General features: G+C 68.7%; 100 protein-coding genes, 1 tRNA gene and 3 pseudogenes (1 of these 104 cut by a window edge). 49 read left to right on the top strand and 55 right to left on the bottom strand.

The annotated features are described in order from the left end of the window. Window positions 1–276, bottom strand: partial view of a RecQ family ATP-dependent DNA helicase gene (locus CS062_RS02695; protein WP_099859919.1) — the 5' portion only. It extends 1,323 nt beyond the left edge of the window; only the first 276 of its 1,599 coding nucleotides appear in the window; it begins with the start codon at window positions 274–276; its stop codon lies off the left edge, out of view. Window positions 277–481: 205 nt separating this feature from the next. Here CS062_RS02695 and truD point away from each other — a divergent pair, with 205 nt between their 5' ends. The 4 genes from truD (at window position 482) to CS062_RS02675 (ending at window position 4,496) form a co-directional block, all read left to right on the top strand. Continuing rightward, window positions 482–1,495: a tRNA pseudouridine(13) synthase TruD gene (truD, locus tag CS062_RS02690; protein ID WP_099859918.1), complete on the top strand. Its 1,014-nt coding sequence runs from the start codon at window positions 482–484 to the stop codon at window positions 1,493–1,495. A gap of 171 nt (window positions 1,496–1,666) precedes the next feature. Continuing rightward, window positions 1,667–2,068, top strand: a complete 402-nt coding sequence (locus CS062_RS02685; RefSeq protein ID WP_099859917.1) for a GntR family transcriptional regulator — start codon at window positions 1,667–1,669, stop codon at window positions 2,066–2,068. Further along, window positions 2,065–3,018 carry an ABC transporter ATP-binding protein gene (locus tag CS062_RS02680; protein WP_233217880.1) on the top strand — a complete coding sequence of 318 codons (954 nt, stop codon included), beginning with the start codon at window positions 2,065–2,067 and terminating at the stop codon, window positions 3,016–3,018. The genes CS062_RS02685 and CS062_RS02680 overlap by 4 nt, the downstream gene beginning before the upstream one ends. Next, a complete protein-coding gene (locus CS062_RS02675; RefSeq protein WP_099859916.1) occupies window positions 3,015–4,496 on the top strand; it encodes a hypothetical protein in 1,482 nt (493 codons plus the stop codon). The genes CS062_RS02680 and CS062_RS02675 overlap by 4 nt, the downstream gene beginning before the upstream one ends. A gap of 10 nt (window positions 4,497–4,506) precedes the next feature. Here the strand turns inward: CS062_RS02675 and CS062_RS02670 are convergent, their stop codons facing one another. Next, entirely contained in the window at window positions 4,507–5,034 is a 528-nt protein-coding gene (locus CS062_RS02670; protein WP_099859915.1) for a flavin reductase family protein, read from the bottom strand. Window positions 5,035–5,069: 35 nt separating this feature from the next. On the opposite strand from CS062_RS02670, the gene CS062_RS02665 reads away from it, so the two are divergent. Together CS062_RS02665 and CS062_RS02660 are read left to right on the top strand one after the other, a co-directional pair. Further along, on the top strand, window positions 5,070–6,026 hold the full coding sequence (locus tag CS062_RS02665) for a M48 family metallopeptidase (protein WP_099859914.1): 957 nt from the start codon (window positions 5,070–5,072) through the stop codon (window positions 6,024–6,026). Between the two features lie 131 nt (window positions 6,027–6,157). Next, the gene (locus CS062_RS02660; RefSeq protein WP_099859913.1) at window positions 6,158–7,759 is read left to right on the top strand and encodes a hybrid sensor histidine kinase/response regulator; all 1,602 of its coding nucleotides are present in this window, start codon (window positions 6,158–6,160) and stop codon (window positions 7,757–7,759) included. Between the two features lie 14 nt (window positions 7,760–7,773). Here the strand turns inward: CS062_RS02660 and CS062_RS02655 are convergent, their stop codons facing one another. Beyond that, window positions 7,774–8,421, bottom strand: a complete 648-nt coding sequence (locus CS062_RS02655) for an MBL fold metallo-hydrolase (RefSeq protein ID WP_099859912.1) — start codon at window positions 8,419–8,421, stop codon at window positions 7,774–7,776. 85 nt (window positions 8,422–8,506) lie between these two features. Further along, a complete protein-coding gene (locus tag CS062_RS02650) occupies window positions 8,507–8,884 on the bottom strand; it encodes a YciI family protein (RefSeq protein ID WP_099859911.1) in 378 nt (125 codons plus the stop codon). Between the two features lie 329 nt (window positions 8,885–9,213). Here CS062_RS02650 and rsgA point away from each other — a divergent pair, with 329 nt between their 5' ends. Beyond that, entirely contained in the window at window positions 9,214–10,278 is a 1,065-nt protein-coding gene (gene rsgA, locus CS062_RS02645) for a ribosome small subunit-dependent GTPase A (RefSeq protein WP_099859910.1), read from the top strand. A 134-nt stretch (window positions 10,279–10,412) separates the two neighbouring features. Here the strand turns inward: rsgA and ribA are convergent, their stop codons facing one another. Then, on the bottom strand, window positions 10,413–11,036 hold the full coding sequence (gene ribA / locus CS062_RS02640) for a GTP cyclohydrolase II (RefSeq protein ID WP_199174157.1): 624 nt from the start codon (window positions 11,034–11,036) through the stop codon (window positions 10,413–10,415). 207 nt (window positions 11,037–11,243) lie between these two features. On the opposite strand from ribA, the gene CS062_RS02635 reads away from it, so the two are divergent. Further along, window positions 11,244–12,980 carry a M14 family metallopeptidase gene (locus tag CS062_RS02635; RefSeq protein ID WP_099859909.1) on the top strand — a complete coding sequence of 579 codons (1,737 nt, stop codon included), beginning with the start codon at window positions 11,244–11,246 and terminating at the stop codon, window positions 12,978–12,980. A gap of 110 nt (window positions 12,981–13,090) precedes the next feature. Here CS062_RS02635 and ypfH read toward each other — a convergent pair whose 3' ends face one another. The 5 genes from ypfH to CS062_RS02615 form a co-directional block, all read right to left on the bottom strand. Next, window positions 13,091–13,792 carry an esterase gene (ypfH, locus tag CS062_RS02630; protein ID WP_099859908.1) on the bottom strand — a complete coding sequence of 234 codons (702 nt, stop codon included), beginning with the start codon at window positions 13,790–13,792 and terminating at the stop codon, window positions 13,091–13,093. A gap of 16 nt (window positions 13,793–13,808) precedes the next feature. Then, window positions 13,809–14,147 (bottom strand): thioredoxin family protein, encoded by a 339-nt coding sequence (locus tag CS062_RS02625; RefSeq protein WP_099859907.1) that lies wholly within the window; start codon window positions 14,145–14,147, stop codon window positions 13,809–13,811. Continuing rightward, window positions 14,138–15,226 (bottom strand): sensor histidine kinase, encoded by a 1,089-nt coding sequence (locus CS062_RS27355; protein ID WP_368372844.1) that lies wholly within the window; start codon window positions 15,224–15,226, stop codon window positions 14,138–14,140. The genes CS062_RS02625 and CS062_RS27355 overlap by 10 nt, the downstream gene beginning before the upstream one ends. A 138-nt stretch (window positions 15,227–15,364) precedes the next feature. Then, window positions 15,365–16,378 (bottom strand): hypothetical protein, encoded by a 1,014-nt coding sequence (locus tag CS062_RS27350; protein ID WP_368372843.1) that lies wholly within the window; start codon window positions 16,376–16,378, stop codon window positions 15,365–15,367. Window positions 16,379–16,505: 127 nt separating this feature from the next. Beyond that, on the bottom strand, window positions 16,506–17,216 hold the full coding sequence (locus tag CS062_RS02615) for a response regulator (RefSeq protein ID WP_099859906.1): 711 nt from the start codon (window positions 17,214–17,216) through the stop codon (window positions 16,506–16,508). A gap of 165 nt (window positions 17,217–17,381) precedes the next feature. Between CS062_RS02615 and CS062_RS02610 the strand changes: the two genes are divergently transcribed. Both CS062_RS02610 and CS062_RS02605 read left to right on the top strand, forming a co-directional pair. Further along, window positions 17,382–18,689, top strand: coding sequence for an SPFH domain-containing protein (locus CS062_RS02610; protein ID WP_099859905.1), 1,308 nt, complete (start codon window positions 17,382–17,384; stop codon window positions 18,687–18,689). A 47-nt stretch (window positions 18,690–18,736) separates the two neighbouring features. Then, window positions 18,737–20,362, top strand: a complete 1,626-nt coding sequence (locus tag CS062_RS02605; protein WP_233217878.1) for a hypothetical protein — start codon at window positions 18,737–18,739, stop codon at window positions 20,360–20,362. Window positions 20,363–20,570: 208 nt separating this feature from the next. On the opposite strand, the gene CS062_RS02595 is transcribed toward CS062_RS02605, so the two are convergent. Beyond that, complete coding sequence (locus CS062_RS02595; RefSeq protein WP_099859903.1) at window positions 20,571–23,822, bottom strand: PAS domain-containing hybrid sensor histidine kinase/response regulator; 3,252 nt, start codon at window positions 23,820–23,822, stop codon at window positions 20,571–20,573. A gap of 234 nt (window positions 23,823–24,056) precedes the next feature. Then, window positions 24,057–24,887 carry an orotidine-5'-phosphate decarboxylase gene (gene pyrF / locus CS062_RS02590; RefSeq protein WP_099859902.1) on the bottom strand — a complete coding sequence of 277 codons (831 nt, stop codon included), beginning with the start codon at window positions 24,885–24,887 and terminating at the stop codon, window positions 24,057–24,059. A gap of 155 nt (window positions 24,888–25,042) precedes the next feature. Between pyrF and CS062_RS02585 the strand changes: the two genes are divergently transcribed. The 6 genes from CS062_RS02585 to CS062_RS02560 all read left to right on the top strand — a co-directional run bounded on the left by CS062_RS02585 (window position 25,043) and on the right by CS062_RS02560 (window position 29,789). Further along, on the top strand, window positions 25,043–25,810 hold the full coding sequence (locus CS062_RS02585) for a GNAT family N-acetyltransferase (RefSeq protein ID WP_099859901.1): 768 nt from the start codon (window positions 25,043–25,045) through the stop codon (window positions 25,808–25,810). Between the two features lie 99 nt (window positions 25,811–25,909). Next, the gene (locus tag CS062_RS02580) at window positions 25,910–26,617 is read left to right on the top strand and encodes a winged helix-turn-helix domain-containing protein (protein ID WP_099859976.1); all 708 of its coding nucleotides are present in this window, start codon (window positions 25,910–25,912) and stop codon (window positions 26,615–26,617) included. Beyond that, the gene (locus CS062_RS02575; RefSeq protein WP_099859900.1) at window positions 26,617–27,933 is read left to right on the top strand and encodes an ATP-binding protein; all 1,317 of its coding nucleotides are present in this window, start codon (window positions 26,617–26,619) and stop codon (window positions 27,931–27,933) included. Before CS062_RS02580 ends, CS062_RS02575 begins: the two co-directional genes overlap by 1 nt. Window positions 27,934–28,217: 284 nt before the next feature. Beyond that, on the top strand, window positions 28,218–28,793 hold the full coding sequence (locus tag CS062_RS02570) for an outer membrane beta-barrel protein (RefSeq protein ID WP_099859899.1): 576 nt from the start codon (window positions 28,218–28,220) through the stop codon (window positions 28,791–28,793). Window positions 28,794–29,088: 295 nt separating this feature from the next. Next, window positions 29,089–29,295, top strand: coding sequence for a hypothetical protein (locus tag CS062_RS02565; protein WP_099859898.1), 207 nt, complete (start codon window positions 29,089–29,091; stop codon window positions 29,293–29,295). A gap of 62 nt (window positions 29,296–29,357) precedes the next feature. Beyond that, window positions 29,358–29,789 (top strand): hypothetical protein, encoded by a 432-nt coding sequence (locus tag CS062_RS02560; protein ID WP_143742231.1) that lies wholly within the window; start codon window positions 29,358–29,360, stop codon window positions 29,787–29,789. 73 nt (window positions 29,790–29,862) lie between these two features. On the opposite strand, the gene purB is transcribed toward CS062_RS02560, so the two are convergent. Further along, complete coding sequence (gene purB / locus CS062_RS02555; RefSeq protein WP_099859896.1) at window positions 29,863–31,230, bottom strand: adenylosuccinate lyase; 1,368 nt, start codon at window positions 31,228–31,230, stop codon at window positions 29,863–29,865. A gap of 205 nt (window positions 31,231–31,435) precedes the next feature. On the opposite strand from purB, the gene CS062_RS02550 reads away from it, so the two are divergent. Next, on the top strand, window positions 31,436–34,240 hold the full coding sequence (locus CS062_RS02550) for a polysaccharide deacetylase family protein (protein WP_233217877.1): 2,805 nt from the start codon (window positions 31,436–31,438) through the stop codon (window positions 34,238–34,240). Between the two features lie 168 nt (window positions 34,241–34,408). After that, the gene (locus CS062_RS02545; RefSeq protein ID WP_099859894.1) at window positions 34,409–34,918 is read left to right on the top strand and encodes a GNAT family N-acetyltransferase; all 510 of its coding nucleotides are present in this window, start codon (window positions 34,409–34,411) and stop codon (window positions 34,916–34,918) included. A gap of 15 nt (window positions 34,919–34,933) precedes the next feature. Here the strand turns inward: CS062_RS02545 and CS062_RS02540 are convergent, their stop codons facing one another. The 3 genes from CS062_RS02540 to CS062_RS02530 all read right to left on the bottom strand — a co-directional run bounded on the left by CS062_RS02540 (window position 34,934) and on the right by CS062_RS02530 (window position 38,026). Then, on the bottom strand, window positions 34,934–35,602 hold the full coding sequence (locus tag CS062_RS02540) for a glutathione S-transferase family protein (RefSeq protein WP_099859893.1): 669 nt from the start codon (window positions 35,600–35,602) through the stop codon (window positions 34,934–34,936). Window positions 35,603–35,699: 97 nt separating this feature from the next. Continuing rightward, on the bottom strand, window positions 35,700–36,830 hold the full coding sequence (locus tag CS062_RS02535; protein ID WP_099859892.1) for a M48 family metallopeptidase: 1,131 nt from the start codon (window positions 36,828–36,830) through the stop codon (window positions 35,700–35,702). Continuing rightward, entirely contained in the window at window positions 36,830–38,026 is a 1,197-nt protein-coding gene (locus CS062_RS02530) for a YjgN family protein (RefSeq protein WP_158238647.1), read from the bottom strand. The genes CS062_RS02535 and CS062_RS02530 overlap by 1 nt, the downstream gene beginning before the upstream one ends. Before the next feature lie 231 nt (window positions 38,027–38,257). Between CS062_RS02530 and CS062_RS02525 the strand changes: the two genes are divergently transcribed. From CS062_RS02525 to metW, 4 genes are all read left to right on the top strand, one after another. Further along, on the top strand, window positions 38,258–38,890 hold the full coding sequence (locus CS062_RS02525; protein WP_099859890.1) for a glutathione S-transferase family protein: 633 nt from the start codon (window positions 38,258–38,260) through the stop codon (window positions 38,888–38,890). A 213-nt stretch (window positions 38,891–39,103) separates the two neighbouring features. Further along, entirely contained in the window at window positions 39,104–40,975 is a 1,872-nt protein-coding gene (gene sppA / locus CS062_RS02520) for a signal peptide peptidase SppA (protein ID WP_099859889.1), read from the top strand. A 189-nt stretch (window positions 40,976–41,164) separates the two neighbouring features. Next, the gene (metX, locus tag CS062_RS02515; RefSeq protein ID WP_099859888.1) at window positions 41,165–42,352 is read left to right on the top strand and encodes a homoserine O-succinyltransferase MetX; all 1,188 of its coding nucleotides are present in this window, start codon (window positions 41,165–41,167) and stop codon (window positions 42,350–42,352) included. Next, entirely contained in the window at window positions 42,349–42,933 is a 585-nt protein-coding gene (metW, locus tag CS062_RS02510) for a methionine biosynthesis protein MetW (protein ID WP_091730690.1), read from the top strand. The genes metX and metW overlap by 4 nt, the downstream gene beginning before the upstream one ends. A 31-nt stretch (window positions 42,934–42,964) precedes the next feature. Here metW and CS062_RS02505 read toward each other — a convergent pair whose 3' ends face one another. Beyond that, window positions 42,965–43,951 (bottom strand): M14 family metallopeptidase, encoded by a 987-nt coding sequence (locus CS062_RS02505; RefSeq protein ID WP_099859887.1) that lies wholly within the window; start codon window positions 43,949–43,951, stop codon window positions 42,965–42,967. A gap of 66 nt (window positions 43,952–44,017) precedes the next feature. Here CS062_RS02505 and CS062_RS02500 point away from each other — a divergent pair, with 66 nt between their 5' ends. From CS062_RS02500 to CS062_RS02490, 3 genes are all read left to right on the top strand, one after another. Continuing rightward, window positions 44,018–44,866, top strand: coding sequence for an alpha/beta hydrolase (locus tag CS062_RS02500; protein ID WP_099859886.1), 849 nt, complete (start codon window positions 44,018–44,020; stop codon window positions 44,864–44,866). 92 nt (window positions 44,867–44,958) lie between these two features. Then, window positions 44,959–46,434, top strand: coding sequence for a M20 family metallopeptidase (locus tag CS062_RS02495; protein WP_099859885.1), 1,476 nt, complete (start codon window positions 44,959–44,961; stop codon window positions 46,432–46,434). Window positions 46,435–46,577: 143 nt separating this feature from the next. Beyond that, window positions 46,578–47,609 (top strand): LysR family transcriptional regulator, encoded by a 1,032-nt coding sequence (locus CS062_RS02490; protein ID WP_099859884.1) that lies wholly within the window; start codon window positions 46,578–46,580, stop codon window positions 47,607–47,609. On the opposite strand, the gene CS062_RS02485 is transcribed toward CS062_RS02490, so the two are convergent. Then, entirely contained in the window at window positions 47,610–48,749 is a 1,140-nt protein-coding gene (locus tag CS062_RS02485) for an aminoglycoside phosphotransferase family protein (protein ID WP_099859883.1), read from the bottom strand. 204 nt (window positions 48,750–48,953) lie between these two features. On the opposite strand from CS062_RS02485, the gene CS062_RS02480 reads away from it, so the two are divergent. From CS062_RS02480 to rsmA, 3 genes are read left to right on the top strand one after another with little or no spacing between them, the layout of a single operon-like run. Then, complete coding sequence (locus CS062_RS02480) at window positions 48,954–51,368, top strand: LPS-assembly protein LptD (RefSeq protein ID WP_099859882.1); 2,415 nt, start codon at window positions 48,954–48,956, stop codon at window positions 51,366–51,368. A gap of 10 nt (window positions 51,369–51,378) precedes the next feature. Continuing rightward, window positions 51,379–52,764: a peptidylprolyl isomerase gene (locus CS062_RS02475; protein WP_099859975.1), complete on the top strand. Its 1,386-nt coding sequence runs from the start codon at window positions 51,379–51,381 to the stop codon at window positions 52,762–52,764. Between the two features lie 18 nt (window positions 52,765–52,782). Continuing rightward, on the top strand, window positions 52,783–53,556 hold the full coding sequence (gene rsmA, locus CS062_RS02470) for a 16S rRNA (adenine(1518)-N(6)/adenine(1519)-N(6))-dimethyltransferase RsmA (RefSeq protein ID WP_099859881.1): 774 nt from the start codon (window positions 52,783–52,785) through the stop codon (window positions 53,554–53,556). 71 nt (window positions 53,557–53,627) lie between these two features. On the opposite strand, the gene CS062_RS27175 is transcribed toward rsmA, so the two are convergent. From CS062_RS27175 to CS062_RS02460, 3 genes are all read right to left on the bottom strand, one after another. Next, window positions 53,628–53,750: a hypothetical protein gene (locus CS062_RS27175; RefSeq protein WP_255488907.1), complete on the bottom strand. Its 123-nt coding sequence runs from the start codon at window positions 53,748–53,750 to the stop codon at window positions 53,628–53,630. A gap of 41 nt (window positions 53,751–53,791) precedes the next feature. Further along, the gene (locus tag CS062_RS02465; protein WP_099859880.1) at window positions 53,792–54,187 is read right to left on the bottom strand and encodes a barstar family protein; all 396 of its coding nucleotides are present in this window, start codon (window positions 54,185–54,187) and stop codon (window positions 53,792–53,794) included. A 360-nt stretch (window positions 54,188–54,547) separates the two neighbouring features. After that, window positions 54,548–56,845 carry an NADP-dependent malic enzyme gene (locus tag CS062_RS02460; protein ID WP_099859879.1) on the bottom strand — a complete coding sequence of 766 codons (2,298 nt, stop codon included), beginning with the start codon at window positions 56,843–56,845 and terminating at the stop codon, window positions 54,548–54,550. Window positions 56,846–57,141: 296 nt separating this feature from the next. Here CS062_RS02460 and CS062_RS02455 point away from each other — a divergent pair, with 296 nt between their 5' ends. The 5 genes from CS062_RS02455 to CS062_RS02435 are packed head-to-tail and all read left to right on the top strand — an operon-like array spanning window position 57,142 to window position 61,983. Then, window positions 57,142–59,241: a sensor histidine kinase gene (locus tag CS062_RS02455; protein ID WP_099859878.1), complete on the top strand. Its 2,100-nt coding sequence runs from the start codon at window positions 57,142–57,144 to the stop codon at window positions 59,239–59,241. After that, window positions 59,238–59,894 (top strand): response regulator transcription factor, encoded by a 657-nt coding sequence (locus tag CS062_RS02450; protein ID WP_099859877.1) that lies wholly within the window; start codon window positions 59,238–59,240, stop codon window positions 59,892–59,894. Before CS062_RS02455 ends, CS062_RS02450 begins: the two co-directional genes overlap by 4 nt. Continuing rightward, complete coding sequence (thiL, locus tag CS062_RS02445; protein WP_099859876.1) at window positions 59,887–60,906, top strand: thiamine-phosphate kinase; 1,020 nt, start codon at window positions 59,887–59,889, stop codon at window positions 60,904–60,906. Before CS062_RS02450 ends, thiL begins: the two co-directional genes overlap by 8 nt. Next, window positions 60,903–61,424 carry a phosphatidylglycerophosphatase A family protein gene (locus CS062_RS02440; RefSeq protein ID WP_099859875.1) on the top strand — a complete coding sequence of 174 codons (522 nt, stop codon included), beginning with the start codon at window positions 60,903–60,905 and terminating at the stop codon, window positions 61,422–61,424. Before thiL ends, CS062_RS02440 begins: the two co-directional genes overlap by 4 nt. Window positions 61,425–61,482: 58 nt before the next feature. Further along, entirely contained in the window at window positions 61,483–61,983 is a 501-nt protein-coding gene (locus tag CS062_RS02435) for a CinA family protein (protein WP_091730750.1), read from the top strand. A 180-nt stretch (window positions 61,984–62,163) separates the two neighbouring features. On the opposite strand, the gene CS062_RS02430 is transcribed toward CS062_RS02435, so the two are convergent. The 9 genes from CS062_RS02430 to CS062_RS02390 form a co-directional block, all read right to left on the bottom strand. Next, complete coding sequence (locus tag CS062_RS02430) at window positions 62,164–64,578, bottom strand: putative bifunctional diguanylate cyclase/phosphodiesterase (RefSeq protein WP_099859873.1); 2,415 nt, start codon at window positions 64,576–64,578, stop codon at window positions 62,164–62,166. Between the two features lie 7 nt (window positions 64,579–64,585). Then, window positions 64,586–65,194 carry a methylamine utilization protein gene (locus CS062_RS02425; protein ID WP_143742230.1) on the bottom strand — a complete coding sequence of 203 codons (609 nt, stop codon included), beginning with the start codon at window positions 65,192–65,194 and terminating at the stop codon, window positions 64,586–64,588. Between the two features lie 129 nt (window positions 65,195–65,323). Beyond that, entirely contained in the window at window positions 65,324–66,391 is a 1,068-nt protein-coding gene (gene holA / locus CS062_RS02420) for a DNA polymerase III subunit delta (protein WP_099859871.1), read from the bottom strand. Window positions 66,392–66,410: 19 nt separating this feature from the next. Continuing rightward, window positions 66,411–66,920, bottom strand: coding sequence for an LPS-assembly lipoprotein LptE (locus CS062_RS02415; RefSeq protein WP_099859870.1), 510 nt, complete (start codon window positions 66,918–66,920; stop codon window positions 66,411–66,413). A gap of 4 nt (window positions 66,921–66,924) precedes the next feature. Next, window positions 66,925–69,561: a leucine--tRNA ligase gene (gene leuS / locus CS062_RS02410; RefSeq protein WP_099859869.1), complete on the bottom strand. Its 2,637-nt coding sequence runs from the start codon at window positions 69,559–69,561 to the stop codon at window positions 66,925–66,927. Between the two features lie 90 nt (window positions 69,562–69,651). After that, window positions 69,652–70,119: an ExbD/TolR family protein gene (locus tag CS062_RS02405; RefSeq protein WP_099859868.1), complete on the bottom strand. Its 468-nt coding sequence runs from the start codon at window positions 70,117–70,119 to the stop codon at window positions 69,652–69,654. 29 nt (window positions 70,120–70,148) lie between these two features. After that, entirely contained in the window at window positions 70,149–70,793 is a 645-nt protein-coding gene (locus CS062_RS02400; RefSeq protein ID WP_099859867.1) for a MotA/TolQ/ExbB proton channel family protein, read from the bottom strand. A gap of 40 nt (window positions 70,794–70,833) precedes the next feature. Continuing rightward, complete coding sequence (gene dapB, locus CS062_RS02395; RefSeq protein ID WP_099859866.1) at window positions 70,834–71,640, bottom strand: 4-hydroxy-tetrahydrodipicolinate reductase; 807 nt, start codon at window positions 71,638–71,640, stop codon at window positions 70,834–70,836. Next, entirely contained in the window at window positions 71,637–72,230 is a 594-nt protein-coding gene (locus tag CS062_RS02390; RefSeq protein WP_199174153.1) for an outer membrane protein assembly factor BamE, read from the bottom strand. The genes dapB and CS062_RS02390 overlap by 4 nt, the downstream gene beginning before the upstream one ends. 83 nt (window positions 72,231–72,313) lie before the next feature. Here CS062_RS02390 and fur point away from each other — a divergent pair, with 83 nt between their 5' ends. Further along, on the top strand, window positions 72,314–72,745 hold the full coding sequence (fur, locus tag CS062_RS02385) for a ferric iron uptake transcriptional regulator (RefSeq protein ID WP_099859864.1): 432 nt from the start codon (window positions 72,314–72,316) through the stop codon (window positions 72,743–72,745). Between the two features lie 83 nt (window positions 72,746–72,828). Here the strand turns inward: fur and hprK are convergent, their stop codons facing one another. From hprK to hpf, 3 genes are all read right to left on the bottom strand, one after another. Continuing rightward, window positions 72,829–73,791, bottom strand: a complete 963-nt coding sequence (gene hprK / locus CS062_RS02380) for an HPr(Ser) kinase/phosphatase (RefSeq protein ID WP_091730781.1) — start codon at window positions 73,789–73,791, stop codon at window positions 72,829–72,831. A gap of 49 nt (window positions 73,792–73,840) precedes the next feature. After that, on the bottom strand, window positions 73,841–74,311 hold the full coding sequence (gene ptsN, locus CS062_RS02375) for a PTS IIA-like nitrogen regulatory protein PtsN (RefSeq protein ID WP_091730784.1): 471 nt from the start codon (window positions 74,309–74,311) through the stop codon (window positions 73,841–73,843). Window positions 74,312–74,598: 287 nt separating this feature from the next. Continuing rightward, window positions 74,599–74,940 carry a ribosome hibernation-promoting factor, HPF/YfiA family gene (hpf, locus tag CS062_RS02370; protein WP_091730788.1) on the bottom strand — a complete coding sequence of 114 codons (342 nt, stop codon included), beginning with the start codon at window positions 74,938–74,940 and terminating at the stop codon, window positions 74,599–74,601. Window positions 74,941–75,653: 713 nt separating this feature from the next. On the opposite strand from hpf, the gene corA reads away from it, so the two are divergent. Continuing rightward, window positions 75,654–76,643: a magnesium/cobalt transporter CorA gene (gene corA, locus CS062_RS02365; RefSeq protein ID WP_099859863.1), complete on the top strand. Its 990-nt coding sequence runs from the start codon at window positions 75,654–75,656 to the stop codon at window positions 76,641–76,643. 588 nt (window positions 76,644–77,231) lie between these two features. On the opposite strand, the gene CS062_RS02360 is transcribed toward corA, so the two are convergent. After that, window positions 77,232–77,852, bottom strand: a complete 621-nt coding sequence (locus tag CS062_RS02360; RefSeq protein ID WP_099859862.1) for a glutathione peroxidase — start codon at window positions 77,850–77,852, stop codon at window positions 77,232–77,234. Window positions 77,853–78,027: 175 nt separating this feature from the next. Here CS062_RS02360 and CS062_RS02355 point away from each other — a divergent pair, with 175 nt between their 5' ends. The 4 genes from CS062_RS02355 (at window position 78,028) to CS062_RS02340 (ending at window position 80,953) form a co-directional block, all read left to right on the top strand. Continuing rightward, window positions 78,028–78,909 carry a ferritin family protein gene (locus tag CS062_RS02355; protein ID WP_099859861.1) on the top strand — a complete coding sequence of 294 codons (882 nt, stop codon included), beginning with the start codon at window positions 78,028–78,030 and terminating at the stop codon, window positions 78,907–78,909. Between the two features lie 185 nt (window positions 78,910–79,094). Beyond that, window positions 79,095–79,514: a VOC family protein gene (locus CS062_RS02350; protein WP_099859974.1), complete on the top strand. Its 420-nt coding sequence runs from the start codon at window positions 79,095–79,097 to the stop codon at window positions 79,512–79,514. 41 nt (window positions 79,515–79,555) lie between these two features. Continuing rightward, a complete protein-coding gene (locus CS062_RS02345; RefSeq protein ID WP_099859860.1) occupies window positions 79,556–80,452 on the top strand; it encodes a DUF3034 family protein in 897 nt (298 codons plus the stop codon). A 24-nt stretch (window positions 80,453–80,476) separates the two neighbouring features. Then, on the top strand, window positions 80,477–80,953 hold the full coding sequence (locus CS062_RS02340; RefSeq protein WP_233217876.1) for a group I truncated hemoglobin: 477 nt from the start codon (window positions 80,477–80,479) through the stop codon (window positions 80,951–80,953). A 161-nt stretch (window positions 80,954–81,114) separates the two neighbouring features. Here the strand turns inward: CS062_RS02340 and CS062_RS02335 are convergent, their stop codons facing one another. The 4 genes from CS062_RS02335 to CS062_RS02325 all read right to left on the bottom strand — a co-directional run bounded on the left by CS062_RS02335 (window position 81,115) and on the right by CS062_RS02325 (window position 84,490). Then, window positions 81,115–81,492: a DUF6896 domain-containing protein gene (locus tag CS062_RS02335; RefSeq protein WP_099859858.1), complete on the bottom strand. Its 378-nt coding sequence runs from the start codon at window positions 81,490–81,492 to the stop codon at window positions 81,115–81,117. Window positions 81,493–81,607: 115 nt separating this feature from the next. Next, the gene (locus tag CS062_RS02330; RefSeq protein WP_143742229.1) at window positions 81,608–81,976 is read right to left on the bottom strand and encodes a hypothetical protein; all 369 of its coding nucleotides are present in this window, start codon (window positions 81,974–81,976) and stop codon (window positions 81,608–81,610) included. Window positions 81,977–82,193: 217 nt separating this feature from the next. Further along, window positions 82,194–82,667: a hypothetical protein gene (locus tag CS062_RS26720; protein WP_233217875.1), complete on the bottom strand. Its 474-nt coding sequence runs from the start codon at window positions 82,665–82,667 to the stop codon at window positions 82,194–82,196. A 404-nt stretch (window positions 82,668–83,071) separates the two neighbouring features. After that, window positions 83,072–84,490 carry a hypothetical protein gene (locus tag CS062_RS02325; protein WP_143742228.1) on the bottom strand — a complete coding sequence of 473 codons (1,419 nt, stop codon included), beginning with the start codon at window positions 84,488–84,490 and terminating at the stop codon, window positions 83,072–83,074. Between the two features lie 477 nt (window positions 84,491–84,967). Here CS062_RS02325 and CS062_RS25695 point away from each other — a divergent pair, with 477 nt between their 5' ends. After that, window positions 84,968–85,225 (top strand): hypothetical protein, encoded by a 258-nt coding sequence (locus CS062_RS25695; protein WP_143742227.1) that lies wholly within the window; start codon window positions 84,968–84,970, stop codon window positions 85,223–85,225. A 247-nt stretch (window positions 85,226–85,472) separates the two neighbouring features. Here CS062_RS25695 and CS062_RS02320 read toward each other — a convergent pair whose 3' ends face one another. Further along, complete coding sequence (locus CS062_RS02320; RefSeq protein ID WP_099859973.1) at window positions 85,473–86,921, bottom strand: IS1182 family transposase; 1,449 nt, start codon at window positions 86,919–86,921, stop codon at window positions 85,473–85,475. An 892-nt stretch (window positions 86,922–87,813) separates the two neighbouring features. On the opposite strand from CS062_RS02320, the gene CS062_RS02310 reads away from it, so the two are divergent. The 3 genes from CS062_RS02310 (at window position 87,814) to CS062_RS02300 (ending at window position 89,323) form a co-directional block, all read left to right on the top strand. Continuing rightward, a complete protein-coding gene (locus tag CS062_RS02310; RefSeq protein ID WP_099859854.1) occupies window positions 87,814–88,227 on the top strand; it encodes a hypothetical protein in 414 nt (137 codons plus the stop codon). A gap of 149 nt (window positions 88,228–88,376) precedes the next feature. Next, window positions 88,377–88,799, top strand: coding sequence for a hypothetical protein (locus tag CS062_RS02305; protein WP_233217874.1), 423 nt, complete (start codon window positions 88,377–88,379; stop codon window positions 88,797–88,799). A 188-nt stretch (window positions 88,800–88,987) separates the two neighbouring features. After that, window positions 88,988–89,323 carry a hypothetical protein gene (locus CS062_RS02300; RefSeq protein ID WP_099859853.1) on the top strand — a complete coding sequence of 112 codons (336 nt, stop codon included), beginning with the start codon at window positions 88,988–88,990 and terminating at the stop codon, window positions 89,321–89,323. Window positions 89,324–89,328: 5 nt separating this feature from the next. Here CS062_RS02300 and CS062_RS02295 read toward each other — a convergent pair. After that, window positions 89,329–89,556, bottom strand: a pseudogene (locus CS062_RS02295) (transposase domain-containing protein); the annotation flags it as partial. A gap of 7 nt (window positions 89,557–89,563) precedes the next feature. Between CS062_RS02295 and tnpC the strand changes: the two are divergent. The 3 genes and pseudogenes from tnpC to CS062_RS02280 form a co-directional block, all read left to right on the top strand. Continuing rightward, window positions 89,564–90,277: pseudogene (gene tnpC / locus CS062_RS02290) on the top strand (IS66 family transposase); the annotation flags it as partial. A gap of 462 nt (window positions 90,278–90,739) precedes the next feature. After that, window positions 90,740–90,949: pseudogene (locus CS062_RS02285) on the top strand (transposase domain-containing protein); the annotation flags it as partial. Window positions 90,950–91,467: 518 nt separating this feature from the next. Next, a complete protein-coding gene (locus CS062_RS02280) occupies window positions 91,468–91,761 on the top strand; it encodes a DUF6881 domain-containing protein (protein ID WP_099859852.1) in 294 nt (97 codons plus the stop codon). A gap of 74 nt (window positions 91,762–91,835) precedes the next feature. On the opposite strand, the gene CS062_RS02275 is transcribed toward CS062_RS02280, so the two are convergent. Together CS062_RS02275 and CS062_RS02270 are read right to left on the bottom strand one after the other, a co-directional pair. Further along, window positions 91,836–92,369 carry a hypothetical protein gene (locus tag CS062_RS02275; protein ID WP_099859851.1) on the bottom strand — a complete coding sequence of 178 codons (534 nt, stop codon included), beginning with the start codon at window positions 92,367–92,369 and terminating at the stop codon, window positions 91,836–91,838. 64 nt (window positions 92,370–92,433) lie between these two features. Further along, window positions 92,434–93,054 carry a hypothetical protein gene (locus CS062_RS02270; protein WP_143742226.1) on the bottom strand — a complete coding sequence of 207 codons (621 nt, stop codon included), beginning with the start codon at window positions 93,052–93,054 and terminating at the stop codon, window positions 92,434–92,436. 272 nt (window positions 93,055–93,326) lie between these two features. Between CS062_RS02270 and CS062_RS25690 the strand changes: the two genes are divergently transcribed. Next, window positions 93,327–94,010, top strand: a complete 684-nt coding sequence (locus CS062_RS25690) for a hypothetical protein (RefSeq protein ID WP_143742225.1) — start codon at window positions 93,327–93,329, stop codon at window positions 94,008–94,010. A 169-nt stretch (window positions 94,011–94,179) separates the two neighbouring features. Here CS062_RS25690 and CS062_RS02260 read toward each other — a convergent pair whose 3' ends face one another. From CS062_RS02260 to rsmB, 6 genes are all read right to left on the bottom strand, one after another. Then, on the bottom strand, window positions 94,180–94,974 hold the full coding sequence (locus CS062_RS02260) for a DUF3800 domain-containing protein (RefSeq protein ID WP_099859848.1): 795 nt from the start codon (window positions 94,972–94,974) through the stop codon (window positions 94,180–94,182). 207 nt (window positions 94,975–95,181) lie between these two features. Next, a tRNA-Phe gene (locus CS062_RS02255) sits at window positions 95,182–95,257 on the bottom strand. Window positions 95,258–95,331: 74 nt separating this feature from the next. Then, complete coding sequence (locus tag CS062_RS02250; protein ID WP_099859847.1) at window positions 95,332–96,066, bottom strand: response regulator; 735 nt, start codon at window positions 96,064–96,066, stop codon at window positions 95,332–95,334. 13 nt (window positions 96,067–96,079) lie between these two features. Further along, window positions 96,080–98,323 (bottom strand): sensor histidine kinase, encoded by a 2,244-nt coding sequence (locus tag CS062_RS02245; protein ID WP_099859846.1) that lies wholly within the window; start codon window positions 98,321–98,323, stop codon window positions 96,080–96,082. A gap of 55 nt (window positions 98,324–98,378) precedes the next feature. Further along, the gene (locus CS062_RS02240; RefSeq protein ID WP_099859845.1) at window positions 98,379–98,993 is read right to left on the bottom strand and encodes a DUF4390 domain-containing protein; all 615 of its coding nucleotides are present in this window, start codon (window positions 98,991–98,993) and stop codon (window positions 98,379–98,381) included. 30 nt (window positions 98,994–99,023) lie between these two features. Continuing rightward, window positions 99,024–100,418, bottom strand: coding sequence for a 16S rRNA (cytosine(967)-C(5))-methyltransferase RsmB (gene rsmB, locus CS062_RS02235; protein ID WP_099859844.1), 1,395 nt, complete (start codon window positions 100,416–100,418; stop codon window positions 99,024–99,026). A gap of 116 nt (window positions 100,419–100,534) precedes the next feature. Between rsmB and folE the strand changes: the two genes are divergently transcribed. Further along, window positions 100,535–101,251, top strand: coding sequence for a GTP cyclohydrolase I (folE, locus tag CS062_RS02230; protein ID WP_099859843.1), 717 nt, complete (start codon window positions 100,535–100,537; stop codon window positions 101,249–101,251). Window positions 101,252–101,271: 20 nt separating this feature from the next. On the opposite strand, the gene CS062_RS02225 is transcribed toward folE, so the two are convergent. Continuing rightward, a complete protein-coding gene (locus CS062_RS02225; protein ID WP_099859842.1) occupies window positions 101,272–101,820 on the bottom strand; it encodes a LemA family protein in 549 nt (182 codons plus the stop codon). Between the two features lie 14 nt (window positions 101,821–101,834). Beyond that, entirely contained in the window at window positions 101,835–102,599 is a 765-nt protein-coding gene (gene queC / locus CS062_RS02220; protein ID WP_099859841.1) for a 7-cyano-7-deazaguanine synthase QueC, read from the bottom strand. A gap of 85 nt (window positions 102,600–102,684) precedes the next feature. Between queC and CS062_RS02215 the strand changes: the two genes are divergently transcribed. Further along, window positions 102,685–104,298, top strand: a complete 1,614-nt coding sequence (locus CS062_RS02215) for a DUF4139 domain-containing protein (protein WP_158238646.1) — start codon at window positions 102,685–102,687, stop codon at window positions 104,296–104,298. A gap of 25 nt (window positions 104,299–104,323) precedes the next feature. Here CS062_RS02215 and CS062_RS02210 read toward each other — a convergent pair whose 3' ends face one another. The 5 genes from CS062_RS02210 to CS062_RS02190 form a co-directional block, all read right to left on the bottom strand. Next, the gene (locus tag CS062_RS02210; RefSeq protein ID WP_099859839.1) at window positions 104,324–105,598 is read right to left on the bottom strand and encodes a glutamate-5-semialdehyde dehydrogenase; all 1,275 of its coding nucleotides are present in this window, start codon (window positions 105,596–105,598) and stop codon (window positions 104,324–104,326) included. A gap of 123 nt (window positions 105,599–105,721) precedes the next feature. Further along, the gene (locus CS062_RS02205; RefSeq protein ID WP_099859838.1) at window positions 105,722–108,601 is read right to left on the bottom strand and encodes a M16 family metallopeptidase; all 2,880 of its coding nucleotides are present in this window, start codon (window positions 108,599–108,601) and stop codon (window positions 105,722–105,724) included. Between the two features lie 138 nt (window positions 108,602–108,739). Beyond that, window positions 108,740–109,657, bottom strand: a complete 918-nt coding sequence (locus tag CS062_RS02200; RefSeq protein WP_099859837.1) for a GNAT family N-acetyltransferase — start codon at window positions 109,655–109,657, stop codon at window positions 108,740–108,742. Window positions 109,658–109,718: 61 nt separating this feature from the next. Beyond that, a complete protein-coding gene (locus tag CS062_RS02195; protein WP_099859836.1) occupies window positions 109,719–110,705 on the bottom strand; it encodes an AEC family transporter in 987 nt (328 codons plus the stop codon). 186 nt (window positions 110,706–110,891) lie between these two features. Next, complete coding sequence (locus CS062_RS02190; protein ID WP_099859835.1) at window positions 110,892–112,721, bottom strand: ATP-binding protein; 1,830 nt, start codon at window positions 112,719–112,721, stop codon at window positions 110,892–110,894. Window positions 112,722–112,903: the final 182 nt, after the last annotated feature.

The following is a 112,903-nucleotide window of genomic DNA, read 5'->3' as shown; positions in this document are numbered from 1 at the left end:
CTGGGCGCAGGCGATGCCGAGTGCGGCCAGTCGTTCGCACTGGTCCTTCATCAAGGCGATCAGCGGCGACACGACGACGGTGCGTCCCGGCAGCAGGGCCGCCGGCAGTTGATAGCACAGCGACTTGCCCGCGCCCGTGGGCATCACCGCCAACGTGTTCAGGCCCCGCAGCACGCGATCGATGACCTCCCGCTGGCCGGGCCGCCAAGTGCGCAAGCCAAAGCTGCGCAGCTGGCGTTCGAGGGTGCGTTGTGACGGAGGGCGACGGCGTGGCATTGAGGACAGGCTTTGAACGCGGGGGATGCGCAGCCGGCCTTCAGCAAGCCGCGCGCCCGGGGCGCTCCCCACTGGCCACTTCTCCGCGCGCAGCGTTTCGATGGACGTTGCTCTCGTCCTTGCTCGTCGAGGCCCGCGGGCAGGGAGAGAGAATCGCCGGCCGGACTGCCCCTTCCTCTCTCCACCCGGCGCCGTCAGACTGCTCATGACCGACCCTCAATACACCACCTTGCCGCAATGGCCCAACGCCTATCCGGCCAGCGGCGCCAGCGGCACCCTGAAACTCCTCAACGAGGATTTCATCGTCACCGAATTGCCGCTGCAGCTGCCCTCCGGCGAGGGCGAACACCTCTGGCTGGAGGTCGAGAAGAACGGCGCCAACACTGCCTTCATCGCCCAGCAGCTGGCCGAGGCGGCCGGCGTGCAGGAGCGGGACGTCGGCTATGCCGGCCTCAAGGACCGCTACGCCATCACCCGTCAGTGGTTCAGCATCTATCTGCCGAAGGGCGAGACGCCCGACCTGACCTTGCTTCAGCACCCGGAGTTCAAGGTGCTGAGCCAGAGCCGCCACGTGAAGAAGCTGCGCCCTGGTGATCTGCAGGGCAATCGATTCCGCATCGTGCTGCGTGACGTGACCGGCGACCGCGACGCCGTGGAGGCCAACCTCCAGGCCATCGCGTCCCAGGGCGTGCCCAACTACTTCGGCGCTCAGCGCTTCGGCCACGACGGCGGCAACGTCGAGCAGGGCCGGGCCATGCTGGCGCGCGAGATCCGGGTGCGCAACCCGAAGAAGAAGGGCATCTACCTGTCGGCGGTGCGCTCCTTCGTCTTCAATGAGGTGCTGGCGCTGCGAATTCAGCAGGGACTGTGGGGCAAGGCCCTGCCCGGCGACGTGATGGACGAGGCGGGCCGGCCCACCGGACCGCTCTGGGGACGCGGCCGCGTGGCCACGACCGATCAAGCGCAAGCCTTGGAGAACGGCGTGGCGGAACGTCACGCCACCTTGTGCGACGGCATGGAACACGCCGGCCTGGATCAGGAGCGTCGCGCCCTGGTGGCCAGCCCGGCAGAGATGTCGTGGGAATGGACGGAAACCCACCGACTGGTCCTCACGTTCTCGCTGCCTGCCGGCAACTATGCGACGTCCGTTCTGAACGAGATCCTCCGCACGACGGAGCCCGACCGGCACAACGAGAACGAGCCCGCGCCTGTCGAATGACGGTGTTCCCCCCTCCGGTCGAAGAGCGAGAAGCCTGTTCCTCGAGCATCGGTCCGTGCTGAGCGCTTGACCCTATCGGCGCCGCAACAGAGGGGTTGACGCTCCGTCTCCAGCTGTATTACTGTAGCGATACACGTCGACGATGCCGGTCGGCGCGACGACGACCCGCCGATGGACACCGACCTGCTCTTCAGCATCAACCCCGGCTCTCCCGAGCCGATCTACCGCCAGTTGGTGGAGCAGCTGCGCCGCCGCGTGGCCAGCGGCCAGTTGGTGGCCGGGCAGGAGATCCCGTCGGTCCGCGAGCTGGCCCAGGCGCTGGCGGTGAATCCGATGACGGTCTCCAAGGCCTTCGGGCTGATGGAGGCGGAGGGGTTGGTGGAGCGCCGCCGCGGGCTGCCGATGGTGGTGGCGGCGCAGCATCAGAAGGCGATGAAGACGCGGGGCCGCGTCGAGCTGTTGCGACCGGTGCTCGCTCAGGCGGCCGCCGAAGCCCGGCAGCTCGAGCTGCCGACCGAGCAGGTGCTGGCGCTGTTCAAGACGCTGCTGGAAGACAAGGGAGAGACGCGATGACTCAAGCGATGGAACCGGCGATGACCCATGCGCTGGCGGTGGGCGACCGTGCATCGGCGCAGGCCCTGGCGGATGACGCGCTCGGTGCGCCGCCGGTGCGCGCGACCGGCTTGCGGGTCGACTTCAAGGGGCAACCCGGGGTGATCGCGGGGCTGGACTGGGCGCTCGCGCCGGGTCAGGTCGTCGGCCTGCTGGGCCGCAACGGGGCCGGCAAGACCACGCTGCTGGAGACGCTGCTGGGCCTGCGCGAACCGCAGGCCGGCGAGGTGCGGCTGTTCGGCCAGCCCGCGCTGCTGCCCGACGATGCGCTGCGCGCCCGGCTCGGCTACGTGCCGCAGCATGCCGCGCTGTTCGAGGACTTCCGCGCCGGCGATCTGCTGCGCTACTTCCGCAGCTTCTACCCGCGCTGGAACGACGCCAAGGTGGACGGCCTGATGTCGCGCTGGGACATTCCGCGCGACCGGCGCGTGGGCCAGCTGTCGCAAGGCCAGCAGCAACGGCTGTCGATCGTCCGCGCACTGGCGCATGAGCCGGACCTGCTGATGCTGGATGAGCCCGTCGCCAGCCTGGACCCTGCGGGGCGGCGCGACTTCCTGCGCGAGCTGGTCGACCAGGTGCTCGACCGCGGCACGACGGTGCTGTTCTCGACGCACATCCTGTCCGACCTCGAGCGCGTGGCCTTCAACATCGCCTTCCTCAGCCGCGGCCGCATCGCGCTGCAGGCGCCCCAGGACGTGCTGGCCGACGAGGTCCGGCTGCTGGCCGGTCCGGTGGGACGGCTGCAGGCGGCGGTCGACGCCCACGGCGGCCAGGTGCTGAGCCGGCGCGACCTGGGCGAGCAGCCCCGCTGGCTGGTGCGCTTCGCCGAGGGGAATCAACCCACCGCCGATGCCGCGCTGCGCTGCGAGGCGCTCAACCTCGAGGACCTGTTCCTGGAGCTGACGCAATGAGCGCCGCGCTGCCGCTGCCCGGCCTGGGCGGACACGCCGCGGTGCTGCGGGCGATGGCGCGCAAGGTCGGGCGCGTCTGGTGGCTGATCCTGCCGGTGCTGGGAGCGACGGCGCTGGCGACGATGAGCGACCGGCCGCTGGCCGTCGCCGGAACCTTCTGCGTGACCCTGGCCATCGCGCTGCATCTGGCCTGGTGGGCGGCGGCGAATGCGCTGTTGGGGCTGAACGATCCGCTGTCCGCGCACCTGGTGCCGGGGCAGTTGCGACGCCTGCGCGAGTCGGCGATCGGCGTGTTCCTCGTGCTGGCCGCGGCCTGCGGCGGCCTGTTGGGCCTGGTCTTCGACCATGCGCTGGCGTTCACGATGGGCGCGGCGGCCATGATGCTGTCCTTTGCCATCTGCCTGCGCTGGCCCACGATGTGGCTGGTGATCTGGGTGTTGCCGTGGATCGCACTGCCACCGCTGCGCGAGCTGCCGCTGGTGCTGCAGGCGGTGGACGTCGCGCGCGAATGGCATGCGCGCCAGCCTTTCACTCAAACCGGCGCGGTGCTGCTGCTGCTCGGTGCGGCCTTGTGGCGGCTGTTCCAGTCGGGCGGCGCCGCGCATGCCGAATCCTGGCGCCTTCGCCAGCGCCTTCAGCACCTGATGACGGTGCAGGGCAGCGCGGTGCCGGCGACCACGGCCTGGCCGCGAGGACCGCTGGCGTGGCTCGGCCGCTGTTTCCAATGGGCGCATCCGCTGTGGCGGGAGCACCTGCTGCGCACGGCGTGCCCGACGACCGCGAGCGTGACCGCGCGCGCCGAGTTCGCCACCTTGCGCGGCCTGCACTGGTCGGCCACGGGCTCGACGACGGTGTTGCTCTTCGCTGTCTTCCTGATCGCGGAAGTGGCGCTGCTGGTCTTCCTGCCGGACCGGGCCGGACGGGTGATCCGCGCGGCCCTGCCGGGCCTGTCGATCGGCCTGATGAGCGCGATGATCGGCCCGTTCTTCGGGTTGGACGCGACGCTGCATCAGACGCGTCGCGAGCAGGCGCTGCTGACGCTGGTTCCCGGCATGCCGCGCGGCATCGCGATGAACCGCGTGATCGGACTGCGGCTGCTGCGCCACCACCTGGTGCTGTGGGCCGCCGGCGTGCTGATGATGCTGGTGATGCAGGCGCTGGCGCCTGGACAGGACGATGGCCCGGGCAGCGGCTTGCTGGGCCTGAACTTCGCCGCGGTGGCGCTGCCCGGCACCTTGCTGATCTGGCGCGACTGGTCGCGTCAGGGCGTGCCCAAGGGCGCGCGGACGGCGATGTTGACGATGCTGATGGTGGCGCTGGTCGGCCTCAGCGTCGGGGCGACCAGCCATTGGCACATTCCGCCCCTGTGGCAGCTGGCCGCGTCGATCCTGGTGACCGCCGTGCTGGGCGCTTGGCGCTGGCGAGCGCTGCAACGGATGGCGCCGTTCTGGCCGGTCGGCCGCCACGCCGGCGGATGAGACCGAGGCCTCAGATCGGCAGTTCGGTGTAGTAGCGGCCGCCGTGGAAGATCAGCGGCTGCGCCAGTTCGGCGCGGCTGCAGGCCTCGACCTCGCCGACGAAGATGACGTGGTCGCCTTCCTCGTACTGGCTGCGGTTGGCGCATTCGAAGACCGCGGCGCAGCCTTCGAGCACTGGCGCGCCGCCACAGCCCTCGCGGAAGGCCACGCCGGCGAAGCGGTCGATGTCACGCGTGGCGAAGCGCTGCGCGAGCTCCTTCTGGTCCGCGGCCAGGATGTTGATCGCGTAATGCGAGCCGCGGCTGAAGACCGGCATCGAGCCCGCGCGGCGGGCCAGGCTCCAGAGCACCAGTGGCGGCGACAGCGAGACCGAGTTGAAGGAGTTGGCCGTCAAGCCGACCAGCGTGCCGTCCTCCGCCCGCGCGGTCACGATCGTGACGCCGGTGGCGAACATGCCCAGCGCGGCGCGGAACTGCTGCGGGTCGAGCGGCGAGGTGGCGCAGGCCGGGGACGGCGTGATCAAGGGCGGCTGGGACATGATGGGGGGCATTGTCGCCTCCCTAGAATGCCGCCATGGTTGACGCTGACTTCCTCCCCGATGCCGACCCGCAGCTGCCGGGCGCTCCCGCCGGATTCGGCCACTGCGATTGCCGCCATTGCGGCGCCGCCCGTACACCCGCGCATCCCGCGCGTCGTCTGTTCACCGGCCTGCTCGCCGCCGGCGGCGTGGCGGCACTGACGCCGGCCTGGGCGCAGGAGGGCGTCGACGTCGGCAAGCAGAGCCGCTTCACCAAGCTGGTCTCGGCCGAGCAGGTGGAGGCGGCCGCGCAGCAGCAGTACACGCAAATGATGCGGCAAGCGCAGGCGCAGAAGGCGCTCGGGCCGGCCAATCATCCGCAGGTGGTGCGCCTGCGCGCGATCGCGCAGCGGATCATCCCGTTCGCCGCGGCCTGGAACCCGCGCGCGCAGCAGTGGCGCTGGGAGGTCAACCTCATCGGCAGTCGCGAGCTCAACGCGTTCTGCATGCCGGGCGGCAAGATCGCCTTCTACTTCGGCATCCTGCAGCAGCTGCAGCTCAGCGATGACGAGGTCGCGATGATCATGGGCCATGAGATGGCTCACGCGCTGCGGGAGCATGCGCGCGAGCGGATGGGCAAGAACATGGCGACCAATGGCGCGATCGAGCTGGGCGCGGCGCTGCTGGGCCTGGGCAACATGGGTCGGGGCATCGCCAACATCGGCGGCCAGCTGCTGTCCCTGACCTTCAGCCGCGAGGACGAGAGCGAGGCCGACCTGGTCGGCATGGAGCTGGCCGCCCGCGCCGGTTACAACCCGCAGGCCGGCGTGACGCTGTGGCAGAAGATGGGACAGGCGAGCAAGGGCGCGCCGCCGCAATTCCTGTCGACGCACCCGGCCGGACCGACCCGCATCCGCGACATCGAGCGCACGCTGCCGCGCGTGCAGGGCCTGTATGCCCGCGCGCCCAAGCCGGAGCAGCGCTTCCAGCCGCCCGCGCCGGCGAAGTCCTGATCCCTGCCGCGACGGCGCGGCGCCCGGGAAGCCCCATGGCATCGGCGCTTTCTCGGACGAGGGCCCGGCACGGTGATTGCCGGGCGGGCGAATGAGGGCCACACTGGCGCCTCGTCCACCGGGGGGCGTCAATGCCGCGTCAGGAGCCTTCGCACAGGCCGGGTGCATCCGTCGCACCTGAAGATGGCGCCGCGCACGTCGGCGCGGCGCTCGATTACGTCACCGACGCGGTGATCCTGCTGCGCCACGACTGGACCATCGAGTTCGTCAATGTCGCCTTCGAGCGCGCCACCGGCCGGCAGCGCGAGGCCCTGATCGGCCGCAACTACTGGCAGTCCCTGCCCGGCGTGATGGGCGCCCGGTTCGATGTCGAGGCGCGGGCCGCGATGCAGTCGCGCACGGCGCATCTCTACGAGGAATTCAATGCGCGCCTGAGCAAGTGGTTCGAGTGCCGCGCGTTCCCGTGCGAGCACGGCCTGGTCGTGCTGTTCATGGACATCACGATGCGCAAGGCCGACGAGCTGACGCGGGTGGACCTCGAGGAGAAGCTGGTGCGCATCCAGCGCATGGAGTCGCTGGGCACGCTGGCGGGCGGCGTGGCGCACGACTTCAACAACATCCTGGCGGCGATCCTGGGCCACGCCGGCATGATGCTGGACGAGCTGCCGGTCGGTTCGCCGCTGCGCGCGCACATGCAGCAGATCAAGCGCGCCGGCGATCGCGCGCGGGACATCGTGCAGCGCATCCTCGCCTACGCCCGGGGCAGCGGCCAGGAGCTGGCCAAGCATCGCCTGCGTCCGTTGGTGGAGGACAGCATCGGCCTGCTGCGGTCGACCTTGCCGGCCACGGTGCGGCTGACGGTGGACCTGCATGGCGACGACTGCGTGGCGACGGTGGATCCGGCGGAGGTGCAGCAGGTGGTGCTGAACCTGTGCACCAATGCCTGGCAGGCGATGCCCGGCGGCCATGGCCATCTGCATGTGGCGTTGCACGCGGTGCATTTCGACGCGCCGCGCGCGTTCACGATCGGTCGCGTGGCGCCGACGCGGTATGCAGCGCTGAGCGTCCGCGACGACGGCCACGGCATGAGCGAAGAGGTGACGAAGCGGCTGTTCGAGCCCTTCTTCACCACCAAGCCGCGGGGGCAGGGCACCGGGCTGGGCCTGCACATCGTGCATGGCATCGTGCATGCGCATGGCGGGGCGATCGACGTGCAATCGGCGCCGGGCCGGGGAACGCTGTTCTGCGTCTACCTGCCGGTGGTCGGCCACGAAGCCGCGCCGCTGGACACGGCGGCGTTGAGCCGCGTGGCCGATCCGGGCGAGGGCGAGCATGTCGTCTATGTGGACGATGACCCGATCGTGCTGCTGATGGTGGAGGCGCTGCTCAAGAAGGCGGGCTACGACGTGCGGGCCTATGCGTCACCCGATGAATGCCTGGAGGACGTCGAGCAGGGGCGTGCGCCGATGCAGCTGCTGATCACCGACTTCAACATGCCGGGCATGAACGGACTGGAACTGGCCGCCGCCGTGCGCGCCACCCTGCCGCGGGTACCGGTGATCATCACGACCGGCTACATCGGCGAGGAACTGACCGACGCCGCCGACCGCATGGGCGGCGTGGCGGTGCTGCAGAAGGAGCGCAGCTTCGAGGAACTCGTCGAGCTGGCCGCGCTGGCGCTGCGCGGCTTCCCGGAATCGCGCTTCCTGGACACCGGCCTGTCGCCGCTGTGAGCGAGGCGCGGCGCTCAGCCCCATCGACCGCCGACGAACGGATTGGTGCGGCGTTCCTCGCCGAAGCTGCTTTCAGGGCCGTGGCCGGGAATGAAGACGGTCTCGTCGCCCATCGGCCAGAGCCGCTCGGTGATGGAGCGGATCAGCGTGTCGTGGTCGCCGCCGGGGAAGTCGGTGCGGCCGATGCTGCCGGCGAAAAGCACGTCGCCGACGAAGCAGCGCCGCGCGGATGCCGAGTGAAACACGACATGGCCCGGCGTGTGGCCGGGGCAGTGCCGCACGTTCAGCGACTCCTGGCCGATCTGGACGGTGTCGCCGTCCTCGAGCCAGCGGGTCGGCGTGAACATCTCGGCCGGCGGGAAGCCGAACATCGCGGCTTGCTGTGGCAGCGCGGTGATCCAGAACTGGTCGCCCTGATGCGGACCGACGATGGGCAGGCCGCGCAGGCGGGCGAGTTCTCCCGTGCCGCCGGCGTGGTCGATGTGGGCATGGGTCAGCCAGATGGCCTTCAGGGTCAGGCCGAGCCGCTCGACCTCGGCGAGCAGGCGCGGCACTTCGCCGCCGGGATCAATGACGGCGGCTTCCTGGGTCACGTCGCACCAGACGAGGGAGGCGTTCTGGCGGAACGGCGTGACGGGGACGGTGTGGTGGCGCAGCGGCATGGCGTCCGGCGGGCTGGGGCCCGAGGTGTCGAGACAGCAGGCAATGTAGCGAGTCTCGAAGCGGCCCGATCCGGCCGGGCCGACCTCAGCGCGCCAGGTAGAAATCCATCGGAATCAGCTCGACCGCCCAGCCGCCTGCTTCGCCCAGCGTGGCCGCCGGATGCATGGACGCGATGCGCAGCGCTTCCTCCGGGCTGTCCGCCTCGATGATGAACAGGCCGCCGACCATCTCCTTCGCCTCGGTGTAGGGGCCGTCGGTGACCTGGGTCTTGCCGCCGCGCGGGCGCAGCGTCTTCCAGTGCTCCAGGTCGCCCAGCGAGGCGGAGACCAGCACCTTGCCGGTGGCACGCATCTTCTCGTCCAGCGCCGGGCACTGGCTCACCAGGGCCTTGACGTCATCCGGTGCCATCGCGGCGAAGGCTTCGGGGGTGTAGTAGGCGAGGCCGAGGTATTTCTTGGTCATGGCGGGTCCTTTCGGTGGGGTGATGCAGGGACGACGAAGAGGAGTGTCGGAAATCGACATCTTGTCGAAATTGACGTCGCTCGCCGTCCGCTGCAGACTTGCGACCTTCATTCACCCACCCGACAGGAGAAGACCATGGAACAAGCAGATCGTGTCGCCCTTCTCGTGTCCGGCTGCCTGAGCGCCCAGCGCTCCTGATTCCGCGTCCTCTGCGGATCCATTGATCGTCGCGCCAGTCGCGGCCGGCTTCCCACCTCCTTTGCGCCATGCGCCACCGCGCATGGATGGGTTCGCGCCTGCGCGGACGAAGCCAGATTCAATGGACGCCAATGATCGACATCGAATTCGAGACGCTGCAAGCGCTCGGTCTCTCCCCTTTGATCGCCTCCCGCGCCGCGCAACTCGGCGCTCATGAACCGACTTCGCGCCTGGCGCGAGTGATCGAATCCCAACGCGACTGCTTCACGGTGCACGACGGCCACGCCGAGCGCCTGGCCCGCGCGCTGCCCCGGTTGGTGCAGCAACTGCAGGCCGGCGCGCAGGCGCTGACGATCGGCGATTGGGTCAGCGTGCAGACGGACGCCCATGAGCAAGCCTGGATCGCCGATCGCGTCGATCCGGTCACGCAGATCGCGCGGCGCGCGAATGATGGGCGGCGTCAGCCGCTCGCGAGCAACGTCGACACGGCGTTGCTCGTGATGGGACTGGACGCCGACTTCAACGCGCGCCGGATGGAACGCTACATCGCCATGGTGACCGCCTGCGGCGTGACCCCGGTCGTCGTGCTGACCAAGCGCGACATCAGCCCGGACGCGCAGGCCCGCATCGCGGAGATGTCCGGCCGCCTGCCCCCGACCGTCCCGGTACTGCCGGTCAACGGCCTTTCGCCGGAAACCTGCGCCGACCTCGACGCCTGGATGCGTCCGGGACAGACGCTGGTGGTGCTCGGCTCCTCCGGCGTCGGCAAGTCCACCTTGATCAACACGCTGGCGGGGGCCGCCCAGGCCACAGGCGGCGTGCGCATGGGCGACGGCCGCGGACGGCATACGACGACGGCACGCTCGCTGCATCGCACCGCGCTCGGCGCCTGCATCATCGACACGCCGGGCCTGCGCACCTTCCGACCCGATGCGGACGCGCGCACGCTGGCGTCGTCCTTCGACGACATCCAGTCGCTCGCGACGCACTGCCGCTTCCGGGATTGCCACCATGAGGGCGAGCCCGGATGCGCCGTGGTGGCGCATGTCGATCCGGATCGGCTGGACAACTACAAGAAGCTGATGCGCGATGCGCAGCGCGGCGAGTTGACGGCGCTGGAGCGCATCGCGCTGCGAGGCAAGTGGAAGGCGATCGGCAAGGCGGGCAGTCAGCGGGCGCGCGACAAGCGGTCGTGACGCCGCCACGCCCGGACCTCATGCCGAGGCGCCCTGGCGCGAATCCTCAATCGAGAGGGTGAGCTTCCGCATCCCTCGGCTTCGCCGGCCACGGGGCCAGCGCCTGTGCGTCGTGCAGCAGGCTCACGCCGGGATCATTCCAGGTAGTGACCCATGCGCTTGCGCTTGGTCTCGAGGTAGCGCTCGTTGTGCGGGTTGGCGGCGATGCGCAGCGGCACCAGCGCCTCGACCTCGACGCCGCCGGCCACCAGCGCATCGCGCTTCTGCGGGTTGTTGGTGATCAGCCGGACGCTCTTCACGCCCAGCAGGCACAGGATGTCGATCGCATCGGCGTAATCGCGCTCGTCCTCGGCATGGCCCAGTCGCAGGTTGGCGTCGATCGTGTCCACGCCTGCTTCCTGCAGCGCATAGGCGCGCAGCTTCTCGACGAGGCCGATGCCGCGGCCCTCATGACCGCGCATGTAGATGACGATGCCGCCTTCGTCCTTCAGCAGCTCCAGCGCGCCCTGCAGCTGCGGGCCGCAGTCGCAGCGCAGCGACTGGAACACGTCGCCGGTGAGGCATTCGCTGTGCACGCGCAGCAGGCCGCCGCGCTCCTGCAGCGGACCGACCGACAGCACCAGGTGCTCCGAGCCGGTGACCGGGCTGCGGAAGGCCCGCGCCTGGAAATCGCCCAGCGACGACGGCAGATGCACCACCTCCCACTCGGTCGCCCCTTGCGTGCCCAACGGGATCTTCTCGCAGTGATTCACAGCCATCTCTCCAGCAGTCACCTCGGCGCCCTCGCGGACGGCCTCGTCGTTCATGTCGTGCGGTCCGCGCCCGTCGCCATCGACCGGCGCGCCCAAGGGCCGCAATTTAACCGTTCTCAGGGTAAACGCGCTGTCGCGGGGTGGAGAGGCCTCTCGGTCGCCGGGGGCTGGGCATGCAAAATCGGCCGCACCGCCACCGCCCCTGGGACGCCCATGACCGCTCTCCCGCCCGCCGCCGCGCCGGCGTCGACGCCGACGCTGCCGAGCCCGCGCTTCGACGAGTTCCCGCGCTACGAGGCGCTCACCCGGCTCCTGTTCAGCTATGCGGAGGCCTGTCCCAACCTGGTGTCGGTGCGCTCGATCGGCAAGAGCTTCGAGGGGCGCGAGATCTGGGTCGTCATCCTGACCAACACCGCCACCGGCATCGATGTCGAAAAGCCCGCCTTCTGGCTGGACGGCAACATCCACGCCGCCGAGCTGACCGCCTGCACCACCTGCCTGTACTACCTGCACGACCTGCTGAGCAAGTACGGCAGCGATGCGCAGGTGACCCACCTGCTGGACACGCGCACGATCTACATGGTCCCGCGGCTGAACCCCGATGGCGCCGAACTGGCGCTGGCCGACCGGCCGCGCCACATCCGCTCCTCCACCCGCCCGTATCCGTTCGACGAGGAAGCGGTCGAGGGCCTGAGCGTCGAGGACATCGACGGCGACGGCCGCATCCTCACGATGCGGGTCCCGGACCCGCACGGCGGCTACAAGAAGCATCCCGGCGACCCGCGCCTGATGGTCGCGCGCCAGCCCGGTGAATTCGGCGGCGAGTACTACCGCCTGATGCCCGAAGGCCTGGTCATCAACCACGACGGCCTGACGATCAAGGTCAATCGCGACAGCGAGGGCCTGGACCTGAACCGCAACTTCCCGGCCGGCTGGCGCCAGGAGTTCGAGCAGGTCGGCGCCGGCCCCTATCCGACCAGCGAGCCGGAGGTGCGCGCGATGGTCGACTTCATGGTCGGTCATCCCAACATCGGCGCGGCGATCAGCTTCCACACCCACAGCGGCGTGATCCTGCGGCCCTGCGGCACCCGCAGCGACGAGGAGATGGCGCCCGAGGACCTGTGGGCCTACCAGCGCTTCTCCAAGCTCGGCGAGCAGCACACCGGTTATCCGGCGGTGAGCATCTGGCATGAGTTCAAGTACCACCCCAAGGAAGTCATCACCGGCACGCAGGACTGGGTCTACGAGCACCTGGGCGCGCTGTTCTGGGTGGTGGAGCTGTGGTCGCCCAACAAGGAGGCGGGCATCACCGGCTACAAGTGGATCGACTGGTTCCGCGACCATCCGGTCGAGGACGACCTCCAGCTGCTGAAGTGGAGCGACGAGCACTGCGGTGGTCAGGCGCATGTCGAATGGACTTCGTTCATGCATCCGCAGCTGGGGCCGGTGGAGATCGGCGGCTGGGACAAGATGAACTTCTGGCGCAACCCGCCGCCTCACCTGCGCGAGCGCGAGGCGGCCCGCTTCCCGGCGTGGATGAACCAGATCGCGTTGAGCCTGCCGAAGCTGGAGCTGCTGAGGACCGAGGTGCGGGCGCTCGGCCCGGACACTTGGCGGGTGCGGATGGCGGTGGGCAACAGCGGCTGGCTGCCGGCCTATGTGACCAAGCAGGCGCTGGCGCGCAAGCAGACCCGCGGGGTGATGTTCGAGATCTTCCTGCCGGTGGATCCGGAAGTGGGGCTCATCAGCGGCAAGCCGCGGATGGAAGGGCCGCAGCTGGAAGGCCATGCGCCGAAGCAGACGCAGCTCGCGTTCCTGCCGGAGCGGGACATCACCGGTGATCGCGCCTATGGCGAATGGGTGGTGCGCGCGCCGCAGGGCACACGGCTCAGCCTGGTGGCCTGGGCCGATCGCGCCGGAACGGTCAGGACCGAAGTCACGCTCGATTGACTTCTGCCAGACCGCCGCGTGCGAGGGGGGCCAATCTAGGCGCAAAGCACAGCCATAGCGGGGCTATGGCGAGCATTTGCAACGACGAGTGGCCCCCTCGCGCGCGGCGGTCAGTGCTTGGGTTCGTTCTTTTCCTGCTCGGCGGCGGCCAGCACCGCCTCGCGCCACAGCCGCGCGGGGATGAAGGTCCTGAGCTGCTCCATCGCCCGCTCGATGAGCTCCGGATGCAGCTCATGGCCCACCTTGGGCAGCACGTCGGCGGTGATGTCGGCGCCCAGCGCCATCAGCTCACGCGCGGCATTCAGCAGGGCCGGATACGGCAGCTCCGCGTCGTCCTTGCCGTGGAGCAGGTGGATCGACACATCCTTGGGCGCATGCTGCGGCCAGTAGGCATAGGCGCCGCCGAAGGCCAGCACCCGACCGGCCAACTGCTCCTCCTGCTGCAGCGCTTCCAGCGCCAGGATCGCGCCCTGCGAGAACCCGCCCAGCGCGACGCGCTCCCAGCTCATCTCGAGCTTCTCCGCCCAGCGGCGCACCAGCGCGATCAGCTCCGGCACCGCCTCGCTCAACCGCTCGGCCTTGGCCGCATCGTCGCCCTGCTCGGAATACCACTGGAACCCCGCGCCGCCGCCCGGAATCGCATCGAAGGGCTCGAAGCCCTCCGGCAACACCAGCGCGGCGCGCGGGTACTGGCGATGCAGCGCCTCGGCGAGCGGGCGCATCTGCTCGGCATCGGCGCCGGCACCGTGCAGCAACACGAACAGCAGGTCGGGCGATCCGTCCTTGGGGATCAGCACATGGGCTTGGGTCATGGGCCGCGATTGTCCGTCAGGGGCCGTCGATGCGCGCCAGCGCGGCCCGAATGTCCGCGGCGTTCGTGGGCCTGACCAGCCGCTCCACCTCCTGGCCGTCGCGCATGAAGATCAGCGTCGGCCAGAGCTTGACCTTGAAGGAACGCCCGAGCGGCTGCCCCTTGCCGTCCTCGACCTTGATGTGCTGGACGCGCTCGTGGCCGCCGCCGAAGGCTTCCACCAGCAAGGGCTGCGCGGCCTCGCAGATCGGGCACCACGAGGCGCCGAACTCCAGCAGCAGCGGATGCTCCTTGGACAGCGTGTCGACGGCGTCGCGGATCGGCTCGGTCAGCGCGTAATGGGGATTCATCGGCATGGGAACTCCTGCAGGCTCATCTCGAACACCACGCCTTCCGGCACATTGAATGCCCGGATGCTGCCATTCATCTTCGCGAGGTAGGTCCTGGCGACGAACAGACCCTGCCCGCGACGTTCCCCGGCGGCCTGCGGCGCGGTGTCGGACACGCCGTATTCGAAGATCGTCTCCAGCATCGCCGTGTCGATCGGCGGTCCCTGGTTGTGGATGCGCAGCAGCACCACGCCGGGTTCCCCGGCCTCCAGCGTGAGGGCAATGGGCGTGCCCTCGGGCCGGTAGCGGTCCGCGTTGCGCAGCACATGGGTGACGGCGTCCTCCAGCGCATAGGCCTCGGCCCTCACCGGCAGCGGCTCGGGCAGGGCGGTGGAGAAGGTGACGCCGTCGATGCCCGCGTAATGCGCGTTGGCGGCGATCTCCCGGCAGAAGGCGGCCAGGTCGAGCGCCTGCGGATGCAGGTCGGCCGAGGCCAGCGCCTCGCTGGGCGGAGCGCTGCCGTAGAGCACCTTCACCGCCTGCTGCATCCGCTGCACGTAACGGTGGCTGGCGTCGTCCGGCGCGCCGTGCAGCACCATCAGCGACTGCAGCGGCGACATGATCTCGTGGCCGACCGCGTGCCACATCTCGCGCTCCCGCTCGGCACGCAGCTGCTCACGACGCAGGCCGTCCTTCACCCGGCTGAGCGCGTCGGCCAGACTGCCGGCCAGGATGCCGAGCTCGTCGCGACCGCGCAGGTCGGCCACGTCCAGATCGCCGATGCGCTGGTCCGCGCGGACGTCCTGCATGTTGTAGGAGACCGCCGCCGCCCGCTTGGTCAGCACCGCGATGCCGCGGATCAGGCCCAGTTCCACCATCAGCCAGGCCACCGCGACCGCTGCCAGCATCGCGGCCGCCAGCCAGGCCAGCGGTCGCGCCTCCAATGCCAGCTGCCGGTCCAGGCTGCGCAGGTCGCCATGCAGGTCCAGCCGGTAGCGGCCGCTGGGCGTGGCCACCTCGTCCGAGGCCGTCAGCCAGCGGATCTCCGCCGTGGCGCGGTCGGCGCCGACGCCCAGGACGCCGCCCTGCACCGGCAGGCGGCGCATCACATGGACCAGCCAGGGCAGTGCGCGCTCGGGCAGCTCCGGCCCGCGGCGCTCGGCGATCGTCCCGGCCTGCTTGCCCAGTCGCTCGATGCGCAGCGTCTCCCCGGGCTGCAGCGACGCGCCAATGCGGTCCAGCGACTACGCCAGCGACGCGCCCGGCCGCGCGCTGTCGAACAGCACCGGCCCCTCGGCGCGCGATGCGCCATCCGGTGACCTGTCGGCCGCTGCGGCCTCTGCGGCGGACGTGGCCGAGGCGACCATCGCGCTCCTTGCCGGCTCGGCGGGGCCAAGCAGCTCGACGCGCACGCGCGCCTGGTCGAGGTCGGCCGGCGGCCACACCGGCCGGGCGCGCTGTCCGGCGGCGTCGAACAGGGCGTCCTGGAAGGCCTCCACCGGCAGCCGGATCGAGTAGAACGCGCGGCGCGCGCAGTCCGGGCCACTGCCGCCATCGCTGCACGGTCCCTCGCGCCAGAGCCAGCCGCGGAACTCCCGCACCGGCCGCGCCTTGCCGGGCAGCTGCGGCCCGGTGCCGAGGAAGCCGGTCAGGCGCCCGCGCTGCGTGCCGTCGGCCGCAGCGGCGCCCTCGAAGGGCGCGATCCAGGTCTGCGTCTGGCCGCGCAGCTTCAGCGTCACCCGCGCGCGATGCACGCCGTCCAGGTCAAGCGCGCCATGGGAGCGGCCCACCAGCGGGCCGCTTTCCAGGCTGCCGACCAGGTAGAGGAAGCCGCCCGCGTAGGCGTTGGCGCCGACGGCGGCGCACAGGCTCGCGCCGTCGGGCCAGCGCAGGCCGCAACCGGCCATCTCGACCGCCCGCTGCGCCTTGTTCTGGTCGTCGAAGTCGATGGCCGAGAACGGCAGCAGCACCGGCGCCTGGCCATCGCGGTCGCCGACGCTCATAGTCGGGTTCAGCAGCGCGAGCTGGCCGTTGGGATGGCGCAGCGTCAGCACGATCTCCGCCAGGGACTGCCGGAAGCCCTGGGCATAGCGTTGGTAGGCGCGCTGCTTCTGGTCGATCAGCACCGTGAGCACCAGGCCCACCGTGGCCAACGCCAGCAGCAGGAAGGCCAGATGCACGACCGCCCGCCGGCGGAAGGCCGCCAGGCCCAGGCGCGGTACCGCCAGCGCCGGCAGCTCGACGGGGCCGAGCTTCATCGGGTGATGCTCCGCGCCGCCACTGCCGCCACTGCCGCCATCGCTGTCATCGCCCGGGTCGGCGTCCGCGCCGCAACCTCAGCGGGGCCCTGGGCCCGGAGCTCCGATGCAAGGCGCCGTGCGGCGCTCATCGGGGCCCCGACCAGCGGAAGCCGCGCATCGGCACGTTCTCGATGGCGTCGAAGGCCGGGTCGACTTCCTTGAGCGCCTCGCGCAGCGTGGAGACGTGCTTGCGAACGTTGTCCCGGGTGCGGCCGCTCTTGACCACGTCGTAGAGGTCCTCGTAAGAGACGACCTGCGGTGCGCGCTGGTACAGCGTCGCGAGGATGCGCTGCGCGGTCAGCGGCAGGTTGATGCGCTGGCCTTTCCACAGGGGGCTGCGCTGCCACAGCGGATCGAGCTGCAGCGCCTCGGGCGCGGCCGGGGTCGGCGCGGCGGGCTCGCGGGCGCGGGCGGCGCGCAGGATGTCGAGGAAGGTGTCGATGAATTCGGCCTCGTCGAAGCTGGTCTTCTGCAGGTAGTCCCAGGCATCGAGCGCCTTCATGATCCCGCGGTAGATCGCGGCCGGCATCGCCGACACCACCAGCACCGGCGTGCCCGCGTTGAGCTTGTTGATCTCGTTGATCAGCGCGATGCCGGCGTTGCGCTCGCGGCCCAGCTCGATGTCGAGCACGACCATCTCGTAGCGCTCGCGGGCCAGCGCCGCCTCGGCGGCGTCGCGGTCGAACCACTGATCGACCTGCAGCTCGGGCCGCGCGGCGCGGATCCAGCCGGCCAGTTGCTCGCTGGTGGGGCGGTCGTCCTCGATGACGGCGACCTTGTTCCTGGGGGTGACCATGGCGCCGGATTATGGACAGCGCGGCACGCCGTCGCGCGCCAGGCGTGTGAGGGTTTCTTCCGGACCGTGAAGGGACCGGCCGCCGGCCGCATTGAGGCTTCCGGCCCGGCTCCGGACCATGAGCGACATCCCAACAGCCCGTGAGCGGGCACCCCGGAGGACCTCATGAACGACCGCCTGCAATCGATCCGCGACGCCGCCGCGCGGCTGAAGGCTCGGCTGCCCGGCTTTTCCGGCCGCGCCGATGCCGGCCCTGCCACCGACACCGAGGGCGCAGGCGCTGGCGTCGGGAGATCGACCGGAGCCGGCGGCTTCGGCCGACGCGCCGGTGTGGGTCTCGTGCGGGCGCTGCCCTGGTTGGCCGGCCTGACGGCCGCGGCCGGCGCGGTGGCGTTGCTGGTGGCGCATCCGCCGGTGCACGAGGTGCCGCGGGGCGCTGTCACGCTGCGCGTCAACACGCTGACAGGAGGCATCACCGAGGCCCGCTCGGGCTCCGTGCTGAAGCTGCCTGGCCTGCATGATGTCCGCGACCTGCCGGTGCGCGATCGCAGCTACCACCCGACCCGATTCGCCCGCGCCGACGGCGAGGCGCCGCTGCAGTCGCTCGAGGGGCTGTCGTTGGGCCTGGACCTGACGGTGCGCTGGACCGTCGACCCGACCCGCCTGCCGCAGCTGGCGGCGACGCTGCCCGACGACATCGAGGGCGACGTGATCGCCCCGGCGCTGCAGGGCATCGTCTATCGCCAGATCGCCACGCACACGGTGCGCGAAATCTTCTCGACGCAGCGCGGTCCGATCCAGGCGGCGCTGGAGGGCGAGCTGCGCCGCAAGCTGGCGGCCGACGGCATCGTGCTGCGCGGGCTGGAGATTGGCAACGTGGACCTGCCGCACGAGTACCGCGAAGGGCTGGAGAACCTGCTGGCCGAGGGCTTGGCCAGCGAGAAGATGCGCTACACGCTGGAGCTCAAGGAGAAGCAGGTCAAGCAGACCGAGCTGGAGGCGGCGGCCGAGAAGGTCCGCCGCGAGACCGCCGCCGAGGCGGCGGCCCGGGAGCAGGTCATCGCCGCCAAGGGGCAGGAGGAGGCGATGAAGCATGTGCTGCCGTTCAAGCAGCGCCAGGTCGAGCAGCGTCAGCTGGAAGCCGAGGCGGAGCGCGTCGCGCGGGTCCGCATGGCCGAGGGCAATGCGCAGGCGCGTGGCATCGAGGCGGACGGCGAGGCCAAGGCCCGGGAGAAGCTGGCCGATGCCGAGGCGTACCGCCAGACGCGCATCGGCAAGGTGGCGGTCGACCAGATGGCCGCCGAGGGAGCGCTGCTGAGCCGTCATCCGCTGCTGATCCAGAAGGCGATGGCCGACAAGCTGTCCGACAAGGTGCAGGTGATCATCGCGCCGCCGCCGGCCGATGGCGGCTTCATCGGCAAGACGCTGCTGGGCACGAAGCAGGAGCCCACCCAGGAACAGGGCGCGCAATGAGCGCGAAGCCCGAGATGACCGCATCGAACGCCATGAAGGGACATGCCATGAGCCGCATGAAGCTCGTGATGGCCGCCGCCATCGCCGCCGCCGTGGTCCAGCTGCTGTGCGTGCATCCGGCCGACGCGGCCACGCCCGCGGCCGGCGCGACCGACGACGCCGCACCGAAGCCGCCGATCAAGCGCGCCGGCCCCGATGACCTCGCGCCGCGCACGGCAATCGTCGTGCAGGACAACGTCGCGATGCGCGCGGCGGCGAAGGACTCGGCGCCCGCGCAGGCGCAGCTGTGGCGCGGCGAGGCGCTCGAGATCCGCGGCGAGCGCCCCGACCACTTCCAGGTCTACGACTACCGCCGCGAGCGGGGCGGCTTCGTGCGCAAGAGCGCCCTGCTGCCGCTCAGCGGGTCCGCCGCGCAGCCCGAATCGCTGCTTGCCGCGCTGCGGGTGGTGCGCCAGCAACCGGGCATGGAGGCGCTGGGGCTGGGCCTGGCCGCGGCCTATGTGCAGGCCGCCAGCGTGGCCCGGATCAACGGTCCGGAAGGCGCGGAGGCGCTCGACGCGATGGGTTCGCTCGCCGAGCGGCTGGCCGAGCGTGCGTCCCGCGCGACGCCACGGCCGGACGGCGCCCTCACCAGCGCCGACACGCAAGTCGCCGCGCAGCTCGACGTGGCCGCGCGCTACGGCCTGCGCTTCCGCACGCTGGAGCGCGAGGGCGGGGCGATGCAGCTCTGCTACGACGGCGAGGCCTTCCGCCGCGTGCTGGCGATGGCGGCGGCCACCCCGGAGCAGAAGGCGCGCGCCGCCCTGGCGCTCACGCGGACCGACTGCCTGGATCCCGCGGCGACGCCGGCGCAGCGCGAGCCGATGGACCAGTGGCGCGCGGATGTCCTGGACAAGGTGGACCTGGGCGATCCGCTGCTGGCGACGTTCTGGCGCAATCGCGTGCTGATGCGGCAGACCGGCGTGTGGAGCAGCCTGGCCTTCCTCCGCGCCCGTCGCGTGTCCGTGCCGGCTCAACTGCAGGTGGACGCCGCCTCGGCGGCCGCGCGCCGCGCGCTCGAGGCATTCGCGCGGGTGGTGCCCGCCGAGCTGTCGGACGACGACCAGCCGTCCTACAACGACGCCGCGATGCGGGGCAACGCGATGCGTTGGCTGGCGCTGCCGGCGGGGCCGTCGGAGCAGTCGATCGGCGGCTTCAGGCTGTCGACGGCGGCCGGGCCGGCGGGCGAGACCTGCCTGACGCTGACGCTCAATGGCGCGCGCGAGGGGAGCGCCGCACTGCTGCGCCACTGCGGCTGGGGCCTGCTGATGACGGCGTCGGCGCGGATCAACCGCGAGGGCAACGCGATCGCGATCGCGTCGATGCCGATGGACGGATGGCGCGAGCTCTGGCTGCTGCGCCGCGCGCCGCAGGGGTGGCGGGTGACGGTGCTGCCGCCGGTAGCGGCGCAGCCGGGCCTGGGCTACGCGGAATTCGCCGGCTGGGTGCCCGGCGGCAAGGAAGCGCTGGTCGCCCGCGAATCGCGCGCCGAGGGTCGCTACAAGCGCAGCTACGAGCTGGTCGACCTGGACACGCTGGAGACGAAGCGCCAGGCCGGCGATGCGGCGATGCTGGGCGCCTTTCAGCGCTGGCAGGCGGCGGATTGGCGGGGCGGGACGCTCAGTCTGCGGTGAGCGCTGGCGAGACCCATCGCGCGCTCGGTCGAAGTCGCGCAGTCGCGCCCGAACGACGGCCAGCAGGCGCGAGCGTCCAGAGCGCGTCTGCAGCGCCTTGCGCATCGCCGTGCTCCTCGATCAGGCGCTGCGCCAGCTGCGCGCGCATGTCGACATCGATCGACTGCGCATGCTCGCTGCGGACGCGCAACGCTCCCAGGAAGCGCTGTCACCCCGCCGTCAGCCTCACCAGCACCTGCCGCAGCCGCTGGGCGTCGATGGGCTTGGTGAGGAACTCGTTCATCCCGGCGCCGAGCGCCTCGTCGCGCTCCTGCACCAGCGCCGCGGCGGTCAGCGCGACGATCGGCAGCTGCGTCTGGTCGTAGCGCTGGCGCAGCTGGCGGGTGGCCTCGTGGCCGCTCATGACCGGCATCTGCACATCCATCAGCACCGCGTCGAAGGGCTTGCCCATGCTGGCGGCGGCGGTGACCGCCTCCACCGCCTGGCTGCCGTCGCTGGCCTGCGAGACCTCCGCGCCCCACTGCTCCAGCATCGCCACGGCGATCATCATGTTCACCGGGTTGTCCTCGACCATCAGGATGCGGCGCCCGGCGAGCTCTGCATCGTCCGCCGGCGCGCGGCGCTGGGCGCTCATCGGGGCGGGCGCGGCGGGCAGCGGCAGCTCGGCCCAGAAGGTCGCTCCGGCGCCCGGCTGGCTCTCCACGCCGACCTGGCCGCCCATCAGCGTGGCCAGCTCCCGGCAGATCGACAGGCCCAGCCCCGTGCCGCCGTAGCGGCGGGTGGTCGATTCGTCGGCCTGGGTGAAGGGCTGGAACAGGCGCTCGTGCATCGCCTCGGCGATGCCGGGCCCGGTGTCGCTGACCTCGATGCGCAGCCGCCGCTCGTCCAGCCGGCGCACGCGCACCGCGACGCTGCCCTGCTCGGTGAACTTCAGCGCGTTGCTCAGGTAATTGCTCAGGATCTGGCGCGTGCGGACCGGATCGCCGATCACCCAGGCGGGCACCGCGTCGTCGACATCGATGCTGAAGCCGAGCCCGCGCGCCTGCGCCAGCGTCAGGTAGCCCATGCGCATCGTGGCGAGCATGTCGCGCAGCGCGAAGGGCACCGTCTCCAGCGTCAGCCGGCCAGCCTCGATCTTGGACAGGTCCAGGATGTCCGACATCAGCCCCGACAGGCTCTCCGCGCTGTCCACCATCTGGTCCAGGTAGTGGCTGCGGGTGTCGGCGGCCAGGTCCGGCTGCTGCAGCAGACGCGCCAGTCCCACGAGGCCGTTGAGCGGCGTGCGGATCTCGTGGCTGATGTTGGCCAGGAAGGCGCTCTTGGCGCGGTTGGCCGCCTGCGCCTCGTCCTTGGCCTGCGCCAGGGCGGCCTCGACGCGCCGGCGTTCGGTGACGTCCTCCATGATCCAGATCGTGCCGCCGCGGCTGGGGTGGTTGGGGTCCACCGCGCGGGCCAGGATCCGGCACAGGAAGCGGCTGCCATCGCGGCGCCGCATCAGGCGCTCGACCTCGACCTGCTCGCCCGCGGCCAGGCGCGGACCGAGCTCGCGACCGACCGCGTCGTAGTCGTCCATGCCCGGCCACACCACGCTGCCCGGCTGGCCGATCAGCCCGCCGGCAGGCCAGCCGAACATCTCCTCCACCAGCCGGTTGGCCTGCACGAAACGCTGGTCGCGCGTCAGCGCGATGCCGATCGAGGCGTTCTCCAGGATCGCCGCGTGGACCAGCCGGGTGCGCTCGGTGTCGCTGACGTCGCGCGAGTTGACGACCAGGTAGGACATCCCGTCCAGCACGAAGGGCGCCGCCGACAGCAGCATCGGGATCGGCTGCCCGCGCCGGTTGACGAAGGTGGCCGGCATGTCGCTGACGCGGCCGTGCCGGTGGAGCGCCTCGACCAGCCGCTCGCGATCGGCGATGTCCTGCCAGATGCCGATCTCCTCGGTGCTGCGGCCCAGCACCTCGTCGGCGGTGTAGCCGCTCATCAGCTCGAAGGTCTTGTTGACCATCACGTAGCGGCCGCTGATGGTCTCGGTCAGGGTGACGACGTCCGGGCTGGTCGCGAACAGGTGCGACAGCAGCGCCTCGGAGCGCCGCAGCGCCTCCTGCGCGCGCGAGGTCTCGGTCTGGTCGATGAAGAAGGACAGCGTCGCCGGGCCGGTGGCCGCGTCCACGCGCACGCTGGTGGCCTGCACCAGGCGGCGGCGGCGCGACAGGGTCCGCAGCCGGAATTCCGTCATCGGCAGCATCGCGCCGACCGGCAGCGCCTCGATCTTGGCGGCGCGCTGGCGGGCGCGTTCCTCGTCGCCCGGCTCGTAATGCGAGAACAGGTCCTGGCCGATCATCGACGAGCGCTGGGTGTAGCCGAACATCGCCATCGCCGCCGGATTGGCATCCATCACCCGGCCCCAGCGATGCAGCACCAGCGGCGACGGCGAGCGGCGGAACAGCTCGCGATAGCGCGTCTCGGTGGCCACCATGGCCTGCTCGGTCTGGACCTCGTCGGTGACGTCGCGGCCCACGCCCCAGTAGCCGCGGAAGTTGCCCTTGGCGTCGAAGCGCGGCTCGCCGCTGATCGAGACGTAGCGCAGCGTGCCGTCCTCGGAGGTGCGGCGCATCACCAGGCCGCGGAACGGTCGGTGCGATTCCAGGTCGGCGCGGTGCGCGTCGAGGTCCTCGTCGGACAGGCCCAGGTGCTCGATCTCCCACGGCGCGCGGCCCATCCGCTCGGCGACCGACAGGCCGGACGCGCCGGCGTGGTGCTCGGCCAGGTGGGTGAAGCGGAACTGGCGGTCCATCTCCCAGTACCAGTCCGCCGCCATGTTGAGCAGGTGGCGGAAACGCGAGTGGCGCTCGTTGACCTCCTGCATCGCGCGCCGGATCAGCTTGGCGGTGCCCAGGCCGACGACCAGGCCGGCGCTGAGCAGCAGCAGCTGGGTGATCAGCCGTGCGGTCAGGCCGACCGGGGCGCTGCCGACGTGGATCCAGCCGCCGAGCTCCGCCGAGGCCAGTCCCCCCAGCGCCGCCAGGCCCAGGCCGAACAGCGACAGCCCGGCGCCCAGGCCGATCATGCTGGTGCCCAGCGCCACCATCAGCCCCATGATCCCGAGGCTGGCGGCATTCAGCCCCAGTTCGCGCGACACGGCCAGCGACAACGCCGTCGCCATGGCCAGGCCCATCAGCAGGACGGTGGCGGCCGGCCCCCGGTCGGCGGGCAGCTTCCACAGCATGGCCAGCGCGGCGAAGGTGGTCAGCAGCGAGAGCGCCGGCGGCACCATGCCGCCCAGCGGTTCGGCCGCGCCGGCGCTGGCCAGGAGCAGCAGGCCCGCCAACCCGGACAGCAGCACGCACGCGGCCATGAACAGCCGCGCGGCGCGCCATTGCAGCGTCGCGGGCAGGCTGTCGCCGCGCGACAGTTCCTGCCCCACCAGACTGCTCAGATCGTCCTGGGAATCCTTGCTCACTCGACCTTGCCCAACGGTTGTGTCCGGGGACCTTGCGCGGCCGCTCTCGTGGCGACCGGTGCCGAGGGCCGCGTCAGCCGGTTCGGCGCGCGGCGGCCTCGGAGTGCAACGTCCGGTAACGGAGTCTCGGCGAGCAGGGGCCGATCTGAAGCGTCGAGAAATCCCGAAACGCACGCCTCCCGGCGCGCGCCCGAGGATTCTGTCAATTAGTTGGCGGGCGCCCCGGGGCGCCGGTCAGGCGGCGGCGGTGGGGCGCAGGGTGTCGCGTGTCGCCAGCGCGACACGGCGGGCGGCGGCGGCGAAGTCCTCGCCAGCGGAGGCGTACAGCACCGCCCGGGAGGAATTCACGATCACCGTGCCGGCGTCCCGACGCCAGCCGGCGGCGACGGTGGCCGCGGCATCGCCGCCCTGGGCGCCGACGCCCGGGATCAGCAGCGGCAGCGTCGGTGCCAGCGCGCGCACCCGCTCGATCTCCTTCGGATAGGTCGCGCCGACCACCAGGCCGAGCTGGCCGTTGGTGTTCCATTCGCCCTGCGCGATCGCCGCTAGGTGCTCGAACAGCCGCGGCTGGCCCGGCACGTCGGCCAGGCGCTGCATCTGCCAGTCGTCGCCGCCAGGGTTGGAGGTGCGGCACAGCAGGAAGGTGCCCTTGTCGGGATAGCGCAGGTAAGGCTCGACCGAGTCGCGACCCATGAACGGCGACAGCGTCACCGCATCGGCCTGGTAGCGCTCGAAGGCCTCGCGGGCGTACTGCTCGGCGGTGGCGCCGATGTCGCCGCGCTTGGCGTCCAGGATCACCGGCACATGCGGCGCGTTGCGCTTCATGTGCGCCATCAGCTGCTCGAGCTGGTCCTCGGCGCGATGCGCGGCGAAGTAGGCGATCTGCGGCTTGAACGCGCTGACCAGGTCCTTGGTCGCGTCGACGATGGCGGCGCAGAAGTCGTAGATCCGGCCGGCGTCGCCCTTCCAGGGCGCGGGGAACCTGGCGGGATCGGGGTCCAGTCCGACGCACAGCAGGGAGTCGTTCAGGCGCTCGGCGGCCTGCAGCTTCTGCATGAATTTCATGAGGTGTCCGGGAGAAAGTCGTTCGGGGGGCCGGGCGGGTCGGCGCTCACCGGGCCGGCGGGGTGCGGTATTGTCCCGCTTTTGCCCGGCGGCCCCGTTCGGTATCGATCGCCCGCCGGTGTCGCGATGACGCTCACGGGCGCTGGGAGGCGCGGATGGAAGTCTTGAGGACGGCGCGGCTGCGGCTGCGGTGGTTTCGCCAATCGGATGCGGCCTTCGTCCGCGGGCTGCTCAACGAGCCGGCGTGGATCGAGCACATCTACGACGCGCAGGTGCGCACCGACGAGCAGGCCGCCGCCTGGATCCGCGAGCGGCTGGAGGCGCGCTACTGGCTGCTGGGCTTCGGCTTCTGGGCCGTCGAGCGGCTCGAGGACGGCGAGCTGCTCGGCCTGGCCGGCGTGATCCAGCGCGAGGGCTTGCCGTATCCGGACATCGGCTACGGCTTTCCGGCGCGCTTCTGGGGCCACGGCTATGCGCGCGAGGCGGCGTCCGCCACCTTCGACTACTGCCGCCAGGTGCTGGGCATGCGGCACCTGATGGGCACGACGGCGCCGGAGAACCATCCCTCGGGCCGCGTGCTGGTGGCCATCGGCATGACCGACGAAGGCGAGCAGCAGACCGAGGCGCACGAGGGGCTGTCGCGGGTCTACACCTGGCACGACCCGATCGAGCGCAGCGACGCCGAGGAGATCGCCGCGCTGCGTCTGCGCTGGCGCGCGGCCTTGACCGGACCCGCGCGGGCGGCGCTGACCGCCTGCCTGACGCCGGAGACCGTCGACCGCGTGATGGCCAGCCGCACCGACCTGTCGCCGCAGGCGCTGGATCACCTGGCGCAGCGCTGGGCCGCGCTGGCGGACGATCCGACCTTGCGCGCGGTGCGGACGCCCGCCGGCTGGCGCCTCGACGTGCCCGCTGACCGCTGACCGCCGCGCCTGGCGGTCCTCGCGCGTGCGCACGCGGTGGCGGGCGCGCTTAAGCGTGGCTGAAGTCGGCGGCAAGGGGCCTCGCCTATGCTCGCGGCCATGGATATTTCTGCTCAGAGCGCCGCGCGCATCCTGCTGATCGAGGACGACGAGCGCCTGGCGCAACTGGTCGCCGATGCGCTGCACAAGGCCAACTACGCCGTCACCGTCTGCGGCGACGGATTGGCCGGCGAGGCGCTGATGCGCCAGGAGCCCTTCGACCTGGTGCTGCTGGACGGACATCTGCCGGGCAAGGACGGCTTCGACGTGCTGCGCGACACCCGGCGTGACTTTGCCGGCCGCATCGTGATGCTGACCGCGCGCGACGACGACATCGACCAGGTGCTGGGCCTGGAGGGCGGGGCCGACGACTACATCACCAAGCCGGTGGCGCCGCGGGTGCTGCTGGCCCGCCTCAAGGCGCTGCTGCGCCGGGACGCGCTACCGGCCGCGCATCCGGTCGGCGAAGCGCTGCACTTCGGGCCGCTGACGCTGCTGCCGCAGTCGCGGGAGCTGCGCCTGCATGGCGAGCCGGTCGCGCTCACGACCGCCGAATACGAGCTGCTGAACTTCCTGGCGCAGCGCGCCGGACAGGTGGTCAGCCGCGACGACATCATGCAGGGCCTGCGGGGGCTGGAGTTCGATGGCCTGGACCGCGCCATCGACGCACGCATCTCGCGGCTGCGCAGGAAGATCGGCGACGACGCGCAGGCGCCGGTGCGGATCAAGACGGTGCGCGGACAGGGCTACCTCTTCGCGATCGACTGATGGCCGCGATGACGCTGCGCGCCTCGCTGCTGCGGATGGCGCTGGGACTGGGGCTGGCGGTGCTGGCGCTGATCCTGCTCGTCGAGGGGCTGGTGCTGATCGGGGCGTCCGAGGTCACCAACGACTACGTGCGCAACTTCATGCGCGGCACGGTGGACCTGCTGGTGCGCGACCTGGCGCCGCTCGATCCGCCGGCACGCCGCGAGCGCGTGCGTGAGCTCGACGCGCAGTTCGACTATCCGGTCCGGCTGGTGCGCACCGACCTCGCGCAACTCAGCGCCGACCAGCGCCGGCGGCTGGAGCGCGGCGAGGTCCTGGTGACCGGCTTCAACCGCCGCATCTACGCCGCCTTGCCTGGCGAGCCGGATCAGCTGCTGTTGCTCGGGCCCCTGGATTCGAAGCGCGCGGGCGAGCTGCCGAAGGAACTCGCGGCGCAATTGGGCGTGGCGGTGGTGATCGCGCTGGCGGTCGCGCTGATCGCCTGGTGGCAGCTGCGGCCGCTGTGGCGCGACCTGCGCGGCCTGCAACGGGCGGCCGAACGGCTGAGCGCCGGACGGCTCGATACCGAGCTGCCGCCGCTCAAGAGCCGGCTGTTCGCGCCGGTGGCCGCCGCGACCCGCGCGATGCTGGAGCGGCTGGCCGCCGCGATGGCGACGCAGCGCGAATTGACCGGCGCGGTTTCGCATGAGCTGCGCACGCCGCTGGCGCGGCTGCGCTTCGCGGTCGACGCGCTGGTCGACGAGGACGACCGTGACCGGCGCGAGCAGGCGGTGATGGCCTGCGAGCGCGACATCGCCGAGCTCGACGAGCTGATCGACGCCAGCTTGACGCTGGCCCGGCTGGACATGGGCGCGCTGCAGCCGAATGTGGTGCAGGGCGACCTGGGCGACATGCTGGCGCGGGAGGCGGCGTCGCTGGCACCGCTGCTCGACGGCAAGGCGCTCGATACCGATCTGCGCCTGCCCGCCGCGCTGCCTTTCGACGAGCGCTTGCTGCCCTACGCGGTGCGCAACGGCCTGCGCAACGCGGCGCGGTACGCGGCGGGCCGCATCCTGCTGACCGCGTGGGTCGAGGCAGGCCAGCTCTGGCTCGCGATCGACGATGACGGCGAAGGCGTGCCGCCCTCGCTGCGCGAGGCCGCCTTCGAGCCATTCAAGCGGCTCGAGCGCAAGGGGCGCGGGACGCGCGGCTTCGGCCTTGGCCTGGCGATCGTGCGTCACGTCGCCCATGCGCACGGTGGACACGCGCGGCTGGGCGAAGCGCCGCGGCTGGGCGGTGCGCGCCTGCTGCTGCATTGGCCGGTCGCGACGGCCTGATCCGGCCTGATCTGGCCCGTTCCGATCCGCGACCGATCCGGTTTTGATCCGATGCCATCGTGCTTCGCGGTCTGATGGCCCTTGCCCGTGGGCGCGGATCGCCCCGCGTGAAGCTTCGTCAAGCCGGTCGACTGCCGCTGTCAAGGACCGTCACAGAAGCGCCCAACTCGGTCCACAGACAGCGCGGGGTCGAATTCCCAGAATGAGCTCCATGTCGAACGAGCCTGGCGGTTGTCCAAGGCACCCCCGGACGACATCGATCAACAGCTCTGAAGGAGTTTCGAATGAACCGCAACAACAACAACGCTCGCACCTCGATCAACGGCAAGAAGGCCGGCCTGCTGGCCGTGGCCGCCGCCGCGCTGACCCTGGGCGTGGGCGTGGCGCATGCCGATCCGGTGACCCCGTACTACATCGGTGGTGACGTCGGCAAGACGACGCAGCGCGTGGACGGCAACTCGCAGAAGCGCACCTCGGACAGCTACAGCATCTTCGGCGGCTACAAGTTCAACGAGAACTTCGCGGCTGAGATCTCCTACACCGACCTGGGCAAGGTCAGCTTCGACGGCGTGACCGCGAAGAACAAGGTGTACGCACTGGACGGCATCGCCCGCGCGCCGCTGGGCGCCGGCTTCGGCGTCTACGGCAAGGTCGGCCTGGCCTATGCCGAGCGCGACTTCAGCAACGGCCTGGGCGACAAGGACAAGACCGGCCTGAAGCTGGGCGTGGGCGTCGACTACGCGCTGACGAAGAATGTCTCGCTGCGCGCCGAAGCCACCCGCTACAACGACATGCCGCAGGCCAACGGCTTCAACAAGAAGGACGATCGACTGAGCATGGGCCTGGCCTACCAGTTCTGATCGACCGTCACGGTTGACCGGCGCCGATTCCCCCCGGCGCCGGCGCCTTCCGGGCTGCTCCTGAGCGACACCCGAAACCCCCTGATTCCCGGAAGGTGCAAGGGCAGTGCAGTGATGCACTGCCCTTTTTTCATGCGTGCTTCCGAATTGGCAAGGCCCGACCCCGGTGACTCCGCCGCCTCCGCGCTTACCCTGATCGAGGCCACTGATTGAGGCCATTCCCCGAATGACGGTCTGGGGATGGAATGAATCCGTCACGCTGTTGTGACGTGAGCCAACTCTTCAGGAGAACACCATGACCTTGCTTGCCAACACCGCTCCGACCGGCCTCCAGGAACTGAGCTGCGCGGAGATTGATCTGGTTCACGGAGGAGATTCGTGGGCGGGCTCGCCCGCAGGCCGGGCCAGGGCGGATGGCGCAGCCTGCGCCAACGCGATCCTGGTCTGGAGCGGCATCGGCGCCTCGATTGGCGGCATCGGAGGCAGCTTCATCTCCGTGTAGGGAGGTTGGGCGATTGGCGGCGGAATGGCCGCAAAGTACTCGCGGGCCTGCAACGCTACGCAGTGAGCGACGCGCCCTCCCGCGTGCAACGGACAGGTTCGCCGTGGGCTTTGCGCGCAACGGCCAACCTGCTCGCGATCGCAGGGTTCACCCGCCTGTTGCTGGTGCTGCCGACTTGCTGCGGATCCTGGTCGCATCCGACCCTGGCTGTGGCCGTCCTGGGGGCTGCGCTGGCTGCCGGCTGCATCCGACTGGTCACGATCAGGTTCCTCCTGGACGTGACCAGACGGACGGACCCGTTCGTCTCGCGTCTCAAGATCACCGGCCTGGGCCTCGCCGCGGGGGCGATCGGCGCAGAGGCACTCTGGGCGATCCCGGCGTACGTCCCCCGGTCCGGCCCATTTCTTCAAGCCGTCGCGATCATCTGGGCCGCATGTTGTGCAGCCATGATCTGGCGCTACTGGCGACGAGGCCCGAGCAGTCGCGGCCCATAAGCAAATGGGGCAGTGCGTCGATGCCCTGCCCCATCACGATGCCGCTCGGACCGGCTCAACGCCGGCGCCGCAATCAGATCCGCTTGGCCAGCGCCTCGGCCGTGCCGATGTAGTTGCCGGGCGTCATCGCGAGCAGGCGCTGCTTCTCGGCCTCGGGAAGTTCCAGGCCCTGGATGAACTGCTGGATCGATTCGCGCGTGATCGACTTGCCGCGCGTCAGCTCCTTCAGCCGCTCGTACGGGTTGGGCAACGCATAGCGGCGCATCACCGTCTGGATCGGCTCCGCCAGCACTTCCCACGACGCATCGAGGTCCGCATCCAGCGCCGCCTGGTTGAGCTCCAGCTTGTCCAGGCCCTTGCTCAGCGAGTCATAACCCAGCAGCGCATAGCCCAGCGCCACGCCCATGTTGCGCAGCACCGTCGAATCGGTCAGGTCCCGCTGCCAGCGCGAGATCGGCAGCTTCTGGCTCAGGTGCGTCAGCACCGCGTTGGCCAGGCCGAAGTTGCCCTCGGCATTCTCGAAGTCGATCGGGTTGACCTTGTGCGGCATCGTCGACGAGCCGATCTCGCCCGCCTTGGTCTTCTGCTTGAAGTAGCCCAGCGACACGTAACCCCACACGTCGCGGGACCAGTCCACCAGGATCGTGTTGGCGCGCGTGACGGCGTCGAACAGCTCGGCCATGTAGTCGTGCGGCTCGATCTGGATGGTGTACGGGTTGAAGCTCAAGCCCAGTTGCTGCTCGATGACCGCGCGGCTGAACGACTCCCAGTCCTTCTCCGGATAGGCCGACAGGTGCGCGTTGTAGTTGCCCACCGCGCCATTCATCTTGGCCAGCAGCTTCACCTCGGCGATCACCGCGCGGGCGCGGCGCAGGCGCGCGACGACGTTGGCGATCTCCTTGCCCACCGTCGTGGGGCTGGCCGTCTGGCCGTGCGTGCGGCTGAGCATCGGCGCGGCCGCGTGCGCCTGCGCCATCTCGGTCATCTTGGCGATCACGCGGTCCAGCGCCGGCAGGATCACCTGCTCGCGCGCGGCCTTGAGCATCAGCCCGTGGCTGGTGTTGTTGATGTCCTCGCTGGTGCAGGCGAAGTGCACGAACTCACCGGCGCCCTCCAGCTCCGGCTTGCCGGCGAACTGCTGCTTGATCCAGTACTCGACCGCCTTGACGTCGTGGTTGGTGGTCTTCTCGATGTCCTTGATCGCCTGCGCATCCCGCTCCGAGAAATTGGTCACCAGCGCGCGCAGGAACTCGCGCGTGGCGGCCGGCAGCGGCTTGAACTCGGCCAGGCCCGCATCCGACAGCGCGATGAACCATTCGATCTCGACCTGCACCCGGCGGTGCATCAGGCCGAACTCCGACAGCAGCGGGCGCAGCGCGGCCATGCGCGACGCATAGCGGCCATCCAGGGGCGACAGGGCGGTGAGGGCGGAGAGATTCATGGCGCGCGCCGGCCGGACCGGCCGTTCAGGGGGTGGGACAAACCCGCGGATTCTACAGAGGGGGTCACAATAGCCCCCGCTCCGGACCCGTGCCGCCACCGAGGCGCGGCCGCCGGGAGGCGCCAACGAGGCGGCATGACCCGCCTCGCGTGAAGGTTCGAGGGAAGGCATGCAAGAGAGAAGTCAACGCAGGGGCGCCGTCTGGATGACCGCCCTCACGGCCGCGGCGTGCGCCGCCACGATCACCCTGATGAGCGGCTGCCGGCCGGCCGGCGATGCGCCCAAGCCGCTCGCGCCGCTGGAGGCGGCCTCGGCCAACCCGGCCGTCAGCGCCACGCTGCTGCGCCAGAGCGACGAACTGCTCGCGCGCTACCGCCAGATGATCGTGCTGATGGACGGCGAGTCCACGCTCAAGCCTGCCGAGCGCGAGGCGGTGCGCGCGGTCGGCCTGATGCTGTTCCACGACATGCAGGAAAGCATTCGCGCGCTCGGCGACACGGCGGCCAGGAGCACCGATCCCGCCGGCCTCGCTGCCCTGTCGCAGTTGCTGGACCGGATCGAGCAGGAGCCGTCGTGGTTCGACGCCGACCGGCTCGCGTTCAAGGAGTTCCTCGCCCAGCTCTCGCAGCAGTTCTCGACCTCGCAGAGCATCGCCGGCCTGAAGCTGGCCAAGCGGGCGGGCGAGGACCTGGGCGTGCTGGCCGAGATTGAAAGTGCCTACGAGCAGGAGCTGCGCGACACCTTCGGCCGCTTCGCGCAGCGTGGCATCGTGCCCAAGCGCGAGAAGTGGGCGGACTACGTCGCCAAGCTCAAGGGGCTGTACGCGCGCGAGCGCATCCTGAAGGATTACGCGACCATCCTGCCCGACCTGCAGGCGCGCCCGAGCGTCGTCGCCGAGGCGCCCGCAGGGACCGCCGCATCGGCGGCCACGCGCGGACCCGGCAAGGAGGAGCGCGAGTTCTTCGGCCGCCAGCTGCCGCCCAAGACGGTGCTGCTGACCTTCGACGACGGCCCGCATCCGCGCTACACCGACGAGATCCTGGAGATCCTCAAGCGCTACCAGGCGCCGGCGGTGTTCTTCGAACTGGGCCGCAACCTCGGCAGCGTCGACGCCAGCGGCAAGGTCAAGCCCGGTCCGGGCAGCGAGGTCGCCAAGCGGGTGCTCGCCGCCGGCCATCCGATCGCGAATCACAGCTTCAGCCATGGCGTGATGTCCAAGTTCGAGCTCGCCAAGGTCCGCCAGGAAGCGAGCTCCACCGAGGCCCTCCTGGACGCCGCCGGCCGCGAAGGCCAGGCCCTGTTCCGCTTTCCCTATGGCGCGCGCAACGACGCGGCGCTCGGCGCGATCGAGGCGCTCAAGCTGCGCTCGATGATGTGGAACGTCGACTCGCTGGACTGGTCCGATCCGATCCCGAAATCGATCGCCGCACGGGTGCTGGGCGAGCTCGGCAAGCAGCAGCGCGGCATCGTCCTTTTCCACGACATCCACGCCCGCACCGTCGAGGCCCTGCCGCTGGTGCTGGACCAGCTCCAGGCCGAGGGCTACCGGTTCGCCGCCTGGAAGGACGGCAAGATCGTCGCCACCGAGGCGCCCGCGGCGGATGCCGCCGCGCCGGACCTGGCCGGTGCCAACCTCTACCGCGACAGCGTCGCGCTGGTGATCGGCATCGACCAGTACAAGAGCTGGCCGCGCCTGCAGCACGCGGTGCGCGATGCCCAGGCCATCCAGGAGACGCTGCGGACCCAGTTCGGCTTCCGTGCCGAGAACGTCACCACGCTGACCGATGGCGACGCGACGCGCGCCAACATCCTGCGCGCGCTCAACGCGATGGCGCGCAAGGGCGGCGACGGCAAGCTCAAGCGCGACGACCGGGTGTTCGTCTTCTTTGCCGGCCATGGCAGCACGCGCAAGCTGCCCAGCGGGCGCGACGTCGGCTACATCATCCCGGTCGACGCCGGCATCGACGACCTGCAGACCGATGCGATCGCGATGCCGCAGCTGCAGGAGCTCAGCGAGGCGTTGCCGGCCAAGCACGCGTTCTTCGTCATCGATGCCTGCTACTCGGGCCTGGGCCTGACGCGCGGCGGCGCGCCGGGCGGCAATGCCAACTTCGTGCGCGACAACGCGCGCCGGCTGGGCCGCCAGATGATGACGGCCGGTGGCGCCGACCAGCAGGTGGCCGACGATGGCCCCGGTGGCCATTCGGTGTTCACCTGGACGCTGCTGCAGGCGCTGTCGGGCAAGGCCGACCTCAACGGCGACGGCCTGATCACCGCGACCGAGCTGGCGGCCTATGTGGCGCCGGCGGTGTCGGCCATCGCGCACCAGACGCCGGCCTTCGGCAGCCTGCCCGGCAGCGAGGGCGGCGAGTTCATCTTCGAGCTCGCGTCCGCGCAGGAGCAGGCGCTCAGCGGCGACAGCAACCAGCTCGACGCGAAGGCCAGTGCGCTGGCCAAGCAGGCCGACGACGCCCGCAACGCGCAGCTGCAGCCGGTCGCGCAGGCCTCGGCGCCGGTCGGTGCCGCGCCGGCGAGCGCCACCGCGGTGCAGGTGACGCTCAAGGGCCTGGACGGCACGGACACGGCGATCGCGACCAGCGCCGCGCCGGCGCCGATCAGCGCGCGCGTCGCGGCCCAGCGCGCCAACGACCGCGGCTTGCAGCTCTACAAGGAGCGCCGCTACGACGAGGCCGAAGCCGCGTTCACCGAAGCGCTCAAGCTGCAGCCGCGCTTCGCGCTGGCCGCCAACAACCTGGGCTTCATCTACTACAAGCGCGACAAGCCGGCCGAGGCCGCCCGCTGGTATCGCAAGGCCATCGAGATGGACGGCAGCCGTGCGCTGGCGCACCTGAACCTGGGCGACGCGCTGCTGCGCGCCGGCGACGAGGCGGGCGCGCAGATGGCGTACCGCGCGTTCATCGAGCTGTCGCCGCAGCATGCGCGCGCCGCGGCGCTGAAGGCCTGGGTCGAGCATCCGGACAGCGCGAACAAGCCGGAACCCCCGCGTTGATCGGCGTTCCGCCGCGTGGCCGAGCCACGCGCGGACCCGGTCGGCGAGATCGATCCCGACGTTGGAACGGCCCGACGGCAGGCGGGTTGTCCCTGATGTGAGGGGCGTGCGCTTGCTGCTTAATCCGGCCTTTCCCGCTCGGTTGACGTCTGGTTACCGCTTCGTCCGATGGTTTCGCTGGCTTCCGATGGCGCCGCACCGCGCCTGATCCGTGTGCATCAGATCGACCCCCTCGCATGGGCGCCGCTGCTCGCGGCCAGCCAGGGCGAAGGCTGGCAGATGCTGGGCCGGCTGATGGATGAATGGCGCAGCGGCGCCAATCGCTACGAGCAACCCGGCGAGTCGCTGTGGGCCTGGTTCGACGCCAACGGCCAGGCGATCGCGGTCGGCGGCCTGAATGTCGAGCCAGCGCCAGGACGTCCCGGCACCGGCCGCATGCGGCGCTTCTACGTGCATCCGGCTTGGCGCGGCCACGGTCTGGCCCGGCGGCTGGTCAACGCGGTGCTCGCCAGCGCGCAGGGCCACTTCAGCCGCTTGCATGTGAACTGCGAGAGCCCCGAGTCGGCCTCCTTCTGGAGCCGCTGCGGCTTCGCGCCGATCGACGCGCAGCGCGAGCCGATCGAGCGACCGGCCCGCTACACCCACGTGCGGCTGCTTCCGCAGTACCAGGCGGCCTGACGGGGCTGCGCGTCCTCAGGCCGGCTTCGGCGGCCAGTGCTTCGCGCAAACCTCGGCGACATGGGGCAGGGCCTCGATCCGCTGCAGCAGCGCGAAGAACGCCGGCCGATGGTCCTCGAGGAACTTCCGCGACCCCGACCACTTCGACACGATCACCGCCATCATGTCTAGCGCGCCCGGCCGGATGCCGCTGAGCCACGGCTCCCCCGGGAACATGTCCGCGAACAGCGCCCAGTGGTGATGCAGGCGGGCCTTCGTGCCGGCGACGATGGCGTCGTGGTCGGCCTTGTCGGTGCTGGTCGTGTAGCGGTGCGGGTAGTCGATGACGCTGATGCAGCTGTAGCAGTTGGCCGCGATGTAGACCAGGCCGCGCAGCACGCGATCGCGCTGGCGCTCGTTGTCGCCGAGCAGCCCGGCCGCCGGGAAGCGCAGGCCCAGGTGCATCAGGATCGCGCCGCTTTCCGTCAGCACGTCGCCGTCGGGCGTGCGCAGCGTCGGGATCTGCATCAGCGGATTGAGCGCGCGCAGCGCCTCCTGCGCCGAGGCGTCCTCCCACGACGAGGCGTGCACCGTGCGGTAGGCCTGCCCGCACCAGCGCAGGCCGATCTCCACGATCGACGAGCCGGAGCCCTGGGTGCCGTACAGGAGGTAGCCGGCGTCCGAAGCGGGGCTGGAGACGGTCATGTCGAACTCCACGGAAATGGGGAGCGGCGAGTGTAGGAGCCGCTCGCGCCGCATGACGGAAGTCCGCGTGCCAGGCAGGGCGGTTGGGCCCGGCCGGTCAGCGCTCGAAGAACTTCATCCGCTCTTCGTCGGCCGGATGGGTGTTGAAGGCGATGCGCAGCAGCTCGCCGGCGCCCGCCTTCGCCTGTTCGCCCACCTCCCGGCCCAGCGTCTTCGGCTCGGAGGCGCCCTCGGCCTTGGCCTGCGCCGTCCGCGCCGCGCGCCACGCCCCGATGCGCTCGAACAGCAGCAGCATCGCGCGCGGCGAGCGGCCGCTGTCGATCAACAGGCGTTTGGCTTGCGCATCGGCTTCGCGTTCGAAGTCGCGCGAGTAGCTGGCATGGGTCAGCGCCGCGGGTGCCGCCGCCAGGAGGCTGGAGAAGTCGCCGATCGCGAAGCCCAGCAGGGCGCCGGTCAGGCTGGCGCGCATCGTCAGCCGCAGCCCATGCTGCTCGCGCACATGGCCCAGTTCGTGGGCCAGGACCCCCAGTACCGCGTCGGGCTGGTCGCCCAGCAGCTTCAACAGTGCGTCGGTGACGACGATGTGTCCGCCCGGCAGCGCGAACGCGTTCGGACCGATGGTCTCGCCGGCATCGCGGAAGTGCAGCTCATAGGGCGTGGGCTCGCCGGGCTGGCTCGCGACCATCGCCGCGAAACGGGCGCGCCACTGCTGCTGCGCCTGAGCGTCCATCTTGCTGGGCTTGAGCAGGTAGCCGTCGAGCTGCTCCATCGACTCGTCGCCGATCGACTGGCCGATCGATTCCGGCAGATGCCGGGCGATCGTGTCGGCGGCCGCGGGCACGCCCCAGTGCCAGACGACCGCGCCGACGGCGACGACCACGCCGAGCGCGACGATCGAATGTCGCCAGCTGGAGAACCAGCGCACCGCCAGCCCGCCGCCGAGCCCACGGCCCTGCGTCGCGGCAGCGGCCCAGTCGTCCCAGCCGACGGCGTCCCGCGTGGTCAGCACGCCGCCGTCGGGGAGCTGGGCCTGGCGCTGCCCATGGCGCGTCCGTTCCGGCCACTGCACCTGCCGGATCGGGTAGCGGCGCTCGACACCGTCCAGGTCCTGGTCGTGGACGACCAGCTGCTCGCGCTCCAGCCACAGGCGCACCGGCCGCGCGCGGGCACTGCGGCCGTCGAAGTAGTCGGCCAGCAGCGTCGGCACGCCCGGGGCCTCGCCGGTCATCACAGGCCCATGTCGATGCCGAAGAAGTCGCCGGCGAGTTCGCCCGCGGCATCCTGCGTGGCGCTGCCTTGGCCGGCCACCCAGGTCTCGGGGTCGCCGTCCATCGTCACGCTGACGGCCTCCAGCCGCAGGCGTGCGGTGTGCACGACCGCGAAGGGCCGGTACAGGCCCAGCGTGATCAGCGTCAGCACCCAGTTCTTCAGCGTCAGCCAGGTCAGCGCACCGACCTTGAGCTGGCTGGTGAAGGACAGGTCGTCGGTGGTGGTGCCGTTCCAGACCATGTTCTGGAAGCGGGCGGTGAAGAAGGGGCCGAGCAGCGCGAAGTACAGCAGGTAGCCGGCCATCGCGCCCACCATCGCCCCGCCGAAGGCGGCCTTCTGCGAATGCACGACGAACATGCCGATCGCGAAGCCGACGCCAGCCAGGACCATCATGAGGACGGTGATGAGCAGCGTGACGCCCAGGGTCTTCAGGCAGAGCCAGTAGACGGCGCTGGCGCCCAGTCGCAGCTCGCCGTGCTGGGCGGCGATCCGGTAGCCGTTGTGCTGGTAGCGCTTGGCCGCGGCGATCACCCAGGGCATCAGCAGCAGGATGGCCAGGGTGATGAGCAGGACGACCTTCTCGACCGTGCCGAAGCGCGGCTTGCCGTCGACCGGCAGGCCCGCCGGTCCGCCGATCACCTGGACCAGGAGGATCGCCGCGGAGCAGATCCAGATCGGCAGTGCCGGGCCGTAGGCGCCCTTGAGCGTGCCGGCGAAGCCGAAGCGCAGGCCGCGCCAGCCGGTGTTGCCCAGGCGGAACTGCATGCCCGCGCGCCAGAGCGCCGGCCAGATCGCGGCCATCACGCCGAAGGCGATCAGGCCTGCCATCGGCGAGAAGTGACCCGCTGCCGAGTAGGTCCCCATCAGCACCAGCAGCAGCAGGTGGCCGCGGAACATCTTCCAGGGGTCGCCGTGGAAGGACAGCGCATGGCCGTCGATCAACGTGTTGGCGTAGAAGTAGCGGATGCGCCGCGCCTTGGCGAACGGCCAGTACAGGCTGGCCGTGACGATCGTCAGCAGCAGGTTGACGATCCAGATCCGGAAATACTCGCTGCCCGATCCGGTGAACTGGATCTCGAGCTTTCGCTTGCGGAACTCCGACAGCGGCCACCCGGTCAAGCCGCCGGTCGCCGCAGCTTCTTCGTGCTGTTGCATGGTTTCCCTCTTCTCGATGGCCCCGGAATTGGGGGGCCCTCCGTTGTTGTCTGCGCGTCGATGGTTCGCATCGCGATCGTCGGCCATGAAGGCCGCGGCCCGCTCAGCGGCGGGCGGGCGAGAGTGTGCGTCACCGGCGCAGGGGACGGCAATACACCCAAATGAGGGCAACCGACCTGTCGCTTGTGGGAGTCAGCCGATGGAAGCGACTGGCTAGAATCCCGCGACACCATGAAGCTCATCGGATCCCTCACCAGCCCCTACGTCCGCAAGGTCCGCGTCGTCATGGCGGAAAAGAAGCTCGACTACCAGTTCGAGCTGGAAGACGTCTGGGGCAGCGACAACATCCTCAAGGTGAACCCGCTCGGCAAGGTGCCGTGCCTGGTCATGGAGGGGCAGGATTCGATCACCGGCGCCGTGTTCGATTCGCGCGTCATCGTCGAGTACGTCGACACGCTGTCGCCGGTCGGCCGCCTGATTCCCGACCGCGGTCGCGAGCGCTGCGAGGTGCGTACCTGGGAAGCGCTGGCCGATGGCCTGATCGACGCCTGTGTCGCCGCACGCCTGGAACACACCTGGTCCGGCCGCGCGCCCGGTGAGCGCAGCGAGGCCTGGGTGACGCGCCAGATGAACAAGGTCCATGCCTCGCTGCAGGCGATGGGCCATGGCCTGGGCGAGAAGACCTGGTGCTCCGGCAACCACTTCACGCTGGCCGACGTGTCGCTGGGCTGCGCGCTCGGCTACCTGGACTTCCGCTTCCCGCAGATCGACTGGCGCGCGGCCTATCCCAACTTGGCCCGCCACTTCGACAAGCTGATGACGCGCCAGAGCTTCCAGGACACGGTGCCGCCGGCGAACGCCTGAGCCTCGCGGCCCCGATCCGGGATCGCCACCCGGTGACCCCATCGACGCCCGGCCCGTGCCGGGCGTTGTCGTTTCAACGACCTCCCCCAGACGGGCGATGCGGCGCTGACTTCCCGCCGATGCGCCCGACTGGGCCCACAATCGCGCGATCCGGCCCAGGTCCGATCCAGACCCGGGGCGGCGCATTCCTTTGACAGATCCCGGGAGGATTGGATGGGTGTGAAGCGAGCGTTGGCGCCGATCGGGCGCTTGTTCGGCCGGCTGTGGTGGTTCCTGGACGGCACGCGGCGCGTGGTGTTCACGCTGCTGTTCTGGCTGATCGTGATCGGCCTGATCTGGGCCGCGACGCGCGGCGGCAAGCCGCTGCAGGAGAAGACGACCCTGGTGCTGGACATCCGCGGCGATGTCGTCGAGCAGTTCTCCGGCTCGCCGCGCGACCAGGCGCTCGCCCAGATCAAGGGCGAGGACCGGGCCCAGACGCGGCTGCGGGACATCCTGCGCGCCATCGACGCCGCGGCCAAGGACGACAAGATCGTCCAGGTGGTGCTGGAGCTCGACCAGATGGGCTCGGCCACGCCGGCCGCGCTGCACGAGATCGAGGTGGCGCTGACGCGCTTCAAGGCGAGCAAGAAGCCGGTCGTGGCCTTCGGCCAGGCCTTCGACCAGCGCGCCTACTACCTGGCCGCCCAGGCCACCGAGGTCTACGTCCATCCGATGGGTGGCGTGATGATCGAGGGCTACGGGCGCTACCGCAACTACTACAAGGACGCGCTGGACCGCCTGGGCATCGCGCCCAACGTGATGCGGGTGGGCACCTACAAGAACGCGGTCGAGCCCTATTTCGCGAACGGGCCGTCCAAGGCCACGCTGGAAGCGGAAGGCTACCTGTACGACGAGCTCTGGACCCGCTACCAGGCCAGCGTCGAGGCCGCGCGCAAGCTGCCCAAGGGGGCGATCCAGCGCGCGATCGACGAACTGCCGCAGCGCCTGCAGGCGGTCGGCGGCGATCCCGGCAAGTTCGTGCTGGCCGAGAAGCTGGTCGACGGCCTGAAGACGCGGGATGAGGTCGAGGCGCTGCTGGAGAAGCGCGGCGCCAAGGACGAGAAGCAGCTGCGCCGCATCGGCCTGGGCGCCTATGTCGCCCAGCTGTCGCCGACGCTGCCCAAGCCGGAAGGCCAGGTCGGCGTGATCGTGGCGGAAGGCGAGATCGTGGACGGCAACGCCGGCCCGGGACGCATCGGGGGCGACTCGATGTCCAAGCTGATCCGCCAGGCGCGGGAGGACGACAAGATCAAGGCGGTCGTGCTGCGCGTGAATTCGCCGGGCGGCAGCGCCTTCGCTTCCGAACTGGTGCGACGCGAGCTGGAGCTGACCCGCGCCGTCGGCAAGCCGGTGGTCGTGTCGATGGGCGGCGTGGCCGCGTCGGGCGGCTACTGGATCTCGATGTCCTCGGACGAGGTCATCGCCGACCCGTCCACGATCACCGGCTCGATCGGCGTCTTCGGCATGCTGCCGACGGCCGAGAAGCTGATGGACAAGCTCTCCATCCACACCGGCGGCTACACGACCACCTGGCTGGCCAGCGGCTATGACCCGCGGCGTCCGCTGGATCCGCGCCTGGCGCAGGTGGTGCAGTCGTCGATCGAGCACATCTATGCCGACTTCACCGGCAAGGCCGCCCAGGCCCGCAAGAAGACGCAGCAGCAGATCGATGCCGTCGGCCAGGGCCGCGTGTGGACGGGTGCCCAGGCGCTGGAGCGCGGCCTGGTCGATCGCAACGGCTTGCTGCAGGACGCGATCGCCAGCGCGGCCAAGCGCGCCAAGCTCGGCGACGAGCCGACGGTGCGCTACGTCGAGCCCGAGCGCAGCACCCTCGACCGCCTGCTGACCAGCGTCGGCGACGCGGCCGCGCCCTCGCTGCGCGGCATGGTGATGCATGCGCTGGGGGGCGTCCCGGCGATGCCGGCGGCGCTGCGCGAGGCACAGGTCGACATGACCTGGCTGGCCGAGCAGGCCCAGGCGGGACCGGCCGGCGCGAAGCCGCCGGTGCGCGCGATCGTGCACTGCCTCTGCACGGCGCCCTGAGCGTCTGGCGGTACGCCTCCGGAGCGGCGGGCTCCGGAGGCGTGGCTATACTCCCGCCCCATGGCGCCGATTTGTCCGGCTTGCGGGCGCCCAAGAAATGCAGCTAAAGAGGGGCACCCGATCCACGGATCGAGACCCGGTGTTCCGCTTCAAGCAGCGGCGCCGGGTTTTGCTTTTTTGGGGTGTTTCATGGGATCCGTCGGTGACGTCACACCGCAGCGCTTGTTGTTCGACGAGCCGCTGACCTTGCGCAGCGGCGCCCGCATCGCGGGCTATGAACTGATGGTCGAGACCTACGGCCGTCTGAACGAGGACAAGTCCAACGCGGTGCTGGTCTGCCACGCGCTGAACGCCAGCCACCATGTGGCCGGCACGCATGCCGGCATCGAGAAGAGCGAGGGCTGGTGGGACAACCTGGTCGGACCGGGCAAGCCGCTGGACACCGACCGCTTCTTCGTCATCGGCATCAACAACCTGGGCTCGTGTTTCGGCTCGACCGGCCCGATGCATCTGAACCCGGCCACCGGCCGCGTCTACGGCAAGGACTTCCCGGTGGTCACCGTGCAGGACTGGGTGGATGCGCAGGCGCGGGTGCTGGATCGCTTCGGCATCCAGCAGCTGGCGGCGGTGCTGGGCGGCTCGCTGGGGGGCATGCAGGCGCTGGACTGGTCGCTGCGCTACCCGCAGCGCATGCGGCATTGCATCGCGGTCGCGACCGCGCCCAACCTGTCGGCGCAGAACATCGCGTTCAACGAAGTCGCGCGCCGGGCGATCATCACCGACCCTGAATTCCACGACGGCTTCTTCTATGAACACGGGGTCGTGCCCCGTCGCGGCCTGCGGGTGGCGCGGATGATCGGCCACATCACCTACCTCAGCGACGACGTGATGGAGGAGAAGTTCGGCCGCCAGATGCGCGCGGCGGAACTGGGCTACTCGACCTCGGATATCGAGTTCCAGATCGAGAGCTACCTGCGTTACCAGGGCGACAAGTTCAGCGAGTACTTCGACGCCAACACCTATCTGCTGATCACGCGGGCGCTGGACTACTTCGACCCGGCGCGCGAGCACGGCGGCGACCTGAGCCGCACCTTCGCCAGCGCGCTGTGCAAGTACCTCGTGGTGAGCTTCACGACCGACTGGCGTTTCTCGCCGGCGCGCTCGCGAGAGATCGTCAAGGCGCTGCTCGACAACAAGCGGGATGTCTTCTATGCGGAGATCGATGCGCCGCACGGGCACGACGCCTTCCTGCTCGAGGATCCGCGCTACCACGGCGTGCTGCGTGCCTACTTCGACCGCATCGCCGCAGAGCATGAGCGGCCGGTGCCCGGCGGCACGGCGACGGTCTCGCATCGTCTGCAGGGAGTGGCGGTATGAGCGACCGGGCCGTGATGGACATGATTGCCGAACTGGTGCCGGCGGGCTCGCGCGTGCTCGACCTCGGCTGCGGCACCGGCGAGTTGCTGGCGCACCTGCAGGCCACCAAGGGCTGCACCGGCTACGGCGTGGAGCTGGACGACGCGAATGTGCTGGCCTGCGCGCAGCGCGGCGTCAACGTGATCCAGCTCAACCTGGAGGAGGGGCTGGCGATCTTCGAGGACCAGAGCTTCGATGTCGTGCTGCAGCTGGAGACCCTGCAGAACCTGCGCAACACCGAGGCGATGCTGCGCGAGACCGCGCGGGTCGGCCGCATCGGCATCGTCAGCTTCCCCAACTTCGCGCATTGGCCCAACCGGCTGCAGGTGCTGTCGGGCCGGATGCCGGTGACGCGGGTGCTGCCCTACCAGTGGTACGACACGCCCAACATCCGCGTCGGCACCTATGCGGACTTCCATGTGCTGGCCCGCAAATGCGGCCTGCGGGTGCTGGACAGCTTCGGGGTGCAGGACGGCCGCCAGGTTCGCGTGCTGCCCAACCTCATGGCCAGCATGGCGGTGTTCAAGTTCGATCGGGATTGAGGACGGCCGCCGGGTCGCGCGCGGCCCGCCCTCACGCCTCGTAGCGTCCCAGCCGCACCATCGTCTGCCCGGCCACGCCGGCGCGCCGGGACGGCATGATCAGCACGCAATCGCCGTGCGGCGTGACCCAGCGCCGCGCGCCGTCCTCGGCCAGCGGCGTGCCGGCCGCGGGAATGACCTTCAGGTGGTGCGTCGGCAGCAGGAATCGGAAGTCGGGCGACGCCGCCGTCACGCCCTCGCCGACGCGCACCAGCCGCTGCCGCGCCGGTGTCGGCAAGCGCGGCGATGCCTCGACCCACGCGTCGTCGACCATCTCCAGATGCCGCAGCAGGCGCAGCGTGACGTCGGTCGCCATCGCGGCGCTCGCCGGCTCCCAGTGCGCGCCGCACTCGACCAGCACCGCCTGTCGCGGACTCGTCGGATCCGCGAAACCGCCGCGATCGATCATCCGCAGCCCCGCCGCATGGCCGGTGTCCACCAGCAGCGTCTCCGGCTGTCCCAGCGCCCGGGCCAGCGGCACGCTCTTGTCGGTCATCCCGCAGATCGTCAGCGCCGGCGCGCCCGGCTCCTGCATCGAGTGCAGGTCCAGCAGCACATCCGCCGCATCCACGAAGGGCACCAGTTCGCGTGCCCGGCGCAGCTCGACCGAGTCGCGCGGCCCGCGCAGCACTGCCTCGTCCCAGAGCCGGTTCATGTCTTCGTCGACACAGCGCGAGGCGAACGGCGCCAGCGGGTTGAAGCGTCCGCAGGCCTCGACATTCGCGAAGGCCAGCACCAGCCTGCCGCGCAGCGGCCTCAGGGACCGGGCGAGCAGCCGGTCCAGCGCGATCGCGCCGCAGAGCTCGTTGCCGTGCACCAGCGCCACCACCATCGCCACCGGCCCCGGCCGGCCCGAATCGAGCACATGGACGAACTCGACGTCCGTGCCGGTGCCGCGGCGCCAGCGCTCGAGGGGCGGCGGCTGCAGCCGCACCTCCGGGTTGAACGCGGGGAAGGACTCGAGCAGGGCTGGGGTCATCGTCGTCGGAACGGGGGGCGTCCCCGCCGGGAAGACTGGGCGCGGGCGATCCTACACTCCGGCCCCATGAAGACTCTGACCGGCCATGACGGCCTCCCGCTGCACTGGCGGGAATGGGGCGCCGACCTGTCGCTGCCCACCCGAGGCACCGTGCTGATCGTCCACGGCCTGGGCGAGCACATCGGGCGCTACGAGACCGTCGCCGGGCGCCTGAACGACTGGGGCTGGCATGCCGCCGGCTTCGACCAGCGCGGCCATGGCGCCTCCGGCGGCCCGCGCGGCGACATCCCCGCCCACGACAGCCTGCTGCGCGACCTGGCCGCCGCGATCGACGGCCTGCGCGCCGATGACCGCAAAGGGCGCGGCCCGCTGATCCTGCTGGGCCATTCGATGGGCGGCGCCGTCGCGGCCCGCTTCGTCGCCGGCGCGCTGGAACAGGCGCCCTGGTCGCGCCCGGTCGACGGGCTGATCCTCAGTTCCCCGGCGCTGGATCCCGGCCTGTCGGCCTTCCAGCGCGGCCTGCTGGGCGCGACGCTGCCCCTCGTGCCGCACCTGGCCGTGGGCAACGGCCTGAATCCCTCGTGGGTCTCGCGCAGCCCGGAGGTCGTCCAGGCCTACAAGGACGACCCGCTGGTCCACGACCGCATCACCCCGACGCTGGCCCGGATGATCGCCAGCTTCGGCCCCGAGACCCTGCCGCTGGTGCCGCGCTGGACCACGCCGACGCTGCTGATGTGGGCCGGCGCCGACCGCTGCGTGGCTCCGGCCGGCAGCGCCGCCTTCGCCGCGGCCGCTGCCGCGGGCGGCGCGGTGCAGGCCGTCGCCTTCCCGGGCCTGGCGCACGAGATCTTCAACGAGCCTGAGCGCGAACAGGTCTTCGCCCGGCTCCGTGCCTGGCTGGGCGCACGCTCCTAGAATCGCCCGATTCACCCCTTCCGCCCGGACCGGCCGCGACCGCGACCCCGGACCCAGCCACGGCGGCCCGACCGGCCGCGCAGGAGACCCGCATGAACGCACGTGACCCGTCGTTGCCGCTGCAAGCCGATGAAATCAGCGCCCTGGGCGCCTTCGCCGAGAAGGTCTGGGACCAGGAGATCGTCCCCGCGCTGACCGACTACATCGCCATCCCGGCCAAGAGCCCGATGTTCGATGCCGACTGGCAGGCCAACGGCTACATCGACCGCGTCGTCCGCGACGCCGCCCAGTGGGTGGAAAGCAAGAAGATCCCCGGCCTGAAGCTGGAGGTCATCCGCCAGGAGGGCCGCACCCCGGTCATCTTCTTCGAGCTGCCGGCGACCAAGGCGGACAGCACCGACACCGTCGTCCTGTACGGCCACCTGGACAAGCAGCCCGAGTTCAACGGCTGGCGCGCCGACCTGGGCCCGTGGACGCCGAAGTACGAGGACGGCAAGCTCTACGGCCGCGGTGGCGCGGACGACGGCTACGCGATCTACGCGTCGATCACCGCGCTGCTGGCGCTGGACCAGCAGGGCGTGCCGCGCCCGCGCTGCGTCGGCCTGATCGAGGCCTGCGAGGAATCCGGCTCCTATGACCTGCCGGCCTACATCGAACTGCTCAAGCCGCGTCTGGGCAATGTCTCGCTGGTGGTCTGCCTGGACTCCGGCGCCGGCGACTACGACCGCCTGTGGATGACCACCTCGCTGCGCGGCATGGTCTCCGGCGTCCTGAAGGTCGAGGTGCTGACCGAGGGCATCCACTCCGGCGATGCGTCCGGCGTGGTGCCGTCGTCGTTCCGCATCCTGCGCCAGGTGCTGGACCGGCTGGAGGACTCCCGGACCGGTCGCCTGCTGCCGGACTCCTTCCACTGCGAGATCCCCGGCGTGCGCCATGAGCAGGCGCGGGCCACCGCCGCGATCCTGAAGGAAGAGGTCTACAAGCGCCTGCCCTGGGCCTGCGGCGCGGACGGCGGCCCGGTGCTGCCGGTGACGCAGGACCCGGTCGAGGTGCTGCTGAACCGCACCTGGCGCCCGACGCTCTCGGTGACCGGCGTGGATGGCTTCCCCGAGCTGAAGAGCGCCGGCAACGTGCTGCGCCCGTACACCGCCTTCAAGCTGTCGCTGCGCCTGCCGCCGCTGATCGACGGCAATGAGGCTGCGCTCAAGCTCAAGGCCCTGCTCGAGGACAACGCGCCGTACAACGCCAAGGTGAGTTTCGTGCCGGACGGTCGCGCCGGCGCCTATGGCGCCACCGGCTGGAACACGCCGGAGCTGTCGCCGTGGCTGAGCCAGGCGCTGGACGAGGCCAGCCAGGCCCACTTCGGCCAGCCGGTCGGCTACATCGGCCAGGGCGGCACGATTCCGCTGATGAGCATGCTGCAGAAGGGCTTCCCGGCCGCGCAGATGATGGTCTGCGGTGTGCTCGGCCCCAAGAGCAATGCCCACGGCCCCAACGAATTCCTGCATGTGCCGTATGGCAAGCGCCTGACCGCCGCGGTGGCGCAGGTGATCGCCGCGCACCCCTGACGGCGGCAGGGGCGCCGAGGCGGCGCCCCCCGGCGCGGCGGTCCGGCCGTCGCGACCCCTGAGGCCGGTTCCCGGCGCATCGCGAAGTCATAGAGAGGCGACCGACACGCGGCTCCCCGCGGCAGTCGCCCGGAGGAGACGGGATGGATCAGGTCAAGGCGATGCGGGTCTTCACCCGCGTGATCGACGAGGGCAGCCTCGCCGGCGCGGCACGGGCCATGGACCTGGCGCCGGCCGTGGTCACGCGGCTGGTGGCCGACCTCGAGGAACACCTCGGCGCGCGGCTGCTCAACCGCACGACCCGGCGACTGTCGCTGACCGACGTCGGCGAGGGTTACCTGGAACGCTGCCGTCGCATCCTCAGCGACATCGAGGAGGCCGAGGCGCTCGCCTCCGCGGCCACCAACGAGCCGCGCGGCAGCCTGCGGGTGCTGATGCCGCCGGCGATCGCGATCCACCAGCTGGCGCGGCACATGGCCCGCTTCCATGCAATGTATCCGCTGGTCAGCGTCGAGCTGGTCGCGCCCGGGCCGGTGGACACCCTCGACGAGAGCTTCGACATCACCGTCATCTCGACGCGCAGCCCGCTCCAGGGGGACTTCATCGCCCGCAAGCTGGCCCGGACGGAAGTGATCATGTGCGCCTCGCCGGAGTACCTCGCGCGGCGCGGCCGCCCGCAGCATCCCTCGGAACTCAAGCAGCACGACATCATGCTGCCGCCGATCCACGAGCTGTCGCGCGGCGTGACCTTCGAGCGCTGCGGCGCCGACGGCCTCACCGCCGAGAGCTTTTTCGCGATCCCGTCGCGGCCGGTGATGACGACCTCGTCGGTGGACACGAAGTACGCCTGCGCGCTGCACGGCCTGGGCATCGCCGGGCTGCCGTCCTTCGTCGTCGGCGACGCGCTGATGGAGGGCGCGCTCGAGCGCGTGCTGTCGCAGTGGCGCATCTACAGCTACCAGCTGTGGGCGGCGATGCCGACGCGCAAGTTCGTCCCGGCGCGTACCCGTGCGTTCATGGACTTCCTGGTCGAGATCTTCGGCGGTCGCGACGAGGATCCTTGGCTGGCCGCCGCGGGCTGTCCCAGCTACCTGGCCGCTCAGGAGTTGCGGGCCCTTCAGGCGGCCCGGGAGGCCAAGGCCGCGAAGGCGTCCGCGCCAGCCGACGGCGACTGATCAGCGCAGGCTGAAGCCGGTCTGGGTGTACTGCGGCTGCAGGTCCTCGATCAGGCGCAGCAGCGGCGACAGCTCGATGTAGCGGGTCGCCGTCTTGACCACGTAGGCGTAGAAGCGGGGCAGGTCCTCGGCGTAATGCGGCTTGCCGTCGCGGTGCTTGAGCCGGCAGAAGATGCCCATGATCTTCAGCTGCCGCTGCAGCACCGTCCACTCCAGGCGCCGCCAGAACAGCCCGAAGTCCAGCGCCATCTCATGCGGGTCCTCGCCGTTGGGATCGAGGCCGAACAGGCCGGCGCGCCGGGCGCCTTCCCAGTAGCGCACTGCCCAGTCGAGCTCCTCGGCTTCGTCCCAGGAGATGAAGGCATCGCGCAGCAGCGACGCGATGTCGTAGGTGACCGGGCCCATCACCGCGTCCTGGAAGTCGAGGATGCCGGGCGATGCGAAGGCGCTGGTGCCACCGCCGGACGGGCAGACCATCAGGTTGCGCGGCATGTAGTCGCGGTGCATCGGCACGCGCGGCTGGGCCGCGATGTTGGCCGCGAGCAGGGCGACCGTCCGGTCCCAGTAGCCCCGCTGCTTGTCGTCCCACTGCTTGCCGTGGTGGGCCTGGACGCACCAGTCGACGAAGATCTGCAGCTCCCGGCGCACGAAGGCCTCGTCGAAGACCGGCAGCGCGCCCTCGGCGCGGGCCGACGTGCTGGTCTGCCAGCGCAGCAGGGCCTGGGTGGCGTCGCGCATCAACTGCCGCGGCAGTGCCTCGTCGCCCGCGCGCTGCGCCTCGAGCAGCGCCGCGATGTAGGACTGGCGGCCCAGGTCCTCCATCAAGGCGAAGCCCTGCGCGACGTCGTGGGCCGACACGCGTGGCACATGCAGGCCGCGTTCGGCCATCAGCGCACCGACGTGGATGAAGGCGGCGACCTGGTTGGGCGTCGCGGGATCGTCCATGACGATGCGCGTGCCGCCGTCGGTCGTCGCCAGGCGCAGATAGCGGCGGAAGCCGGCATCGCTGCTGGCGACGGCGAGCGTGTCGAGCCGCAGGCCCAGCGGCTCGACCAGCGGCGCGATCCAGGCGTGGAAACGGGCGGCGCGGTCGGCATCGGACCAGGACACGGGCGCGGCGTTCAGGGCGGAATCGGTCATCGGCAAGGGCGCGGGCGGGAGTCGCGGGCGAGGCGGGGGCGGGAAGCAGAAGGGCCGCTGCGCGAGCGGCCCCAAGGACGGTGACAAGGCGCTTCGGCGGTCCTGCCGGCCGGCGAGCCTCGTGGATAATGATTCTACAAACCCCGGGCAGCGCGGCGCGACCGACGCGCGGCCGCCTGACCTCTGCAAGACGCTGCCCGCCTGATGCGCCCTCCGGTTTCCCGACCCCGTCCGATCTCCCTGGCCGCCGCCTTGGCGGTCGCGCTGCCCGCGGTCGCCGTGTCTTCGGCGCAGGCGCAGGAGTCCACCGGCCAGCCCCTGATCCTCAAGTCGGTCAAGCAGCTGCACCAGACCAAGCGCAAGGATGCCCGTCCTGCGATGGCGCTCAGCGCCGATCGCATCACCAGCGAGATGGACCAGACCTCCACCGCCGAAGGCGACGTGCAACTGCGCTACGGGGGCATGCTGCTGAAGTCGAAGACGCTGCGCTACGACTATCCCCAGGACCTGGCCACGGCCGAGGGCGACGTGGAGCTCAGCCAGAACGGCGCCGTGCTGCGGGGTCCCAAGCTGGAGCTGGTCGTCGACAAGTTCGAAGGCCAGCTCGAGAGCCCGACCTATTTCTTCGCCGCGACCGGCGGCAGCGGCAGCGCCAAGGCGCTGCATTTCCTCGGCGACCAGCGCATGCGCGCGGACGAGGCGACCTACTCGACCTGCCCGGTGTCGGAAAAGGGCGAGCAGGACCTGCAGGACGCCAAGGCCGGCAAGAAGGGCCAGCGCGACTGGGAGCTCGTCACCAGCAGCCTGAACCTGGACTTCGATGCGGGCGAGGGCGTGGCCAAGGATGCGGTGGTGCGCTTCCTGGGCGTGCCCATCCTGGCCGCGCCGTCGCTGAGCTTCCCGCTCGGCGACCAACCCAAGTCCGGCCTGCTGCCGCCCAACGTCAACATCGACAACCGCAGCGGCGTCGAGTACAGCCAGCCCTTCTACTGGAGCATCGCGCCCAACCGCGACGCCACGATCACGCCCTTCGTCATGACCCGGCGCGGCCCGGGCGTGGACAGCCAGTTCCGCTACCTGGAGCCCGGCCATCGCGGCCAGATCGACTACGCGCTGCTGCCCCACGACCGCGTGACCGGCCGCTCGCGCTGGGACCTGCGCCTGAACGGCGACGGCGACATCACGCCGAACTGGACCTACAACGTCCACACCGAGCGCGTCTCCGACGACGACTACTGGAAGGATCTGCGCAGCCGCATGCTGTCCCAGACGCCGCGCCTGCTGTCGACCGACCTGCGCACGCAGCGCGACTTCAGCTTCAACTGGGGTGAGATGCAGACCTACGCGCGGGTGCAGAAGTGGCAGCCGCTGCAGGTCGCGCAGGTGGAAGACCAGTTCGCCTCCCCGTACCAGCGCTCGCCGCAGATCGGCGTGCGGCTGCAGACGGGGGCCGATGAATCGGTGCTCGCCGGCTACCTGCCCACCGGCCGCCGCGCGCGCCTGGAAGGCGGGCTGGAGGTCGAGTACAACCGTTTCGACCTGCCCGGCGGCGCGCTCAGCTCCCAGACGCAGACCGGCGAACGCATGCACCTGCTGGGTCACGTCAGCCTGCCCTTCAGCGGCGCGGCCTGGTGGCTGATCCCTAAGCTGTCGGTCAACGCGGCCAGCTACAACCTGGATCAGGCCGTCGACGCCACCGGCCGGCGCTCGATCGGTCGCACGATCCCGACCTTCAGCGTCGACCACGGCTGGATCCTGGAGCGCAACACCTCGCTGTTCGGCCAGGCGATGCGCCAGACGCTCGAACCGCGCCTGCTCTACGTGAACACGCCGTATCGCGACCAGAGCCTGATCCCCAACTTCGACGCGGCGCCGCGCGACTACAACTTCGACTCGGTCTTCGCGGAGAACCAGTTCTCCGGCGTCGACCGCGTCAACGACGCCAACATGCTGGCCTTCGGCGCCACCACGCGCTGGATCGAGGACGAGAAGGGCGAGGAACAGCTGCGCCTGGGCATGGTTCAGCGCTACCTGTTCCGCAACCAGCGCATCACGCCGGACGGCACGCCGCAGACGCACCGCCTCTCGGACGTGGTGCTGCTGGCCTCCGCCCACCTGAACCAGGCCTGGTGGACCGACAGCACGCTGCAGCTGAATTCCTCCGACGGCAAGGTCGAGCGGACGGTGCTGCGGCTGCGCTACTCGCCGGGTCCGTTCCGCACCGTCAGCGCGTCCTATCGGCTCGCGCGCGGCCAGAGCGAGCAGGTCGAGCTGGCCTGGCAGTGGCCGCTGTTCGGACCGGACCGCAAGGCGGTGGCGGGCGGACCGGGATGCGCCGGCGCCTGGTACGGCGCGGGCCGCCTGCAGTACAGCATGCGCGACAAGCGCTTCACCGATTCCGTCATCGGTGCCGAGTACGACTCGGGCTGCTGGATCTTGCGTGTCGGCGCCGAACGCCAGGCCACGGGTCGGGCGGAAACCAATACCCGGCTGATCCTGCAGCTGGAGCTGGTCGGCCTGTCGCCGCTGGGCTCCAATGCCCTGAAGGTGTTGAGAGACAATATTCCGGGTTACCGATCGCTCAGCTCCGAGCGGTCGGCTTTTGGCACTTATGACTGAACTGCGTTCGATGCGACATCTCAAGCCTGTGGCGGCCACGCTCCTGTCCCTGACCGCCGCCCTGGCCGGCTCGGCATCCTCGGCGCAGACGCGGCCCGCCGCCCCCGCCCCGGCCGCATCGGCGGCCGCCGCGGCACCGAGCCGCCCGGTGGTCGAACAGCGCCAGCTCAAGCCTGGCGACTACATCGCGGCGATCGTCAACACCGACATCGTGGCGGCGTCGGAAGTGATCCAGCGCACCGAGCGCATGCGCGAGGAAGCCCGCCAGCGCGGCCAGAACGTCACCAACGAACTGCTGCACAAGCAGGCCCTGGACAGTCTGATCGACGAGCGCGTGGTCGTCACCTACGCGCGCGAGAACGGTCCCCGGGTCGACGAGCCGGAGCTGGACCGGGTGGTCGCGAACGTGGCCACGCAGAACAAGCTGACGATGCCGGAACTGCGCCAGCGCCTGGCCGCTGAAGGCATCGACTTCAAGCGCTTCCGCGAGAACCTGCGCGACCAGATGCTCAGCGAGCGGGTGCGCGAGCGCGAGGTGCAGGGCCGGATCCGCGTCACCGACGGAGACATCGACAAGTATCTGGACGAGCGTCAGGCCGCGCTGCAAGGCCGCGCGCAGCTGAACGTGGCGCAGATCCTGGTGCCGGTGCCGGAAGGCGCCGGCCCGATCGTCCTGGCCGAGCGCAAGGCGCGCGCCGAATCGGCGCTGGCGCGGGTGAAGGCGGGCGAGGACTTCGCCAAGGTCGCCCGCGAGGTGTCGGAAGACGCCAACAAGAACCGCGGCGGCGAGATCGGCCTCCGGGCGGCGGACAAGCTGCCGGATGTCTTCGTCGATGCGGTCAAGGACCTGAAGCCTGGCGAGGTGCGTCCCGAACTGCTGCGCTCCGAGGCGGGTTTCCATGTGTTGAAGCTGATCGAGCGCCAGACCGGCAAGGCCTCGATCAATGTGGTCGTCCAGACCCGTGCGCGTCACATCCTGCTGCGCCCGTCCGAACAGCTGAGCCCGGAGCAGGCCACGCGCCGGCTGGTGGAGTTCAAGCGTGCGATCGAGTCCGGCCGCGCCACCTTCGAGCAATTGGCCCGCGCCAACTCGGAAGACGGCAGCGCGCAGGAAGGCGGCGACCTGGGCTGGGTGTCGCCGGGCGGCTTCGTGCCCGAGTTCGAGCAGGCCATGGACGCGCTGCCGCTCAAGGGCATCTCGGATCCGGTGCCGTCGCGCTTCGGTATCCATCTGATCCAGGTGATGGAGCGCCGCGATGTGGTGCTCGACAACAAGCAGCTGCGCGAACAGGCGCGCAATGCGCTGCGCGAGCGCAAGTACGACGACGCGTACAACGATTGGATGAAGGAAATGCGCGCCCGCGCCTTCATCGAGACGCGCGAGTGGCTGGACTGAGCGGCCGGGACTGAGTTCATGGGACATGTCGCGCGCAAGCGCTTCGGCCAGCACTTCCTGACCGACAAGGCCGTCATCGACGGCATCATCGACGCCATCGGTCCGGGCGAGGACCAGGCGATGGTCGAGATCGGTCCTGGCCTGGGCGCGATGACGCTGCCGCTGCTGCAGCGGCTGCCGGCGTCGAGCCGGCCGCTCACCGTCATCGAGCTGGACCGCGACCTGGCTGCGCGCATGCGCAAGCGTGGCGATGTGACCGTGATCGAGTCAGACGTGCTGAAGGTCGACTTCGCGGCGCTCGCCGCGGAACGGGGCCGCAAGCTGAAGGTGGTCGGGAACCTGCCTTACAACATCTCCTCGCCGATCCTCTTCCATCTGCTCGGCGTGGTGGACCATGTGGTGGACCAGACCTTCATGCTGCAGAAGGAGGTCGTCGACCGCATGGCCGCCGGGCCCGGCGGCAAGGACTACGGCCGGCTGAGCGTGATGCTGCAATGGCGGTATGACGTCGAGGCATTGTTCGACGTGCCGCCGGAGGCCTTCGATCCGCCACCGCGGGTCGACTCGGCGATCGTGCGCATGGTGCCGCTGCCGGCACCCGCCCGCCTCGAGGAGGCGCTGCTCAGCGAGCTGGTGGCGTCGGCGTTCTCCCAGCGTCGCAAACTGCTGCGGCACTCGCTGGGGAAATGGTTGGATGCCCGCGGCTTCGAAGGCGAATTCGACCTGCAACGCCGCGCCGAGGAAGTGCCGGTGGCCGAGTTCGTGGCGCTGGCGCAGGCCGTCCAGGGTTGAGCCGGAGCGGCCAATGAAAAAGGCCTTCCGTCACCGGAAGGCCTTTTGCAGAGAACCGACGCTTCAGTCCATCAAGCGGCGCTGAGCCACATGGATGTGTCGAACGCGCTGCACATCATCGGCATGTTCATGCCGAAGTTGGGGTTCGGATTGGTCTTGGTGCTCTTCAGCACCGGCTTCGCTTCGGGGGCCACCTCAGTCGCCCGCTCCCATGACCCTGATTCTTGGGAGCGGGCTACTGAAAAGAATAGAAACACCTGAAGGAGATCTTCCGCTCGGCCCAGAAGTCGGCCGCCTCCCGGAAGACATCGAGCAACTGCTCGCGGGCCTCCCGATCGAATTTCGCGTGATCCGGCAACTGGTCCAGCACCACGACGAAGCCCGGTTGCGTGCCCGACTTGTGGACCAGATTGGTCATGCAGTCGTACAGCGCTTCCATGTTCTTGCCGAAGTGCGCCGGGAACAGGAAGTTGCTGGCAATCAGCTCCAGCACGTCCTGTTTGGTCTCGGCTGGAGACAGGTTGGCGTACAGGAAATGTTGGCCGGCGTCCTGCGCGGCCTGCATCAAGTCCTCGACCCGGTAGGCTCTGATCGCCTGCACGATGTTGGGACGGACTGTCTGCAAAAGCATTGTCGCGTTCCTCCTAGATGGGGTATCCGAGCTCATTTCTGGGGGGCCGTGACACCGGACAGCAGCCGCTGGGGCCTGTGATCGTCGGTGTGGGAGGGCTGAGCCAGCGAGGGTTAACCCTGAACTCTGAAACCAAGATGGTACAGAAAGGACCTCGAATGCTCAAGCCGGGGGCTACCACAATGCCTTAAAAAGCGGCATTGTTAGCGTGCGCATACATTCGCGCAATGGCCCACGGATGTGAGTAGTCATCCAGTAGAAATCGACTGGTGAGCCACTACAAACTTTTTCTATAGGCCGCGCCGGAGGTCGGGATTAAAGACCCTCCGGCGCCCCGTCGGGGCCGGAATCCCACACCGTTCAGCGGGCCGCGTTCGCGTCCGCGACGGTCAGCGCCGTCATGTTCACGATGCGGCGAACGGTCGCCGACGGCGTCAGCACGTGGACCGGCTTGGCCGCGCCGAGCAGCACCGGCCCGATGGCGATGCCGCCACCGGCCGCGGTCTTCAGCAGGTTGTAGCTGATGTTGGCGGCGTCGATGTTGGGCATGACCAGCAGATTGGCCTCGCCGGTCAGCGTGCTGTTGGACACCAGCTGCTCGCGGTAATGCGGATCCAGCGCTGCATCGCCGTGCATTTCGCCGTCGGCTTCCAGCCACGGCGCGTTTTCCTTGATCAAGGCCAGCGCGTCGCGCATCTTCACCGCGGACGGGCAGTTGCTCGAGCCGAAATTGCTGTGCGACAGCAGCGCCGCCTTCGGGCGCAGGCCGAAGCGCATCATTTCCTCGGCCGCCATCACGGTGATCTCGGCGATCTGCTCGGCGGTCGGGTCGTAGTTGACGTGGGTGTCGACCAGCATGACCTGCCGTCCCGGCAGGATCAGGCCGTTCATGCAGGCGAAGTTCTTGACGCCGGGGCGCTTGCCGATGACCTGGTCGATGTACTGCAGGTGCATCGCGGTGTTGCTCCAGGTGCCGCAGAGCATCCCGTCCACCTCGCCCTTGTGCAGCATCATGGCGCCGATCAGCGTCAGGCGGCGGCGCATCTCGATCTTGGCGAGTTGCTGGGTGACGCCCTTGCGCTCGGTCATCGCGAGGTAGGTCTGCCAGTAGTCGCGATAGCGGTGGTCGAACTCGGTGTTCACGACGTCGTAATCGCGCCCTTCCTGCAGGCGCAGGCCGAAGCGCTCGCAGCGCTGGGCGATCACCTGCGGGCGGCCGATCAGCGTCGGGCGGGCGATGCCTTCGTCGACGACGACCTGCACCGCACGCAGCACCCGCTCCTCCTCACCCTCGGCGTAGGCGACGCGCTTGTGCTGCGCCTTCTTCGCGATCTGGAAGATCGGCTTCATCGTCGTGCCGGAGGCATAGACGAAGCTCTGCAGCTTCTCCAGGTAGGCGGGCATGTCCTGGATCGGACGCAATGCCACGCCGGAGGCCTCCGCCGCCTTCGCGACCGCCGGAGCGATCTTCATCATCAGGCGCGGGTCGAAGGGCTTCGGGATCAGGTACTCCGGGCCGAAGCTCAGGTTGGCGCCGGCGTAGGCGGCCGCCACGACCTCGCTCTGCTCGGCCTGAGCCAGCTCGGCGATCGCATGGACGGCGGCGATCTCCATCTCGTCGTTGATGGTCGTCGCACCGCAGTCCAGGGCGCCCCGGAAGATGTAGGGGAAGCACAGGACGTTGTTGACCTGGTTCGGATAGTCGGTGCGGCCGGTGGCCATCAGCGCGTCGTCGCGGATCGCGTGGACGTCCTCGGGCTGGATCTCCGGATTCGGATTGGCCAGCGCGAAGATGATCGGCTTGGCGGCCATCGACGCAACCATGTCCTGCTTCAGCACGCCACCGGCCGACAGGCCGAGGAACACGTCGGCGCCGGCGATCACCTCGCGCAGGCTGCGGAGTTCAGTCGGCTGCGCATAGACGGCCTTGTCCGGATCCATCAGTTCGGTGCGGCCTTCGTAGACGACGCCGGCCAGGTCGGTGACCCAGATGTTGGACTTGGGCAGGCCGAGCTTGACCAGCAGGTTCAGGCAGGCGAGCGCGGCAGCGCCAGCGCCGGAGGTCACCAGCTTGACCGATCGGATGTCCTTGCCGGCGACCTTCAGGCCGTTGAGCAGGCCGGCGGCCACGACGATGGCGGTGCCGTGCTGGTCGTCGTGGAAGACGGGGATCTTCATCCGCTTGCGCAGCTCGCGCTCGACGTAGAAGCAGTCCGGCGCCTTGATGTCCTCGAGGTTGATGCCGCCGAAGGTGGGCTCGAGCGCGGCGATCACGTCGACCAGCTTGTCCAGGTCGTTCTTCTCGTCGATCTCCAGGTCGAAGACGTCGATGCCGGCGAACTTCTTGAACAGGACGCCCTTGCCTTCCATCACCGGCTTGGAGGCCAGCGGGCCGATGTCGCCCAGACCGAGCACGGCGGTGCCGTTGGAGATCACCGCGACGAGGTTGCCGCGCGAGGTGTAGCGGAATGCGTTGGCCGGGTCGGCCACGATCTCCTCGCACGCGGCGGCCACGCCCGGCGAGTAGGCCAGCGCCAGGTCCCGCTGGTTGATCAGCTGCTTGGTGGCGGCGATGGCGATCTTCCCGGGGGTCGGGAACTCGTGATATTCGAGAGCGGCCTGGCGCAGCTGAGCGCGTTTTTCTTCGGACGTGGACATGGGGGACTCTTCTGGTTGAAACCGGTCCGCCGTCGTGGGCCGGGTCGGCGATTGTAGGAGTCCGACCCGACCGCGACAGTGCGGACTATGCGTATGCTGCATGTCGTCCGGGCCGCAGGGGCATACGCGAAACTGCGCATCCGGAGCGCTTGTGCGAGCGCCATACTGCCTGCCCCGCGCGCACGCGAGGCCCTCGTCCGGACCCTGGCTTTCAAGGTCCTTTCAGCGACCTTCGCGGCGTATCCCGACGGACCTTTACGCCGCGTCGCGTTCCCCGCTTGCCTTCGCCCACGATCATGCTGTCCGCCCCTTTCACCCCTTCGGCACGCGGCGCCCGGCCGCGGCGCTGGCGGCGCGCGCTGCTGTGGGGCACGCTGGTGGCGCTGCTGCTGATCGCGCAGTCGCTGCTGCTGACGCTGACGCTGAGCCACGAAGCCGCACGGGCGCAGGAGGCCTCCGATCTCGCCGCCGCGGAGGTCACCGCGCGCGCCAAGCAGCTCATCGGGCGCGATCTGCAGGGCTTGCAAGGCCTGATGTGGGCGGAGGACGACGACTGGCGCGGCAATGCCGCCGCGCAACTGCGGCAGACGCGGGTCCTGCTGCGCATCGAGCTGCGCGACGAGCAGCGCCAGGTGCGTCGCGCCGTGGACACGCCCTATGCGCCGCCGCTGTTCTCGACCCTGTCGCGGGAGCAGCTCCAGATCGAGACCGAGCTCGCCTGCATCGCCGCGCTGCGCCAGGGCACGCCGCTGTTCTCGCGCTCGTACTTCGTGCCCGGCCCCGGCGGCGACGGCATGGAGGTCGCCGACCTCTGCCTGCCGCGGGTGCGCGCCGGCGAGCCGCGCTCCTATGTCGTCGCGACGATGGGGCTGCGACCGCTGCTGGAGGAATCGGTCTCGCAGGATCAGGCCCGCCGCTTCGAGATGTCCTTCGTCGAGGGCGACGGCACGCGGCTCGCGCGCACCGGCCTGACGCGCGGCAGCGGCTTCTACCTGTCCGAGCGGCTGCTCGACCTGCCCGGCCTGAGCCTGCAACTGCGCGTCGACAACGCGACCGGCCGGCCGCAGCTGATCCCCAACCTGGCGACGGCACTGGTGATCGGCCTGTCGCTGGCGCTGTTCGCGCTGGTCATCATCCTGGCGCGCGACACCCGCAAGCGCGCGCAGGCGGAGCATGCGCTGGCCGAGTCGCTCGCGTTCCGGCAGGCGATGGAGAACTCGCTGATCACCGGCCTGCGCGCGCGCGACCTGGACGGCAACATCAGCTATGTGAACCCGGCGTTCTGCGCGATGGTCGGCTACGCCGCGGAAGAGCTGGTCGGCACCGGCCGTCCGCCGCAGGCGCCGCCGTACTGGCCGCCTGAGTTCATCGAGGAATACTGGCGCCGCCATCACGACCGCGAGGCGCGGTGGGAGGCCGGGCTGCCGCCGCGCGAGGGCTTCGAGACGGTCTTCGCGCGCAGCACCGGCGAGCGCTTCCCGGTGATGATCTACGAGGCGCCGCTGCTCAACGCCGAGGGCCAGCAGACCGGCTGGATGAGCGCCGTGCTCGACCTGAGCGCGCAGCGCAAGGTCGAGGAACTGTCGCGCCAGCAGCAGGATCGGCTGCAGGCGACCGCGCGGCTGGCGACGGTCGGCGAGATGGCCTCGCTGCTGAGCCATGAACTGAACCAGCCGCTGGCCGCGATCGCCAGCTATGCGACCGCGTCGATCAACCTGATGGTGCGCGAGGCCGACGATCCGCAGACACCGGCGATGGTGCGGCAGGCCGTGACGAGAATCGCCGAACAGGCCGAGCGTGCCGGCCGCGTGATCAAGAGCGTCCACGACTTCGTCCGGCGTCGCGAGGCGGCGCGCGAGTGGGTCCATGTCGAGCAACTGCTCGACGCGGTGCTGCCGCTGGTGCGGCTGCAGGCGCGCAAGAGCGGCGCGCGCATCGAGATGGACCTGCCCAAGGGGCTGCCGCGGGTGCGCTGCGACCGCACGATGGTCGAGCAGGTGCTGCTGAACCTCACCCGCAACGCGATCCAGGCGATGGACGGTCCCACGCCGCTGGCGGACCGCGCGCTGGTGCTGCGCGTGCGGCGCCTGCAGCCGCGCTGGCTGAGCTTCGCGGTGGTCGACCATGGGCCGGGCATTCCGGCGGAGGTCGCCCGCCAGCTGTTCACGCCTTTCTTCACGACCCGCACCGAGGGCATGGGCCTGGGCCTGAGCCTGTGCCGCACGGTCGTGGAGCAGCATGGCGGCGCGATGGATTTCGAGAGCCGCGTCGCTCCCGCGTCGCCGACGGGCACCGAGTTCCGCTTCAGCCTGCCGTGCGAGGATGCGCCTGGCGCGGCCCCGAGAACCGGGGCCGACCGGTTCCCCGTCACTGGATCTGGAGAGTCGTCCGCATGAAGCCGCAGTCCCTGCCGATGGTCTACCTCGTCGACGACGAGGACGTGGTGCGCGATGCGCTCGCCTGGCTGTTGCGCTCGCGCCGGCTGCTGTCCGAGGGCTTCGGCAGCGCCGAGGCCTTCGAGTCCCTGCTCGACGGCCTGCCCCGCGGCGGACGCGACTGGCCGTCGGCGCCGAGTTGCCTGCTGCTCGACGTGCGGATGCCGGGCATGAGCGGGCTCGCGCTGTTCGAGCGGCTCATCGAACGCGGCCTGCTGGCCACGCTGCCGGTGATCTTCCTGACCGGTCATGGCGACGTGCCGACCGCGGTGGCGGCGGTGAAGCAGGGCGCCTACGACTTCGTCGAGAAGCCCTTTTCCGACAACGCGCTGGTGGATCGCGTCGAACAGGCGCTGGCGCAGAGCGCCGAGGCGATCGCCGCGCGCGACGCGAAATCGGCGCTGGGTCACCGCGTTGGCGAACTGACCGAGCGCGAGCGCGAGGTCATGCAGCTGGTGGTGCAGGGCCTGCCCAACAAGCTGATCGCGGACCAGCTCAACATCAGCGTGCGCACCGTCGAGGTCCACCGTGCGCGGGTGTTCGAGAAGATGGATGTGAAGTCCGCGGTGGAGCTGTCCAACCTCCTGCGCGGCGACAATGCCGCCCATGGGTGATTCTTCTGATTCGCGCGAGCGACGGGACGGGCGGCCACTCGGCGAGTTCGACCTGATCGACCGCTTCTTCGGCCGCGCCGCGCGTGCGGGCCGCACCGAGGGCGGGGCGGTGGCGCTGGGCATCGGCGACGACTGTGCGCTGCTGACGCCGTCGGCGGGCCATCAATGGCTGGTGACGGCGGACATGCTGGTCGAGGGCCGGCACTTCCTGTCGACGGTCTCGCCGCGGCGCCTGGGCCACAAGGCGCTGGCGGTCAATCTCAGCGACCTGGCGGCCTGTGGCGCGACGCCGCGGGCCTTCTTCCTCTCGCTGGCGCTGCCGCGTGTCGACGAGGCCTTCCTGGCCGGCTTCGCGCAGGGCCTGTTCGAGCTGGCCGACGCGCAGGGGATCGTGCTGGCCGGCGGCGACACAACGGCCGGGCCGCTCAACCTCAACATCACGGCGATGGGCGAAGTGCCTGCCGGTCAGGCGCTGCTGCGCTCGGGCGCGCGCGTCGATGACGACGTCTGGGTCAGCGGCACGCTCGGCGACGCCCGGCTGGCGCTGGAGGTGTTCCGCGGCACGCTGTCATTGAGCGCCACGCAGTTCGAGGAAGTCCGCTTGCGGATGGAGATGCCTGAGCCGCGCGTGGCGCTCGGCAAGGCGCTGCGTGGCCTCGCGACCAGCGCGGTGGACGTGTCCGACGGGCTGGCGGGCGATATCGGGCATGTGCTCAAGCGGTCCAATGTCGGCGCGACGCTGCGCCTGGCGGATCTGCCGCGTTCGGCGGTGCTCGGCGCGATGCCGGAAGAGTTGCAGCGCCTGTGCCTGCTGACCGGCGGCGACGATTACGAACTCGTCTTCACCGCGCCGCCGGACGCGCGCCAGCGCGTCCTCGAGGCCGGCCGCGCCGCCGGCACGCCGGTCTATCGCATCGGCCGGATCGACGAGGCCCCAGGCCTGCGCGTGGTCGACGGCATGGGACGCCCGGTGCAGGATGTGCCACAGAGCTTCGACCACTTCAAGTCATGAGCGCTGTTCGACCCACCTTCGCCTTCATGGCGAGACATCCCGCGCACTGGATCGCGATGGGATTCGGCAGCGGCCTGTCGCCGAAAGCTCCGGGCACGGTCGGCACCCTGTGGGGCTGGGCCGCTTTCGCGTTGCTGAACCTGTGGCTGACGCCGGCGCAGTGGGCGGTGCTGATCGCGGTCGGCCTGCCGATCGGCTGGTGGGCCTCGACGGTGACGGCGCGGCATCTGCGGACCTGCGATCCGGGCGCGGTCGTGTGGGACGAGATCCTCGCGATCTGGATCGTGCTGTGGCTGCTGATGCCGGCCGGCTTCTGGTGGCAACTGGCTGCATTCGCGGTGTTCCGCTACTTCGACGCCGCGAAGCCGGGGCCGGTGCGGTGGGCCGATGGCCTCTTCAAGATCGAGCCCGGGCAGCCGGTGACGGTGTGGCAAGGCTTCGGGATCCTCTTCGACGATCTGATCGCCGCCGGATGTACGCTCGTGGTGTTGGCCGGCGCGCGGGCCTTGCTGCATTGACGCCGGGACAAGCCGCCTTCATCCACGGATGACCCGATCCATCGACGAGGAGATCCCCATGCTGTTTCCCGACGAGTCCGAATTGATCGAGCGCATCGCGCTGGCGCTGATCCAGCGCAAGGAACGCATGGGCACCGCGGAGTCCTGCACCGGCGGGCTGATCGCGGCGGCGTGTACCAGCCTGGCGGGCTCGAGCCAATGGTTCGAGCGCGGCGTGGTGAGCTACAGCAACGAAGCGAAAACCGAGTTGCTGGGCGTGCCGGCGGCGCTGATCGGCCTGCACGGCGCGGTCAGCGGCGAGGTGGCGGAGCAGATGGCCCGTGGGCTGGTGGCGCATGCGCCGATCGACTGGGCCATCGCAGTGACTGGCGTGGCCGGGCCGGGCGGCGGCACCGAAAGCAAGCCGGTCGGCACCGTGTGGCTGGCGCTGATGCATGGCCGCTCCCGGATCCGCGTGTGGAAGGAACACTTCACCGGCGACCGTCACGAAGTGCGCGCCCGCACGGTGCGCGCCGGCCTGGAGGCGCTGTGCGATGCGCTCGAGGATCGGGATTCCTGAGCCACACGGCGTCTTCGCGGGACGACACGCCTTCGAATACACGAGGGGGCGTAACGAGGCACGATCCTGAAGGACCTGCCCATCGTCGAGAGTTGCGCGATCTTTGCGTGCAAGGCTGCCGCATAGCGGGATGCGCGCCGCGCGTCATCGCGGGCGATGTAGGCAGGCCGTTGCGAGGCTTCACAGCCCGGCCAGGATCGTGCTTGCGCGTGCATCGCCGAGGTCCGGCGGCTCCCAGCCGCGCAGCCACTCCGCGAATTGCTCGGCCGGCATCGGCCGCGACAGGGCATAGCCCTGGCCCTGGTCGCAGCCCAGCGTCTGCAGCAGCGTCCATTGCTTGGCCGTCTCCAGCCCTTCGGCCACGACCGAGAGCCCCAGGTTGTGCGCCAGCTCGATCGTCGAGCGCACGATCTTCGCGTCGTCGATGTCGCGCTCCATGTTCATCACGAAGCTGCGGTCGATCTTGAGTTCGTCGACCGACAGCTGCTTCAGGTAGGCCAGTGACGAGTACCCGGTGCCAAAGTCGTCGATCGACAGCTTGAATCCCAGCGCATGCAACTGCTCGAGCGTCTGCAGCGCGCGCTGCGGGTCGTCCATGATGGCCGACTCGGTGATCTCCAGGCACAGGGCCGGCGGCGGCACGCCCGCCACCAGGTCCGCCACCTTGATCGGCAGGTCCTGGTCCATCAGGTCACGCGTCGACAGGTTGACGCTGATCGGCAGCGCCAGGCCCTCGCGCTGCAACGCCATCCAGGCCAGCGCCGACGCATGCAGCACCCAGGCCGTGATCTGCCGGATGAAGCCGGTCTGCTCGGCGAAGGGGATGAAGGCCATCGGCGGCACCAGTCCGCGCGACGGATGCTGCCAGCGCACCAGCGCCTCCGCGCCCGAGATCTTCTGCGCATGCAGGTCCACCTTGGGCTGCAGGAAGAGCCGCAGTTCCCCCGCGTCGATCGCGTGGCGCAGCTCGCTGAGCAGCGACAGCGACTCCTGGCTCGCCGCGTCCATGCTCGGCGCATAGACCTCGCAGCCGCTCTGGCCGCGCTTGGCCGCATGCATCGCGAGTTCCGCCCGCGCGAGCAGCAGCATCGGATCGCGGCCGTGCTGCGGATACAGCGCCACGCCCATCCCGGCCGACAGGTCCACCGTTTGGTCGTCGATGCTGAGCGCGCGCTCGAAGTCCCGCTGGATGCGCTTGCAGATCGTCTCCGCGCGGGTCGCGCCGGCGCCCTCGATCAGCAGCACGAACTCGTCGCCGCCGACCCGCGCGGTCAGCCGCACCTCGTCCTTCAGCAACTGCTGCAGCCGGTCCGCCACCGCGCGCAGCAGCCGGTCGCCGAAGGCGCGCCCCAGCACGTCGTTGACATGCTTGAAGCGGTCCAGGTTCAACATCAGCAAGGAGAAGCGCACGTCGCTCTCGGCCATGCGCCGCGCCAACGCCTGGTGGAACTGCTCCCGGTTCGGCAGATCCGTCAGCGGATCCCAGAACGCAAGCCGGTTCACCTCCTCCTCGCGCGACCGGATGCCCTGGCGCATCGCTTCGAAGGCTTCGGCCAGGTCGCCGATCTCGTCGCTGGAAGGCCGCTCGACCGGGCGCGCATAGTCGCCCTGGCCCAGTCGGTGGGCCTCGCTCGCCAGCGCCTTCACCGGCCCGGTGATGCGACGGGCGGTCAGCACCGCGCCGACCGCGAACAGCAGCACCCCCGCGACGCTCAGGCCGAGCAGCATCCATTGCAGCCGGCGGTACGGCGCGAGGGCCTCGTCCACCGACCGCAGCAGCAGCACGGCCACCGACTTGTCGGTGTCGCCGCCGTGTTCGAGCGGTTGCAGGCGCGCCTGGAACTGCTCGCCCTCCAGTTCCAGGTGGAAGGTCTGGACCGTGCGGTCGGTAGCGCTCAGCGTGGGCAGCGCCTGCATCGCGCGCGCCGTGGCGGCCGCGTCCAGCACCGTGGACAGCACCTGCCATTGGCCCGACGCCGATTGCGCCAGCAGCATGCCCTGGATGCGCACGATGCGCTTGAGCTCCTGGAGCTGCTCGCTCTTCATCTCGAAGCCGGTGAAGATCCAGCCGCCCAGCCCGGCCGCCCGCATCCGCGCGACCACGACCTGATAAGCCTTGCCGTCGAGCAGCAACAGCTGGCTCTGCGTCCGGCCTTGCTGCTGACGCGTGACGCCGCGCAGCAGCGGTGCGACCTTGGCGGCGATCGGATCGGTGGCGGTCACCAGCTTGAAGCTGTCGTCCGCGTAGCCGATGAACGAGGCGTCGCCTCGCGCGCTCAGGTTGGCGAAGACGTCCTGCAGCATCGCGCGCAGTTCCTCGCCCTGGATGCCGGCCGCGACCAGCTGGCGCAGACCATAGTCCGACTGCAGCAGGTCGGCCACCAGGCCGCGCTGCTCGTTGTCCTCGTCGATCAACTGGATCAGGATGCGCTCGCCGGCCTCGAGTTCCTCGGCCACCGAGGCCCGCGCATTGCGGCCGATGCCCTCGTTGATCAGCGCCAGGTTCAGCAGCTGGACGACCAGCAGCAGCGCCAGGAAGAGCGCGACGATGCGCCCCTCCAGCCGCCGCAGGTTGAGGAAGTCCGGCCACCGCATCGGCGCGTCAGTCCTTGAGGTCGATCTTGAGCACGCCGGGGGCGCCTGCGGCGACGACCAGCGGCTGCGAGTTCGGACCGGCATTGCCCATGCGCGTCGCCCACAGTCGCACGCGGTGCTCGCCGGGCGGCAGATTCAGCGTCACTTCGCCCTTGGCGTCGGTGATGCCGAAGAGCGGCGTGTCGACCACGACGACGTGAGCGCTCATCCGGTCATGGATGTTGCAGCCCAGCTGCGCGACGCCCGGCCTGTCGAAGACCACCGGCTCGGCCGGTGTCCCCGAGTACAGCTTGAGCTCGAACTTCTTCGTCGGGGAGAAGGAATAGACGTGGTGCCGGACGGTGTCGAAGTTGGGGAAGTTCACCGCGGTGCCGGTCTGCACCACCAGCAGCTGTGGCTGGAACTGGCGGTCGCGCTGGGCCAGCGTGGCCGACGCGCCGACCGCGGGCTTGGCCGGCTGGCCCTTGAGTTCGACGGCGACGGCGGCGTTCGGCACGGGCGTGCCGGCGGCATCGCGGACCTGGATCGTCCAATCCGCTGCCTGCGTCACGGAGGCGCCGGCGAGCATGATCGTCAGCGCGGCCAGCCGCTTTGCCGCCAGCGCTTGCCGCGGCAAGGCGCTCCGCCCGCCCGGCGATCGCGAGCCGTCGGCGGACGGACAGGAAGCGAAGGAACCGGATCGGCCGGTCGACAGGGCTGCGGAGCGGAGCAGGCTCATCGGCGACGCCAGGTGGACGAGATGTCGTCAACCATAGCGGTTTTTCTGTGCCGGCGGACGCAGGGCTTGCTCCAACATGAGGGCCAGACGCCCCAGGGCCTCCCAAGGGTCGGTGGGCCATTCGGGATGGCGCAGACCCTTGACGATGCCGTCGCAGGTCTGTGCGGCCACCACCAGTCGCGTCAGGGCTGCACCGTGCAGCTGCGGCACGATGCGCTCGAACAGGCGCTCCTTCGGCCCCCAGATGCGGGATTCCCGCAGCGCCATCGGCAGCGGCTTGCCCGCCGCCACGGCGTCGTGGACCCGTTTCAGGCCGCGGATGTCCTCGGCCATCGTCCAGTGCACCAGCACCGCCGCCTCGCCCTCGGCCTTCAGGCCTTCGAGCATGCGCAGCACGCGGCCGACCTTGCCACCCAGCAGCGCTTCGCTGAGCTTGAAGACGTCGAAGCGCGCCACGTCCAGCACCGCCGCCTCGATCTGTTGCAGGCTGAGCTCGCCCGGCGGGTGCAACAGCGCGAGCTTCTGCAGCTCCTGGTGGGCGGCGAGCAGGTTGCCTTCGACCCGATCGGCGAAGAACTCCAGCGCCTGCTGGCCGTCGGCCCCGGCGGCCACCGACTGGCCTTGCAGTTGCAGGCGCCGGGCGATCCAGGCCGGCAACTCGCGTCTTTCGACCGGATCGACCTTCACCGACACGCCGGCGCCGTCCAACGCGGTGAACCAGGCGCTGCTCAGCTGCGTCTTGTCCAGCCGCGGCAGCGTCACCAAGGTCAGCACGTCCGGCGGGAGGCCATCGACGTAGCGCTGCAAAGCCTCGGACCCGTCCTTGCCCGGCTTGCCGGTGGGAATGCGGATCTCGATCAGCTGCTTGTCGGCGAACAGGCTCATTGCCTGCGAGGCCGCGATCACCGGCGCCCAGTCGAAGTAGGCGCCGCTGACGGTGAACACCTGGCGTTCGCTGTAGCCCTGCCGGCGGGCCTCGGCGCGCAGTGCGTCGGCGGCTTCCTGCGCCAGCAGCGGCTCGTCGCCGTGCACCACGTACACCGGCTTGAGCCCCTTGGCCAACTGGCCGGCCAGCGCCTCGCCCTTGATCTGCATCCGCGGGTCCTGTCGGCGTTCAGTTGGGCAGGTGGACCGCCGCCAGGCGGCGCAGCAGCAGGCCGACAGCCTCCACCTGCATCGCCTTCTGCAGCGAGGCCTCTTCCTGCTCCTTGGCCAGCGCGGCGCTTTCGCTGTAGTTCATGTCACGCGTGAGCCGCAGCTCGGTGCGCGGCAGCAGGATGTCGCCGCCGGCCGTGCGCAGCGAGTAGTCCAGCGACAGACGCAGCTGCCATTCCGTGATCTGCCCCGCGGCGGTCGTCGCCACCGAGGTCTTGTCGCGCACCTCGCGTTCGGCATCGATGATGACGTCGGCACGGTTGGGATCCTCGACGAGGCGCACCGTGCTGCGCTGCACCTGGCGGCGCAGTTCCTGCGCCAGCGGCGAGTGCGGCACGAAGCCGGTCAGCGCCAGCGTCTTGAAGTGATAGACCGGCTCCTTGCGCAGCTCGAAGCCGCAGCCCGTAAGCAGGCCGGCGGCACCCAGCGCACCGAAGGAGGCGAACGACAGCAGGTCGCGGCGCTTCATGGCGTCAGACCACCACGTTGACGAGGCGGCCCGGCACGATGACGACCTTCTTCGGCGTCCTGCCTTCGGCGAACTTCTCGAACTCGGGATTGGCGAGTGCGACGGCCTCGATGGTGGCCTTGTCCGCCGATGCGGCAACCTTGATCGAGCCGCGCAGCTTGCCGTTGACCTGCAGCATCAGTTCGATCTGGTCCTGCACCAGGGCGCCTTCGTCGACCTGCGGCCAGGGCGCGTCCAGCAGTTCGCCCAGCTCGGCAGCAAAGCCCAGCTCGGTCCACAGGGCGTGCGCGATGTGCGGGCAGGCCGGGTAGATCACGCGCAGCAAGACCGAGAAGCCTTCACGCACCGCGGCCGACTGCCCCTCGGCCTTGAAGCCCTCCAGCGCGTTCAGCAGCTTCATCGCGCCCGACACGACGGTGTTGTATTGCATGCGCTCGTAGTCGTACGAGACCTGCTTGAGCACCAGATGCACCTCGCGGCGCAGCGCCTTGCCGTCGTCGTTGAGCGCGGCGAAATCGGCGCCGCCCGCCTTGATCGCCTCGGCGTGTTTCGCGCCGAAGCCCCACACCCGCTTGAGGAAGCGATGCGCGCCCTCGACGCCCGAGTCGTTCCACTCCAGTGTCTGTTCCGGCGGGGACGCGAACATCACGAACAGGCGGGCCGTGTCGGCGCCGTACTCGTTGATCAGCTCCTGCGGATCGACGCCGTTGTTCTTGGACTTGGACATCGTGCCCACGCCCTCGTAGTCCACCATCGAGCCGTCGCTCTTGCGCTTGGCGCCGACGATCTTGCCGCTGGCGTCGAACTGGTTCTCGACCTCGTGCGGCCAGAAGTACTCGATGCCGCCCTTCTCGCCGCGGCGCGAGTAGATGTGGTTGAGCACCATGCCCTGGGTCAGCAGCTTGGTGAAGGGCTCGTCGATCTTCACCAGCTTCAGGTCGCGCATCACCTTGGTCCAGAAGCGCGCATACAGCAGGTGCAGGATCGCGTGCTCGATGCCGCCGATGTACTGGTCCATCGGCATCCAGTAGTCGGTGCCGTTGGCGACCATCTGCTCCGGATTGGTCGCATCGCAATAGCGCATGAAGTACCACGAGCTGTCCACGAAGGTGTCCATCGTGTCGGTCTCGCGCTTGGCGGCGGCGCCGCACTTCGGGCAGCTGCAGTTCAGGAAGTCCGCGCGCTTGTTCAGCGGATTGCCGCTGCCGTCGGGAATGCAGTCCTCCGGCAGCACGACCGGCAGGTCCTTCTCGGGGACCGGCACCGGGCCGCAGCTGTCGCAATGGATGATCGGGATCGGCGTGCCCCAGTAGCGCTGGCGGCTCACGCCCCAATCGCGCAGGCGCCAGGTCGTCTTCTTCTCGCCCAGGCCCTTGGTGCCGACCAGCTCCGCCACCTTGTCCACCGCCTGCTTGTGCGTCAGCCCGTCCAGTGCGCCGGAGTTGACGCACACGCCGCGCTGCTTGTCGCCGTACCACTCGGCCCAGGCGTCGGTCGAGTAGGTCTCGCCCTCGACGGCGACCACCTGCTTGATCGCGATGCCGTACTTCTTCGCGAAGGCGAAGTCACGCTCGTCGTGCGCCGGCACGCCCATCACCGCGCCATCGCCGTAGCTCATCAGCACGTAGTTGCCGACCCAGACCTCGACCTGCTCGCCGGTCAGCGGGTGCGTGACGAACAGCCCGGTCGCCAGGCCCTTCTTGTCCTGCGTGGCCAGTTCGGCCTCGGTCGTGCCGCCTTGCTTGCATTCCTCGATGAAGGCGGCCAGCGCGGGATTGGTCCTGGCGGCGTGAGCGGCCAGCGGATGCTCCGGCGCCACGGCGCAGAAGGTCACGCCCATGATGGTGTCGGCGCGCGTCGTGAAGACGTACAGCAGGCCGTCCTGGATCGGCTGGCCGTCCTCGCCCCGGATCGCATGCGGGAAGGCGAAGCGCACGCCCTCGCTCTTGCCGATCCAGTTCTCCTGCATCAGGCGCACCCGCTCGGGCCAGCCCGACAGGAAGTTCTTGTCCGACGGATCGGCCACCGCGGCCAGCAGTTCCTCGGCGTAGTCGGTGATCTTCAGGTAGTAGCCGGGGATCTCGCGCTTCTCGACGGTCGCGCCGGAGCGCCAGCCCTTGCCGTCGATGACCTGCTCGTTGGCCAGCACGGTCTGGTCGACCGGGTCCCAGTTCACCACCTGCGTGCGACGCTCGGCGATGCCCGCTTCCAGCATCTTCAGGAACAGCCACTGGTTCCAGCGGTAGTAGTCCGGCTTGCAGGTGGCGATCTCGCGCGACCAGTCGATCGCCAGGCCCATCGCCTGCATCTGCGACTTCATGTAGGCGATGTTGTCGTAGGTCCACGCGGCCGGCGGCACCTTGTTCTTCATCGCCGCGTTCTCGGCCGGCAGGCCGAAGGCGTCCCAGCCCATCGGCATCAGCACGTTGTAGCCCTTCATGCGCAGCTGACGGGTCAACATGTCGTTGATCGTGTAGTTGCGGACATGGCCCATGTGCAGCTTGCCGCTCGGGTAGGGCAGCATGGAGCAGGCGTAGAACTTCGGCTTGGACGCGTCCTCGACGACGCGGTAGGCGTCGCAGGCGTTCCAGTGGTCGCGGGCGGCCTGTTCGACCTCGGAGGGAGCGTATTTCTCGTTCATGGTGGCTCGGGCAACGTAGCCGCCGATTGTAGGAGGCCGCGCGCCGCCGCCCATCCCTCCCGGCGGGCGCCACCCTGCGGGGGTGAGCGATCAGCGCTTCGTGGCAGGCGCGGGGGCGGGCGCGGCGTCGGCAGCCTCGCTGCCCTCGCCCTGTTCTGCGACGAAGGCGATCCGGTTCAGCCCGGCCTTCTGCGCCCAGCCGATCAACTGGGCGACCTTGCCATAGGGCACGGTCCGGTCGGCGCTCAAGCGCAGTTCGGCGTCGGGCTGGCGCCCGGCCAGCTGTACCAGGCGCTCGCGCACCGCCTTGGCGTCGAGCTGGTCTTCCCCCAGCAGGTAGGCCCCCTCGGGGGTGATCGCCAGGGCGATGAACCTGGCGCCCGGGCCCGGCGCGGCGGCGTCGCTCTTGGGCAGGTCCAGCTTCAACGCGCTGCCCATCAGCGGCGCGGCGATGATGAAGATCACCAGCAGCACCAGCATGACGTCGATCAGCGGCGTCATGTTGATCTCGCCCATCGGCTTGGGCGCTTCACGGCGTTCCAGGCGGCCGAACTTCATGGCATCAGTTCAGGTCGGACGGGCGGCGCTCACGCCTCGTCGATCAGCTCGCGCAGGTCGTGCGCGAAGCCCTCGAGGTCCGCCTCGCAGGCGGCGACCCACTTGCCGAACAGGTTGTAGGCCAGCACCGCCGGGATGGCCACCGCCAGGCCGGCGGCAGTCATGATGAGCGCTTCGCCGACCGGGCCCGAGACCTTGTCCAGGCTGAAGTTGCCGGTCGAGGAGATGCTCAGCAGCGCGTGGTAGATGCCCCAGACCGTGCCGAACAGACCGACGAAGGGCGCGGTCGCGCCGATGGTCGCCAGCATGACCTGGCCGCGATTCAGGCCGCCCAGCACGGCATGCAGCGCGTCGCGCAGACGGCGCGTCAGTTGCGACGTCCTGCGCGCGGTCGCGGCCAGGGTGCCCGGCGCGCTGTCCTGCATCGCGGCGTCGATCAGCGGCAGCATCAGCGCGCCGCGGTCGAGCGGCTTCAGGTGCTCACGCCCCTGGCCCAGGTCGGGCGCGGCCCAGAACACCGGCAGCCCGCGGCCCAGGTCGGCGCGGGCTCGCGCCAGTGTCCAGCTGCGCCAGAAGATCAGCACCCAGCTGCACACCGACATCGCCAGCAGCAGCAGGGAAACGAAACGGGCGACACCGTCGCCCGCTTGCCAGAGATGGATCAGTTCGGTCATCGCGTCGTTCGTCGATCGCCGGTGATCGAGCGCGTCGCGCTCAAGCCATGCCGAGCACGTCGTTCATGTCGAACAGCCCGGTCTTGCGCTCGCCCAGGAAGCGCGCCGCGCGCAGGCTGCCCTGCGCGAAGGTCGCGCGGCTCGAGGCCTTGTGGCTGATCTCGATGCGCTCGCCGATGCCCAGGTACATCACCGTGTGGTCGCCGATGACGTCGCCGCCGCGGACCGTCGCGAAACCGATCGTCGACGGGTCGCGTTCGCCGGTGACGCCTTCGCGGCCGTAGACCGCGCAGGTCTTCAGGTCCCGGCCGAGCGCCTCGGCGACGACCTCGCCCATCTTCAGCGCGGTGCCGCTGGGCGCGTCCACCTTGTGGCGATGGTGGGCTTCGACGATCTCGATGTCATATCCGTGCGAAAGCGCCTTCGATGCCTGCGCCAGCAGCTTCAAGACGACGTTGACGCCGACGCTCATGTTGGGCGCCATCATGACGGCGGCGCGCTGGGCGTATTCGCCGATCTTCGTCTTGTCGTCGGGGCTGAAGCCGGTGGTGCCGACGACGGTGCGCACGCCCAGTTCGGCGCACAGCGCGAGGTGCGCCATCGTGCCCTCGGGACGGGTGAAGTCGATCAGCACGTCGGCCTGCGACAGGGCGGCCCGCACATCGCTGGTGATCGCCACGCCGGTGGTCTGGCCCAGGAACGCGCCGGCATCCTGGCCGAGCGTGGGGCTGCCGTCGCGGTCGAGCGCGGCGGCCAGTTCGAGATCGTCGGCGGCGAGCACCGCCTCGATCAGCATGCGGCCCATGCGGCCGGATGCGCCGGTGATCGCGATCCGCAGACGGCTCATCGACGCGGCTCCAGCGGCGGGTAATCGCGGGTCGGGCCCATCGGCTCCGGCGCCGAGGCGGCAGCGGTGCGCACCGGCGGAGGCAATGCCTTGCGCTCCTCTTCGGTCAGCTCCAGCTTGGGTTCCTTGCCGGTGACCTTCAGCGTGTTGATCGAGGCGATGAATTCCTTCTCGGTCGGCAGGTCGTCCGGCGCATCGATCTTGGACAGCTGGTCCCCGTCGAAGGTCAGCAGGATGTGGCGGTTCTGCGGCGCGGCCCCTTGGCGTCGGATCGTGAACACGTAGTCCCAGCGGGACTCGTGGAAGACGTCGGTGAGCAGCGGCGAACCAAGCACATCGCGCACCTGGACGCGGGTCATGCCCGGCTTGACCGCGGCCAGTTGTTCCTTGGTGACCACGTTGCCCTGGACGATCTCGACGCGGTAGGGCGTCACCAGGCCCAGCACCTTGTCGCCGCTCACCGAGAGCGCGTCGAACTTCGGCATTTGCGAGCAGCCGCCCAGCGCCAGGAGACCGACAACCAGGCCTGCCATCGCGGCGCCGGAGACGTTCCGGCGGGCAATGCAGGCGATACGGGAATTCAATGACATGGCGCGGATTGGCCGAGGCGCAAGGGCTATGATCGCGAGATTCTAGCGGCACGCACCCACGCTTCCCCGCAGGCGCAAACCCCATGAACCGGTCAGACGAAATCAAGAACAGCGGGCTCAAGGCCACGCTGCCCCGCATCAAGATCCTCGAGATCTTCCAGACCGCCCAGCAGCGGCACATGACCGCCGAGGACGTTTACAAAGCTTTGCTCGATGAACGCGCCGACATCGGCCTGGCGACCGTCTATCGCGTCCTGACGCAGTTCGAGCAAGCCGGCCTGCTGTCGCGCAACCACTTCGAGTCGGGCAAGGCGGTTTTCGAGCTCAATGAGGGTCATCACCACGACCATCTCGTCTGCCTGACCTGCGGCTTCGTCGAGGAGTTCTACGATCCGAAGATCGAGGAACGCCAGCATGCGATCGCGCAAGAACGCGGTTTTCAGCTGCAGGAGCACTCGCTCGCGCTGTATGCGAACTGCGTCAAGAAGGACTGCCCGCACAAGCTGGCCCGCTGACCAGGCCCGGCGCGCGGGACGTCAACGACAAGGGGCTCCGCGGAGCCCCTTCTTCATGCGTCTGCGACCGACGCGCCTGGCGCTCAGTTGTTGTCGTTCAGGCCTTGCTCGATCGCGCGTTGGTGGCGTTCGACGAACTCGCGGTAGGTGTCGATGCCGCGCAATTGCAGGATGGTGTTGCGCACTGCGGCCTCGACCAGCACCGCCAGGTTGCGGCCCGCATCCACGGCGATCACGACCTTGCGCACGGGCATGCCCAGCACGTCCTCGTAGAGCGGCTCGTAGGGCAGGCGCTCGAAGTCCCGCTCCATCGTCTCCTTGCGGACCAGGTGCACGATCAGCTTGAGCCGCATCTTCCGGCGCACCGCCGTCTCGCCGAAGATGGCCTTGATGTCCAGCAGGCCGATGCCGCGGACTTCCAGGAGATTCATCAGCAGCTCGGGGCAGCGACCTTCAATGGCCGTCTGCGCGATCCGGAAGAAGTCGACCGCATCGTCCGCCACCAGGCCGTGGCCACGGCTGATCAATTCCAGACCGAGCTCGCTCTTGCCGAGCCCCGATTCGCCGGTCAGCAGCACGCCCAGGCCCAGGATGTCCATGAACACGCCGTGCCGCGTCGTGCGGTTGGCGCAGACGTGCGCCAGGTACGCGCGCACCAGGTCGATGACATGGCCGGCGCTCTCGGCCGTCGTGAACAGCGGGATCTCGGCGCGGTCGCACATCGCGACCAGCCGGTCCGGCGGCACCTGGTCGTCCGCGACGATGATGACCGGTGGCTCCAGCGTCACGATGCGCGAGATCCGGCGGTCCAGCACGTCGCCGGAGGCCTGGCTCAGGTAGGCGACCTCACGCCGTCCGACGATCTGGACGCGATAGGGATGGATGTAGTTCAGGTAGCCGACCAGGTCGGCGGCCGACTGCGCGTCGCGCAGCGCGGCTTCGTCGAAGCGGCGTTCAGGATGCGCATGCCCGGCGATCCACTCCCAACGCAAGGCCTCGCGGTGCTCCTCGAACAACCGGTCCGCGCTGATGGAGGTGGCTTTCAAGTGGCGTGGCTGCTGGAGGTGGGGTGATCGTCTCGAGGCGCTGGGCCGTTCAGGCCACCGACTTCAGCGGTTCCCAATCGGCGATCAGGCGATGCACGGTGGCGGCCTCGGCCTCGGTCTTGAGGCGTTCACGGAGTTCGCGGTCGGACAGCATCTCGGCGATCTCGGACAGGATCTCCAGGTGTCTCTGTGTCGCCGCCTCGGGCACCAGCAGGAAGATCAGCAGCGTGACCGGTTCGTCGTCCGGTGCGTCGAAGCCGATGGGTTGCTGCACGCGCAGCACCGCGGCCAGCGGGTTCTTCAGGCCCTTGATGCGGCCATGCGGGATCGCGACGCCATGCCCCAGACCGGTGGACCCCAGGCGCTCGCGGGCGAACAGGTTGTCCGTGACTGCCGCGCGGGAGATCGAATGGTTGTTCTCGAAGAGCAGCCCGGCCTGTTCGAAGACCCGCTTTTTGCTGGAAGCGTCCACATCGACCAGCACGTTGCTGGCGGGAAGGATGGCGGCGAGACGGTTCATCGGGCATTTACCGGCCATGTCGACCGGCGAGCTGGGGAAGCAGCCTGCGCGCCAGTGGTGCGCAGATTCGGGGGTTGAGGGACAGGATTATAGGAATCCCGCTACCGACGGGGGGTGTGACGGATGCGACGCTTCTGTGAAAACGTCTCCCCTGGTGTTGCATTGCAACAATTCTCGGCAAAAAGGCGGCCCGATGGGCCGCCTTGCGGGTGATCCCCGGGTAATCCCTGGGGATCCGGCGCGATTCCGACGAGGCCTGAAGGCGCCGCCAGCTTCGCGGAGATCGGTTATCCGGCGCTCAAGTCCATGCGCTTGGCCGATTCATGGTGGTGGTTCTGCACCCGATCCTTGTGGCGGCAGACTTGTCGGTCCAGCTTGTCCATCAGCTCGTCGATGGCCGCGTAGAGATCCCCGTTCGAGTGCTCGCAGAAGATTTCCCGTCCCTTCACATGCAGCGTGACTTCAGCGCGTTGGCGTCGATCCTTTTCCTTTTGCTTTTCCACGGTCAGCAGGACGTTGACGTCCACGACCTGGTCAAAGTGGCGGAGCACCCGGCTGAGCTTGTTCAGCACATATTCGCGCAGAGCCTGTGTCACTTCGAGATGGTGGCCGCTGATGGTCAGGTTCATAAAGCCTCCTTTCACAAGGGCTTGGTCGGAAACAGAGTCGGAGTCGGCGGTCGTTGCCGCGGGAAAAAGAGCGGGCAGGGTCTTGGTGAGGTGGGGAGTCGGTGAGGGTCGGTCGGCACGTCGCCGGCATGGTGCTGGAGACGCGGGGGAAGCGGATGGAGTCTCTGAAACGGCGTGACGGGTGAGCGGTCCGCGAGGGACCCGGATGGCCGCGAGGGCCGATGGCATGCGGGTTCTGAGGCGAAAACGATGAAGAAGACGAGTCCAGTCTGCTCCCGATCCTCAGCCTCGGCAAGTGATGGAAAGCAAGTTTGGGGGCGAATATTCCCGCCTTGCAGGAGGGCGAGCTCCGTGCTGGAATGCTGGATGTTGTGCGGCGCGGGCCGACCGGGCCGACCTTCCTTGCCGCCTCTTGAGACGCGATGTGATAATCCCGCGTCCCGATTACTGGAGTCCCCCTTGGACAGCGACCACCCTCGGTGGCCGTCCACTCCAGCGTCAATCCGCCGCAGCCCCTGAGCGTTCTGCTCCACCGCATCCAACGCCGCCGCGACGCTTGTCCGGAGTGAGACGGGCCACCTCGACCCTTGGCGCGCCGCATGGCGTCGCCCGCTCCTGGCAACTTTCGCGCCGCGGCGACCCCCGATGGGTCCGTCAACGCGCACTCCGGCTTGCGCGTTCGCCCGAGCGCGCACCGCCGACGAAGGATCCGCATGCTGAATGTGTTCACGCTGGACAATGGCCGCCTCAAGGGGGGCATGGTCCAGGAAGAGATTTCCAACGCCGCCGAACTGCTCTCGCTCGCCGGCGCGGACCGCAACCCGGTCTGGGTCGATCTGCAGTCCCCGACGCCGGAGGAAAAGGACTGGATCCGCGAACGCTTCCATCTGGTAATTCCCGAGGACATCGTCGACGAGGATCTCGAGGAATCGGCTCGCTTCTACGAAGAAGACAACGGCGAGCTGCACATTCGCTCCGACTTCCTGATCGACGACATGGAAGCGCCCCGCAACGTGCGGGTCGCCTTCATCCTCTTCGACAACGTGCTTTTCTCGATCCACAACGAGGATCTGCCGGTGTTCCGGCTGCTGCGCCTGCGGGCTCGCCGGATCCCGGCGCTGATCGAGGACGCCAAGGACGTGCTGCTCAAGCTCTATGACGCCGATGCTGAATACTCCGCCGATGTGCTCGAAGGCATCTACGACAACCTGGAGAAGGTGAGCGCGCGCGTCCTGAAGAAGGACGTCAACGACACCGAGGCCGGTCAGGTGCTGGCGGCGATCGCGCGCGAGGAAGACCTGAACGGCCGCATCCGGCGCAACGTGATGGACACGCGGCGCGCGGTCAGCTTCATGATGCGCAGCCGCATGCTCAATGCCGAACAGTTCGAGGAATCGCGCCAGATCCTGCGCGACATCGACTCGCTCGATTCGCACACCGCCTTCCTGTTCGACAAGATCAACTTCCTGATGGACGCCACGGTCGGCTTCATCAACATCAACCAGAACAAGATCATCAAGATCTTCTCGGTCGCGAGCGTCGCCTTGTTGCCGCCAACGCTGATCGCCAGCGTCTATGGCATGAACTTCGAGGCGATGCCCGAACTGCGTTGGAAGTACGGCTACTTTTTCGCGATCGGGCTGATGGTGGCATCGGTGGCCGCGCCGTTCATCTATTTCCGCCGCAAGGGCTGGCTGGCCTGACCGACCCCTCAACGGAACGAGGCGCGCCCGAGCGGCGCGCTTTTTTTCATCCGGGCGCCGCAGAAAGACAAAGGGCTTCCGCGAAGCGGAAGCCCTGGGAAGAAAAGTAGCCTCAAGACGCCCCTGGCCAACGAGGGAGGGAGGGAGGAGGAGGAGAAAGGCCTCGGGATTGCAGCTTCACGAAGAAGCAGGTCTTGCGGCTGAAAGTGGTTGCGTCGACTGTACTCCCATCGCTGATGGGATCGGTGTAAACCCCCGGAATGCCCTCCAACGCTGCTGCGCCATCTGCCCTGTTTAAGTCAGCTCAAAGTGAGCGCTGTTATCGGGCGGCGTCGCTCGCGTTTGTCACCAGCGATGTGTTGATCGAGTCGTTATGGTGCAGCGCATCGGCGCGGAAGTCATCCCACCGAGCGACAAATACGTGAGCAACTGTCACTGCTGTCCCGGCTAGCCGGGACAGTTTTCAGGGTGATGAAGGCCCTTCGCCACAGGCGTGCCGATTGCCTCCTCCCGCGCTTTTCATTCAGCTTTTACAAGCTTCCTCGGAGGAGAGGGCGCAGGTTTTTCGATTTTCTCCGACGTGGCCTCTCACTGCGGCTGCGCCAGCAGCTTCTCCACGGCCTGAGTAAAGGTCGAACTGTCCGGGCTCACGCCGGACGCGAAGCTCATGACCTGCTTGCCGTCGCGCGAGATCAGGTACTTGTGGAAGTTCCACTTCGGCGCCTGACCGGTGCGCTTGGCCAGGTCAGCAAACAGCGGGTTCAGATCGGCTTTTCCAGCCGCGACACTGCTCTTGCTGAACATCGGGAATTTCACATTGAAGGTGTTCTCGCAAAACTCGGCGATCTCCTTGTTGCTGCCGTACTCCTGGTTGCCGAAATCACCGGATGGAAATCCCAGCACCACCAGGCCCTTGTCCGCATAGCGCGCGGAGACGGTTTCCAGTGCCTTGTACTGGGGGGTGTAGCCACAGAAGCTTGCCGTGTTGACCACCAGGACCACCTTGCCGGCGTACTGGCACAGCGCCTGTGGCTTCTCGTCCTGCAGGCGAGGCATTTGCCGGTTCAACAGTTCAGGACAGGCTGCGCCCGTGGTGGAGGGCTCGGCCGCGGGCGCGGCATGGGCGGTGGTCGATGCCAATGCCATGGACACCACTGCGAGGCCGGCGAAGGCGGCACGCCGCAGGAGGAAACCGAAGGACTTGTTCATGGGGTGTGTCTCCAGGATCGGTGAATCCGAACGGGCGTGCTGCTGCGTAATAAGCGAACGCGGTGTGAGGTCGGTTCGAAGCGGGATTAGGCCAGATCGCCCCACGTGCCGATGCCGTAAGGGATTGTCATGGTGCGACCGGTAGAATCCGCCGCGCTTAACAGGACGCAGACAGATGCTTTACCCAGAACTCTTCAAGCAACTCGAGGCCGTGCGCTGGAACATGGACACGGACATCCCGTGGGACAAGTTCGACGCGTCCAAGCTCACTGACGACCAGGCGCGCACGATCAAGATGAACGCGATCACCGAGTGGTCCGCGTTGCCTGCCACCGAGATGTTCCTGCGCGACAACAAGGACGACAGCGATTTCTCCGCGTTCATGAGCGTCTGGTTCTTCGAGGAGCAGAAGCATTCGCTGGTGCTGATGGAATACCTGCGCCGCTTCCGTCCGGACATGGTGCCGACCGAGGCCGAGCTGCACGAGGTGCGCTTTGAATTCGACCCGGCCCCGGCGCTGGAGACGCTGATGCTGCACTTCTGCGGCGAGATCCGCCTGAACCACTGGTATCGCCGCGCCGCCGAATGGCACACCGAGCCGGTCATCAAGGCGATCTACGAAACCCTGTCGCGCGATGAAGCCCGCCATGGCGGCGCCTATCTGCGCTACATGAAGCGTGCGATGAGCAAGTTCGGCGACGAGGCGAAGGCCGCGTTCGCGAAGGTCGGCGTGCTGATGGCCAGCGCGCGCCGCACCGCCCAGGCGCTGCACCCGACCAACCTGCATGTGAACGCCAAGCTGTTCCCGCGCGACACGATCCAGAGCCGCCTGCCGGATCCTGAATGGCTGGAGCGCTGGCTGGACAAGCAGATCCAGTTCGACAGCGTCTGGGAGAACAAGGTCGTCGAGCGCATCCTGCACAACATGAGCCTGCTGATGGAGCGCAGCTTCGCCAGCGTCCAGGAGCTGAACCGCTTCCGCAAGGAGCTGACGCAACGCCTGGCCCAGGCCGCCCAGCAGGCGCAGGGCGGCGACGCCACGCCCCAGGCGATCTGACGCCCGCCGCATTTCCCGCTCGCACGAAGGCCCGCCGACGCGGGCCTTCTTCATTTCGGCACCGGTGTCGACGGAGGCGGCTGTCGCACATGTCCCCGGGGCATGCAGACCGTTCGCCGCGCGGCCACAATGCGCCGTCCGACCTTGCGTCGATCCTCATTCCCAACGCCATCCGCCAACCGCTCATGAAGTATCTGCACACCATGGTCCGAGTGACCGATCTCGACGCCTCGCTGAAGTTCTACCGCGATGCCCTGGGGCTGCAGGAGGTGCGCCGCAGCGAGCATGAGGCCGGCCGCTTCACCTTGGTCTATCTGGCCGCGCCCGGCGACGAGGACGCCCAGATCGAGCTGACCTACAACTGGGATCCCGAGGTCTACACCGGGGGGCGCAACTTCGGTCACGTCGCCTATGCCGTGCCGGACATCTATGCCGCCTGCCAACGCCTCATGGACGCGGGCGTCACGATCAACCGCCCGCCGCGCGATGGTCGAATGGCCTTCGTGCGTTCGCCCGACAACATCTCGATCGAGCTGTTGCAGGACGGTCCGGCACTGCCGCCGGCCGAGCCCTGGATCTCGATGGCCAACACCGGCGCCTGGTGAGTGGCGGCGGGACGCCAGCGATCTTGCCGCGGTCTTCGGCTATGACGCAGTTGCTGCTTCGATGGATCGCTCCATGGCTGCTGGCCGCACCGCTGGCCTGCGTCGCGCAGGCGCAGGGCAAGCTGCTGCTGACCGGCGGTGTGAGCAGCATCGATGGCGCAGCCGGGGGTGGTTTGTCGCCGTGGGCCGTGACCGGCAGCTATGCGACCACGGGCCAGATCGGCGCGACCGCGTACTTCACGCGCCTGCCGGTGCAGGACTACAGCCTCTCCGGCTACGGCGCCGTCGTGGCCTTCGGCGAGCGCGCCGAGCTGTCGATCGCCAAGCAGGACTTCAGTGCGGGCGCCACGGGCGCGGCCCTCGGGCTGCCGGGCCTTCGGCTCAAGCAGACGATCCTCGGGGCGAAAGTGCGACTCGGCGGGGATGCGGTGCTCGACGCCGACACCTGGATGCCGCAGATCGCTCTGGGCATCGAATACAAGCACCTCGATGCGGGCGGCCTGGCACCAACGCTGAGCGCGCTGGGCGCGAAGCGCCATGGCGTCGATGTCTACCTGAGCGCGACCAAGCTGTTCCTGGCGCAAAGCACGCTGGTCAACCTGACGTTGCGCGCCACGCGCGCCAACCAGAACGGCCTGTTGGGCTTCGGCGGGACGGCCAACAGCAGCTATTCGCTGGTGCCGGAGGTGTCGGTCGCGTACCTGTTGAACAAGCAATGGGCGGTCGGCGTCGAGTACCGCGTCAAACCCGACAAGCTCAACCCATCGATCCTGGGCGACGCGCTCCGCGAGGACGACTGGAAGGATGTGTTCGTCGCCTGGGCGCCCAACAAGCACTTGTCGTTGACGGCCGCCTATGTGGACCTCGGCCGCGTCGTGCCGGGAATCCAGCCGCGTCGCCAACGCGGCGTCTACGGCTCGATCCAGCTCGCCTATTGACGGCCCATTGAACGCGGCATCGCCGTGTCCGACGACTCACTCGACCAGGAGGTCCGCAGCATGCGCTCGGTTCGAAGGCTATGGATGACGGGGGCGCTGGCGCTCCTGATCGGCGCCATCGTCGCGTCGACCGCTGGTGCGGCGGACGACGGGCTGTATCGCGCGCTGGGCGGTGACGCCGGCATCGCCCGCATCGTCGACGGCATGATCGATCGCGCCTACGCCGACGAGCGCATCAAGCAGAAGTTCGACGGCGTCAATCCGAAGGCGCTGAAGGAGTCGATCCGCAAGCAGTTCTGCCAGCTCAGCGGTGGCCCTTGCGTCTACGAAGGCGAGACGATGGCGAAGTCGCATGCCCACCTCGCGCTGAACAAGGCCGACTTCAATGCACTGGTCGAGGACTTGCAGTTCGCGATGGAAGAACAGCGGGTGCCCTTCGCCGTGCAGAACCGCTTGCTGGCGCTGCTCGCGCCGATGCATCGGGAGATCATCACCCGCTGACTAAGCGTGCTGGGAAGTCAGGTTATCGATGCGGCTCAACGAACTTGAACTGCGATTGGAAATCGACTGCCTTCGCTGCCTCAGTGAGCCGCTCGCGCGTGCCCATGGGTGCCTGACGTGAAGGTGAGCGGACGCCGAAGGCGGTCCGCTCCAATGGCAGGTTACGCAGCATTGAGCGCCTCTTTGATCGAGGCCACTAGAAGCTCCTCGTTCTCGGCTAGCTCTCGATACACGTCGTAGTTCAGCGCGCCATCGTTCAGTTGCTTCTCAAAGAAGAGCTGCAGTCGCCAGACGTCCGGATCGGGTTTGTCAAAGTCGAAATCAATCCCTCCAGTCGCCGGCGTCTTGTAGACATCAACCCCAATGCCGTGAGTGCATACGGTCCAGTTGGTTCCTGGAATCGGCCGCCGGCCCCGCATGCCCAGGATGTCGTCGGGTTTCTCCAGTTGGAAGGCTCGGACGATCAACTGCTTCGCCCAGGCCATCTCGGCGTACCACAGCGGAATGAGCTGGCGGATCAGGTCGACTCTTTCAGTCATGCTGCATAACGTTCGACATGAGCGGCGACTGGAAGCATGCGAAGCACGCTGGAAGGCGTCTGCCCGATGGAAGGGTTAGCTCCGGCGGACGACATCTGGACTCTCCGCGGGTGAACTAGCTTCCGAGGCAGAGACAGTAAGCCGGCGCAGGTGCCGCACCCGCTTCCCCTTCGCTCAGTAATTCCAGGCCTTCGAAGAAGTGTTTGTCGCTTCGACTGAGGCAGGCGTGAGTGGCCTTGTGAAGCTCGAGCAGTATGGCCGCGTATGAAGGATTGTGGTCAAAGCGGATCGCAATGACTTTCTTCGTCTCAATCCATCCGTCAGTGTCGCTCGGTCGGTCCCAAGTACTGAAGTGGACGTCGAGCGAGCGCCCGGGAAACTCGACTTCGAGCTGCTTGAGATCAGCCTTCTCCCCCAGCGCCAGGGCGTAGTCAGACGTTGCATCGATGAGATCGGAAATCGACTGGGGAATCGGTTCACTCATCGACCACAGCAGGTTCGGGAGGACCAGGCGAGGTAGTGCCCCTCGCTCGCTTTGACCCATTGCAAGCCTCCAACTCAGCATCACCGCGCTAGCAGCGATCGTGCGCAGCAGTTCTCTCCGATGAGAGTCTCTTATGAGAGCTAACGTTCGACATAAGCGGCAGATGCCGGCTCGCCGGCGGCTGTCCGCTCGATGGAGGGGTTAGCCGCCTGATGCTCTACCGCTTGTTCCATGGAAACGTATAGCTCTGCTTTCGATTCGGGCCTCTCCCTATGAGCTCCACAACCGAGTAGAGATCAGGTGGAGGGAGGACTGCATGACGAGCCTCCGGACTGATTGTGACTGCCCGGCACTCGCAGCCCATGGCATGCGCACAGGCGGTAGGAACCAGGCAGCGACACGCATGACATAGGACATATTGGCCGGCCCGCGGAAACAAGTTTTCCTCGAACTTGAAGCCCAAAACGCGAAGATCGGCGTTCTCGGTGGCCACTTCTTCCCGAAGGACTTCAAGCTTGTTCTTTCGGTAGTGGCGATTGATCTCGTACTCAGCCTGCAAATTGGCAACCCAGTTCGGATCACCAACAGGAAACGGGTTTCGCCTATGCAACCTCTCTCGAACACGCTGGGAGTACTCCTCGACAAGGCGCTTCCCCTCGTTCTTCAGTTCCTTGCGGCGCTTCTTGTCCATAGGGTGGGTAAGGTTCCTAACGTGTTCTCGGAAGACAGCTAACGCCGCCTAGGCAGACATGCTGTTCCCTAGGGCGGCTCACTCGATTTCTGGCAACCCGTCCATGCGCCATCAGGTCCTCGGGTTCGACTGTGGGTTCATACAGCGTTAAATGTCCGGCAGAAGCGGCACACCAACAACCACCTCGCCGAGGGGAGTTGGCCGCCTGAGGAGCGCCCATGGTGCCAGTTGCTCTGTCCGGGGTGGCCGAGGCAAGCGTGATTGGCAGGAGCGCCGGCGCCGGCGCCGGCGCTGGTCCTTGGCTATTACCCAGAGCTTTGCAATGTTCGCGGCGCCACTTGAACACCCAGTTGACGTTGATGCCGTGGGCCATGGCGATGTTGGACACGGACGCCCTGCGGAAATCATTTCTCCGGCGGACACGCCGGCGCCGACGTCACGCGCACCGGCACTACGGCGCCCGACGGGGTGATGCGTCCCACGCTTACGAAGCAGTAGCCATAACCGACGTCCAGCTTGCTCTCGTAGTCCCCGCCAGCTTCAGGTACGAAGCTCACCGCGACGCTCGGGCACGTCTGGTTGTTGGCGGCGAACGTGAAGTTCACGGAAACCGGCATTTCGGCGGTGATTGCCCGCTCCATGAAGTACGCCTTCGAGGCCACGCCGGAGCGCTCAGACAGGCGCCGCGTCGTGGTGGATTCGGGCATGCCCAGCGTTTCATTGGAGGCCACATGCATCGCCGACGCCAGGTTCTTCAGCAAGTTCGAGCTCGCTTCACCCATGCCACCCGGGGCGACGCAAGAGGCCTCGTTGGTCAGGCTGACCGCCGTGCCGTTCTGCGCGAACAGGCGCAGGCGCGCCTTCGCGCTGCCCAGCGGCAGCGGCTCGGCCGGTGCGGCGTCAGACGGCGGAGCGCTCGCCTCGGCCGCGCCAGTCGGTGCGGATCTGGACCCGGTTGCCGTGAGCGCTTCGGCGGGCGGCGCAGCGACCGCCTCGACCGACGACGCCGCGCTTGCAGGCATGTCGGCGGCGACGGCACCGGAAGCCGCCCGATCCGCCGGCTCGGCCGGAGGCAGCTTCAACAGCGCGCGCATGTCGGCGATGAGCTTCAACTGCTGCTCGGGCGTCAACGAGGACACGAGTCCGGTGGGCTTGGGCGGCGCCAGATTGACCTGGACGCGCGCGTCTACCTGATCGGCGCCGTACGCAGCTGCCAGTACCGGGCCGCAGATCGTGCGGTACTCGTGGCGCAGCTGCTCGTTCATGCCGATCGTCGCCGCCGGGATTCGCTCCGCCTTGCCGTAGTTGGCTGTGGTGTCGTACGGCTCGCCTGTCGCATCCAGCGACGCGAAGTGAAGCTTGGCGGCACCGACCATCAATGCCGGTTCGCAGCGCACCAGGCGGCGGTCGGCCGTCGAGTACATGCGCTTGGCGCTCGCGCCGTTGATGGGCTCGACGCGCGTTCTCACCCAATATTCGAACCAGCCGGTCTCCGGAGTCGCGGACTTCAGCACGGCGAGCGCCGCCGCGGGAACCGGGCGCGGCTCGGAAATCGAACGGTGCACGATGCGGCTGCGATCGGGACTGGGCGGCGACGGGAGCTCGGTGTACGAGCGTCCCGCGGACTCGTTCCATACCTCCACAGCCTTCTTATGAGACGCCCCCCAACCGAAGAACGGGCGGCCATCGGGCCAGTCCATCTTGCTTAGCATCGCGGCGTTGAGGTCTTCGGGCTCGGCGGCGAAAGCCGAAATCGGCAGCAGCGCCATCATGGCGCCGCCCAGCAGGCGCATGGACACGCGCGGTCTAACGTTGAACAACATCGGAAATCGGGCCTCCCTGGCCTTCTTGGATCGGTACAGACCGCACCCTAAAGATCGGGAGCGGTGGCGACAACCGACCTCGAAGGAGGCAGTCCACCTTCCGGGTGTCCGCGTGAAGCAATGCCGTGAAGGATCCTCGGCAATGAGGCAGAGATGCGACAGCTCGGCGTGGGGCGTGCCTATCCGCAGCAACTGATGCCCGCTCCAGGCGTAGTGGCGTGGGCATACCGGGAAGGGGTGAACTCAACTGGTCAACGCGCTGATTGAGAGCCGAAGTGCCATGCGACGGTCGCTGAGTGCTGGCGCTGGTCACGATTGATCGGCACGCTTGCCCGCCCTGACCGCCTTGCTGGTCCTGACCGGAATGCCGCTCTGCAGCGTAGGCGGACATTAGACTTGGCAACTCGTCGGACAGCCGCCGGTCAGAAGCCGACCGTCCACGGCGTCAGGTCCACGGCTCGAGTAAGTCTCCAGACCATGTCCTACAGCACTCATCGTCGAAAGGTCGCCGACACCACGGTGCCGCTTGAACATCGCGCGTCGCATGCCCGTTCGTGCGCGCTCCATGTCGCCAATAAGCTCGCAGTGAGGCGGAGCGATGTCTTGAATCACGTCAAGCAACAAACTGGCATCGACCTCGACATGCCGTGCTCTGACGAGGCGCTGGCCATTGCCTTCGCAAGCATCGACGCCCTTCGCTCAGGGACAGAGCAGCTAGCGCAGCCCGCCGCTTGAGCGACCGCGTCTCGGCGATGGAATCGGGACTCTGAATATCGCCGACGGGTCTGAAGCTATCAGGGGCATGTGCATCGGCGAATGACCGCATCCAGCCGAGGCTGTGTGGAAACGCGTTTGATTTGAGACGTACCCCGGGCACGGGCCATACATGGCCCCTGAGAGGTGCCCGCAGGCTCTGCGGGGTCAATCTCGGAGCTTGAGGGGTTGGGGCCGTCCGCGCTTCGATGCGAGTCTAGAAAGGCGCTCACGCGCCCACCAGCCTCATCGCCTGCGCTGCCTTCTTGGTGCCGAGGATCTGCATCACCCGTTTGAGGTTGTAGGCCAGGACCTGCAGGCTCATCTCGGTGCTGACGTTGCCAAGCCTGCGCATCAGGAAATGCGTGCTGCCCATCCAGTGCTTTAGCGTTCCGAAGACATGCTCCACGGTCCTTCGCCGGATCATCATCGCGTCGGTGTTTCGGTCCAGTCGTCGCTGCATGGCATAGAGCACCTCCTGATGCTCCCAGCGAGAGATCCGGCGATGCTTGGAAGGCGTGCACTCAGCTTTCATCGAGCACCCGGGACAGGCGCTGCTCCAGTAGCGACGAATCTGCAGCCCGTCTTCATCGCGCGTGAAGCGATAGGTGGCTCGCTCGCCCGCTGGACATCGGTACTCGTCGTCCTTGGCGATGTAGACGAAGTCGGTCTTGTCGAAGCGGCCCTCGGCCTTCGCGCTTGAGGTCATCGGCCTGGGCACGAAGGGCCTCATGCCGTTGTCCGCGCAACGCTTGATCTGCGGTGCGTTGAAGTAGCCCCGGTCGGCGTAGACCTTCAGATCGGGCTTGCCCATCGCCTCCCGCGCCGCGAGCGCCATGCCGCTGAGCTGTGCTCTGTCGTTGCCGATGTTGGTGACTTCGTGCGCCACGACCAAGTGGTGCTTGGTGTCGACCGCTGCCTGCACGTTGTAGCCCACGACGCCGCTGCCTGCGGCCTGGGTCGCCATCGCGCGCGCGTCCGGGTCCGTGAGGGATACCTGCTTGTCTGGCTGCTTCAGGAGGTGCTGCTCCATCTCGTCTAGTCGCTGCATCTGCTCACGCAGACCATCAAGCTTGTGGCTGAGCTGGGCATACCTTGGACCGAACTCCATGAGCGGCAACGTCCTGTCCGCGGTGTCGAGCGCCGCGAGGTAGCGCTGGATGCTCTCCTCGATCTGCTGGCGCCGCTTCTCAATCTTGGTGACGGTGAAGTTCTGGTCGCGGCTGTTGACCGCCTTGAACTTGCTGCCGTCGATCGCCACGCCGTCAGCGCTCAGAAGCTTCAGTTGCCGGCACAACTCGACGAAGCGACGGCAGACACCGCGAATGCCTTTTCCGTTGTCGCGGCGGAAGTCGGCGATGGTCTTGAAGTCTGGGGCCAGACGCTCGGTCAGCCACATCAGCTCGATGTTGCGCTGTGCTTCGCGCTCGAGTCTGCGGCTCGACTGGACACGGTTGAGATAGCCGTAGATGTAGATCTTGAGCAGGACCGCGGGGTGGTAGGCCGGGCGGCCCGTCGCCGCTGGCGTGGCGCCAGCGAAGCCAAGCGCTTCGAGATCAAGCTCTTCAACGTAGGCATCGATGACCCGGACCGGATTGTCTTCAGCGATGAAGTCGTCCAAGCACTCGGGAAGCAGCGTCACTTGATGTCGCCCCTGGCCTTCGACGAATCGCGCCATCGTCACCTCCACCATGTCTGTTCGACACGATGAATCTAGGCAGCCTCGGTCAGATCGCCAGGAGGGTTTTCACACAGCCTCAGCCTAAACCGGCCGGCCCTGACGCGGTCAACTTGAACCGGCACAGGTGGTCAAGTCGACCGGAATAGGCGGCTGAGTTTCGGAACTGCACGTACGCGCCTAACCAGGCACCTAACCCGCATGAATCCTGGCGTTCTGCTTCGAAAGCCCCCGCCTTAAGTGCGCAGTTTCGCAACTGTTCTGACCGGTTTTGGCCCACACATAGCGGGATGATTGATCCTTCGCCGGAGACGAAATCGGTACGCAGTGCGCAGCTTGGTACGCGCCGGATTAGGACTTGCGCCGAGGCGTTTCGCGCTCGGGCAACCCCTCGGAAGGTTGCGGCGTTGATCGTGCCACCATCGATCCATCATTGGTGCGGAGAGCAGGATGGAAAGCGTGAAATCAGTGGCCGGCGACCGCCCCGGGCGAGCGTTGCCCCCGCTGCTGGTCACCCGTGAGGAGGCCGCGGCCGCCCTCACCTTGAGCCTCCCAACATTCATGAGGGCAGTGCGAGAGGGGCGCATGCCTCCGCCACGCCAGATCTCCCCCAATCGTGTCGGATGGCTATGGTGTGAACTGGAGGCGGCTGCCGCAGCCTTGCCGGCGTCGACGCTGCTACCGCCCCCTAACGCTGGGAACAGGAGGGGTAAGAAGCTCGTTCAGAGATTGCGTGGAGAGGGGGCCACGCAAGGGTCATGAGGGCGCGGCCTAGGCGGCGTCAGAATGGTCGCCCAGTAGCGCCTAAACAGGGCCCGCAGACGAGCCAGAATGCTCGTATGAGCGGACGCGCCAGGCGCGCGACCATGTGCGTCGATTTACTGGAGTCGCGATGTCCTGGGACGTGTCACTGTACAAGTTCAGTCAGAGGTACCAAGCAGTAGCGGAGATCCCGGACGACGAGCAGCCGTCCGATCTAGGCTCGCTAAGAGAGGTCCAGGCCGCCATCACATCGGTCTTCCCTGAGACCGACTGGACTGATCCGCGCTGGGGCATTTTTGACAGCGCGATTGGCTCGATCGAGTTCAACGTAGGCAAGGACGATCCAGTTAAAAGCCTCGGGCTGCATGTGCGCGCTGGCGATGGCATCGTGGATGGCATCTTGCTGCTCTGCGAGCATATGGACTGTCAAGCAATTGATTTGGGAGACGGAAGCTTCCTAGAGCAATCCGACGAGCCGACACGTAGTCTGCAGAAGTGGCGCGCGTACAGAGGCCAGATCCTTGAGCAAGGGAAGGCGTCGTAGATCTCGCCAACGGCGGGGCCTGACACTGTGCGGACAGTGCGCTCGTCCTTCAGTCAACATGCGTTCACTGGCTGCTTACGCAGCATCAGCGTGAGCATACGGTCGCGCCACCTTGACATCGACAATCGCGGCAGAAGCTAGGCTCGGTGATGGCCGCGATGGTGTCCGGGGGAGGGGCGATGACGGATCAGCAGTGGAAGGTGTTCTTTGAGACCTGCGCGCGCGTACTTGGCGCAGGTGATCGGGATGCGGGACGCAGCCTGTCGTGGTGTGCGTGGACGACATTCACGAGCCTGGCCACCGACGTCAACTACTGGAAGTCAGGGGTGCCGCATGCCGACGACGTAGATGCCGGCTTCATCAAGGACAGCGGCGTCTGGGGGCAGCCGTTTCTCTATAGGGACCTTGCCCACATCATCATTCCGCGAGAGTTCTTCTGGGAGACGGGAGAGCTTTCAAGCTACCGCAACGGGACTCGACAACAGGACATCACTGCCTTGTCTACCGAGCTGACCGCTCTAGGAATTGATCATCGCCTCACCCATCTCGTCCTGGAAGTGAAGCTGTACTGACGTCGCCTGATGGTTGCCACCGGTGAGGGAGTAGCTCCTCAAGCCTGGCGTTGAGCGTGAGCGTCCAGCGGCACCACCTTGCCATTCAAGGTGATTGGCGACAGAGCAGCATCTGCGGCTAGGTTGGGTGGCCACCTACGTGGCCTCTGTGCATCCGGCACCGCGCTGGTATGTAGGATGGAGTCGTTATGGTTGCCATCCACGTTGACCTTCCGATCTTTAGCTCACCAACCGACCCGTACGGCTGGTTCAGCGGTGTCCTTCATCTGCAAGCGATGCCTGAGGATGGCTTGCCGTTCCCATGGCCTGAGGAGTGGCTCCAGCAGTTTGCAGAGCTCTTCGATGAGCAGCGGTTGCAGGTCTGGGGTCTGAGCGAATGGCCTTACCCGCCAGCGGAGCTTCATGTGACCATGTTCGGGTTGGTGTGCCGCGATCGGGACCAAGCTGGTGAACTCGCCCGGCACATTGAACGCTGCAGCGGACTCGTTTTCAATGAGCACGGCCTGACTGACGCATCAACCTGATCCGCTCAGCCGTGCGCCGGTCTCCAGCGATGCGGGAGTAGTTCGTCCAGCCGGGTGTTGAGCAGCGTCGGCAACCGCTGCAGCACGTCGCGCAGGTAAGCCCAGGGGTCGTGCCCGTTCATGCGTGCCGACTGCACGAGGCTCATTACGATGGCGGCGCGCTGGCCCGCGAGCTCACAGCCCACGAACTGCCATGCCTTGCGTCCCATGGCCCACGGTTTGATCTGCCGTTCCAGGTGGGCCGTGGTCTTCGACTTCGCCGGCAGCCGTGGTGGCCAGCACGCTCGCGACTTCCTGGGCCTGCCGGGGACGCCGGCCAGACCTGGCTGGCAAGGCAAGCTCGTATGCGACGACTTCGCCGGCTACAAGGCTTGCTTCGAACTGGGCGTGACGGAGGTCGGCTGCATGGCGCACGCCCGACGCAAGTTCCATGAATTCTGGGCCAATCACGGCAGCCAGGTCGGCGAGCAGGCGCTGAAGTTCTTCGGCCAGCTCTACGAGGTGGAACGAGTGGCCGTCAACGCTGATAGCCAAGCCAGGCTTGAAGCCCGCCGAGCGGCCCGGCCGCTGGCCGATGCACTGAACCAGTGGCTGCGGCAACAGCGCCAGCGCGTGCCGGATGGCTCAGCCACCGCCAAGGCCATGGACTACAGCCTCAACCGCTGGGCCGCGCTGACGCGCTACCTCGGCGACCCCGCCTTGCCCATCGACAACAACCTCGACGAGCAGCAGATCAGGCCCTGGGCCACGGGACGCAAGAACTGGCTGTTTGCCGGTACGCTGCTCGCCGGGCAGCGCGCTGCGGCCATCATGAGCCTCATCCAGACGGCGAAGCTCAACGGGCATGACCCGTATGTCTACCTGCGTGACGTGCTGACACGGTTACCTCACCAGCGAGCCCGCGACATTGACGCGTTACTACCTCACCGGTGGACATCGCCAGCTGCGCCGTGACGGTACATTGCAGAAGGTGTGTGCCTTGCGCGCTTATCCCCGAGCCTTTGTTCCCCAATCTGCCTCCAAAGATGCCGACGGACCTTGATTCCCTACTTCTGACTGTTCGCGACGAAGAGTCCTTCCGGAGTTTCGTGGCGGCGCTTGCAGGGGACTACTCCGAAGAGCGTGAGATCGAAGAGACCACTCCGAGCAGCCCATACTCGGCAGGAGCTCTTGGCTGGGAACATGGAACCATTGATGGCTACCTAGGCGCTGCTGCAGCTTGTGGATCGAATCGCTCTTCGCCGCATGCCACCGAAGTTGAGAACACCTGGTTCCGAGCCGCTGCAATCATGTATGCAGGCAAATACTACGAGTGAATGAGTTGGCCTTCGGGCCCCTCAGGTCGTAGCTGGCAACAGCGCACTTGCCGGCATAGGCCGCGGCGTCCGATGTCAACATGACTTGGCTGCCCGCTTACTCTTCGCCGGCAGCTTGCACGCGGGCAAGCGGGCTGCGGCGGTGATAAGCCTGATCCACGCGGCCAAGCTCAATGGGCTTGATCCCTACGCCTACCTGCGCGACGTGCTGGAGCAGCTGCCGACACAGCCGGCCAGTCGAGTGCAGGAGCTTTTACCTCATCACTGGAGCGGAGCGGCACTAGCTGTGAGACTCAGCACCAGCCGGTAGCTTCGTGAAGTGCATACCGCCTTGAGTGACGTGCGCCGAAAGCCTCCAATGAGTGCCGTCAGGCGCCACATAAATCTCTGCGATGCACTCATCGGCCCTCGCGCGATCAACACGAAGCCGCTTGAAGTGCTGGCGCAATAGCCAGAGAACTCGGTGATAGCCCCGAATCTCCTCCTCGCCTGGTTGTGGCGGAACGGCAGCTTCAGCGATCTTCGCTTGCCGGTCTTGAAACCACCTGGGCAGCGCGCCAGTCTCGATGAAGCTGTAGAAGTCCTCCCAACCCTCCGGTTCAGGCCAGGATGCCTTGTACTGTTCGCGTACAGACGGTGTGGTCCCGTTGAACCAAGTGGCCCAACGGTGCCAATAGTCCTCTCCCGCGCCCATGCGCCATCCAACGCTGCCCCATGGAATCCTGGGGAAAGCGATCCATACCGGAAGTAGAGACTCAGTCATGGCCTCGAGTCTAGGCCGAGGAGTCAATATGGGATGCTCGGACGCTTACCACCCAAACAATAGCCATGGAATACATCAGCGTTTTGTGGAAGAACAGCAGCACCAGCGACCCGGTCCGCCTGGTCTCCGAGCTTGACGAACAGCGCTATGAGCGCCGGAAGCTCGAGTTCTATGCCGACGGAACCGTTGGTGCCGCAAGTGACGACTTCGAAGATGCGCGCACGCGACTTGGAATCGTCGCCGTACCAGCGCTGTCAGAGATCAATGAGGATACGCAGTTCCAGGGCGAGGCCATCACGCAAGCCGAGTTTGACGAACTCTGGCAGCAGAACGCCCCTCCATTCGCGCACAGACGTTGAGTTCTGCAACGCAGCCGCGCGTCAACATGACTTCGCTGGGCGCTTACGCCAGTGGCACCAGGACTGTCGTGCAATCAGCGAAAGACGCGGCCAAAGGCTTGTGCCGTCTCTAGCACGCCCCAACCAAAGATTCCGTACCCAGCCAAAGCTGACAGCACCGTAAGCGCCGAAAGACTATGACCGGCACGCATCGATCCCGCGGAATAGGCAACCTGGCACAGGTAGCGAAAGCCGTGGCATACGGCGCCTATAAGCACGGTAGCACCGAAGAGCTGTAGTGAGAGGATCAGCCCCTTGCCAAGCGCGGGATCGGCCTTGTTCCCAAGGAACGACAAGAGCGCAATCACGGCACCGCCACCGATCAGGATCAGTGCATTAAGTGCCTCCTTCCCTGAGTCCATCACGGACCGAAACATTTCGAGGTTGCTCTGTGCCTCCACTTGGTACTGCGCCAACCTCGATTCGTGCCCCTGCCGCGCTCGCTCGGACGACACGCCGACGTGTTCCTCAACTGCATCTAGTAGACGAAGCACCGCCTTGCTAGAGATTAGATCGTCCTCAGCCTTCACTGCGGCGCGCAGGAGCGCCACGACATCTGTTGCTTCCATCCCGTCCCCCTTCGAGCTTCTCAAGATCGTGAGGTGTTAAATCGGTGGCCTTGGCGAGTAAGCACTAGATGCTGATCACTGGCAGTGGCCAGTCTGTGCTGCGGATCATGTAATCGCTCCGTCCGACCCGTTGGAAGCCCATGTGCTTGTAGTAGCGCATGAGCTTCTGCTGGGCCTTGCGGAAGTCTTCAGGGCCCTTGCCCCAGTTCGATCCACCATGTTCGAAGTCCAACGGGAACGCCTTCAGGATCACAGCGCCGGCGCCCATCTGCAGGTGGTGCATCAGTCCCAGCATGGCCGCCAAACCGTAGCGGTTCCCGCGCCATGCCTCACCGATCTCAAGGCGGTCAAGGTACAAGACGTTCGTCCATTCGGAGACGCAATCGAGGCGACCAGCGCGCTGGGCCGCAGGCGAGAGCTTCCAGCCTTTGTAGAGCGCCGTGTGCATGTCGAGAATTGTCTGCGTGGCGTCAAAGACGTAGCTGAGGGGGTAGTCCGCGTTTAGCGCAGCAGTGGCGTTGACGTAGGACGCGGAGAACTTGCCGATTGGCGTCTCAACAATGTCCTCGTCCACTTCGATGAGCACCACGTCACCAGCGTGCTCGTGGACGTAGTAGCTCGGTTCATCGTCGACCGCCATGCGGTCTGCATCCTTGAAGCGCAGCGAAATCGGCGCAAACGGCATCTTCCCTCCCTCCCTAAGGTCAGCGCGTTGCCCTCTGTCATCGCAACGCAGTGAACTCTCTATTTGCTGCGGGCGATCCGCTTCCGATCGGTGCGCCCCCTCATTTGCGGAATCGTAGCGCGTGACCCACGCTTAGCCTGGCACCCTACCTGCGCGATGCGCAAGATGGCTCAGTGCAATACAAGCCTGACCATGCCGGCCGCGATGTATTGCCGCCAGTCCACGGGTGGGCCGGCGCTGTTCCTATAGATCACAGTTCGAGGGGATGAGCAATGGCTGATGCAAAGAACATCTACGACCTATGGATCGCCATGGTGGGGCCGGCTGCGGCGCTAGGGGGTGTATGGCTGACCAGCCACCTGGGCGCGCGACGGCAAGCCAAGGAGAGGCAAGAAGAGCGACGACGTGAGGCCGTAGGACAGCAGGTCCTCCTCGCTGCGAAGCTGGATCGATTCGCGCTCGCCTGTCTGGATGTGGCCGGCGACTCCGGGGACTTTAGCGATGCCTCGAGCGCCTACGCCGTACCGCAAATTCAGACGCCGACATTTGACCCTGAGAGCACTGGCACTGATTGGCGCCACATCGAGTCGTGGATCGTGCATCGAGTACAGAGTATCCCCATCGAGCAAAGTTTCTATGAGCGAGGCATCGCAGATGTTGCTCAGGAGGACCATGAGCGCGACCAGGGCGCGACGTTTTTTGCTCGACAGATGAGCTACGCGGGCTTGGGGCTGGAAGCATCCAGGTTGGCCCAAGCGCTCCGTCGGAGCGCTGGCATTGAGGAGTTACATGTCGCGCCAGGCACCAGCAGCCTCGTGCAACGGCTGCAGTGGTGGGTTGATCACTTTGCTAAAGAGAATGCTCAATTCGAGGCTGCCAGAACGGACTCAGCGCAAGCCGCCGCCCTCCTGACGAACTCACAGCCGGCACCGTCAAGCAAAACCCCCGCTGCCTGAGGGTCTGCTATGCGCGGCGCCTCGTGATAGTTTGAGCGACAAGGCGGACTTGGCATGCACCAAATGGTTTAGCTGCCTTATACTCACACTTGACAGTCAAGCGCAGCGCTTGTAGAGGCCTCCGCAAGGTGGCAGCCCGTATGGGTGGGATCCTCGAAGCTGGGGGCTGTCACCAATTCAGGAATGCCGCACGAAGGTGCGGCATTCTGTCTTGTAGCTGTTCGAAGCCCGTGAGGGTCTTGATTCCGTAGCCGCGGAAGTTGTCGCGATGGCGATACGCGTGCCTGCGTAGCAACGCCAGGTAGCTGGGGTCGGCAATTCCGAAGCGGCTCAGCTTCACCCCGTAATGTGTACTGGTGGCGACGGCATCTGCCACCTGAAGTCCTGCGAGCTGTGCATGGGCGACCGCACGCAGGCTGTCCATATTGATGGCCGGCCAGTGGATGTTCACCTGCGTACCCATCCCGGCCTGCGCACGGAGACGGTTGATGTACACGCGAATGTCTTCATAGGACATCGCGGCTCGGTCGGAGAAGATGAGATCAACCGTGCCGTCGCCTTCGCCGGGTCTCATGTGGTCTCGGCAGAGCCACGAGACTCTCTCAATCAGGAGGCGCGTCAGATAGTGGTACAGCATCCACTTGTTCGCCTGAAACCGCTCGGGATCCGGGATGTCTGGCTTGTAGCTCAGGATGCTGACTGTACGGAACGGCGTCTTGATGACCTCGTTGAGCATCACCAAGCGTTGCTCGTGCCTCATGTCGCAGAAGTGGAATGCCTTCTTCGCTTCCCACCCGAGCGTCGCGCGCGCCGCCTTGAGCGCAGCCACGGCGCTGAGGTCATGCGGCCGACGATAGACGACGGCGGTTTGAACAAACCAATGGGAACTGCCTCGCCCGTCCGGCAAGAAGGTGAAGCCCTCGTCACCCGATTCGTCAATGTACGCAACAAAACTGGACGTCATGCGTCGAATTCTGCCTGTCCGCGAGTCGGACGTTGCTCGCGAACAGCCGGGAGTGGAACTCGTCGCACGGGGGATCAGTTGACCGCCCTGGCGCAAGATCGCTGCACATCACTACACAGCGGCTACATGAACTGATCAGAAACGAAAAAGCCCAGCGCTTGACTGGGCTTCTATCGCTCTAAGTGCTCGATGCAATTAGAAAATTTCTGGTGGCCAAGGGCGGAATCGAACCACCGACACGCGGATTTTCAATCCGCTGCTCTACCAACTGAGCTACTTGGCCATGAGACTGGGTCTCTGTCTTCGTCGTTCCGATCTTGCGACTCGTGCTGAACAACGAAGACCGCGACTATAACACTAAATTCCGCTGCCCCGCTTGTTTCTTGAAAGATCGACGCCAAGCTGCTTCAACTTGCGGTACAGGTGGGTCCGTTCCAGCCCCGTCTTCTCGGCCACACGGGTCATCGAGCCGTTCTCCTTGGCCAGGTGGAATTCGAAGTAGCTCTTCTCGAACGCGTCGCGCGCCTCGCGCAGCGGGCGGTCCAGCTCGAACAACTGCTCCGACGCCAGCCCCTGGTGCGGCAGCGGCGTCACCGGCGCCAAGCCAGCCGAGGGCATCGGCAGCGTGCCGGCCGCCATCGCGGGAAGCACTTCGGGGCGGGGGTAGCTGTTGCCGATGTTGAGACCGACACCGACCACCGGCGCTGCCGGCGGGGCCGGGCGCGGCGAGGTCTTCACCAGCGCCTGTTCGACCGCGCGCAGCAGCTTCTGCAGGGTGATCGGCTTCTCCAGGAAGGCCATCGCGCCGAACTTGGTCGCCTCGACCGCGGTGTCGATCGTGCCGTGGCCGCTCATCATGATCACCGGCATCGTCAGCTGGCCGGAGCTGCCCCACTCCTTCAGCAGCGTCACGCCGTCGACGTCGGGCATCCAGATGTCCAGCAGCACCAGGTCGGGCCGCGAGCGCTCGCGAGCGGCGCGCGCCTGCTGGGCGTTCTCCGCGAGCTCGATCGTGTGCCCCTCGTCCGAGAGGATTTCAGACAAGAGGGCGCGGATGCCCAGTTCGTCGTCAACAACAAGAATGGTTGCCATGTATGCCTACTGTTCACGCGGGCCGAGGCGCGTCCTGCGCAGGGCTCGGTGCAGTCGCGAGTTTTGAAAATGATAACGAAACTTGTGCGCCGCTCGGCGGCAGATCGGCACCGCTGGAGGCTGGGAGATTCACCAGCCGGATGCGCGCGCCATGCTCGTCCGCGATTTTCTTCACCACCGCCAGCCCCAGGCCGGTCCCCTTGGTCTTGGTCGTGACGTAAGGCTCGAAGGCCCGCTTCAGCACGTTCTCCGCGAAGCCGTGGCCGTTGTCGGTGACGACCAGCCGAAGCGCCCGGAGCTCGCCGGCCTCGTTCATCGCCTTCTGCGTGCGCACGGTCACCCGGCCGTCGGGGCGCTCGCTGACCGCGTCCAGCGCGTTCTGCACGAGGTTGTGGATCACCTGCCGCAGCTGCGGGGCGTCGCCGAGGATCGCCGGGGGATCCACCGCCAGGTCCGCGCTCAGGTGGCCCGATTCCTGCGCCTCGGCGTACAGCGTCAGCACCTCGGCCACCAGTGCGTTCAGGTCCAGCGGCGCGAGCTTGGCGGCCGGCAGGCGGGCGTAGTCGCGGAACTCGTTGACCAGCTGCTTCATCGCCTGCACCTGATTCACGATCGTGCCGACGGAGCGCACCAGCATCGCCTGGTCGGTGCCCTCCAGCTTGGATTCGAGCTTGAACTGCAGCCGCTCGGCCGACAGCTGGATCGGCGTCAGCGGGTTCTTGATCTCGTGGGCGAGCCGACGCGCGACCTCGCTCCAGGCCGCGGAGCGCTGTGCCGACACCACCTCGCTGATGTCGTCGAAGACCAGCAGCCGAGCGTCCAGCGGCAGCAGCGCACCGCGCACCAGCAGGGTCAGCGCGGTCTTCTCGTCGAGCTGCAGTTCGAAGGAGTCCTGCCAGTGCTCGCGCTCGCCGGATTCCGGGCTTTGCAGCTCGAAGCGCTGCCAGATGTCCTTGCCGAAGGCCGCCAGCGCCGGCAGGTCCTCCAGCGGCCGGCCGACGTAGGCCGACAGCGGCAGCTTCAGGATGCGGGTCGCGCCGGGATTGACCGTCTCGATGCGACGCTCGCGGTCGAACACGATCACGCCGGCGGTCAGGTTGTCGAGGATGGTCTGCACATGCGTGCGCGCGCTTTCCAGCTGCGTCACGCTGAGCTCCACCTGCGCCCGCGCGTCGGCCAGCTGCTGGGTCATGTCGGCGAAGGACTGCGTCAGCCCGCCCAGTTCATCGCGCGAGCGGAACACCGGCTTGGCCTTCAGGTCGCCGGTCGCGACCTCGCGCATGCCCTCGGCCAGCAGCAGCAGCGGCTGCACCAGCTGGTTGGACAGCGCCACCGCCAGCAGCAGCGCCGCGAACACCGCCAGGATCAGCACCAGCGTCAGCGTGCCGAGGTACATGCGCCGCAGGCCGTCGCGCAGCAGCGAGCGCTGCAGGTACTCCTGGTTGGCGGCCGACACGTTCAGCGCGTTGCTGATGACCTTGCCGGAGATCTGCTTGATGACCATCAGGTAGCGGTCGCTGTTGGTCAGCTGCAGCGCGCTGCTGGGAAGCAGCGCGAGCGAGCGGATGCGGGCCTCGCCCAGCACCGCCTGCTGCTCGTCCTCCAGGCCCTCCAGGCGCGAGGCGACGCCGTTGTTGCGTGCCTGCGCGAGCAGGGTGCTGCTGGGGCGCTCGGGAATCTCGCTCGACTCGCCGCCGGCCGACAGCACCACCTGCCCGTTGCCGGCGATCAGCGCGACGCTGCGCGCGTTCATCTGGTCGCGCAGGCGCTCCAGCGCGAGCGGTGCCAGCGCGCCGTCCTCCCAGCGCTCGGCCGCGGCGCGGGTGCGCGCGTTCTGTTCGGTCCGCAGGTTCTCCAGCGTGTCCTGGCCCAGCGCCAGGCCGGCTTCCAGCGCGCTGGCCAGGCGTTGGTCGAACAGGCTCTCGATGCTGCGATTCACGAACTGGTAGGACACCGTGTAGATCAGCAGGCCCGGCACGACGCCGACGATCGCGAAGATGCCGGCCAGCTTGAGCAGCAGCCGGCTGCCGAAGCGGCCGCGCTTGACCCGCAGCGCCAGCCGCGTGCCGGCGACGCCGATCACGATCACCAGCGCGGTGGCCACCGCCACGTTCACCCAGAACAGCCAGATGTAGTGGCGTTCCAGGAAGCCGCGCTGGGCGGTGGTGCTGATGGACAGCAGGAAGGCCAGCATGCCGCTGGCCCCGGCGATCGCGGCCACGGAGATCAACCACGCCAGGCGTGCCGACTTGGTCACGGGTCAGGATCCTTGCTGAGTCACGGGAAGCGGGGGCAGGGCGAGGCGGCGCGGGTCAGGGCTGCGGCTTGTTGGGCGGCGGCGCGGCCGGCGCCTCGAGCGTGAGCGTCAGCGTGCGGTCGACGCTCAGCGTCCAGCCCTGGCTGCCGCCCAGGCCGATCTGCAGCGGTCTGGGCAGCTGCGCGGTGTCCAGCTTGTAGCTGAACTCCAGGTAATAGCGGCCGTCGTCCTCGATCTCCTTGGCGTCGGCGACGCGCCAGCCGGAGACGCCGCGCAGCGAGGCGATCGCCTCGCCGAGGGTGTCGAAGCTCTGGTGCAGGCCGCCGGTGCTGACCCGGTACTGCCGGGTCAGCGGCTGCCAGGTCAGGCGCCAGGTGCGGTTGGCCTGGGCGACCCGGGCGTCGCGCCAGTACCAGCGGCTGCGCAGCACCTGGACCTCGGCGACGAAGTAGATCGCCACGCCCTTGAGCAGCGCCTCCTCGGCCTGCCGGGGCAGCTCGAAGCGGGTGCTGAAGCTGACCGCCAGTCCGTCCTCGGCACGTTCCGCATTGAGCAGCTGCAGCGCCACGCCTTGCGCCAGCGCCCAGCCGTGCAGGACCAGCAGCGCGCCGACCAGGGTCAGGCGCTGCCACCAGGCACGCAGCGGAACGGAACGGGACGGCGGAGACACGCGGACGGGATGGAGCGAGGAGTTCGGGGATCAGGCCTTGTGCAACAGCGCGTAATAGAAGCCGTCGGTGACGGCCGCCGCGCCGGGCGCGAGGTCCTGCGGGGCATTGTCCGCGAGCGGCAGCAGATGCCCGGCCCCCTGGTCGAACTGACGCGACCGCGCATCGCCATGACGTTGCAAAAACGCGTCGATCTGGTCCTGTCCCTCGGAACGGAAGACCGAACAGGTCGCGTAGAGCAGCCGGCCGCCGGGCTTGAGCAGCGGCCACAGCGCCTCCAGCAGCTCGGACTGGATGCGCGCCAGCGCCGGGATGTCGTCGGGCCGGCGCAGCCAGCGCACATCGGGATGGCGGCGCACGATGCCGGAGGCGCTGCAGGGCGCGTCCAGCAGGATCGCGTCGAAGGCGCGACCGTCCCACCAGGCCGCGGTGTCGCGGGCGTCGGCGGCCCGCACCGCGCCCGCCAGTCCCAGCCGCTGCAGATTCTGGCGGACCCGCTCCAGCCGCTTCGCATCGGCGTCCAGCGCCAGCAGATCGAGGCCGTTGCCGGCCAGTTCCTGCAGATGGGCGGTCTTGCCGCCGGGCGCGGCACAGGCGTCCAGCACCCGCGCGCCAGCGCCGAGCAGCGGCCAGTCCTCGCCGGGGGCCAGGCCTTGAGGCCGGCGCTGGCCGAGCAGCAGCGGCGCGGCCAACTGGGCCGAGGCGTCCTGCACCGAGGCGTGGCCGGCGTCGAAGCCGGGCAGGGCCTGGACCGGCCGCGGCTCGTCGAGCACCACCGCCTGCGGGAACAGTGGACCGGCCGGATGGGCGGCGATGCCGGCCTCGCGCAGCCGGGCGAGGTAGCCGTCGAGGTCGCCGTGGGCCGGGTTGACGCGCAGCGTCATCGGCGGCTTCTGCTGGTTGGCCTGCAGCAGCTTCTCCCAGGCGGCGGGCCAGTCGGCACGCAGGCGGTCCTGCCACCAGCGCGGATGGTTGAAGCGGGCGACCGGATCGGCCTCGGCGGCGACGACGAGCGCCTCGCGCTCGCGCAGGAAGCGGCGCAGCACCGCGTTCACGAAGCCGGCGCTGTTGGGCGCACGCTGGCGGACCGCATGGACGGCCTGGTCGACCAGCGTGTGGTCGGCATAGGCCGATTCGCCGGGCCAGAGCAGCGCCAGCGCGGTCAGCAGCAGCGCGTCGACGCGCGGCGGCGGATTCTTGGGGGCGAGGACCGCGCGCACCGCCTGGGCGGCGCCGAGCCGTCGCAGCACGGTGAAGCTCAGCGCCTGCACGCCGGGGCGGATCTCGGCGGGGCAGCGCGACAGCCAGTCGGTCAGCGAGTGGCCGTCGCGGACGGCCTGGACCGCGTCGGACGCATTGGCCAGCAGCCGATGCAGCGGTGGCGCGCCGCCGCTCGCGGCGTTCTTGGGGGAGGGGACGGAAGACACCGCGCGAGTTTAGTGGGCCCGTCCCGACCGGGCCCCGCGCAAGGCGAAGTCCCGGCTTTCGCAATCCCCTCCGGAAGCCGCGACAATCGCCGGTCACCCATGAGAACGCAGGCTTCATGACGAGCACCCCGATCCTGAGCCCCGAGGACCTGGCCGCGCTGCCGACCTCGGAGCGCATCCGCTACCGGCTGGTCCAGGCCGGGCGGCGCCACCACGCCAACGACAACATCGCCGAATTCATCGAGGCGGGGGAGCTCGACCAGCTGCAGGCCGAGGTGCAGGCGCGCATGCAGAGCGTGCTGGAGGCGCTGGTCATCGACACCGACAGCGATCACAACACCCAGGACACCGCCAAGCGGGTCGCGAAGATGTTCCTGAAGGAGGTCTTCGCCGGCCGCTACGCGCCGCCGCCGCCGGTGACCGAGTTCCCCAACGCCGAGCGCCTGAACGAGCTGATGATCGTCGGCCCGATCACGGTGCGCAGCGCCTGCTCGCACCACCTGTGCCCGATCATCGGCAAGGTCTGGATCGGCCTGCTGCCCAGCGAGCATTCCAACCTGATCGGCCTGTCCAAGTACGTGCGCCTGACCGAATGGATCATGAGCCGCCCGCAGATCCAGGAGGAGGCCGTCGTGATGCTGGCCAACGAACTGCAGGAACGCGTCCAGCCCGACGGCCTGGCGATCGTGATGGACGCGGACCATTTCTGCATGCACTGGCGCGGCGTCAAGGACATGGACTCGACGATGACCAACAGCGTCATGCGCGGCTCCTTCCTGAAGGACGCGACGCTGCGGGCGGAGTTCCTGGCGCTGATGAAGCAGAAGGGCTGAGGTCCGCCCGGGGCCGCGGCTCAGAGGCTGCGTGCCTCGCTGAAGCCGACGAAGCTCATCAGCACGCGGGTGGGGAACTGGCGGATCGCGGCGTTGTAGGCCTCGACCGCCTGGTTGAACACCTGGCGCGAGAACGCGCGCTGGCGCTCGATCATCTTGAGCTCATCGACGGCGCCGGCCAGGTCCGGCTCGATGCTCAGTTCGGCGTGATGCTCCACCAGCGACACCAGCCGCGTCAGCGCCGCGCCATGCACCGCCGCGGCGACCGCCAACGCCGCCACCGGATCGGCCGCATGCGGCCTGACACGCACCGCCAGCGTCGCCGCCCGTGCGTCCGCCTGCGCGGCGGCCAGCGCGTCCAGGCTGGCCTGCTCGCTGGGCAGCCGCTCGCGCAGCCGCTCCAGCAGCAGGTCGCCGTGCGCGAAGCGCCGGGTCAACGCGTCGTCCAGCTGCCCGAAGGCCCGGGCGATCTCATTGCGCAGCAGCATCACGCGGTTGTAGGCGCCGATGCTCCAGAACACCAGCACCGCCGCCAGCGCCCACAGCCCCCAGTTCCAATGCCACTGCATCGCGCCGGTCCCGCTCAGGGCGACACCGCCGCGCCGCCGGACCGGCTGCGCTGGAACTCGTCCCAGCCCCGGGCGCGCAGCTCGCAGGCCGGGCAGTGCCCACAGCCCCAACCCCAGGCGTGGCGGGTGGTGCGCTCGCCGAGGTAGCAGGTGTGCGTGTGCTCGACGATCAGGTCGTTGAGCGCGTCGCTGCCGAGCGCCTCGGTCAGGGACCAGGTCTGCGCCTTGGTCAGGAACATCAGCGGCGTGTCCAGCGTCATCGGCGTGTCCAGGCCCAGGCTCAGCGCCACCTGCAGCGCCTTGAGCGTGTTGTCGCGGCAGTCGGGGTAGCCGGAGAAGTCGGTCTCGCACATGCCGCCGACCAGCACCGACGCGCCGCGGCGGTAGGCCAGGGTCGCGGCGAAGGTCAGGAACAGCAGGTTGCGGCCCGGGACGAAGGTGTTGGGCAGGCCGTTGGCCTGGAGCTCGATCGCGCGCTCCTGCGTCAGCGCGGTGTCGGAGATCTGGCCCAGCAGGCCGAGGTCGAGCACGTGGTCCTCGCCCAGCTTGGGCGCCCAGTGCGGGAATCGGGCGGCGATCTCGGCGCGCACGGTCTTGCGGCAGTCCAGCTCGACGCGATGGCGCTGGTCGTAGTCGAAGCCCAGCGTCTCGACCTCGGCGAAGCGGTCCAGCGCCCAGGCCAGGCAGGCGGTGGAATCCTGGCCGCCGGAGAACAGCACCAGGGCCTTGCGGCGCGAAGCGTGGACGGCAGGGAGGGAGGCGGGGGCGTCGTCGGACATGGCGGACCAGCGGTTGACAAGGAAAACGGCAGGCCGGAAGTGTGCCAGCACCGTGATAGCGTGGCCGGCCCAAGGAGGAAAGGCAATGCAACGACGGTTCACTCCGCGCGCTCCCCGGCTGGCGCGCCGGCTTCTTTCACTGCCCGCGCTGGCGGTCCTCGCCGCGAGCGGGGCTGCTGGCGCCGCGCGGGCGGCCGACGCCTCGACGATCAGCCAGGTGCTGCTGTATCCGGGCGGCGCGCAGGTCGATCGCACGCTGACCGTGGCGGCCGGTGCGACGCAGCTTCGGCTCGCCTGCCTGCCGGCGTCGCTGGAGCGCGAGTCGGTGCAGCTGCAGGCGCCCGCCCACATCGCGCTGGGAGAGCTGCAGATCGAGACGGTGCCCCGCGCCCAGCTGCCCGAATGCCGCCCGGTCGACCCCCGGGTGCGCGAGCTCGAGGCGCAGCGCAACCTGCTGGAGGCGGAGCAGGGCGGCGTCGAGCTGTCGCTGGGCTACCTCAAGGGTCTGTCGGACACCGGCGCCAAGGGCGGGCCGGCCCTGGCCGCCACGCTGGACTCGCTGCGGCGCAATGCGCAGGACCTGTTGACCCGGCAGCAGGCGCTCAAGCTGAAGATGGCCGAGGTCGAGGCCCAGCTGGGCGCCGCCAAGGCCGAACTGGCCCAGCCCGAAGGAGGCCAGGTCTCGGTGCTTCGGGTCCGGCTGTCCGCGCCGCAGGCGGGCGAATTGCAGCTGCGCTATCGCGTCCCCGACAGCGGCTGGACCCCGCAGTACCGGGCCCGACTGGACACGGCGGCCGGCACGCTGCAGCTCGATCGCGTCGCCCAGATCGCGCAGAACAGCGGCGAGGACTGGACGCAGGTGCGGTTGCGGCTGTCGACGGCCCAGCCGCGTCAGCGCGTCGCGTCCATCGGCCTGGCGCCGTGGACCCTGGCCTTGCTGCCCCCGGTGCAGGCCGAGGCCAGGACCGCCTTTCCCATAGCGGCCGCGCCGGCCGCGCCGCCGCGGGCGCCGGCGCCGATGCTGGAGCGCATCGCGGTGTCCGGCAGCGCGGTGCGTTTCGATGCCAGCGTCTTCGAGGGCGACTTCGCCACCGAGTACGAGCTGCCGCAGCGCGTCAGCTTGCGGGGCAACGGGCAGGGCACCACGGTGAGCCTGGGCAGCCAGACGGTCGGTGCGAAGCAGCTGTCGCGGGTCCAGCCCCAGATCGAGGCCGCGGCCTATCTGCTGGCGGAGATCGCGCGGCCCGACGGGGCGTGGCCGCGGGGGCCGGTGCAGCTGTTCCGTGATGGCACGCTGGTGGGCGAATCGATGCTGAGCCTGGGCAGTGGCAAGACGCTGTCCCTGCCCTTCGGCCGGGACGAGCGGCTGCGCGTGCGGGTCGATCCGGAGAAGCGCGAGGGCGCCGACGCCGGCTTCATCGGCGCGCGGCGCGAGCAGCAGCTGACGCGCCAGTGGCTGGTGGAGAACCTGGGCAAGCGTCCAGTGACGCTGCAGGTGCTGGAAGCGGCGCCGGTGTCGCAGCACGAGGACATCCGCGTCGAGACCCGCTTCACGCCGCCGGTGAGCGAGGCCAACTGGCGCGAGCAGCCCGGCATCCAGCTGTGGGAGCTGCCGCTGGCACCGGGCGCGGCGCAGACCTTCCAGGCGGTCTACCGGATCAGCGTGCCCAAGGACGCGCGCGTCTCGGGCATGCGCTGAGCGTCGGGGCGCGGAGCGGGCGGGATCAGGACCGGATCTCGCCCTGCCCCAGCACCACCCACTTCATCGAGGTCAGCCCTTCCAGCCCCACCGGGCCGCGGGCGTGGAACTTGTCGGTGGAGATGCCGATCTCCGCGCCCAGGCCGTATTCGAAGCCGTCGGCGAAGCGGGTGCTGGCGTTGACCATCACGCTGGCCGAATCGACCTCGCGCAGGAAGCGCATCGCGCTGACGTGGTTGGTGGTGAGGATCGCATCGGTGTGATGCGAGCCATGGCGGTTGATGTGCGCGATGGCCTCGTCGAGCGAATCGACGATCTTGATGCTGATGATCGGCGCCAGGTATTCCGTGTCCCAGTCCTCGGGCGTCGCCGGCTTGAGCAGATCGCGCGGCACCGCTTCCAGCAGTGCCAGCGCGCGCTCGCAGCCCCGCATCTCGACGCCCTTGGCGGCGAAGACCATGCCGATGCGGGGCAGGAAGTCCGCCGCCTGCTTCGCATGGACCAGCAGCGACTCGGTCGCGTTGCACGGGCTGTACTTCTGCGTCTTGGCGTTGTCGACGACGGTCACCGCCAGGTCGAGGTCGACCTCCGCGTCCACATAGCTGTGGCAGTTGCCGTCCAGATGCTTGATCACCGGCACCCGGGCCTCGCGGCTGATGCGCTCGATCAGGCCTTTGCCGCCGCGCGGAATGATCACGTCGACGAAGGCCGGCATCGCGATCAGCAGCCCGACCGCGGCGCGGTCGGTGGTGTTGATCAGCTGCACCGCCTCGCGCGGCAGCCCGGCCTCCTCGAGGCTGTCGGCCACCAGCGCCGCCAGCGCCAGGTTGCTGTGCAGCGCCTCGGAGCCGCCGCGCAGGATGCAGGCGTTGCCGCTCTTGATCGCCAGCGAGGCGGCCTCGATGGTCACGTTCGGACGGCTCTCGTAGATCATGCCGAACACGCCCAGCGGCACCCGCATCTGGCCGACGCTGATGCCGGTCGGGCGGCGCTTCACGCCGGTGATCTCGCCGATCGGATCGGGCATCGCGGCGATCTGCTCGCAGCCCTCGGCGACGGTGGCCAGCACCTTGGGCGTCAGCCGCAGCCGGTCGACCATCGGTGCTTCCAGGCCGGCCCCGACCGCGGCGGCCAGATCGCGCTCGTTCGCGGCGGCCAGGGCCGGGCCGGTCTCGCGCAGGCGGCGGGCCAGCGCCAGCAGCGCGGCGTTCTTCGCGGCGGTCGGAGCGGCGGCCATCAGCGTCGCGGCCCCGCGGGCCGCCTCGCCGACGCCGGTCATGTAGGCGTTGAGGTCGGTCATAGGGCGTCGATTCTGACCGATGCCTCGCCGACCCCGTCTCCCAGGGGCCATCGCAAGCCGAAAGCCAAGCCTTCGCGCGGGGCCGCAGCGGGAGAGGGGGAGGAAGGCGTCGAGGCCCGCGCCTTAGGGCGTCGCGGCCGAGGCCGGCATCGACGGCGCGGTCACGCCGACCGGCACCCCCTGCGGATCGCGGATCTCCAGCGGCTTGCGGCCCAGGGCCTCCAGCTGCGGCAGCACCTTCGCCTTGTCGCCGACGGCCACGACGATCAGCGCGGCCGGATCGACGTAGGTCTTCGTCGCCTTGTAGGCGCTGTTGGCGGTCACCGCGGCGAACTTGCGCGGCAGCGCGGTGATGCTGTCCGCCGGCATGCCGACCGCCCACTCGCTGGCGTAGCTCGAGGCCACGACGCGATTGGTGTCGAACAGGCCGGGCAGCGCCAGCAGCTGGGCGTTGCGCACCCGGTTCAGTTCCTCGGCGCCCATCGGCTTGGCGCGCATGCCGTCGATCTCCTTGAACATGTCGGTCAACGCCGGACCGGTCACGTCGGTGCGGACGCTGCCGCGGATGCCGAACAGCCCGCTGTCGCGGTTCATCGTGTAGGCCGAGTAGATGCCGTAGGTGTAGCCCTTGACCTCGCGCAGCTGCGTGTTGATCCGCGAGGTGAAGAGGCCGCCCATCGCGGCGTTCATGACCTTGATGTCCTCGGCGTCGGGCGTGCCGGCCTTCGGGCCCGGGGCGACGACGCTCAGCGCGGTCTGCGGCGCGCCCGGCTTGTCGACCAGCACGACACGCGCCGCGGCCGGCTTGGGTGCGGCGGTGTTCACCGTCGCCGCCGCGGTCGCGGGACGCGCCCAGCCGCCGAACAGGCGCTCGGCCAGCGCCTTGAGCTCGTCGGCCGAGATGTCGCCGGCCACCACCAGCGCGGCCTGGTCGGGCCGGTAGTGGGTGGACCAGAACTGGCGCAGCGCGGCGGCATCGGTGGCCTTGATCGCCGCCTCGTCGCCCAGCGAGGCCTTGGCCAGCGGATGGTCCTCGCCATAGACGACCCGGTTGGCGACGATCGCGGCCACGGCCGGCGGCTGCTCGCGCTGCTGCTGCAGCGCGGCCAGGCGCTGGTTCTGCATGCGCGCGATCTCGCCCGCATCGAAGGCGGGATGCAGCGCGACATCCGCCATCAGCGCCAGCGTCTGCGGAAAGTTGCGCTTGAGGCTGCTGGCCTCGATGCGGGCCTCGTCGCGGCCCGCGCCGCTGCTGATTGCGGCGCCCAGCGCGGCGGCCTCGTCGGCGATCTGCTGCGCGGTGCGCGTCTGCGTGCCCTGCTGCAGCATGCCGGCGGTGAAGCTCGACAGGCCCGGCCGGTCCGCCGGATTGGCGGTCTGGCCGGCGCGCACCACCAGCGTGGCGCTCACCAGCGGCAGTCCCGGGTTGGGAATGTGGATCAGCGTCAGGCCGTTGGCCAGCGTCAGGCGCCGGCCCTCGGGCAGCACCGGCGCCTTGGCCTTGCCGCCCTTGGGCGGTGTCCGGCGCCAGGCGACGTCGGGGTTCATCGATTCGCGCTCGCCCTGGGCGGCCTTCGTGGGGGCCGGCGGCGTCGGCACCTCCGGCGCGAGCTTCTGCTCGCCGGGCGTCGCCCGCACGACGACGCGGGCGTTCTTCCTCAGCTGCTGCGCCACCACGTCGCGGACCTGGGCCGGCGTGATCGCCTGGTAGCGGGCCAGGTCCTTGCCGATGTAGTTCGGGTCGCCGGCCTGCTGGTTGTAGTAGTTGATCTGGTCGGCCAGGGCCTGGACCTTCTCCAGCCGCGACAGCGTGGCGGTCTCGATCGCGGCGCGGGCGCGGGCCATCTCCTCGGGCGTGGGCGGATTGGTGGCCAGCTCGGCGACGGCGTCGTCGACGATCTTCTGGATCTCGTCCAGCGACTTGCCCGGCCGCGCCACCACCTCGATCGAGAACACCGAGCCCAGCGACAGCGAGTACTGCTGCACCTGCACCGACTGCGCCAGCTGCTTGTCGTAGACCAGCGTCTTGTAGAGGCGGCTGGACTTGCCGCCGCCCAGCACGTGCGAGGCGATGTCCAGCTCCGCGTCGCCGGGCCGGAACACGGCCGGCGTGTGCCAGGCGATGTCCAGGCGCGAGAGCTCGACGCGATCGGTCACCTCGATGCGCTTCTCCTCGGTCAGCTGCGGCTGCGCGACGTTGACCGGCGGCACCGGGTCGCCGGCCTTGAGCGGACCGAAGTACTTCTCCACCAGCCGCCTGGCCTGCGCCGGGTCGAAATCGCCGGCCAGCACCAGGGTGGCGTTGTTGGGCCGGTAATAGCTGCGGGCGAAGGCCTTCACGTCGTCCAGCTTGATCGACTGGATGTCCGCATGCGAGCCGATCACGGTGGCGCGGTACGGATGACCCTCGGGGAACAGCGCCTGGTACAGCGCTTCCTCGACGATGCCGTAGGGACGGTTCTCGACCGACTGGCGGCGCTCGTTGCGGACCACGTCCTGCTGGTTGGCCAGCGCCACCGAATCGACCTCGTCGATCATGTAGCCCAGCATGTCCGACTTCAGCCAAAGGCCCAGTTCGAGCTGGTTGGACGGCAACGTGAAGAAGTAGTTCGTGCGGTCGAAGTCGGTCGAGCCGTTGGAATCCGTGCCGCCGGCGGCGTCGATGATCTTGTCGGCCTGGCCGCGCGGGATGTGCCGGGTGCCGGCGAACATCAGGTGCTCGAACAGGTGGGCGAAGCCGGTCTGGCCCTTGGCCTCGTTGCGGGGACCCGCATGCACCCACAGGTTGAAGGCCACCAGCGGCAGGCGGTGGTCCTCGACCAGGATCACCTCGAAGCCGTTGGGCAGCTTCACCTTCTCCAGCTTCACGTTGAGCGTGCCGCCGACGGTGGAGACGGCGCTGGTGCCAGCGGCCGCCGGCGCGGCGACGGCCGGGTGGAGGCCGCCGAGCGCGGTCAGGACGGCCAGGGTGATGGCGGCGGGCGCCGCGGGCATGAATCGCATGGTGGGACGCTTCCCTTCAAGGTTGGTGCGGGGGCACGCTATCCAAAGCGGGCGGCCCTCACAAGTGCCGGAACTCCGGAAGATCGAGCTTGGGCGCGATGCTGCCGTGCCCCACGACCGGCGGGCGTCAAGGCGGCGTCAAAGCGGGCGCAGCATCAACTGCTGGTGCAGCGGCTGCGCCACGGCCCCCATCGCCGCCAGGGCCGCGCCGCCGAGGTCGTCCCGCTGCAGCTGCGGCACCCGCAGCCGGCGCCGCGGATGGACGGCGGCCAGCGCCTGGATCAGCGCGCGGGCGTCGGCATCGCGCGGGGCGACCAGGCTGTGGATCATGACGGTCTCGTCGGGCAGGCTGAAGACCACCTGCGCGGCCGCGTCGCCGCCCCGTTCGTCCGGCCCGGCGGACGCCCCGACCTGCCACGCGTGGTAGTCGACGCCATGGCGCAGCGTCGCCGCGGTGACCTGCAGCGGCAGGTCGGGCAGGCGCCGCTCCGCGGCTTCCAGCCAGGCGAGCGCCACCGGCATCTCGACCGCCTGCGGCGCCGTCCGGCCCGCCGGCGCCTGCGTCGCGATCGTGCCGGGCTCGGCGACGTAGCCGTTCAGCCGGTGCAGCATGGCGAAGCCGCGGCCCTCGTAGAGCCGCCGCGCGCGCTCGTTCTGCGCGAAGACTTCCAGCTCCACCGCGCGGAGCCCGGCTGCGGCGGCGCGGGCGATGACGTCGTCCAGCAGGGCCGGCGCGGCGCCGGTGCCGCGCGCGGCGGGCAGCGCGCCCATCGTCGCCAGGCGCCAGCGCCCGGCGAGCGGCCGTGGCGCGACGAAGGCGAAGGCCAGCGGCGCGCCGGACGTGTCGAGCGCCACGCGCGACAGCGTCAGGTCCACCCCCTGGCGCGCGAGGAACATCGGCCACTGCGCCGGCGGGATCTGGAACGGGCCGATCAGGTAATCGGAGAAGGCCGCGGTGAAGGCGGCATGCAGCGCCTCCGGCGCGATCTCGTCGCCGCGGACGAAGGTGAAACGCGGGGCGGAAGGGCTCGTCGAGTCGGAGGGCGATGCCGTCATGGGGTTCCTAACGATCGGAAGAACCGGCGATGGTGCCGCGCGCGGGCCGCGGCGCCGCTCGTCACGGCGCGCTCGAGCCGTCCAGCCAGGCCGGGATCGCCAGCCACAGCGGCGCGGTGACCGCGAACAGCAGCGTGCCCAGCACGATGGCGCCGGAGGCCTCGGCCTCCAGCGTGCGATAGCGCTGGGCGAACATCATCGCGTTCGATCCGGGCGGCAGCGCGGCCATCATGACGATCACGGCGAGCGGCATGCCCGACAGGCCGAAGCCCCAGTGCGCGATGCCCAGCACCAGCGCTGGCAGCACCAGCAGCTTGAGCGCGGCCAGGCCCAGCAGCGAGCGGATCGCGCCGCGCGGCAGGCCGTAGTAGGCCAGCGACATGCCGATCAGCACCAGGCACAGCGGCACCACGGCGCTGCCCAGCATCTGCAGCACCTCGTCCAGCACCGCGGGCAGCGGGAGGCCGGTGAGGTGCCAGGCGAAGCCGCACAGCACCGGCAGCACCACCGGGTGGATGACGGTGTTGCGGATCGTCGTGAGGAGGGTGCGCCGGAGGCTGGCGCCGCTGGCGGTGTGGCGCGCCAGGTCCATCTCGACCAGGACGGTGGCGACGGTGAGCAGCGTCAGCGCATGCAGGCTGACGACGGTGATGTGCACCGCCAGGCCGCTCTCGCCGAAGACGCCGGCCACCAGCGGCACGCCCACCTGCAGCGTGTTGCCGAAGCTGGCGGTGATGCTGCGCACCGCCGGGGCCGCGGGGCTTTCGGGATGGCGCTTGCGCTCGTAGAGGTAGACGGCCACCAGCATCAGCACCACCGGCGCGAAGAACGCGGCGACGGTGAGCCAGGGCAGGTCGGAGAACTCCACCCGGGCGGTGGTGCGGAACATCAGCGCCGGGACGAACAGGTAGAACGCGATGTTCGAGAGGATGCGGGCCGGGTCGTTCTCGCCACCGGCCTTGCCCAGCCAGCGCATGTGTCCGACGAACCAGCCCATCCCCGCGGCGATGAAGATCGCCAGCAGCTTGTAGAACAGGACGGCAGTCATGGCCGGGGAGTATGCCGAAGCGGGCCAGCCCGGCGGGCGCGGCCCGCACTGCGCTTGGTGCCGGATGCTTGGCGCTTGGCGCTTGGCGCTTGGCGATGGGTGCTGGGCGGTGGTGACTGCTTCCGCCGCTGGCCCCCGCCCCTGCTCTTCCCCCCAGCGGGAGAGGGGGTCAGCAGGCGGGCAAGGTCAGGAGGCCAACGGCAGTTCGAGCGCGAAGCTGAAGCGGCTGCCTTCGTCCAGCGAGGTCTCGACGGTGATCTCGCCGCCCATCAGGCGGACGAGCTGCTGGCTGATCGCCAGGCCCAGGCCGGTGCCGCCGGCGCGGCGCGACTGGTCCGCCACCTGCTCGAAGGGCTGGAAGAGCCGGTCCATCTGGGCGCGCGCCATGCCGATGCCGGTGTCGGAGACGGTGAAGCGCAGCATCAGGCTGCTGGGGCCCTGCGCCACCACGTCCACCGACAGCCCGACCCGGCCGTGGTCGGTGAACTTGACCGCGTTGGACAGCAGGTTCAGCAGCACCTGGCGCAGCCGCTGGCCGTCCGCGCGCACCCGCGTCGGCAACTGCGCGTCGAGGTGGACGTCGAAGGCCAGGCCCTTCTCGGCGGCGCGCGGCCGCATCGACTCGCTGCAGATCTCGAGCAGCGCGCGAAGGTCCAGCGGGCTGAGCTGCAAGGTCAGCTTGCCGGCCTCGATGCTGGCCACGTCCAGCAGGTCGGTGATCAGCACCAGCAGGTGCTCGCCCGACTCCCGCATCAGGCGGATGCGCTGCTGCTGCGCCTCGTTGAGCGAGGCATCCATCTGCAGCAGCTGCGCGAAGCCGAGGATGGCGTTGAGCGGCGTGCGGAACTCATGGCTCATCGTCGCCAGGAAGCGGCTCTTGGCCTGGTTCGCCGCCTCGGCGCGCTGCTTGGCCTGCGACAGCTCGACGGTGCGTTCGGTGACCAGTTCCTCGAGGTGGTCGCGATGCTGGGTGAGCTCCTGCTCCGCCAGCCGGCGCAGCGTGATGTCGCTGACCAGGCCCTCGATCCGCGGCGCGCCGTCGAGCACCAGGTGCAGGCTGAGCTCGACCCACAGGTCGCGCCCGTCGCGCGTGGTCACCAGCAGCGGCACCTGCTGCAGCAGCCGATGGCGCTCCAGCGCGAGGGCCAGGCGCCGGTACTCGTCGCGCTCGATGCGCACCACGCGCCGCAGCGTGACGCCCTGCGCGTCCTCGGGCCGCCCCAGGCCCAGCATGTGGGCCAGCGCCTTGTTGACGCGCAGCAGCCGCCCGTGGGCGTCCGCCTGGAAGATGCCCTCGGCCGCGTTCTCGAAGAGGCTGCGATAGCGCTGCTCGCTGCTGCGCAGGCCCTCGGCGAAGTCGCGCAGCTTGGCGCTCATCGCATTGAGCTGGTCGGTCAGGTCGCCGATCTCGTCGGCATGCTGGGGCTGGATCTGGGCGCCGAGCTCGCCGCTGGCCACCCGCTGGGCCAGGCCGCGCAGGCGCGAGACCGGCCGCTCCACCAGGCGGCGCACCAGCACATAGCTGGTCAGCGCGATCGCCACCAGCACCGTGGCCAGCAGGCTGGCCACCAGCCGGCGGGTCTCGCCCAGCGTCTGGTCGATGTAGCTGCGGGTGTAGACCAGCGTCGCGCGGCCGAGCGCCCCGGCCGCGCCCTGGGCGCCGGCGCGATGGCTCAGCTCGAACTCCAGCGTCAGCGGCCGCACCGCCGGCGTCTCGCGCGCGCGCTGCAGCGTCTCCAGACCGGGGGCGGCCAGCGTGATCGACTGGACCTCGGGATCGGCCATCACCGCGTCCAGCAGCTCGGACAGCGCGGCGCTGTCCAGGTTCCAGACCGGCTCGGCGAAGCCGCGCGCCACCAGCTGCGCCATGCGCTGCTGGCGCTCGGTCAGCGCCTCGTTGAGTTCGTGCTCGTGGCGGTCGACCCAGTACAGGCCGATCAAGCCCACCAGCACCGTCGCGCTCAGGCTCAGCGCGGCGACCAGCCGCGTCTGGATGCTCAGCGTCGATCGGCCCATGACCGCATGCCCTCTCCTGACTCGCACGTTGTTTGCGGCCGAGTGTCGCGCAAATGCGGGAGGCCGCCCGGCGAGCAGGCACGAACCGGCCCCCAGGATTTCACGGGTTGCGATTCGAGGCGGGGCGAAAGGGGGACGCCGGCCCGCTCGAGGCGGCGGGCGCGCGGGTGCGTCGCTAAGGC

This window comes from Roseateles chitinivorans (assembly GCF_002761755.1).
GTDB lineage: Bacteria > Pseudomonadota > Gammaproteobacteria > Burkholderiales > Burkholderiaceae_C > Roseateles > Roseateles chitinivorans.
The sequence above is the reverse complement of the archived record's forward strand: the minus strand, read 5'-3'. Positions and strand labels throughout refer to the sequence as shown.

Coding starts and splice junctions, on each gene's coding strand:
- metX (WP_099859888.1), top strand. CDS start 41,165: ATGGGATCCGTCGGTGACGTCACACCGCAGCGCTTGTTGTTCGACGAG.
- CS062_RS02250 (WP_099859847.1), bottom strand. CDS start 96,066: ATGGCAACCATTCTTGTTGTTGACGACGAACTGGGCATCCGCGCCCTC.
- sppA (WP_099859889.1), top strand. CDS start 39,104: ATGGGTGTGAAGCGAGCGTTGGCGCCGATCGGGCGCTTGTTCGGCCGG.
- CS062_RS02485 (WP_099859883.1), bottom strand. CDS start 48,749: ATGACCGATTCCGCCCTGAACGCCGCGCCCGTGTCCTGGTCCGATGCC.
- CS062_RS02205 (WP_099859838.1), bottom strand. CDS start 108,601: ATGCGATTCATGCCCGCGGCGCCCGCCGCCATCACCCTGGCCGTCCTG.
- ypfH (WP_099859908.1), bottom strand. CDS start 13,792: ATGACCCAAGCCCATGTGCTGATCCCCAAGGACGGATCGCCCGACCTG.
- purB (WP_099859896.1), bottom strand. CDS start 31,230: ATGAATCTCTCCGCCCTCACCGCCCTGTCGCCCCTGGATGGCCGCTAT.
- CS062_RS02305 (WP_233217874.1), top strand. CDS start 88,377: ATGGCCGCGATGGTGTCCGGGGGAGGGGCGATGACGGATCAGCAGTGG.
- CS062_RS02200 (WP_099859837.1), bottom strand. CDS start 109,657: ATGACGGCATCGCCCTCCGACTCGACGAGCCCTTCCGCCCCGCGTTTC.
- CS062_RS02495 (WP_099859885.1), top strand. CDS start 44,959: ATGAACGCACGTGACCCGTCGTTGCCGCTGCAAGCCGATGAAATCAGC.
- CS062_RS02355 (WP_099859861.1), top strand. CDS start 78,028: ATGCTTTACCCAGAACTCTTCAAGCAACTCGAGGCCGTGCGCTGGAAC.
- corA (WP_099859863.1), top strand. CDS start 75,654: ATGCTGAATGTGTTCACGCTGGACAATGGCCGCCTCAAGGGGGGCATG.
- CS062_RS02195 (WP_099859836.1), bottom strand. CDS start 110,705: ATGACTGCCGTCCTGTTCTACAAGCTGCTGGCGATCTTCATCGCCGCG.
- CS062_RS02345 (WP_099859860.1), top strand. CDS start 79,556: ATGACGCAGTTGCTGCTTCGATGGATCGCTCCATGGCTGCTGGCCGCA.
- CS062_RS02225 (WP_099859842.1), bottom strand. CDS start 101,820: ATGCAGTGGCATTGGAACTGGGGGCTGTGGGCGCTGGCGGCGGTGCTG.
- CS062_RS02490 (WP_099859884.1), top strand. CDS start 46,578: ATGGATCAGGTCAAGGCGATGCGGGTCTTCACCCGCGTGATCGACGAG.
- CS062_RS02525 (WP_099859890.1), top strand. CDS start 38,258: ATGAAGCTCATCGGATCCCTCACCAGCCCCTACGTCCGCAAGGTCCGC.
- CS062_RS02320 (WP_099859973.1), bottom strand. CDS start 86,921: ATGGCGCGATTCGTCGAAGGCCAGGGGCGACATCAAGTGACGCTGCTT.
- CS062_RS02415 (WP_099859870.1), bottom strand. CDS start 66,920: ATGAAGCGCCGCGACCTGCTGTCGTTCGCCTCCTTCGGTGCGCTGGGT.
- queC (WP_099859841.1), bottom strand. CDS start 102,599: ATGTCCGACGACGCCCCCGCCTCCCTCCCTGCCGTCCACGCTTCGCGC.
- CS062_RS02465 (WP_099859880.1), bottom strand. CDS start 54,187: ATGCTTTTGCAGACAGTCCGTCCCAACATCGTGCAGGCGATCAGAGCC.
- CS062_RS02360 (WP_099859862.1), bottom strand. CDS start 77,852: ATGAACAAGTCCTTCGGTTTCCTCCTGCGGCGTGCCGCCTTCGCCGGC.
- CS062_RS02540 (WP_099859893.1), bottom strand. CDS start 35,602: ATGACCGTCTCCAGCCCCGCTTCGGACGCCGGCTACCTCCTGTACGGC.
- pyrF (WP_099859902.1), bottom strand. CDS start 24,887: ATGAAATTCATGCAGAAGCTGCAGGCCGCCGAGCGCCTGAACGACTCC.
- CS062_RS02545 (WP_099859894.1), top strand. CDS start 34,409: ATGGTTTCGCTGGCTTCCGATGGCGCCGCACCGCGCCTGATCCGTGTG.
- CS062_RS26720 (WP_233217875.1), bottom strand. CDS start 82,667: ATGGACAAGAAGCGCCGCAAGGAACTGAAGAACGAGGGGAAGCGCCTT.
- CS062_RS02440 (WP_099859875.1), top strand. CDS start 60,903: ATGAGCGCTGTTCGACCCACCTTCGCCTTCATGGCGAGACATCCCGCG.
- CS062_RS02260 (WP_099859848.1), bottom strand. CDS start 94,974: ATGACGTCCAGTTTTGTTGCGTACATTGACGAATCGGGTGACGAGGGC.
- CS062_RS02325 (WP_143742228.1), bottom strand. CDS start 84,490: ATGTTGTTCAACGTTAGACCGCGCGTGTCCATGCGCCTGCTGGGCGGC.
- CS062_RS02335 (WP_099859858.1), bottom strand. CDS start 81,492: ATGACTGAAAGAGTCGACCTGATCCGCCAGCTCATTCCGCTGTGGTAC.
- CS062_RS02615 (WP_099859906.1), bottom strand. CDS start 17,216: ATGGTCACCCCCAGGAACAAGGTCGCCGTCATCGAGGACGACCGCCCC.
- CS062_RS02655 (WP_099859912.1), bottom strand. CDS start 8,421: ATGCCGCTGCGCCACCACACCGTCCCCGTCACGCCGTTCCGCCAGAAC.
- CS062_RS02480 (WP_099859882.1), top strand. CDS start 48,954: ATGCGCCCTCCGGTTTCCCGACCCCGTCCGATCTCCCTGGCCGCCGCC.
- folE (WP_099859843.1), top strand. CDS start 100,535: ATGACGAGCACCCCGATCCTGAGCCCCGAGGACCTGGCCGCGCTGCCG.
- ribA (WP_199174157.1), bottom strand. CDS start 11,036: ATGGCTGTGAATCACTGCGAGAAGATCCCGTTGGGCACGCAAGGGGCG.
- CS062_RS02400 (WP_099859867.1), bottom strand. CDS start 70,793: ATGACCGAACTGATCCATCTCTGGCAAGCGGGCGACGGTGTCGCCCGT.
- CS062_RS02665 (WP_099859914.1), top strand. CDS start 5,070: ATGGTTGACGCTGACTTCCTCCCCGATGCCGACCCGCAGCTGCCGGGC.
- CS062_RS27355 (WP_368372844.1), bottom strand. CDS start 15,226: ATGCGCCGCCTGCCGGTGCAGGGCGGCGTCCTGGGCGTCGGCGCCGAC.
- CS062_RS02430 (WP_099859873.1), bottom strand. CDS start 64,578: ATGCGGTGGCCGGACTTCCTCAACCTGCGGCGGCTGGAGGGGCGCATC.
- CS062_RS02550 (WP_233217877.1), top strand. CDS start 31,436: ATGACCGCCCTCACGGCCGCGGCGTGCGCCGCCACGATCACCCTGATG.
- CS062_RS02460 (WP_099859879.1), bottom strand. CDS start 56,845: ATGTCCACGTCCGAAGAAAAACGCGCTCAGCTGCGCCAGGCCGCTCTC.
- CS062_RS02300 (WP_099859853.1), top strand. CDS start 88,988: ATGGTTGCCATCCACGTTGACCTTCCGATCTTTAGCTCACCAACCGAC.
- ptsN (WP_091730784.1), bottom strand. CDS start 74,311: ATGAACCGTCTCGCCGCCATCCTTCCCGCCAGCAACGTGCTGGTCGAT.
- CS062_RS02580 (WP_099859976.1), top strand. CDS start 25,910: ATGGATATTTCTGCTCAGAGCGCCGCGCGCATCCTGCTGATCGAGGAC.
- CS062_RS02605 (WP_233217878.1), top strand. CDS start 18,737: ATGAGCCGCATGAAGCTCGTGATGGCCGCCGCCATCGCCGCCGCCGTG.
- CS062_RS02390 (WP_199174153.1), bottom strand. CDS start 72,230: ATGTCATTGAATTCCCGTATCGCCTGCATTGCCCGCCGGAACGTCTCC.
- CS062_RS02270 (WP_143742226.1), bottom strand. CDS start 93,054: ATGCCGTTTGCGCCGATTTCGCTGCGCTTCAAGGATGCAGACCGCATG.
- CS062_RS02680 (WP_233217880.1), top strand. CDS start 2,065: ATGACTCAAGCGATGGAACCGGCGATGACCCATGCGCTGGCGGTGGGC.
- CS062_RS02475 (WP_099859975.1), top strand. CDS start 51,379: ATGCGACATCTCAAGCCTGTGGCGGCCACGCTCCTGTCCCTGACCGCC.
- CS062_RS02675 (WP_099859916.1), top strand. CDS start 3,015: ATGAGCGCCGCGCTGCCGCTGCCCGGCCTGGGCGGACACGCCGCGGTG.
- CS062_RS02215 (WP_158238646.1), top strand. CDS start 102,685: ATGCAACGACGGTTCACTCCGCGCGCTCCCCGGCTGGCGCGCCGGCTT.
- rsmA (WP_099859881.1), top strand. CDS start 52,783: ATGGGACATGTCGCGCGCAAGCGCTTCGGCCAGCACTTCCTGACCGAC.
- CS062_RS02650 (WP_099859911.1), bottom strand. CDS start 8,884: ATGACCAAGAAATACCTCGGCCTCGCCTACTACACCCCCGAAGCCTTC.
- hpf (WP_091730788.1), bottom strand. CDS start 74,940: ATGAACCTGACCATCAGCGGCCACCATCTCGAAGTGACACAGGCTCTG.
- CS062_RS02505 (WP_099859887.1), bottom strand. CDS start 43,951: ATGACCCCAGCCCTGCTCGAGTCCTTCCCCGCGTTCAACCCGGAGGTG.
- CS062_RS02670 (WP_099859915.1), bottom strand. CDS start 5,034: ATGTCCCAGCCGCCCTTGATCACGCCGTCCCCGGCCTGCGCCACCTCG.
- CS062_RS02450 (WP_099859877.1), top strand. CDS start 59,238: ATGAAGCCGCAGTCCCTGCCGATGGTCTACCTCGTCGACGACGAGGAC.
- CS062_RS27350 (WP_368372843.1), bottom strand. CDS start 16,378: ATGAAGCTCGGCCCCGTCGAGCTGCCGGCGCTGGCGGTACCGCGCCTG.
- CS062_RS02635 (WP_099859909.1), top strand. CDS start 11,244: ATGACCGCTCTCCCGCCCGCCGCCGCGCCGGCGTCGACGCCGACGCTG.
- CS062_RS02570 (WP_099859899.1), top strand. CDS start 28,218: ATGAACCGCAACAACAACAACGCTCGCACCTCGATCAACGGCAAGAAG.
- CS062_RS02210 (WP_099859839.1), bottom strand. CDS start 105,598: ATGACCGACCTCAACGCCTACATGACCGGCGTCGGCGAGGCGGCCCGC.
- CS062_RS02455 (WP_099859878.1), top strand. CDS start 57,142: ATGCTGTCCGCCCCTTTCACCCCTTCGGCACGCGGCGCCCGGCCGCGG.
- metW (WP_091730690.1), top strand. CDS start 42,349: ATGAGCGACCGGGCCGTGATGGACATGATTGCCGAACTGGTGCCGGCG.
- CS062_RS02575 (WP_099859900.1), top strand. CDS start 26,617: ATGGCCGCGATGACGCTGCGCGCCTCGCTGCTGCGGATGGCGCTGGGA.
- CS062_RS02660 (WP_099859913.1), top strand. CDS start 6,158: ATGCCGCGTCAGGAGCCTTCGCACAGGCCGGGTGCATCCGTCGCACCT.
- CS062_RS02275 (WP_099859851.1), bottom strand. CDS start 92,369: ATGGAAGCAACAGATGTCGTGGCGCTCCTGCGCGCCGCAGTGAAGGCT.
- CS062_RS02500 (WP_099859886.1), top strand. CDS start 44,018: ATGAAGACTCTGACCGGCCATGACGGCCTCCCGCTGCACTGGCGGGAA.
- leuS (WP_099859869.1), bottom strand. CDS start 69,561: ATGAACGAGAAATACGCTCCCTCCGAGGTCGAACAGGCCGCCCGCGAC.
- CS062_RS02330 (WP_143742229.1), bottom strand. CDS start 81,976: ATGAGTGAACCGATTCCCCAGTCGATTTCCGATCTCATCGATGCAACG.
- CS062_RS02350 (WP_099859974.1), top strand. CDS start 79,095: ATGAAGTATCTGCACACCATGGTCCGAGTGACCGATCTCGACGCCTCG.
- CS062_RS02625 (WP_099859907.1), bottom strand. CDS start 14,147: ATGCCGATGAATCCCCATTACGCGCTGACCGAGCCGATCCGCGACGCC.
- truD (WP_099859918.1), top strand. CDS start 482: ATGACCGACCCTCAATACACCACCTTGCCGCAATGGCCCAACGCCTAT.
- CS062_RS02310 (WP_099859854.1), top strand. CDS start 87,814: ATGTCCTGGGACGTGTCACTGTACAAGTTCAGTCAGAGGTACCAAGCA.
- CS062_RS02610 (WP_099859905.1), top strand. CDS start 17,382: ATGAACGACCGCCTGCAATCGATCCGCGACGCCGCCGCGCGGCTGAAG.
- rsgA (WP_099859910.1), top strand. CDS start 9,214: ATGATCGACATCGAATTCGAGACGCTGCAAGCGCTCGGTCTCTCCCCT.
- dapB (WP_099859866.1), bottom strand. CDS start 71,640: ATGAGCCGTCTGCGGATCGCGATCACCGGCGCATCCGGCCGCATGGGC.
- CS062_RS02530 (WP_158238647.1), bottom strand. CDS start 38,026: ATGCAACAGCACGAAGAAGCTGCGGCGACCGGCGGCTTGACCGGGTGG.
- CS062_RS02280 (WP_099859852.1), top strand. CDS start 91,468: ATGGAATACATCAGCGTTTTGTGGAAGAACAGCAGCACCAGCGACCCG.
- fur (WP_099859864.1), top strand. CDS start 72,314: ATGAACCGGTCAGACGAAATCAAGAACAGCGGGCTCAAGGCCACGCTG.
- holA (WP_099859871.1), bottom strand. CDS start 66,391: ATGCAGATCAAGGGCGAGGCGCTGGCCGGCCAGTTGGCCAAGGGGCTC.
- CS062_RS25695 (WP_143742227.1), top strand. CDS start 84,968: ATGTCCTACAGCACTCATCGTCGAAAGGTCGCCGACACCACGGTGCCG.
- CS062_RS02585 (WP_099859901.1), top strand. CDS start 25,043: ATGGAAGTCTTGAGGACGGCGCGGCTGCGGCTGCGGTGGTTTCGCCAA.
- thiL (WP_099859876.1), top strand. CDS start 59,887: ATGGGTGATTCTTCTGATTCGCGCGAGCGACGGGACGGGCGGCCACTC.
- CS062_RS02405 (WP_099859868.1), bottom strand. CDS start 70,119: ATGAAGTTCGGCCGCCTGGAACGCCGTGAAGCGCCCAAGCCGATGGGC.
- CS062_RS02535 (WP_099859892.1), bottom strand. CDS start 36,830: ATGACCGGCGAGGCCCCGGGCGTGCCGACGCTGCTGGCCGACTACTTC.
- CS062_RS02685 (WP_099859917.1), top strand. CDS start 1,667: ATGGACACCGACCTGCTCTTCAGCATCAACCCCGGCTCTCCCGAGCCG.
- CS062_RS25690 (WP_143742225.1), top strand. CDS start 93,327: ATGGCTGATGCAAAGAACATCTACGACCTATGGATCGCCATGGTGGGG.
- CS062_RS02435 (WP_091730750.1), top strand. CDS start 61,483: ATGCTGTTTCCCGACGAGTCCGAATTGATCGAGCGCATCGCGCTGGCG.
- CS062_RS02190 (WP_099859835.1), bottom strand. CDS start 112,721: ATGGGCCGATCGACGCTGAGCATCCAGACGCGGCTGGTCGCCGCGCTG.
- CS062_RS02565 (WP_099859898.1), top strand. CDS start 29,089: ATGACCTTGCTTGCCAACACCGCTCCGACCGGCCTCCAGGAACTGAGC.